This is a genomic window from Hymenobacter edaphi (assembly GCF_003258365.1).
GTDB classification, from domain to species: domain Bacteria; phylum Bacteroidota; class Bacteroidia; order Cytophagales; family Hymenobacteraceae; genus Solirubrum; species Solirubrum edaphi.
The window spans coordinates 343505-456788 of the sequence record NZ_QHKM01000003.1 but is presented as its reverse complement, the minus strand read 5'-3'; the positions used below and the strand labels follow the sequence as shown (position 1 = coordinate 456788).

General features: G+C 65.6%; 101 protein-coding genes (2 of these 101 cut by a window edge). 59 read left to right on the top strand and 42 right to left on the bottom strand.

Translation table 11 applies throughout. The annotated features are described in order from the left end of the window. The 3 genes from DLM85_RS12380 to DLM85_RS12370 all read left to right on the top strand — a co-directional run. Positions 1–256: the final stretch of a xylulokinase gene (locus DLM85_RS12380; protein ID WP_111478413.1), read on the top strand. Its footprint begins 1253 nt before the window's first position; the window shows 256 of its 1509 coding nt (coding positions 1254–1509); its start codon lies off the left edge, out of view; it ends in the stop codon at positions 254–256. Positions 257–453: 197 nt separating this feature from the next. Continuing rightward, entirely contained in the window at positions 454–1782 is a 1329-nt protein-coding gene (gene xylA, locus DLM85_RS12375) for a xylose isomerase (protein WP_111478412.1), read from the top strand. A 104-nt stretch (positions 1783–1886) separates the two neighbouring features. Further along, positions 1887–3584: a sodium/sugar symporter gene (locus DLM85_RS12370; protein WP_111478411.1), complete on the top strand. Its 1698-nt coding sequence runs from the start codon at positions 1887–1889 to the stop codon at positions 3582–3584. A 237-nt stretch (positions 3585–3821) separates the two neighbouring features. Here DLM85_RS12370 and DLM85_RS12365 read toward each other — a convergent pair whose 3' ends face one another. Beyond that, entirely contained in the window at positions 3822–4850 is a 1029-nt protein-coding gene (locus DLM85_RS12365; RefSeq protein WP_111478410.1) for a LacI family DNA-binding transcriptional regulator, read from the bottom strand. Between the two features lie 215 nt (positions 4851–5065). Between DLM85_RS12365 and DLM85_RS12360 the strand changes: the two genes are divergently transcribed. Both DLM85_RS12360 and DLM85_RS26205 read left to right on the top strand, forming a co-directional pair. Beyond that, positions 5066–5608, top strand: coding sequence for a GNAT family N-acetyltransferase (locus tag DLM85_RS12360; protein ID WP_111478409.1), 543 nt, complete (start codon positions 5066–5068; stop codon positions 5606–5608). Between the two features lie 103 nt (positions 5609–5711). After that, positions 5712–6398 carry a sce7726 family protein gene (locus DLM85_RS26205; protein ID WP_111478408.1) on the top strand — a complete coding sequence of 229 codons (687 nt, stop codon included), beginning with the start codon at positions 5712–5714 and terminating at the stop codon, positions 6396–6398. 55 nt (positions 6399–6453) lie between these two features. Here the strand turns inward: DLM85_RS26205 and DLM85_RS12350 are convergent, their stop codons facing one another. Next, entirely contained in the window at positions 6454–7887 is a 1434-nt protein-coding gene (locus DLM85_RS12350) for a T9SS type A sorting domain-containing protein (protein WP_111478407.1), read from the bottom strand. 104 nt (positions 7888–7991) lie between these two features. Next, complete coding sequence (gene dinB, locus DLM85_RS12345) at positions 7992–9074, bottom strand: DNA polymerase IV (protein ID WP_279387748.1); 1083 nt, start codon at positions 9072–9074, stop codon at positions 7992–7994. Between the two features lie 290 nt (positions 9075–9364). Between dinB and DLM85_RS12340 the strand changes: the two genes are divergently transcribed. Next, positions 9365–10048, top strand: coding sequence for a response regulator transcription factor (locus tag DLM85_RS12340; RefSeq protein WP_111478406.1), 684 nt, complete (start codon positions 9365–9367; stop codon positions 10046–10048). Between the two features lie 103 nt (positions 10049–10151). Here the strand turns inward: DLM85_RS12340 and DLM85_RS12335 are convergent, their stop codons facing one another. Continuing rightward, on the bottom strand, positions 10152–10424 hold the full coding sequence (locus tag DLM85_RS12335; protein ID WP_111478405.1) for a hypothetical protein: 273 nt from the start codon (positions 10422–10424) through the stop codon (positions 10152–10154). A 189-nt stretch (positions 10425–10613) separates the two neighbouring features. On the opposite strand from DLM85_RS12335, the gene DLM85_RS25475 reads away from it, so the two are divergent. The 3 genes from DLM85_RS25475 (at position 10614) to DLM85_RS12320 (ending at position 13386) form a co-directional block, all read left to right on the top strand. Next, a complete protein-coding gene (locus tag DLM85_RS25475) occupies positions 10614–11594 on the top strand; it encodes a hypothetical protein (RefSeq protein WP_165822122.1) in 981 nt (326 codons plus the stop codon). A gap of 358 nt (positions 11595–11952) precedes the next feature. Then, a complete protein-coding gene (locus tag DLM85_RS12325) occupies positions 11953–12969 on the top strand; it encodes an NAD(P)/FAD-dependent oxidoreductase (protein WP_111478404.1) in 1017 nt (338 codons plus the stop codon). 90 nt (positions 12970–13059) lie between these two features. Next, complete coding sequence (locus DLM85_RS12320) at positions 13060–13386, top strand: 2Fe-2S iron-sulfur cluster-binding protein (RefSeq protein ID WP_111478403.1); 327 nt, start codon at positions 13060–13062, stop codon at positions 13384–13386. Between the two features lie 187 nt (positions 13387–13573). On the opposite strand, the gene DLM85_RS12315 is transcribed toward DLM85_RS12320, so the two are convergent. Both DLM85_RS12315 and DLM85_RS12310 read right to left on the bottom strand, forming a co-directional pair. After that, positions 13574–14044, bottom strand: a complete 471-nt coding sequence (locus tag DLM85_RS12315; protein ID WP_111478402.1) for a hypothetical protein — start codon at positions 14042–14044, stop codon at positions 13574–13576. Positions 14045–14341: 297 nt separating this feature from the next. After that, on the bottom strand, positions 14342–20734 hold the full coding sequence (locus DLM85_RS12310) for an alpha-2-macroglobulin family protein (RefSeq protein ID WP_133257032.1): 6393 nt from the start codon (positions 20732–20734) through the stop codon (positions 14342–14344). 548 nt (positions 20735–21282) lie between these two features. On the opposite strand from DLM85_RS12310, the gene DLM85_RS12305 reads away from it, so the two are divergent. Next, complete coding sequence (locus tag DLM85_RS12305; protein ID WP_111478400.1) at positions 21283–22020, top strand: porin family protein; 738 nt, start codon at positions 21283–21285, stop codon at positions 22018–22020. Here the strand turns inward: DLM85_RS12305 and DLM85_RS12300 are convergent. Further along, on the bottom strand, positions 22017–22601 hold the full coding sequence (locus DLM85_RS12300) for a DinB family protein (RefSeq protein ID WP_111478399.1): 585 nt from the start codon (positions 22599–22601) through the stop codon (positions 22017–22019). The two genes, DLM85_RS12305 and DLM85_RS12300, sit on opposite strands and share 4 nt — an antisense overlap. Positions 22602–22811: 210 nt before the next feature. Here DLM85_RS12300 and DLM85_RS12295 point away from each other — a divergent pair, with 210 nt between their 5' ends. The 5 genes from DLM85_RS12295 to DLM85_RS12275 all read left to right on the top strand — a co-directional run bounded on the left by DLM85_RS12295 (position 22812) and on the right by DLM85_RS12275 (position 29520). After that, on the top strand, positions 22812–23783 hold the full coding sequence (locus DLM85_RS12295) for a hypothetical protein (RefSeq protein ID WP_111478398.1): 972 nt from the start codon (positions 22812–22814) through the stop codon (positions 23781–23783). Between the two features lie 101 nt (positions 23784–23884). After that, a complete protein-coding gene (locus tag DLM85_RS12290) occupies positions 23885–27508 on the top strand; it encodes a hybrid sensor histidine kinase/response regulator (protein ID WP_111478397.1) in 3624 nt (1207 codons plus the stop codon). A gap of 36 nt (positions 27509–27544) precedes the next feature. Beyond that, positions 27545–28270, top strand: coding sequence for a LytR/AlgR family response regulator transcription factor (locus DLM85_RS12285; protein ID WP_111478396.1), 726 nt, complete (start codon positions 27545–27547; stop codon positions 28268–28270). A gap of 18 nt (positions 28271–28288) precedes the next feature. After that, a complete protein-coding gene (locus DLM85_RS12280; protein ID WP_111478395.1) occupies positions 28289–28933 on the top strand; it encodes a PKD domain-containing protein in 645 nt (214 codons plus the stop codon). Positions 28934–29163: 230 nt separating this feature from the next. Beyond that, a complete protein-coding gene (locus tag DLM85_RS12275; protein ID WP_111478394.1) occupies positions 29164–29520 on the top strand; it encodes a hypothetical protein in 357 nt (118 codons plus the stop codon). Here the strand turns inward: DLM85_RS12275 and DLM85_RS25470 are convergent. Further along, a complete protein-coding gene (locus tag DLM85_RS25470) occupies positions 29517–31010 on the bottom strand; it encodes a hypothetical protein (protein WP_165822121.1) in 1494 nt (497 codons plus the stop codon). The genes DLM85_RS12275 and DLM85_RS25470 overlap by 4 nt on opposite strands. 406 nt (positions 31011–31416) lie before the next feature. Between DLM85_RS25470 and DLM85_RS12265 the strand changes: the two genes are divergently transcribed. The 5 genes from DLM85_RS12265 to DLM85_RS25075 all read left to right on the top strand — a co-directional run bounded on the left by DLM85_RS12265 (position 31417) and on the right by DLM85_RS25075 (position 35924). Then, complete coding sequence (locus DLM85_RS12265; protein ID WP_111478393.1) at positions 31417–31632, top strand: hypothetical protein; 216 nt, start codon at positions 31417–31419, stop codon at positions 31630–31632. Positions 31633–31698: 66 nt separating this feature from the next. Beyond that, the gene (locus tag DLM85_RS12260) at positions 31699–33435 is read left to right on the top strand and encodes an ABC transporter substrate-binding protein (RefSeq protein WP_111478392.1); all 1737 of its coding nucleotides are present in this window, start codon (positions 31699–31701) and stop codon (positions 33433–33435) included. 4 nt (positions 33436–33439) lie between these two features. Further along, positions 33440–34444: an ABC transporter permease gene (locus DLM85_RS12255; protein WP_111478391.1), complete on the top strand. Its 1005-nt coding sequence runs from the start codon at positions 33440–33442 to the stop codon at positions 34442–34444. After that, positions 34441–35457, top strand: a complete 1017-nt coding sequence (locus DLM85_RS12250) for an ABC transporter permease subunit (protein ID WP_111478390.1) — start codon at positions 34441–34443, stop codon at positions 35455–35457. Before DLM85_RS12255 ends, DLM85_RS12250 begins: the two co-directional genes overlap by 4 nt. Positions 35458–35741: 284 nt before the next feature. Further along, positions 35742–35924, top strand: a complete 183-nt coding sequence (locus DLM85_RS25075; RefSeq protein WP_133257031.1) for a hypothetical protein — start codon at positions 35742–35744, stop codon at positions 35922–35924. Positions 35925–36113: 189 nt separating this feature from the next. On the opposite strand, the gene ftsH is transcribed toward DLM85_RS25075, so the two are convergent. Continuing rightward, positions 36114–38240, bottom strand: coding sequence for an ATP-dependent zinc metalloprotease FtsH (gene ftsH / locus DLM85_RS12245; RefSeq protein ID WP_111478389.1), 2127 nt, complete (start codon positions 38238–38240; stop codon positions 36114–36116). Between the two features lie 183 nt (positions 38241–38423). Beyond that, positions 38424–38810 (bottom strand): ribosome silencing factor, encoded by a 387-nt coding sequence (gene rsfS, locus DLM85_RS12240; RefSeq protein ID WP_111478388.1) that lies wholly within the window; start codon positions 38808–38810, stop codon positions 38424–38426. Positions 38811–38903: 93 nt separating this feature from the next. On the opposite strand from rsfS, the gene DLM85_RS12235 reads away from it, so the two are divergent. The 5 genes from DLM85_RS12235 to rlmB all read left to right on the top strand — a co-directional run bounded on the left by DLM85_RS12235 (position 38904) and on the right by rlmB (position 46000). Then, a complete protein-coding gene (locus tag DLM85_RS12235) occupies positions 38904–39626 on the top strand; it encodes a biotin--[acetyl-CoA-carboxylase] ligase (RefSeq protein ID WP_243635942.1) in 723 nt (240 codons plus the stop codon). Between the two features lie 265 nt (positions 39627–39891). After that, entirely contained in the window at positions 39892–40524 is a 633-nt protein-coding gene (locus DLM85_RS12230) for a T9SS type A sorting domain-containing protein (protein ID WP_111478386.1), read from the top strand. A 152-nt stretch (positions 40525–40676) separates the two neighbouring features. Then, positions 40677–43709: a glycosyltransferase family 117 protein gene (locus tag DLM85_RS12225; RefSeq protein ID WP_111478385.1), complete on the top strand. Its 3033-nt coding sequence runs from the start codon at positions 40677–40679 to the stop codon at positions 43707–43709. A 261-nt stretch (positions 43710–43970) separates the two neighbouring features. After that, a complete protein-coding gene (locus tag DLM85_RS12220) occupies positions 43971–45197 on the top strand; it encodes a GWxTD domain-containing protein (RefSeq protein ID WP_111478384.1) in 1227 nt (408 codons plus the stop codon). Beyond that, complete coding sequence (gene rlmB / locus DLM85_RS12215; RefSeq protein ID WP_207891017.1) at positions 45152–46000, top strand: 23S rRNA (guanosine(2251)-2'-O)-methyltransferase RlmB; 849 nt, start codon at positions 45152–45154, stop codon at positions 45998–46000. The genes DLM85_RS12220 and rlmB overlap by 46 nt, the downstream gene beginning before the upstream one ends. Before the next feature lie 180 nt (positions 46001–46180). Here the strand turns inward: rlmB and DLM85_RS12210 are convergent, their stop codons facing one another. Together DLM85_RS12210 and DLM85_RS12205 are read right to left on the bottom strand one after the other, a co-directional pair. Continuing rightward, complete coding sequence (locus DLM85_RS12210; RefSeq protein WP_111478383.1) at positions 46181–47266, bottom strand: mannose-1-phosphate guanylyltransferase; 1086 nt, start codon at positions 47264–47266, stop codon at positions 46181–46183. An 86-nt stretch (positions 47267–47352) separates the two neighbouring features. Then, on the bottom strand, positions 47353–48333 hold the full coding sequence (locus DLM85_RS12205) for a KpsF/GutQ family sugar-phosphate isomerase (RefSeq protein ID WP_111478382.1): 981 nt from the start codon (positions 48331–48333) through the stop codon (positions 47353–47355). Between the two features lie 119 nt (positions 48334–48452). Between DLM85_RS12205 and recQ the strand changes: the two genes are divergently transcribed. Together recQ and DLM85_RS12195 are read left to right on the top strand one after the other, a co-directional pair. Further along, the gene (recQ, locus tag DLM85_RS12200) at positions 48453–50645 is read left to right on the top strand and encodes a DNA helicase RecQ (protein ID WP_243635941.1); all 2193 of its coding nucleotides are present in this window, start codon (positions 48453–48455) and stop codon (positions 50643–50645) included. A 138-nt stretch (positions 50646–50783) separates the two neighbouring features. Beyond that, positions 50784–51359 carry a dihydrofolate reductase family protein gene (locus DLM85_RS12195; RefSeq protein WP_111478380.1) on the top strand — a complete coding sequence of 192 codons (576 nt, stop codon included), beginning with the start codon at positions 50784–50786 and terminating at the stop codon, positions 51357–51359. 73 nt (positions 51360–51432) lie between these two features. Here the strand turns inward: DLM85_RS12195 and DLM85_RS12190 are convergent, their stop codons facing one another. Further along, on the bottom strand, positions 51433–51852 hold the full coding sequence (locus DLM85_RS12190; RefSeq protein ID WP_111478379.1) for a BrxA/BrxB family bacilliredoxin: 420 nt from the start codon (positions 51850–51852) through the stop codon (positions 51433–51435). A gap of 147 nt (positions 51853–51999) precedes the next feature. Further along, entirely contained in the window at positions 52000–52335 is a 336-nt protein-coding gene (locus DLM85_RS12185; RefSeq protein WP_111478378.1) for a DUF3861 domain-containing protein, read from the bottom strand. A 102-nt stretch (positions 52336–52437) separates the two neighbouring features. Between DLM85_RS12185 and DLM85_RS12180 the strand changes: the two genes are divergently transcribed. From DLM85_RS12180 to DLM85_RS12135, 10 genes are all read left to right on the top strand, one after another. Next, entirely contained in the window at positions 52438–52731 is a 294-nt protein-coding gene (locus DLM85_RS12180) for a hypothetical protein (protein WP_111478377.1), read from the top strand. A gap of 261 nt (positions 52732–52992) precedes the next feature. After that, the gene (locus tag DLM85_RS12175) at positions 52993–54048 is read left to right on the top strand and encodes a tetratricopeptide repeat protein (protein WP_111478376.1); all 1056 of its coding nucleotides are present in this window, start codon (positions 52993–52995) and stop codon (positions 54046–54048) included. A gap of 110 nt (positions 54049–54158) precedes the next feature. Next, positions 54159–56213 (top strand): OmpA family protein, encoded by a 2055-nt coding sequence (locus tag DLM85_RS12170; RefSeq protein WP_111478375.1) that lies wholly within the window; start codon positions 54159–54161, stop codon positions 56211–56213. Between the two features lie 327 nt (positions 56214–56540). Beyond that, complete coding sequence (locus DLM85_RS12165) at positions 56541–56942, top strand: GxxExxY protein (protein WP_111478374.1); 402 nt, start codon at positions 56541–56543, stop codon at positions 56940–56942. An 86-nt stretch (positions 56943–57028) separates the two neighbouring features. Further along, positions 57029–57685 (top strand): LutC/YkgG family protein, encoded by a 657-nt coding sequence (locus tag DLM85_RS12160; protein ID WP_111478373.1) that lies wholly within the window; start codon positions 57029–57031, stop codon positions 57683–57685. Then, complete coding sequence (locus DLM85_RS12155) at positions 57666–58451, top strand: UDP-2,3-diacylglucosamine diphosphatase (protein ID WP_111478372.1); 786 nt, start codon at positions 57666–57668, stop codon at positions 58449–58451. Before DLM85_RS12160 ends, DLM85_RS12155 begins: the two co-directional genes overlap by 20 nt. Continuing rightward, positions 58441–59358, top strand: a complete 918-nt coding sequence (locus tag DLM85_RS12150) for a hypothetical protein (protein WP_111478371.1) — start codon at positions 58441–58443, stop codon at positions 59356–59358. Before DLM85_RS12155 ends, DLM85_RS12150 begins: the two co-directional genes overlap by 11 nt. Positions 59359–59599: 241 nt before the next feature. Then, complete coding sequence (locus DLM85_RS12145) at positions 59600–60595, top strand: ComEA family DNA-binding protein (RefSeq protein ID WP_111478370.1); 996 nt, start codon at positions 59600–59602, stop codon at positions 60593–60595. A 107-nt stretch (positions 60596–60702) separates the two neighbouring features. Further along, entirely contained in the window at positions 60703–61587 is an 885-nt protein-coding gene (locus DLM85_RS12140; RefSeq protein WP_111478369.1) for a hypothetical protein, read from the top strand. A gap of 80 nt (positions 61588–61667) precedes the next feature. Further along, on the top strand, positions 61668–62543 hold the full coding sequence (locus DLM85_RS12135; RefSeq protein WP_243635940.1) for an SDR family oxidoreductase: 876 nt from the start codon (positions 61668–61670) through the stop codon (positions 62541–62543). A 163-nt stretch (positions 62544–62706) separates the two neighbouring features. On the opposite strand, the gene DLM85_RS12130 is transcribed toward DLM85_RS12135, so the two are convergent. From DLM85_RS12130 to DLM85_RS12120, 3 genes are all read right to left on the bottom strand, one after another. Next, positions 62707–64446: a hypothetical protein gene (locus tag DLM85_RS12130; RefSeq protein WP_111478368.1), complete on the bottom strand. Its 1740-nt coding sequence runs from the start codon at positions 64444–64446 to the stop codon at positions 62707–62709. Positions 64447–64647: 201 nt separating this feature from the next. Further along, positions 64648–65172: a gliding motility lipoprotein GldH gene (locus tag DLM85_RS12125; RefSeq protein WP_243635939.1), complete on the bottom strand. Its 525-nt coding sequence runs from the start codon at positions 65170–65172 to the stop codon at positions 64648–64650. 13 nt (positions 65173–65185) lie between these two features. Beyond that, on the bottom strand, positions 65186–66739 hold the full coding sequence (locus DLM85_RS12120; RefSeq protein ID WP_111478366.1) for a PSP1 domain-containing protein: 1554 nt from the start codon (positions 66737–66739) through the stop codon (positions 65186–65188). A gap of 481 nt (positions 66740–67220) precedes the next feature. Between DLM85_RS12120 and DLM85_RS12115 the strand changes: the two genes are divergently transcribed. Continuing rightward, entirely contained in the window at positions 67221–68039 is an 819-nt protein-coding gene (locus DLM85_RS12115; RefSeq protein WP_111478365.1) for a M57 family metalloprotease, read from the top strand. Positions 68040–68206: 167 nt separating this feature from the next. Next, positions 68207–69001 carry a M57 family metalloprotease gene (locus tag DLM85_RS12110; RefSeq protein ID WP_111478364.1) on the top strand — a complete coding sequence of 265 codons (795 nt, stop codon included), beginning with the start codon at positions 68207–68209 and terminating at the stop codon, positions 68999–69001. A gap of 138 nt (positions 69002–69139) precedes the next feature. On the opposite strand, the gene DLM85_RS12105 is transcribed toward DLM85_RS12110, so the two are convergent. The 8 genes from DLM85_RS12105 to DLM85_RS12070 form a co-directional block, all read right to left on the bottom strand. Further along, positions 69140–71764: a S8 family serine peptidase gene (locus tag DLM85_RS12105; protein WP_243635948.1), complete on the bottom strand. Its 2625-nt coding sequence runs from the start codon at positions 71762–71764 to the stop codon at positions 69140–69142. Between the two features lie 181 nt (positions 71765–71945). Beyond that, positions 71946–72167, bottom strand: a complete 222-nt coding sequence (locus DLM85_RS12100) for an NHL repeat-containing protein (RefSeq protein WP_111478362.1) — start codon at positions 72165–72167, stop codon at positions 71946–71948. A gap of 271 nt (positions 72168–72438) precedes the next feature. Then, a complete protein-coding gene (locus DLM85_RS12095; protein ID WP_111478361.1) occupies positions 72439–73602 on the bottom strand; it encodes a zinc-dependent alcohol dehydrogenase in 1164 nt (387 codons plus the stop codon). A gap of 172 nt (positions 73603–73774) precedes the next feature. Further along, complete coding sequence (locus DLM85_RS12090) at positions 73775–74215, bottom strand: hypothetical protein (protein ID WP_133257030.1); 441 nt, start codon at positions 74213–74215, stop codon at positions 73775–73777. A 31-nt stretch (positions 74216–74246) separates the two neighbouring features. Next, on the bottom strand, positions 74247–76538 hold the full coding sequence (locus tag DLM85_RS12085; RefSeq protein WP_111478359.1) for a GH92 family glycosyl hydrolase: 2292 nt from the start codon (positions 76536–76538) through the stop codon (positions 74247–74249). A gap of 215 nt (positions 76539–76753) precedes the next feature. After that, on the bottom strand, positions 76754–77653 hold the full coding sequence (locus DLM85_RS12080; RefSeq protein WP_111478358.1) for an SDR family oxidoreductase: 900 nt from the start codon (positions 77651–77653) through the stop codon (positions 76754–76756). 113 nt (positions 77654–77766) lie between these two features. Further along, complete coding sequence (locus DLM85_RS12075; protein WP_111478357.1) at positions 77767–78462, bottom strand: peptidylprolyl isomerase; 696 nt, start codon at positions 78460–78462, stop codon at positions 77767–77769. Positions 78463–78517: 55 nt separating this feature from the next. After that, on the bottom strand, positions 78518–79111 hold the full coding sequence (locus DLM85_RS12070) for a GNAT family N-acetyltransferase (RefSeq protein ID WP_111478356.1): 594 nt from the start codon (positions 79109–79111) through the stop codon (positions 78518–78520). 257 nt (positions 79112–79368) lie between these two features. Between DLM85_RS12070 and DLM85_RS12065 the strand changes: the two genes are divergently transcribed. Further along, the gene (locus DLM85_RS12065; RefSeq protein WP_111478355.1) at positions 79369–80001 is read left to right on the top strand and encodes a DUF2238 domain-containing protein; all 633 of its coding nucleotides are present in this window, start codon (positions 79369–79371) and stop codon (positions 79999–80001) included. On the opposite strand, the gene DLM85_RS12060 is transcribed toward DLM85_RS12065, so the two are convergent. From DLM85_RS12060 to DLM85_RS12035, 6 genes are all read right to left on the bottom strand, one after another. After that, positions 79987–80472, bottom strand: a complete 486-nt coding sequence (locus DLM85_RS12060) for a tetratricopeptide repeat protein (protein WP_111478354.1) — start codon at positions 80470–80472, stop codon at positions 79987–79989. The genes DLM85_RS12065 and DLM85_RS12060 overlap by 15 nt on opposite strands. Before the next feature lie 21 nt (positions 80473–80493). Then, positions 80494–81447, bottom strand: a complete 954-nt coding sequence (gene hemC, locus DLM85_RS12055) for a hydroxymethylbilane synthase (protein ID WP_111478353.1) — start codon at positions 81445–81447, stop codon at positions 80494–80496. Positions 81448–81588: 141 nt separating this feature from the next. Beyond that, positions 81589–82734 carry a DNA polymerase III subunit gene (locus tag DLM85_RS12050; protein ID WP_111478352.1) on the bottom strand — a complete coding sequence of 382 codons (1146 nt, stop codon included), beginning with the start codon at positions 82732–82734 and terminating at the stop codon, positions 81589–81591. Positions 82735–82896: 162 nt separating this feature from the next. Beyond that, complete coding sequence (locus DLM85_RS12045) at positions 82897–83172, bottom strand: hypothetical protein (protein WP_111478351.1); 276 nt, start codon at positions 83170–83172, stop codon at positions 82897–82899. Between the two features lie 3 nt (positions 83173–83175). Continuing rightward, positions 83176–84414, bottom strand: a complete 1239-nt coding sequence (locus DLM85_RS12040; protein ID WP_111478350.1) for a GlmU family protein — start codon at positions 84412–84414, stop codon at positions 83176–83178. Between the two features lie 204 nt (positions 84415–84618). After that, a complete protein-coding gene (locus DLM85_RS12035; RefSeq protein WP_111478349.1) occupies positions 84619–84864 on the bottom strand; it encodes a type B 50S ribosomal protein L31 in 246 nt (81 codons plus the stop codon). A gap of 205 nt (positions 84865–85069) precedes the next feature. Between DLM85_RS12035 and DLM85_RS12030 the strand changes: the two genes are divergently transcribed. From DLM85_RS12030 to DLM85_RS12020, 3 genes are all read left to right on the top strand, one after another. Further along, complete coding sequence (locus DLM85_RS12030; RefSeq protein WP_133257029.1) at positions 85070–85486, top strand: hypothetical protein; 417 nt, start codon at positions 85070–85072, stop codon at positions 85484–85486. A gap of 163 nt (positions 85487–85649) precedes the next feature. Beyond that, a complete protein-coding gene (gene rdgB / locus DLM85_RS12025; protein ID WP_111478347.1) occupies positions 85650–86240 on the top strand; it encodes an RdgB/HAM1 family non-canonical purine NTP pyrophosphatase in 591 nt (196 codons plus the stop codon). Positions 86241–86350: 110 nt separating this feature from the next. After that, the gene (locus tag DLM85_RS12020; protein WP_111478575.1) at positions 86351–86974 is read left to right on the top strand and encodes a uridine kinase family protein; all 624 of its coding nucleotides are present in this window, start codon (positions 86351–86353) and stop codon (positions 86972–86974) included. 70 nt (positions 86975–87044) lie between these two features. Here DLM85_RS12020 and DLM85_RS12015 read toward each other — a convergent pair whose 3' ends face one another. Then, positions 87045–88535, bottom strand: a complete 1491-nt coding sequence (locus tag DLM85_RS12015; protein ID WP_165822120.1) for a BatD family protein — start codon at positions 88533–88535, stop codon at positions 87045–87047. A gap of 470 nt (positions 88536–89005) precedes the next feature. On the opposite strand from DLM85_RS12015, the gene DLM85_RS12010 reads away from it, so the two are divergent. The 5 genes from DLM85_RS12010 to DLM85_RS11990 all read left to right on the top strand — a co-directional run bounded on the left by DLM85_RS12010 (position 89006) and on the right by DLM85_RS11990 (position 92899). Further along, complete coding sequence (locus DLM85_RS12010) at positions 89006–89740, top strand: ferritin-like domain-containing protein (protein ID WP_111478345.1); 735 nt, start codon at positions 89006–89008, stop codon at positions 89738–89740. Positions 89741–89764: 24 nt separating this feature from the next. After that, positions 89765–90706: a ferritin-like domain-containing protein gene (locus DLM85_RS12005; RefSeq protein WP_111478344.1), complete on the top strand. Its 942-nt coding sequence runs from the start codon at positions 89765–89767 to the stop codon at positions 90704–90706. 202 nt (positions 90707–90908) lie between these two features. Next, positions 90909–91622: a ferritin-like domain-containing protein gene (locus tag DLM85_RS12000; protein ID WP_111478343.1), complete on the top strand. Its 714-nt coding sequence runs from the start codon at positions 90909–90911 to the stop codon at positions 91620–91622. Between the two features lie 17 nt (positions 91623–91639). Further along, on the top strand, positions 91640–92485 hold the full coding sequence (locus DLM85_RS11995) for a ferritin-like domain-containing protein (RefSeq protein WP_111478342.1): 846 nt from the start codon (positions 91640–91642) through the stop codon (positions 92483–92485). Between the two features lie 219 nt (positions 92486–92704). After that, a complete protein-coding gene (locus DLM85_RS11990) occupies positions 92705–92899 on the top strand; it encodes a hypothetical protein (protein WP_111478341.1) in 195 nt (64 codons plus the stop codon). Here DLM85_RS11990 and queG read toward each other — a convergent pair. Together queG and ruvB are read right to left on the bottom strand one after the other, a co-directional pair. After that, positions 92886–93887: a tRNA epoxyqueuosine(34) reductase QueG gene (gene queG / locus DLM85_RS11985; protein WP_111478340.1), complete on the bottom strand. Its 1002-nt coding sequence runs from the start codon at positions 93885–93887 to the stop codon at positions 92886–92888. The two genes, DLM85_RS11990 and queG, sit on opposite strands and share 14 nt — an antisense overlap. Positions 93888–94038: 151 nt before the next feature. Then, positions 94039–95088 (bottom strand): Holliday junction branch migration DNA helicase RuvB, encoded by a 1050-nt coding sequence (gene ruvB / locus DLM85_RS11980; protein WP_111478339.1) that lies wholly within the window; start codon positions 95086–95088, stop codon positions 94039–94041. Between the two features lie 213 nt (positions 95089–95301). On the opposite strand from ruvB, the gene DLM85_RS11975 reads away from it, so the two are divergent. Continuing rightward, positions 95302–96405 (top strand): hypothetical protein, encoded by a 1104-nt coding sequence (locus tag DLM85_RS11975; RefSeq protein ID WP_111478338.1) that lies wholly within the window; start codon positions 95302–95304, stop codon positions 96403–96405. A gap of 141 nt (positions 96406–96546) precedes the next feature. Here the strand turns inward: DLM85_RS11975 and DLM85_RS11970 are convergent, their stop codons facing one another. Further along, positions 96547–97296, bottom strand: coding sequence for a hypothetical protein (locus tag DLM85_RS11970; protein WP_133257028.1), 750 nt, complete (start codon positions 97294–97296; stop codon positions 96547–96549). 301 nt (positions 97297–97597) lie between these two features. On the opposite strand from DLM85_RS11970, the gene DLM85_RS11965 reads away from it, so the two are divergent. After that, positions 97598–98260 (top strand): DUF3575 domain-containing protein, encoded by a 663-nt coding sequence (locus tag DLM85_RS11965; protein ID WP_111478336.1) that lies wholly within the window; start codon positions 97598–97600, stop codon positions 98258–98260. Between the two features lie 35 nt (positions 98261–98295). Here DLM85_RS11965 and DLM85_RS11960 read toward each other — a convergent pair whose 3' ends face one another. Further along, positions 98296–98631, bottom strand: a complete 336-nt coding sequence (locus DLM85_RS11960) for an HIRAN domain-containing protein (RefSeq protein WP_111478335.1) — start codon at positions 98629–98631, stop codon at positions 98296–98298. 45 nt (positions 98632–98676) lie between these two features. Next, positions 98677–99282 carry an acyl carrier protein gene (locus DLM85_RS25765; protein WP_207891016.1) on the bottom strand — a complete coding sequence of 202 codons (606 nt, stop codon included), beginning with the start codon at positions 99280–99282 and terminating at the stop codon, positions 98677–98679. Between the two features lie 94 nt (positions 99283–99376). Between DLM85_RS25765 and DLM85_RS11950 the strand changes: the two genes are divergently transcribed. The 4 genes from DLM85_RS11950 (at position 99377) to DLM85_RS11935 (ending at position 102057) form a co-directional block, all read left to right on the top strand. Beyond that, a complete protein-coding gene (locus tag DLM85_RS11950) occupies positions 99377–99838 on the top strand; it encodes a DUF4268 domain-containing protein (RefSeq protein ID WP_111478334.1) in 462 nt (153 codons plus the stop codon). 96 nt (positions 99839–99934) lie between these two features. Continuing rightward, positions 99935–100351, top strand: coding sequence for a hypothetical protein (locus DLM85_RS11945; RefSeq protein ID WP_111478333.1), 417 nt, complete (start codon positions 99935–99937; stop codon positions 100349–100351). A 450-nt stretch (positions 100352–100801) separates the two neighbouring features. Continuing rightward, complete coding sequence (locus tag DLM85_RS11940) at positions 100802–101560, top strand: acyl-CoA desaturase (protein ID WP_111478332.1); 759 nt, start codon at positions 100802–100804, stop codon at positions 101558–101560. 143 nt (positions 101561–101703) lie between these two features. Continuing rightward, positions 101704–102057 carry a hypothetical protein gene (locus tag DLM85_RS11935; protein WP_111478331.1) on the top strand — a complete coding sequence of 118 codons (354 nt, stop codon included), beginning with the start codon at positions 101704–101706 and terminating at the stop codon, positions 102055–102057. Between the two features lie 71 nt (positions 102058–102128). Here the strand turns inward: DLM85_RS11935 and DLM85_RS11930 are convergent, their stop codons facing one another. Further along, on the bottom strand, positions 102129–103361 hold the full coding sequence (locus tag DLM85_RS11930; protein WP_243635938.1) for an acyl-CoA dehydrogenase family protein: 1233 nt from the start codon (positions 103359–103361) through the stop codon (positions 102129–102131). Positions 103362–103505: 144 nt separating this feature from the next. On the opposite strand from DLM85_RS11930, the gene DLM85_RS11925 reads away from it, so the two are divergent. Both DLM85_RS11925 and DLM85_RS11920 read left to right on the top strand, forming a co-directional pair. Continuing rightward, positions 103506–105044, top strand: coding sequence for an NHL repeat-containing protein (locus DLM85_RS11925; protein ID WP_133257027.1), 1539 nt, complete (start codon positions 103506–103508; stop codon positions 105042–105044). A gap of 163 nt (positions 105045–105207) precedes the next feature. Continuing rightward, complete coding sequence (locus DLM85_RS11920; RefSeq protein WP_111478329.1) at positions 105208–106944, top strand: APC family permease; 1737 nt, start codon at positions 105208–105210, stop codon at positions 106942–106944. A 23-nt stretch (positions 106945–106967) separates the two neighbouring features. On the opposite strand, the gene DLM85_RS11915 is transcribed toward DLM85_RS11920, so the two are convergent. Beyond that, positions 106968–107711: a DUF2490 domain-containing protein gene (locus DLM85_RS11915; RefSeq protein WP_165822119.1), complete on the bottom strand. Its 744-nt coding sequence runs from the start codon at positions 107709–107711 to the stop codon at positions 106968–106970. A 331-nt stretch (positions 107712–108042) separates the two neighbouring features. Here DLM85_RS11915 and aroC point away from each other — a divergent pair, with 331 nt between their 5' ends. Together aroC and DLM85_RS11905 are read left to right on the top strand one after the other, a co-directional pair. Then, positions 108043–109122, top strand: coding sequence for a chorismate synthase (gene aroC, locus DLM85_RS11910; RefSeq protein WP_111478327.1), 1080 nt, complete (start codon positions 108043–108045; stop codon positions 109120–109122). Positions 109123–109182: 60 nt separating this feature from the next. Next, on the top strand, positions 109183–109461 hold the full coding sequence (locus DLM85_RS11905) for a hypothetical protein (RefSeq protein WP_111478326.1): 279 nt from the start codon (positions 109183–109185) through the stop codon (positions 109459–109461). A 7-nt stretch (positions 109462–109468) separates the two neighbouring features. On the opposite strand, the gene DLM85_RS11900 is transcribed toward DLM85_RS11905, so the two are convergent. Then, positions 109469–110836, bottom strand: a complete 1368-nt coding sequence (locus DLM85_RS11900) for an HTTM domain-containing protein (RefSeq protein ID WP_111478325.1) — start codon at positions 110834–110836, stop codon at positions 109469–109471. A 49-nt stretch (positions 110837–110885) separates the two neighbouring features. Then, entirely contained in the window at positions 110886–111986 is a 1101-nt protein-coding gene (locus DLM85_RS11895) for an OmpA family protein (RefSeq protein WP_111478324.1), read from the bottom strand. 194 nt (positions 111987–112180) lie between these two features. Here DLM85_RS11895 and DLM85_RS11890 point away from each other — a divergent pair, with 194 nt between their 5' ends. Beyond that, positions 112181–112807: a NifU family protein gene (locus tag DLM85_RS11890; RefSeq protein WP_111478323.1), complete on the top strand. Its 627-nt coding sequence runs from the start codon at positions 112181–112183 to the stop codon at positions 112805–112807. A 324-nt stretch (positions 112808–113131) separates the two neighbouring features. On the opposite strand, the gene DLM85_RS11885 is transcribed toward DLM85_RS11890, so the two are convergent. Next, positions 113132–113284, bottom strand: partial view of a DUF5777 family beta-barrel protein gene (locus DLM85_RS11885; protein WP_243635937.1) — the final stretch only. Its footprint extends 762 nt past the window's final position; the window shows 153 of its 915 coding nt (coding positions 763–915); its start codon lies off the right edge, out of view; the stop codon is at positions 113132–113134.

Sequence of the window (113284 nt, the reverse complement as noted above, 5' to 3'; positions counted from 1 at the left end):
CGCCCAGGCCTTCGTCAACGCCACCGGCCTGGCGGTGGAGCTGTACCCGACCGACGGCGCCGTGGGCGCGGCCCTGGGCGCGGGCATCGGCGCGGGCACCTTCGCCACGCCCGAGGAGGCTTTCCACAACGTGCAGCGCCTGCAGCTCATCGAGCCCAACGACGAGGCCGCGGTGTACGAGCAGACCTATCAACGCTGGAAAGCCGAGCTGCTGGCCCGCCTGCCGCAACCCGAAGCGGCCCTGACTAAAATGTAGAGCGAAGGGCCGGCCGAAGCCCCAGAACGTCACGTCGAGCTTGCCGCTGCATCTCGCGGGTTGACTCCGGGAATAACCCGATGAATGGAATTACGATCCAGCGAAATGTCTCGGTCCTCGCGACATGCACGGCCTAACGGCACCAAAGCCTGCCCTGCGGCCCCCGACCACAAAATCTCAACTCACTTCCTACGCATATGAGCACCGTTCTCGACCAAAAGACCCTTTTCAGCGCCATTCCGACCATCAAGTTCGAAGGCCTGGAGTCCGACAACCCGCTGGCGTTCCGCTGGTACGACGAAAGCCGCGTGGTGGCGGGCAAGCCCATGAAGGAGTGGCTGCGCTTCGCCGGCGCCTACTGGCACTCCTTCAACGGCTCCGGCGCCGACCCCTTCGGCGAGCCGACCCACCTGTTTCCCTGGGACGCGGCGGGCGACGCCATCACGCGCGCCAAGGCCAAGATGGACGCCGCCTTCGAGTTTCTGACCAAGCTGGGCCTGCCCTACTACTGCTTCCACGATGTGGACGTGGTGGACTACACCAACGACGTGGCCGACAACGAGCGGCGCCTGCAGACGATGACGGAATATGCCCGGCAGAAGCAGCAGGAAACCGGCCTGAAGCTGCTCTGGGGCACCGCGAACCTCTTCTCGCACCGCCGCTACATGAACGGCGCGGCCACCAACCCCGACTTCCACGTGCTGGCCCACGGCGCGGCCCAGGTGAAAGCGGCCATCGACGCGACCATCGCGCTGGGCGGCGAGAACTACGTGTTCTGGGGCGGCCGCGAAGGCTACATGACCCTGCTCAACACCAACATGCAGCGCGAGCAGGAGAACTTTGCCCGCTTCCTGCACACGTGCAAGGACTACGCCCGCCGCAACGGCTTCCGGGGCACGTTCTTCATCGAGCCCAAGCCGATGGAGCCCACCAAGCACCAGTACGACTACGACGCGGCCACCGTCATCGGCTTCCTGCGCCAGTACGATTTGCTGGGGGACTTCAAGCTGAACCTGGAAGTCAACCACGCCACGCTGGCCGGCCACACCTTCCAGCACGAGCTGCAGGTGGCCGCCGACGCCGGGATGCTGGGCAGCATCGACGCCAACCGCGGCGACTACCAGAACGGCTGGGACACCGACCAGTTCCCGAACGACATCTACGAGCTGACGGAATCCATGCTGGTCATCCTGGAAGCCGGCGGGCTGCAGGGCGGCGGCATCAACTTCGACGCCAAGATCCGGCGCAACTCCACCGACGTGCAGGACTTGTTCCACGCCCACATCGGCGGCATGGACCTCTTCGCCCGCGCCCTCATCACGGCCGACAACGTGCTGCAGAAGTCGGACTACCGGCAGATCCGCCAGCAGCGCTACGCCTCGTTTGACGAGGGTGCCGGCGCCGCTTTCCGCCGCGGCGAGCTGACGCTGGAGCAGCTGCGCGACTACGCCGCCGAGCACGGCGAGCCGCAGATCATCAGCGGCCGGCAGGAGTACCTGGAGAACCTGATCAACCGCTACATCTAAGCGCAAAAATCCCGCTTGCCGCCGAGAATTCCGCCCCTACAGGATGGTACTCTCGGCGGCAATGCTGATTTTTACCGCCATTGCCTACCTCCACGCTTCTGCCAGTGCATCAACTTTCCTCTCTCGACTACGTCGTCTTTTTCGTCTACTTCCTCATCGTTGCCGGCTACGGCATCTGGGTGTACCGCCGCAAGACCGGCCACGACGGCACCGCCGATGGCGACTCCAAGGACTACTTTCTGGCGGAAGGCTCGCTCACGTGGTGGGCCATCGGCTCCTCGCTGATTGCCTCCAACATCTCGGCCGAGCAGTTCGTGGGCATGTCGGGCTCGGGCTTCGCCATCGGCCTGGCCATTTCCACCTACGAGTGGATGGCGGCCCTGACGCTGGTCATCGTGGCTACGTTCTTCATCCCGGTGTATTTGAAGAACCACATCTTCACGATGCCGCAGTTTCTGAGCCAGCGCTACAACGGCACGGTGGCCATGATCATGGCTATTTTCTGGCTGGCGCTGTACGTGGTGGTGAACCTGACCTCGATTCTCTACCTCGGCGCCATTGCCGTGAGCAGCATCTCGGGCCTGAACCTGCAGCTGTGCATGATTGCCCTGGCCGTTTTCGCGGTTATCATTACCCTGGGCGGCATGAAGGTTATCGGCTTCACCGACGTGATTCAGGTGTTTTTCCTGATTCTGGGCGGCCTGGCTACCACCTACCTGGCCCTGAACATGGTGGCCGAGCACTACGGGCAGTCGGGCGTGCTGGCGGGCTTCTCGCAGATGACCAAGCTGGCCGACGACCACTTCCACATGATCCTGAAGCGCGACGACTCGCACTACCTCGACCTGCCCGGCCTGACGGTGCTGCTCGGCGGTATGTGGATCGTGAACCTGAACTACTGGGGCTGCAACCAGTACATCACCCAGCGCGCCCTCGGCGCCGACCTGCCCACCGCCCGCAACGGCATCCTGTTCGCCGCGTTCCTGAAGCTGCTGATGCCCGTCATCGTGGTGCTGCCGGGTATCGCGGCTTACGTGCTTTACAAGGAAGGCGTGTTCGGCCCGGCCGAGTTCATGCAGGACGGCGAGCTGAACCCCGACCGCGCCTACCCGGTGCTGCTGAACATCCTGCCGGTGGGCCTGAAAGGCCTGTCCTTCGCCGCCCTCACGGCCGCCGTGGTAGCCTCGCTGGCCGGCAAGGCCAACTCCATTGCCACCATTTTCACCCTCGACATCTACAAGAAAGTCATCAACACCGGGGCTTCGGAGAAGAAGCTGGTATCGGTGGGCAAGATTTCGGTGGTGGTGGCCATGGTGCTGGGCGTGCTCATCGCCCCGTTCCTGGGCATCGACAAGAAGGGCGGCTTCCAGTTCATTCAGGAGTACACCGGCTTCGTGTCGCCGGGCATCTTCGCCATGTTCATCCTGGGCTTCTTCTGGAAGAAAACCACTTCCTCGGCGGCCCTGTTCGCCACTATCGGCGGCTTCGCGGCCTCGGTGTTCCTGAAGTTCCTGCCCCGCTTCCTGGACCTCTCCTTCCTGGCGCCCATCGGCTTCGCGGCCCCCAGCACCGACCCCAAGGAAAACGGCATGTACGTGATTCCCTTCCTCGACCGCATGGGCATCGTGTTCGTGTTCTGCGTGGTGGCCATGGTCATCATCAGCCTCATCGAAACCAGCCGCGGCGTGCAGCCCAAGGGCCTGGAGGTCGACGCCTCGATGTTCCGCCCGCACCGCAGCTTCGCCATCGGCTCGGCCGTGGTCATTGCCCTGCTGACGGTGCTCTACACGGTGTACTGGTAGGCCTGCGGCCCGCTTCGGCGCTGTCGATAACGGCGCCGGCTCGTCCTCTAAGCAGGACGGGCCGGCGCCGTTTTTTGTGCGTTCCTGTAGCAGATTCCGGAACGGAGCATCAGCCTGCAGAGACGCGCATAGAACTTTACCTCGAAGCGAAAAGCAAACGCCAGGCTCCTCCGCAGGCTGAGTGATACGAATTGCCTTTGCGGAGGAAGTGGGGGGTAAGGCGTACGGCGGGCGCCGCTACCGCAACGACGAATCCCGTACGATAAGCTGGGGCTTGAGCACGATGCGCTGGCCGGTGAAAAACTCCGTGCGCTTGAGCAGCTGCAAAAACAGCTGCACGGCCGCCTTGCCCATCAGCTCCCCGCGCTGGTCCACCGACGTCAGCTGGGGCCGCACCATCGTCGTGAAGGGCTCGTTGCTGAAGCCGGCCAGGGCCACGTCCTGGGGCACGCGCAGGCCGCGCGTTTCCAGCAGCTGCAGGGCCCCGCCGGCCGGAAAATCGTAGGCCGAAAATACCGCATCGGGGCGCACCGGGCCGTCGAGCAGGGCCTGCATGGCCGCGGCGCCGGCCGCGGTCGAGGAGTCGCGCAGGCGCACCACCAGCCGCTCGTCGTAGCGCAGGCCGTGGGCCTGCAGGGCGTCGCGGTAGGCGCGGTGGCGGTCGGCGGTGGTGTTGATGGTGTCGGGCCCGGCGAAGTGCGCAATGCGCTGAAAGCCCTGCCGGATCAGGTGTTCCACCAGCTGGTAGGCGCCGCGGTAATCGTCCACCACCACGCCGCAGGCGTTGGGCAGCGCCGTGGGCATGCGGTCGAAAAACACCAGCGGAGTGGCTTGGTGGCGCACTTTCTCGAAGTGCTCGAAGTGGCTGGTCGTGTTCGACATCGACACCAGTACCCCGTCGACCTGGGCCTTGAGCAGGGCCTCCACGTGCTTGCGCTCCTGGGCCTCGTCCTCGTTCGACTGGCAGATGAGCACGTTGAAGCCCGCCTGGCTGGCCACCTCCTCGATGCCGTGCACCACGGCCGGGAAAAACGCCCCGTTGATGTGCGGCACAATGACGCCCAGCGTGTTGCTGCGCCCGCGGCGCAGGGCGGCGGCCAGGCTGTTGGGGCGGTAGCCGAGCCGGTCGGCCAGGGTCCAGACCTGCGCCTTGGTGGCCTCGCTCACGTCCGGAGCGTTGTTCAGGGCCCGCGAAATGGTCGAAATCGACAGCCCCAGCTCGGCGGCCAGGTCGGCAATGGAAAGGCGCTTGTTTGCTTTGGCCATGCCAGAAGTGCGGGGTAAGCGGGGGCGGCGGTAAGGAAAGATGGTGCGGGCAGCGGCCCGTTGCCCGCGTGGTGCCGGGCTCAGCCCCGGGTGGCGCCGCGCGGGCCGGGGCCCTGCTGCAAGCTACTCAACTTTGCCCCGCCCGCCTACGCCGGTAAGCCGCATTTCGCGCCGCCAGACGGCTTTTTGCGCCCGATGCGCGGTACTTTTGCCCCATGACTCCCGATATGCCCCTGCGCCCCGCCACCTTGGCCGACCTACCCGCCGTGGCCGCCCTGGCCAACTGGGCTTACCGCGGCGAAGGCGGCCCGGTGGGCTGGACGGCCGAAGGCCACCTGCTCGGCGGCCCCCGCACCGACGAGGCGGCCCTGCAGGCGCTGCTCACCCGGCACGCCCCTGAACACGCCGCCCTGCTCCTGGCCCACACCGCCGCGGGCCGGCTCGTCGGCTGCGTGTTCGTGCACCCGCAGGCCGATGCCCTGTACCTGGGCCTGCTCACCGTAGCGCCCGACCACCAGGGCACGGGCCTCGGCCGGCAGCTGCTGCTGGCCGCCGAAGCCTACGCCCGCCAGCACCGCCGCCCGGTGGTGCGCATGACGGTGCTCGAAGCCCGCCCCGACCTGCTGGCCTGGTACGCCCGCCGCGGCTACCAGCCCACCGGCCGCACCGAGCCGCTGCCCGCCGAAGGCAGCCACGGCCAGGCCCGGCAGCCGCTGACGTTGCTGGTGCTCGAAAAGCGCGTTTCTGACGTTGGATAGAGCATTCTGATAGCTATTAGCGGCCTCTACGAACCACCGCACCGCGCAAATCAGCCCCGAGGATAGTGCATCCACCGGCCGCCGTGGTTATCTTCGGGATTCCATGAACGACCCGGAAATCCGCGCCCTGCTCTACCCGCTGCTCCAGGGCGGCGTCTACGTCGATGAGCTCCCCACCGGCACCACCCGCGCCGACGTGGTGCACATCACCGCGCAGTTTATGCACGGCTACGAGCTGAAAAGCGACGGCGACACGCTGCTGCGGGTGAAAGCCCAGTTGCCCTGCTACGCCCGCGCCTACGACTTCGTGACCTTTGTCGTGACCGAAAAGCACCTGGCCAAGCTGCTCGACGCGGTGCCCGAGTGGGTGGGCGTGCTGGTGGCCTCGGCCCAGGGGCTGCGCGCGCACCGCCCCGCCCGCTACAACGCCACCGTGGAGCGCGGCGCCGTGGCCGGCCTGCTGCGCCTCTCGGAGGTGAAGCAGTACCTGATGGACCACGGCCTGCACCACGTGAGCCTGCTGCGCCGCCGCGACGTCGTCAAGCTGCTCAACGGCACCCAGGTTATCCTGCTCTCCCACCTCTGCCAGTTCGTGCGCGACCGGCTGATGGCCCGCATGCCCCAGCGCCTGGAAAACCGGGAAGTCCGCAAGGCCGAGCGCGCCAAAGCCGCCAAGCGCAAGGCCCGCGGCCGCAAGCCCACGGGCGGGGCCAAGGGCAAGCCGGTGCACGTGCCCGCAGCCAAGGCGGCGGCGCCCGGCAAGGCCCGCAAAACGACGGCCCGCCCCTAAAGCACCGCGCCCCGGCCGTTGGAGCGGCCGGGGCGCGGTGCTGTGGCCACCGGGCTTATTGGCAAATCAGCGACTTGGCCACCACGCCTTCCCCCGTTTGCACGCGCACGGTGTAGAGGCCGGCGGGCAGGCTGCCCAGGCCCAGCTGCGCCTCGATGCGGCCCTGCTGCACCCGCTCCTGCCGGGTATGCACTACCTGCCCCAGGCCGTTCAGCACTTCAATGGTGGCGGGGGCCTGCTGCTCGCGCAGCCCTTTCACCAGCAGCGTGGCGGCCTGGCCCGCGGCGGCGGGGTTGGGATACAGGCTCACGGCGGCTTGCAGCCGGGCCGTGGGTTTGGCCGCCAGCGTAATCATCTGGAAGCTGCTGTAGCGCTCCTTGGTGGAGTTGACGAACACGCCGGTGGAAGTATTAGCTTCCTGCACCACGCGCTGATCAACCACGTTACCAGCGTTGTAGCGCAACAGGTAACGCTGCCCCGAGGAGGGCACCCAGGCGTTGTTGCGCCACTGTTCGCTGTACTGGCCGGTGGCATTGCCGTTCGCGTCGTAGGAGAAGAAAACGCGGGAGCCGTTTACCCAACTGCTGCCTACCAAGTTTTCGCTGAATATTTCCTGGCCCGGACCGGTAGGGGCGTACGTTGTCGTGTTCCGACTGGATAGCTGCCACGCGCCCGCCGTCCAGCTGTCAAATTCCAGATACGTTTGCCGCCCCTGGGCGTCGTACTGCGCGTTGTTTTGGCGGACGTAGTTGACGTACGTGCCGGCAGTCATAAACTGAATGATACTGTTGGTCCACTGCTGCGGGTTGGTCCCGTAGGTGAAGAGCTGCCGACTCTGCAGATCAAAGGTGCTGGTGAGGGTATTCCACCCAGCCGTGGTTATTTCCAGCACGCTGCCGCTGGGAGCGTAGCGGTACGTGTTACGGGTGCCGGAGCGTATTAGCCAAGCATTGTTGGTCCAGGTAGCGCTTGTGCGCTCGGTCTGCCGGCCCTGCACATCCCAGCTGATGAGGATGCGGTTGTTGTTCTGCCAGGCCCCGTTCTGCCACGTCTGAGCCAGCGAATGAATCACGTGGCCCTGCGCATCGTAGGTGTAGGTGTTCAGCGTGGTGGGCGTGTAGCTGCCGCTGCTGTTCCAGATTTCGGCCAGCACGGTGCCCACCAAGCCGCTGGTCGTGTAGGTGTACTGCCTGCGGCTGGTGGGCACCTGCGTCGCCGAATCGGCATCCTGCACCACCAGGGGCTGCGCGGCGGCGTCGTAGGTGGTGGTACGCATCACCGTCGGCGTCCACGTCCGGGAGCTGGTGTTCCAGCTGTAGTTCATGCTGCGCCCCGGCACCGTTACGGCTGTCGTGGTGCGCTGCTGCTGGCCAGTGGCCGTCGTGGAATCGGGCCGGCCGGCCAGTTGCGGCCACGAGCTGGCCGGTATCGACTGGGCCTGAAGCGCGGAGCCGCTCAGCAGCCCCAGAACGAGTAAAGAAAAGCGCATATGCACTGGTGGCTACGAAAACCGATAAAACGGCCGCGTTTGTCCGCGGCCGTAAAACCGGCTTCAAAGATAAGCGGCATTGCCGGCCAAAACCGCTTTGCCCCTCAGAATCCGAACGAAAGCTGCCGGCCCTCCACCGCGCCCGCCGGCTCCAGCGTCGACAACGACGCGCCGAGCAGGCGCACGCCCTTGGGCAGCGGCAGCAGCCCGCGCAGCAGCTCGTGGCTGAGCTGCACGAGCACGGCCGCCGAGGCCAGCGGCGTGAGCACCGTGCGGCTGCGCGTAATAAGCTGAAAGTCGGCGTACTTCACTTTCACCGTCACCGTCCGGGCCAGCACGTCGGCCCGCTGGCAATACTCCCACACTTCGTCCAGGCAGGGCTGCAGGCCGTCGATGAGCTCCTCAATGGTGGTCAGGTCCTGCGGAAAGGTGGTTTCGGAGCCCACCGACTTGCGCACCCGGTCGGGCACCACGGGGCGGTGGTCCTCGGCCCGGGCAATGGCGTAGTAGTAGCCGCCGGCCTTGCCGAAGTGCTGGCGCAGCCACGCCTCCGGCTGGCTGCGCAAATCCCGCCCGGTAAAAATGCCCAGCTCGTTGAGCCTGCGCGCCGTGGCCGGCCCGATGCCGTGAAACGCGCCTACGTCCAGCCCCGCCACGAAGTCCGGGCCCTGCTCGGGCCGGATGACGAACTGCCCGTTGGGCTTGCGGAAGTCGGAGGCCAGCTTGGCCAGAAACTTATTGTAGCTGATGCCCGCCGAAGCCGTCAGCTGCGTCTGCTCCCAGATTTTGGCCCGGATTTCCCGCGCTATCTGCGTGGCCGAGGCAAGGCCCGGCAGGTTCTGGGTCACGTCGAGGTAGGCCTCGTCCAACGACAGCGGCTCGATCAGCGGAGTGTACTCGGCGAAAATGGCCCGGATCTGCCGCGACACGGCTTTGTAGACCTCGAAGCGCGGCTTCACAAAAATCAGCTCGGGGCAGAGGCGCTGGGCCGTGACGGAGGGCATGGCTGAGCGCACCCCGAACTGCCGCGCCTCGTAGCTGGCCGCCGCCACCACCCCGCGCTGCCGCGCCCCGCCCACCGCCACCGGCCGGCCGCGCAGCGCCGGCTGGTCGCGCTGCTCCACCGAGGCGTAGAACGCGTCCATATCCAGGTGAATAATCTTGCGCTGAGGCTCCTGCGGCTCCACTGACGGCTTCGTTTGCTAATCCGGTTGGCAAAGATAAGGCCCGCCGCCTTGCGTTGTCGGCCGCCGCCGCTCTGCGGGCTAGCCGGCTCGGCGGCCGCCGCGGCGCGGGGCTCGGCAACGTGGTGGGCCTCAGGGCCAATCAATCCACGAAAGCTGGCCTGACCTGGATAGCAGGGCTTGGCGGCGGCGCGCATCGGCTCTAAAAATAGTGGTATAACCAGATTTTATTTTGCCGAACGAATCCATATACCGTTTATTAGTATACCCAACCCCTTCCTGCGCCGCGCCCCATGTCTTCCGCTCCCGCCACGTCTCCTCCCCCCGACACCATCCCGGTGTTGCTCGTCGACGACCACCAGCTGGTGCTCGAAGGCGTGCGGGTGCTGCTGCAAAACGAGCCCGATCTGCACATTGCCGCCACGGCCAGCTCCGGCGTGGAGGCGCTGCGGCAGCTGGCGGCCCACCCCGAAGTGCGCGTGGCCGTGGTCGACCTGAACATGCCGCAGATGTCGGGCGTGCAGCTCACGCAGGCCATCCGGGCCTCCCACCCGGCCGTGCGCATCATCGTGCTCAGCATGTTTCACGACCACACCTCGGTGCAGGAAGTGCTGGCCGCGGGCGGGGCGGGCTATCTGCTGAAAAACACCACCGCCCACGAGCTGACGGCCGCCGTGCGCCGGGTGGCCGCCGGGCGCACCTACTTCAACGCGGAGGTGGGCGCCACGCTGCTGGAGCACCTCGACGTGCCCGCCGCCCGCGGCGCGGCCGAGCAGCCCGCCACGCTCACCGCCCGCGAGCAGGAAATCCTGCAGCTTATTGCCGGGGAGTATTCCAACGCGGCCATTGCCGAAAAGCTCTTTATCAGCGAGCGGACCGTGGAGACGCACCGCCGCAACATCTTCACCAAAACCAAGAGCAAGTCCATCATCGGCCTGATTCAGTACGCGCTCAAGCACAAGCTCATCCGGCTGTAGCGCCGGCAGCCGAGAGGCTCCTGCGTCACCGAGCTGCTGCGCTCATTAAAAAAGCCCGCCGAAGTTTCGGCGGGCTTTTCCGTATGGGGTCGGGGCCGGCTGGTCAGGCGGCCCGGCTTAGTCGTTCGCGCTGCACTACGGCTTCAAAGGCCTTGGTTTCGGGCCGGGGCGGGTGGCCCAGGCCGGCCAGTTGTTCGATGGTCAGGTCGCCGTCGATGTAGCGCTGGAGTTCGGTGAGGATGGCGGCACTTGGTTGGGTGCCGCCCAGGGCAGCCACGGCAATACCCCACTCGGCGTGGTTCTGCCGTTTGTGCCGGGCGGCCTGCTCCGCTTCGGGCAGGTCCGCAGGAATGTCGTGAAAATACTTGCTGGACATTGACTGTGAATCAGTTGGCGGACATAGGCTGTATACGCAAAACCCCGCCCCGGATGTTATGGTGACTTTCCCGGCCCCGATAGGACTTCACCGCCGGCCTGCCCGGGCCAGCCCGTTTTTAAGCTCGACCATAACTTTTCGAAAATCCGGCTAGTAAATAATCGACCAACCCAAAACACATTCCCATCCATGGCAAATTACAATCAGCACCGCGACGAGGACCGCTACGATAGCCGCGGCCGCAATCAGCAAAACGGGAACAGCCGCTCGGGCGACGAAGACCGCACCGGCCGCAGCTCCTCGCCGTACGACGCGCAGGACCGGGGCTCCCGCTCGGGCATGTCGGGCTCGTATGATGACTACGCCGACCGCGACTATTCGGCCGGCCGCCGCACGGGCTCGGGCATGTCCGGCATGGGCATGTCGGGCATGAACTCGGGCATGGACCGCGACGAGTACCGCGGCAGCCGCGGCATGCAAAGCAACACGAGCCGCTCCGACTACGGCCGCAGCGGCATGGACAACGACCGGCGCGGCAGCTACTCGACGGATTACGGCTACGGCTCCTCGGGCCGCGGCAGCTCGATGTCGTCGGGCATGGACCGCGACGAGTACCGCGGCGGCTCGTCGTCGTACGACCGGGGGGATTCGGCGCGCGGCATGGGCGGCATGGGCCGCAGCAACGCCGATATGGACTACGACGGCTACGGCAGCACCAACTACTCCTCGTCGCGCCGCGGCATGGGGATGGGCAGCGACTCCGCCGAGCGCGACGACCGGTCGTCCTCCTACGGCCGCGGCAGCTCGTCCTACGGCTCATCGAGCGGCTACGGCCGCAGCAGCTACGACAACACCGACGACTACCAGGGCCGCAGCTCGGGCCGCCGCAGCCGCAACGACGACATGGATATGGATATGAACCGCGGCAGCCGCGGCATGGGCTCGGGCATGTCCGGCATGTCGGGCCGCGACAATTCCTCGTACGGCTCGTCCTACGGCTCCTACGATTCGTCGACCTACGGCCGCCGCGACGACTACGACACCGACATGGACCGCGGCTACGGCAACCGCACCAACTCCGACCGCAGCAGCCAGTACGGCCGCGGCTGGAACGACGAAGACGACCACACCGACCGTGGCCGCGATAATGACCGCCGCGGCCGTTACTAGCAGCAAGGTCCGTTAGTTGAAAAGCCGGCGCGGGAATTCCCGCGCCGGCTTTTTTGTGTTCAATCGGCTGCAGGCATTGTAAACCTGATTACAATGACTAATGTAAACCTGGTTACAAAATCTTTCCAGCTTGTTGCCGGCATGCTTTACAAGCGCAATATATGGAGGCCGGGCGGCTTGCCGCAGCCCGCGCGGGCCTTTCAGCGGGTGGGTTTGCGCGCGTTTGGGCCGGCTGGCGTACCTTTGCCCACCGTTTGCAGGCTGTCGGCAACCTCTGGCCCCCGGCGGTGGTTATCAGCCTGATTCCAACGGCGCCGCCCTCCCGCAGCCGTGCTCCGCTGACCGTTTACCCCCCGTAATGCACCCTACCATTTCCACTGACATCTGCATCATCGGCGCCGGCCCCGTGGGGCTGTTTGCCGTGTTCGAAGCCGGCCTGCTCAAGCTCCGCTGCCACGTCGTCGACGCGCTGCCCCAGGTGGGCGGCCAGCTTTCCGAAATCTACCCGAAGAAGCCCATCTACGATATTCCGGGCTACCCCGAGGTGCTGGCTGGCGACCTGGTGCAGAACCTGATGCGCCAGATCGAGCCCTTCCACCCCACCTTCACGCTGGGCGAGCGGGTGGAGAAGTTCGAGAAGCTGGAGGACGGCACCTTCCACCTGACCACCGTGGACGGCACCGTGATTCACTGCAAAGCCATCTGCATTGCCGGCGGCCTGGGCTCCTTTGAGCCGCGCAAGCCCGCCATCGAAAGCCTGGAGAATTACGAGGGCGGCAAGGGCGTGTACTACATGGTGCGCGACCCGGAAACCTTCCGCGACCAGCGCATCGTCATTGCCGGCGGCGGCGACTCGGCCCTGGACTGGACCATCTTCCTCGCCAACGTGGCCAAGGAAGTGACGCTGGTGCACCGCGGCACCACCTTCCGCGGCGCCGCCGACTCGGCCGAGAAGGTGAAAACCCTGCACGACGCAGGCAAGGTGAACCTGGTGCTCAGCTCGAACGTGACCCACGTGCACGGCCCCGACGCGCTGGAAGCCGTGACCATCACCGCCAACGACAGCACCGCCCGCACCCTGGCCGTGGAATCGTTTATCCCGCTGTTTGGCCTCACGCCCAAGCTGGGGCCCATCGGCGAGTGGGGCCTGGAGCTGGAAGACGACGCGGTGAAGGTGAACACCCTGGACTACTCGACCTCGGTGCCCGGCGTGTACGCCATCGGCGACATCAACACCTACCCGGGCAAGCTCAAGCTCATCCTCTGCGGCTTCCACGAAGCCGCGCTGATGGCTCAGGGCGCCTACAAGCACATCTACCCCGACAAAAAATACGTGCTGAAGTACACCACCGTCAACGGGGTGCCGACGCTGTAATTTGAGTTGTCCGTTGCGGGTTGTCAGTTGTCAGTTTGTGCTGATGCCTGGCCTGAAAAACCGCAACGGACAACCGACAACTCAACAACTATGACCGACGAAGTACGCGTGTACGTGGAGGACGCGCCGGGCCAGCGCACCGAGCTGGTAGCCCCCACCGATATGGGCCTGAGCCTGATGGAAGTGATGAAGGCCTCGGGCTACGACATCCAGGCTACCTGCGGGGGCATGGCGCTGTGCGGCACCTGCCACGTGGAGGTGCTGGCCGGCCCCGAGCTGCCCGAGCCCAGTGACGACGAAATGGCCATGCTGGAGTCCTTGCCCATCATGTCGCAGGGCAGCCGTCTTTCCTGCCAGATTCGCATCACCGAGCGCCTCGACGGGCTGGTGGTGCGCCTGATGCCGCAGAACGCGTAACTCGTTCCTGCGCTGGCGCAGGCCAGTTTCTGCTGGCTGCTGCTCTGTGGCGCAGCTCCTTCGGGGGCTGCGCTTTTTTCATGTCGAAAGCCCGCGAAAGGCACCGGGGCGACCGGCCAGCGGTGCCGGCCATAAAAAAAGCGGCATCCCGGTGCAGGACGCCGCTTTGTAGTGGGTTGCGCGGCGCCTAGCGGCGGCGGCGCGACGAAGACCTCTTCTTCGAGCTGCTGGTTTTCTTTTTGGTCACCGTTTTCTTCCGGCTGCTGCGGTGCGAGGCCGAGGAGCGGTGGCGCCGCGCCGACGAGCGGTGCGTGGTGGTAGCCGGCTTGGCGGCCTCGGCTTTGGCGGCTTCTTCGGCGGCCATTTCCGCCACCGTGGGCGGGCCGATGGCCACGGCGCCGCTCGTGGGGTCGGGGTGCGGCGGGGCGGGCTGCACCGAAGGCATTTTCTTGCGCGGCGGCATCAGGAAAGTGCGCTCGGCGCGCTCCTGGGCGCTCAGCTTTTCTTCGCCGGCCAGCACCGGGCCGACGGGAATGACGGCTTTACCGGCAGTGTCCACGGCTTTACCGGCCTGAACAGTGGATTTGAGGCCCTGCTGGGCCTGGGTATTCAGCGCAACTACGGCCAGCGCGGCCGTGCAAAGAGCGGTTCGTAGCATCTGCAATCCTCCAGGGAATAATCAACCGAACTGCGAAAGTACCAGCCCCGGCCGGGAAATTCAACCCCGGAATCATGCAATACCTGTCCCAACATGGGTTCAGCGGCCCCCGGTCAACTAAATAGCCCTCAGCCGCTTCCTGTTTTTTTGTTTGCGGAGTTTCATCACGGCGCGCCGGCTATTCTTAAACCCCGCTCGACGCCGCCGCTGCCGCTGCGGCGCACGTATGGATCGGATAGCAGCGCGTCCTTCCGAGCCGGGCTCGGAAGGACGCGCTGATTCCTCCCAAATCCTCCCCTACTGCGCCCCGATGCGCAGGCGCTGGCCAGCGGAGTGGCTGGTGAATTCGGGGGCGTACATGCACTGCACCTGGCTGATGCCGGAGCTGTAGTCGCCGGCCAGAGCGGCGCGCAGGCGGTACTCAAACACGTGGCTGCCGCGGGGCAGCTGGTCGAGGAAGAAGTTGGTGGCTGCGTCGCGGGGGCTTTCGTAGTAGCCCAGGCCCTGCTGGTAGCGGTAGCCCGAGGTCTGCCCAATCAGCTCCAGGCCGGCGGCGCGGGTGTCCTTCAAGTGCACGTACTCCAGCTCCCGGTCGGTCTTGAGCGTGAGGCGCACCACCAGCACCTCCCCTACCCGCAGCGGCGCACCAGCCGTGAGGGGCGTGAGGACGGGGCCGCTGGCGCCGGGCGTTTCGCGGAAGAGCTGGCGGGTGAGGGTGAGCGGGGCGTTGGCGGCGGCGGTAATCTTGTCGAACTGCTCGAAGTACTGCCAGTACAGCCCGCCCCAGGCCACGCCGGCGTCGGTTTTCTGCACCGTCACCTGGCCCAGTTCAGGGCGCACCTCGGCGGCGGGGAAGCTGCGCTTCACGTAGCCCGAGCCGGCTTCGGCGCCCTCGGTGGTGTTGATTTTCGTCGAGCCCAGGCTGACATGCAGGGGCTTGGCCGGTTCCAGCCAGTTGCGGGAGCCTTGCAGCAGCAGGGCGTAGCAGGCGTCGGCGGTGGCGCGGGTGCTTTCCCAGTTGTGGGTACGCTTGTGGCTCAGCAGCCACAGCTTCATTTCCTCCACCGCCTGCTCATCACCCACGACTTCGTGGAAGGCTTCGATGAGCAGGCTCTGGGTTTCGACGGGCGCCTGCTGCCAGTAGTAGCCGGCGCGCACGTCCTTCCAGTACAGGCCCAGCTCCTCGGAGCGCACCGCGTTCTGGCGCAGGGCTTCGATGATGAGCGCGGGCACGTTTTTGTCGGACGGCCCGCCGTTGAAGCGGTGCAGCGTCAGGGCGGCCATGCCCTGCAGGTAGCGGCCGCGCTTGGGCCAGTACTGCGTAGCCTGGCCGCGGTAGTAGGCGTGGGCCGCTTGGGCCGCCTTGGCCACCGGCAGCTCTTTCAGCCAGTAGGTGCGGGCGTAGAGGGCGTGCAGGTCGTCGTCGCCGAGGTGGTCGTCGGTGAGCTTCACGCCCTTGGTTTTGCGCAGCCGGTCGTAGTCCTGCTGCAGCTCCCGGTCGAGGTAGGCGGTGGCGCGCTGCAGCAGGTCGCGGGTACGCTCGTCCTGGGTGACATCGAAGGCGCCGAGCTGGCGCAGCTTGCCGAAGCCGGCCACGATAAGCTGGGTGATGTAGCGGTTGTCGGGCATCTGCTTGAACCACGGGAAGGCGCCGCTGGGGCTTTGCATTTCCAGCAGTTTCTGTACGGCGCGCTGGGTTTCGGCCTGCAGGCGGGCGTCGTCGAAGAGGTCGGCGAGGCGGCGCATGCGCTCGGTGTCAGTCTGCCCGTCGCGCACCCAGGGCGTTTCCTGCAGCAGCAGGTTTTTCAACTCCTGGTTCTGCTCCAGCTTGGAGCGGAAAGCGGTTTTATCGCCCGAGGCTGCGGCCTTTTTCCACTCCGCCAACACCGGCCGAATCAGCGGGTTTGCCTGCAGGATGCGGGCGGCCAGCAGGTTGGCGTAGAGGCGCGAGAAGGTCTGCTCGGAACACTCGTAGGGGTACTCCATCAGGTAAGGCAAGGCCTGCACGGCGTACCAGGCGGGGTTGCTGGTCAGCTCCAGCGTCAGGCTCTGGTTGCGGCGGGTGGCCGAGGTCGTGCTGGTGAGCTTTTTCAGCTCGAAGGTGCGGGTGCCGGCCCCGCGCACCGTCAGCGGTAGGGCCTCGGTGACGAGCAGGCGGTTGGGCAGCACCGGCAGCGTATTTTCCTCGCCGTCGGAGAGAGTTGTCAGTTGCGGGTTGTCGGTTGTCAGTTTCTTGGCCTTGCGCTGGGCCTTTTTCTCCTTACCTGACAACTCCTTGCCGTCAACGGGCAACTGAGCAGAAGCCACCACGCGGTAGGTCACGGCTTCCAGCGGCACGGCTTGGTCGGCCGGAATGGTCACGTCCCAGCCCACGGTGGTGCTCTGGCTGGCGGCCACGCTGAAGGTTACCTGCGCGGGGCTTTTGAGCAGCTGGGCGTCGAGGGGCTGGTTGGTGCGCGCGTCGAGGAGCTGCAGTTGGGCGGTGCCGCTGAGGGCCTGGGCGGCGAGGCTGCTGATTTTGGCGGTGAGGCGCAGCTGGTCCCCCTCGCGGAAGAAGCGCGGGGCGTTGGGCGTCACCATCAACTGCTTCTGGGTGACGAGCTGCCGGGCCAGCATACCGGTTTGCAGGTCGGGCGTGTGGGCCAAGGCCAGCAGCTGCCAGCGCGTCACGGCTTCGGGCATCTGGAATTCCAGCACCACTTCGCCCCGGGCGTTGGTGCGCACAGCGGGCTGCCAGAAGGCCGTTTCGCGGAAGTCGGAGCGCACGGGCACGGTGCTGAGGTCGGCGGCGGGTTTGGGCGTGCCGCCGCCGACGCGTTCTTCCTCGTGCAGCGCATTTGTATCAGCCATTTCCGCGTACGAGCTCGATGCCTGCTTGGCCATCATTGGTGCGGGTGCGGCAGCCATTTCCATCTGGACTCCAGCGACACGGCCGCGCAATGCTCTGTTAGCTGTGCCGTAACCCACAACGACTTTCTCATCCGCTACCACACTTGTGGGCAGGCGTCGGATATTTTTCTCTAGCTCCCGCCATTCCCAATACGAGGTTCGCAGCTCCGGATAGGCATAAAAAGTCTGCCCAGCAGCCTTGCCGTCAAACTCCGCAAACAGCGTCTCCCACTGCGCCGCGCCGAAGCGTCCGCTCCAGCCGAACCGCTCCCCGAAGTAGGGCGGCGTCAGCTCGGGCCGCTGGAAGGCATGCGGGCGGAAGTAGTCCAGAGACTGGTCGTAGAGCGTGGCCAGCAGCTCGGCCTCGGCGGGTTTGTCCTGGCTGTTGCGGATGGTCACGCGCCAGGTTTCCTTTTCGCCGGGCTGCAGCTTGTCGCGGAAGGTGCTGATGTCGAGGGCCAGCGGGCGGGGCGGCTCGGCCACCTGAATGGTGGCTTCCTGCTGGTAGAAGCGGCCGTCGTGCACCAGCATCAGGCGCACGTACAGCGGGCCCGTCTGGCCAGCCAGCGTGGGCAGGCTGAGGAGGCGCTGCTCCCGGCGCAGGGTCAGCCACTCGGCGCGCAGCAGCTGGCCGCGGCTTTCCACTTCCAGCCGGGCCGGCGTGGCCTCGTCGAAGCCGGTGCCGAGCAGCACCTGGGCGGCCTGGCCGGGCGCCACCGAATCGTGCACGGCGGTAAGCCAGGCGGGCAGGGGCAGCGGCAGCTGGGCGGCCGTGGGGTTGTAGAGCGTGAAGCCGAGGCGGGCCCGGGCAGTGTCGGCGCCGGTGCGGCTTTCGGCTTCCAGCAGGTAGGCGCCGGGCACCTGGGCAGCCAGGGCCTTGGTCACCTCGGGCAGGGCGCCGGTTTGCTTGGTGTCGAAGGGCCACTCGCCCACCAGGCGCTTGGGCCAGGTGTCGGCGTCGGCTTCGCGCAGCCAGGGCTCGTGCGGAAACAACTTGGCGTGCTCCTCGCGGGGCAGGCCGGGCTGATCGGGGCGCGGGCCGAAGCGCGGGTGCAGCACCCGGGCGGGCGGCGTGAGCTGGTAGAGGCGCACGGTGCCGGCGGCGGGCACGGTTTCGCCGGTGGCGTTCTGGCTGCGCAGCGTGAAGTCTTGCGGCTGTTGCTGATTGACTTCGCGGGGGCCGCTCAGCGTGAGGTTGAGCGGGGCGCCGCCCAAACTCACGCCGCGCTGGGCCGAGCGGGTTTCGCCGTTCGGGTCGGTTACGTCGGCCGTCACGTCGAACACGTAGGTCGGGCGGCCGGGGCGCGGCCAGTAGCCCTCGTCGCCGGGGTTGGGGTCGTCGTTAATGGTTTCGTCGGGCGGCGTAGCGGTGAAGCTAATGCGGAAGCGGCCCTGCGCGTCGGTTTTGGCGGTGCCGCTGGCAATCTGCTGCTCGCCGCCGCGGCCGGGCAGGAAGGGCCGCCCACCGCCGCCCCGCTCCCCACCGAAGCCGAAGTCCAGCGCCAGCCAGCCAAACATCGGCCACACCGTGCGGCGCACTACGCGGTACTGCACCGTGGCCCCATCCACGGCCGGACCGGCGTAGGCCGTGGCCGTGCCGCGCACCGAGAGCGTGTCGCCGAGCTTGGGCGTGCCGAGCACCGGGTCAAGCGTGACGAAGAAGGTCGGGCGCTTGTAGTCTTCCACCGCGAAGCCCTGGTCACCGAGCTGCTCGTCGTTGCCGCCGGCCTGGGTCACTGCCACCAGCCGCATTTCGCCGTTGAGCAGGCCCGTGGGCAAGGTCAGCTCGCCGTGGAAGGAGCCGTAGTCGGAAGTGGTAAAGGGCAATTCCAGCACCTGCTGGCTGTTCACGTCGAGCAGGCGCAGGCGCACCGGCAGGCTTTTCACCACCGCGCTGCGCCCGTTCTGCGGCTGCACCACGATGCCCTTGAAGTACAGGGTCTGACCGGGGCGGTAGATGGCGCGGTCGGTGTAGAGAAAGGCCCGGCGCGGCACGCGCGGCTCCGCTTCCAGGGACGGACGGTAGCCGTTGAGGCCTTCGGCCAGCACCAGTGAGTCGCGGCCCTGGCTGAGCAGCACGGCGCGCATGTAGCGGCGCTGGCCCTGGTCGGCGGGCACGGTGAGGTGGCCGTCGGCGGCGGTGGGCCGGGCCGGGCTGGCGGCGTACTGCCACTTGCCGTTGTCGTAGAGCTGGTACCAGGGCTGCACCTGCACGCCGCCGTTGGGCTGGCCCGTGCGGCGGTTCAGGGTCCAGAGGTCGGTGCCGCCGGCCGGTGCGGCGCGGTGCACCGCCGCCAGCTCGCTCACCGACACGAAGGCGTAGGTGGTCGTCACGCCCGCGCGGGTTTTGGTCGGCTGGGTGTCGGCAGTGCTGATGACGACCAGGTAGTGCCCGGCAGGCAGGGCAGGCCCGGCCAGCTCGGCGCGGTGGCTTTTGTAGTCCGGCGGGCCGGGCAGGGCCAGCGCCCACTCGGCGGCGGGCTTGGCGGCCAGCTGCCGGGCGTAGGCTTTGGGCAGCTCGGTGCCGCGCTGGCCGGTGACTTCGCGCAGCCGGGCCGCGGCCGGAATACGCCAGGCAAAGCCGTGGGCGCGGGTGAGGTTGCGGTACTGCATGCCGAGCAGCATGGCCTGCCCGGGCAGCTGCACTTCCTGGGTTTGCACGCTCAGCTCGGGCCGCTCCAGCTGGTTCAGCAGCTGCTGGGCCCGCCCCGCCCCCACCGATTTGGGGAAGCGCTGAATAGCGGCCCGGGCCAGCTCGGCGGCCTGCGTCAGCTGGTTGCGGCGCCGGGCCAGCTCGGCCCGGTCGGCCTGAAAATCAGCCCAGGCGGGCAGGGCGTCGTAGGCCTGCTGGGCGCGGCGCAGGGCCGCGTCGTAGGCGGCGTGCTTATCCGGGAAGGCGGCGTGCTGATACGCGAAGGCGAGGCGGCGCCGCTCCACGTCGGCGCGGGCGGCCGGGGCGCCGCCCTGGTGAAAGCGCGTGAGCTGCTGCCAAAGGCGCAGGGCGTGCCAGGGGCCGTTGAGCGAGTCGGCGGCCGGGGCGGTGAGCGGCAGGGCCAGGAACTCCGCGTCGGCGCCGAGCAGCTTGGGGTCGGTGAAGCGGAACTGCTGGGCGGGCTTGGTCAGGTACAGCTCGTCGTCGTTGAGCCCCTCGATGGCGCGGTGGGCCAGCAAATCGAAGAGCGTGGGGCGCAGCGCGGCGCCCGCGGCATCGGCGGGGGTGGCGAGGCGGCCCAGCTCGCGCAGCGTGGTCTGCTGCTGGCGAGCGGCGTCGGTTTCCACCGAGGCGCGGTAGTGGCGCACCACCTGAGCGGCGAGGCGGGCGGCGTCCCAGGTGGCTATATCGGCGCCGTCGGGGTCGTTGCTCGGGTCCGAGGCTTGCTCCGGCGCGGGTTTGGCCACGGCGGTGCGGTCGTAGAGGCGGTAGCGGTTTTGGCGCAGGTACTGGTGGTAGTGCTCGGCCAGCAAGGAGTGCAGCAGCGGGCGGGCCGGGAAGGTGGCCGCGGGCAGGTCGGCTTCGAGCAGGGCCATGCCTTTTTCGTTGGCATCTTCTTCGCGCTCCTCCAGGATGTGCAGCCGGTAGGTCAGGGCGCGCACGTAGTCGGCGGTCTGGCGGGCGGCGCGGGCTTTCTGGTAGATGTCGAGCACCAGCTTCTGCGCCGCTTCGGTCTGGTCCTTGGCCAGCAACGCGTCGATTTTCTTCCACTGGGCGTCGTAAGGGCCGCCGGCGGGCGGGGCGGAAGCGTTGGAGGGCAGCACCATCAGCAAAAGCCAGCAGGGTATCAGCAGGAGGGAAAAACGCATGGGCAAAGCAAGGTATTTACAACCAATGGATGCGGCCGACGCACTGTTTCCATACGCGGCCCGCCGGCTTTTATTACGGCCCGATTCAAGCACCGGGCCACAAAATATCCGCCCTGGCCTGCTCGTTCGCGCTTGCGCGTATTGGGCCGCACGGGGGCTGCATAACTCCCTGGATGCCCGAATTTTCAGATTCGTCCGACTTCCCCGGAGCCTCTTGAGTTAAACGTTTCACTCGTTACCTGCCTGATGGATGGTACCGCCGCTTCCTGCCACCACTTCGCTGACGCGGACTTACCTGCGCCGCCACCAAGCGGGCCCGTCCGACAGCAGAATCGGTGCTGCGCCGGCCTAACGCTGGCGTCATATCGCCAGCACTGTCGCCGCGCTACACCCAAGCAGCAACTCATTGAAAATCATTTTTAAGATTATTTCAAAAGCTTACACCTTCCGGCGCATTACGCTCTTTTCAAAAGTCAGACAACAGCCAACAACGGTACTTGCGGGCGGCCGCCACTGCCCGTATTTAGCAGCGTATTCCACTTGTCGCCATGCGTAAGCTCTCCTTGCCCCGTTTCTCCCCCGTTGCCGCCCTGTTGCTGAGCGCCGCGCTGTGCCCGGCAGCGGCCCAGGCCCAGGCCCAATTCACCTTCGGGCCGCGCCTGGGCGCCGGCTTCAGCTCCATGCGCCTCCCCACGGCGCTGCCCGCCGACACCCGCTTAAAGCCGCTGGCGGCCTACCAGCTGGGCGTGATGACGCAGCTTCGCTACCACAGCGTGGCCCTGCAGTCGGGTTTGCTGTATTCCACCCGGGGCTACCAGGCGTCCAGCACCTACTCGTTTACGGCCGGTCAGCGCCCCGTCGAGGCGGCCAGCAGCTCCCGGATACGCTATACCTATCTGGAGGTGCCCCTGCACCTGGCCTACAGCCCGGCCGCGGCCCGGGGCCTACAGGTGTTTGCCGGGGCCTACGGCTCCGTCGGTGTCGGCGGGCGCCAGCACGATGAGTACCAGCAGTTCGACGAGCAGGGCAACTACCTCGGTACCCAAGTCAACGACGCGCCGGTGCGCTACGCGGGCATCCTTTTCCAGACCTCCGGCCCGCGCACTTTCGACTACGGCCTGAACGCGGGCCTGGGCTACGAGCGCGGCCGCTGGCTGGCGCAGGCCCAGTACAGCTGGGGCCTGAGCAACCTCTACGCCGCCACCAAAACCGACGAGCTGCGCCAGTATCACCGCGCCGCTTCCGTCACGCTCACTTACTGGCTGCTGGCGCCCACCAAGCCCTAGCGGCTCACCGTGCGGCTGTCGAGCACGCGCTCGGCCTGCGCGACGTGGCGCTGCAGGTGGGCAATGAGGAAGGCAAACTGATCGGTGAGGCGCAGGCGCAGCAGCGGCACGATGGCGTTCGGAATGCGCACGGCATTGGCGTTGACGGTGCGCGCCACCTGCAGCTGGTGGCTCAGGTCGTCGAGCTGGCGCAGAAACACCTCCACCACGGTACGCGGCAGGCGCGAACCGCTGGGCGCGTACTGCTGGGGCGTTTTGAGCGGCTTTTCGCGGGCCGGCGTCTGCATGGCCACGGTCAGCTTCTTGCCGAAGTAGCCGTTCTTGACGTATTCGGCGGGCTGGGTGCCGCGCTCCTGGGCCCGGCGCAGGCGCTGGTTCATCACCGGCAAATACAGGCCACCGATGATGTTGAGGTGCTCCAGGCACTGGCCCACGCTCCACTTGCCGGGCGCCGGGCCGCGGTTCAGCTGGTCTTCGCTGAGCGGCCGAAACCGCTCCTGCGTCACCCGCCGCACATCGGCTACGGTCTGGGTTAGCTGATCGAGAAACTCAGTGGTACGAAGCGGGGTGGACGCAGCCATCGGCGGGCGGAAACGAATGCAGCGGACAGGTAGGATAACAACTCGGCCCGCCCAAGGTACGGCGGGCGGGCGGCTTTGCCAACGCGAAAACGGTCCGCCGGGTTGGCCGGCTGCGCGGTGGGCGGCCCCGGCCCGGCCGCTACGGGCTCAGCCGCTGGGCACTACCCGCCGGCTACGGCAAATGTCCCGCGCCGGCATATCTTGCCGCTTATGTCGCTGAACTCCCCGCTGCGCCGGCTGCTGCTGGCTTTTCTGCTGCTCGGCCCGGTGGCCGCCCGGGCCCAGGCCGTGCCCAACCCCGGCGAAAACATTGCCTACCTCGTCACCTTCGGGGCGCAGGCCGATAAAAGCTGGGGCGACGACGACTTCACTTCGACGTACTTCTTTCTGGTGCCTAAGGAGCGCCGCCAGCCGGTCTACATCCGCGTGTTCGATCCGGACTGCGGCGGCCGGCACGACGAAGCCAAGTTTGGCTGGAACACCCAGACCGAGTTCAGCCTCTACGGCGGCCCCGGCGCCCACTCCACCGCCGACGCCCGCTCGCCCGAGCCCAAAGCAGGCCTGCGCGCCGGCACGCCGCTCAAGTCGGTGAGCTTCGGGCCGGACGCCAGGCTGGATAACCAGTGGTACACCTTCGGCCCGCTCAACCCGCTGGAGGGCGAGCTGGTGCCCGAGTTTCAGGGCTACGTGTTCAAGGTGGTGGTGCAGGGCAAAAAGGGCGACGACGGCAACCTCTACCGCTTTTTCCTGAGCAGCAGCCCCGCGCAGAACGTGGCCGTGGAGGGCGGCAACGCCTTCACCTACGAGTACGCCATTCGCCTCACGCCCGAACGCAACGCCGTCACGCACCTCTACCCGTTCATCAACGAGCACGTGGTCAGCATCAAGCAAAGCAACTTCGACGCCGACGACGATTTAGGAATCAAGCTGTATTCGGTGGCCAAGAACGGGCACGATGCCACCGTGTCGGGCGACACGCGCTGGGCCAGCAGCACCCACCCCGTCAGCCCGAAAGAGCACGGCCTCTCCATCGACATGCAGCTGACCAGCCGCTCGCGCGCCGCCAACGACCTGGTGTTCTACGTCACCGACCAGTATGACACGGCCCTGCCCTTCTTCGCCATTCCGCTGGGCGGCCCGCCCAAGTACCGCTACGACGTGGACGTGAAAATTCGCCGCTAAACCGGCGGCGTCGGCGAGGCGGTGGTGGCGTTGACCGAGTCAGGCCCCGCGTTCAACGCCAACGGCCGCCGGCCGCCCGTCCCCGGCCGTATCTTGCCCCGATGATTCGTTTCTGCGCGCGGTTTGGGCTGTTGCTTTGCTTGCTTTGGGCCGGGCTGGCGCCGGCGCCGGCCCAGCAGCGGCACTGGCTGAAGCAGTTCGGCCCGGCCGAGGGCTTCGCGCCCAGCTTCGTCTACGCCCTGCACCAAGACCGGCAGGGCTACCTCTGGGTGGCCACCGCCGAGGGCCTCGTGCGCTACGACGGCACCGAGTTCGTCACCTTCACCACCCGGCAGGGCCTGGCCGAGGACTTCGCCACCCGGCTCTACGAGGACTCGACCACGCGCACGCTGTGGGTCAACCACTACCAGGGCGGCGTGTCGCGCTGGGACGGGCAACGGTTCCAGCGGGCCGATAAAACCACGCCTCTGCCCGCTGGGTTCAAGGCTCGTACGGGCCTGCCGGTGGCCGATACGGCCGCTATCAGCTCGTACCGGCACTATTTTCACCTGCCGGAAGTCCCGGACATCAGCTGCCTGCTCCAAGACCGGGAAGGCAACGCCTGGCTGGGCACCGCCGGCCAGGGCCTGTGGCGCCACTCCGACCGGCACCTGTTTCTTCGCCCGAGCCGGCAGCTGCCGCACCAGCCGCTGACGGCTATGTCGCGTCAGGATGCCTGGCTACTAGGCGGTGCTGATGGCGCAGTTTTCTCCCTATTCTCGCCGGCTTCGCTGCCGCCGGCCCGCCCGTTCTCCATGCTGGGTCCGGCGCTGCCTGCTCGCGTCACCGCCCTGGCTTACCCACCGGCTGCTGTAGCCCACGAACGGCCCGCCGCGGCCTGGGCCGGCACGGCGACGCAGGGCGTCTGGCGCGTCGGTGCTGGCCGCCGGCAGCGGCTGCCGCGCCTGCCCGCCAATCTGCGCGTCACGTCCCTGGCCTGGCAGCCCGCCGACAGCAGCCTGTGGGTGGGTACCGAAGCCGATGGCCTGTATCATTGGTTTAGCCAGCCGGCCCGGCCTACGCAGCACTACACCACCGCCACCGGCTTGCTGCACAACGCCATCACGGCCCTGCTCTGCGACCCGCAAGGCCGCGTCTGGATCGGAACGCACGACACCGGCCTGGCCGTGTGGCAAGCCGGGCGGTTCACCTACCACCGCTTTCGCAATGGCATCGACGTAGCCGATTTCGCCTTTTCAACCCGCGGCGACACCGTTTGGGTGGGCACCACCGGCCAGGGTCTGCTCCGCTATGCGGGCGGCCATTTCCGGCAGTTCACCACCGCCGATGGCCTGGGCTCGAACTACTGCTACGCCGTGGTGCCGTTTCGGCGCAGCACCGAAGCACACGATATGTACGCCGGATACGGCCTCTACCAAGATTATCTGCTGCTGGTCCACCAAAATCAGCTAACTGCTTTCGATCCGCACCGGGGCCGGGCGCTGCTGCTGGCGCACCCGGATAATCCGCTGGTGCGCAACTGCCGGCCGCTGGCTGCGACGTCACAGCTAGGCAATCAGCTATGGATAGCCACGCAAACCGGCCTGCTCCAGCTCGACGCGGCCCTGGAAGCTACCTGGCCCACCCATCAGCCGCCGCGCACCGTCGTGGCCGGTACCGAAGTGGACGGCGCGGCCCGCAACCCGGCGCAGCTGGGCGAACTGCCGGCTGGCACCCACCGCCTAGGCTTCCGGTTTCGCGGCATCAGCCTGCTGCCGCGCACCACGGGCCTGCAGTACCAGTACCGTCTGCGTAACTACATAGATGAATGGAGTGCGCCGACGGCCTTATCCGAAGCGCAGTTTCCCCGCCTCGACGCGGGCCGCTACGTGCTGGAAGTGCGCGCCCGCCTCCGCCCACAGGATGCGTGGGGGCCGGTTACCACCGTGGCCTTCGGCATTGCCACCCCGTTCTGGCGCACCGGGTGGTTTGCCGCGCTGGTGCTGCTGGCTACCGCCGCCGCCGTCTGGGCCTTCGTCCGCACCCGCGAAGCCACGCTGCGCCGCCAGAAGCTGCAGCTGGAGCTGACGGTGCGCGAGCGGACCCAGGAGCTGCGCCAGCAGAAGGCCCACATCGAGCAGATCAACGCCGACCTCGTGGTGGCCCGCGACGCGGCCGAGGCCTCGCGGCGGGCCAAGGCGCAGTTTCTGGCCAACATGAGCCACGAAATCCGCACGCCGATGAATGCCGTCATCGGCCTGACGCACCTGCTGCAGCGCACGCCCACCAACCCCGAGCAGACCGAGTACCTGGCCGCCATTCAGGGCTCCTCGCAGAACCTGCTCACCATCATCAACGACATCCTCGACTCCTCCAAAATCGAGGCCGGCAAGATGACGCTGGAAAGCACTCCGTTCGGCCTGCGCGGGCTGCTGCAGCGGGTGGCGCGCATGTTCGAGTTTGCCACTGCCAGCAAAGGCCTGCTGCTGCGCCTGGAGCTGGCACCCGAGGTGCCCGCCGCCGTGCTGGGCGACCCGGTGCGCCTGAATCAGGTGCTGGTCAACCTGATCGGCAACGCCATCAAATTCACTACCCAGGGCACGGTGACGGTGCGCGTAACGGCCCGCCCCGAGGCCGACCGGTGGCGGGTGCGCTTTGCGGTGCAGGACACCGGCATCGGCATCCCGGCCGACAAGCTCGACGCCATTTTCGAGGACTTCTCGCAGGCCAACACCAGCACCACCCGGCAGTTTGGCGGCACCGGCCTGGGCCTGAGCATTGCCCGCAACCTGGTGGAGCTGCACGGCGGCCGCCTCTGGGTGGAAAGCGTGGTCGGCGTGGGCTCTACCTTCTTCTTCGAGCTGCCCTACGCGGAGGCCGACGCGGCCGCGCTGCCCGCCGACGCGCCCGTCGAGCTGACGCCTTTTTCGCCGCCCCTGCGCGTACTGGTGGCCGAAGACAACGAGCTAAACCAGCTGGTGGCCCGCAAAACCCTGGAGGCCTGGAACGTGCAGGTCGTCGTGGCCGCCAACGGCCGCCTGGCCGTGCAAACCGCCGCCGCCACCGCCTTCGACGCCGTGCTGATGGACGTGCAGATGCCCGAAATGGACGGCTACGAGGCCAGCCGCCAGCTGCGCCGGCACTTTCCCGATGCGGCCGCGCTGCCCATCATCGGCCTCACCGCCTCGGCCCTGCCCGAAGACCGCGCCCTGGCCCTGGCCGCCGGCATGAACGAGACCCTGCCCAAGCCTTTCGACCCGGCCGTGCTCTACGCCACGCTGGCCCGATTCACCGGCCGTGCCACCACGCCGCTAGCCGCCGCGACGCCCCCAAAAACGCCCCCGGCCGCGCCGGCCGAGGATATTGCGTCAGTAGCCCCGCCGCCCGCTTCCGATGTCGAAGCGCCGGACTGGTCCCTGCTGGAGGAGCTGGCCTTTGGCAGCGAAGCCTTCATCGCCCAGGTCATCGACACCTTCCTGCGCGACGTGCCGCCGCTTCTTGAGCAACTACGGGCGGCCGTGGCGGCCCACGACGCCGCGGCGGCGGCCAGTCTGGCGCACCGCATCAAGGGTCAGCTGGCCTATTTCGGCCTGCCCCGGCTGCACGAGCAGCTGAATACGCTTGAGCAACAAGCCAAACAGGGCCAGTTGCCCGCCGCCGCGGCGGCCCAGGCCACCGCGGCGGCGGCGCAGTTGCAGCAGCTGTTCCCGCTGCTGCAACTGCGCCGCGCCGCGGCCGCCGGCTAACTGGCTTTTTCCGCCCCGGCGGCTACCTTTGGCTCTATGCCCAACTCCGCCGCTCCCACCACGTTGCGTTGCCTCGTTGTCGACGACGACCCGCTAGCTATTCAGGTGATTCAGAACTGCATTACCCACACCGATTTCCTGGAGTCCGTTGGGGCCTGCAGCAGCGCCATCGAGGCGGCCGCCGCCCTGCGCACCACGCCCGTCGACCTGCTGTTTCTCGACGTGGATATGCCCGAAATGAGCGGCCTCGACCTGCTCGACACCCTCACCGAGCCCCCCATGGTCGTGCTCGTCACCAGCAGCCGCGACTACGCCGTGGCCGCTTTCGAGCACCGTGTGGTCGATTACGTGGTGAAGCCGGTGGCCTACGCCCGCTTCCTCAAGGCCGCGCAGAAAGCCCTCGAAACCGCGCAGGCCGCCCCCGCTCCCGCGGCCGCCGCCCCGGTTTCCACCGACCATACCTTCGTCAAAGTCGACAGCAAGCTGGTGCGCGTGGCCTTCGACGACGTGCACTACGTGGAGGCCCTCGGCGACTACGTGCACATCGTGCTCGGGCAGCAGAAGCTTATCGTGTACAGCACTATGCGGGCCGTGGAGGAGAAGTTTCCCCCGCAGCAGTTCGTGCGCATTCACCGCTCCACCATCGTCAATCTGCGCTACGTGCAGGCCATCGACGACAATGCCGTCGTTATCGACGGCAAGCACCTGCCCATCGGGCAAACCTACCTGCGCGACGTACTGCAGCGCCTCAACAAGTTCTAGGGCGTTATTTTCGCTTCCATGCCCCTACCAGCTTCTGCTTATTCCCGCGTTACCGGCTCCGCCCCGCGTTTTGGGCGGCGGCTTGTGCTCGGGCTGCTGCTGGCGGGCCCGGCGGCGCTGGCCCAGCAGGCCGGCGACACGCTCAGCGTGGCCTGCCCCCGGCCCAGCGTGCCCCCGCCCTGCGTCGACCTCGACGCCCGCCGGTCCGTCGATCCGGCGGCCGGCCCCCTCACCTACCGCTGGCAGATGGGCGACGGGACCACGCTTACCGGCCCGGTCGTGTCGCACTGCTACGCCGAACGGCGCCGCTACCTGATTCAGCTCGACGTGCTGGATGAGCGCACTGGCCGCCTGCGCACCGCCGAGCAGACCTACCCGGTGGACTTCACCCTGGAGCCCCTCGTCGATTTCACCCTTTCCACCGATACCGTACGCGTGGGCCAGGTGGTCACTTTCGATGCCTCCCGGGCTCAGATTCCGCCCTGCACCAACACGGTGGTGCTCTGGGACTTCCGCGACGGCACCATCAGCAACGGCCGCCGTCCGACGCACACCTTCCGCAAGCCCGGCCGCTTCGAGGTACGCATGAGCCTGCGGGCCAACGGCCCCGACCCCTGCCCCGCCAGCCACTGCGTGAGCCGTCCGATTGTGGTGCTGCCTTAGCTTATTTCAACACTGCTGATAAAATGCATTTTTCCAAGCCCGGCCAATATGGTCGGGCTTTTAGGCGTTGTACTTGCTCTATCCACTTGCACTGTTACGAGACTTACTTTCATGGACTTCAAAATCCTGTGCAAAAAAATATTTCAAAAGTTCACAATAATTCCAAGTCATTGCGTTTCTTTGTCCTGCCGATCCAACATGTTCTCAACGTAATGCAACCATACTCCACCATGAAGAAGCTTCTGACCACCACCTGCCTTTCGCTGCTGCTGGTTGGCGCATACGCCCAGGGCACGCCTTCCATCGCGCAGCGCGCCGCCGACTATACCCGCTCGCTGGCCCCCCGCCTCGGCCTGGACGATGCCCGGCAGCTGCAGGTTAAGCGCCTGACGATCAGCCGCATGGAAAAGGAACAGGAAATCGACCGCATGTACGTGGGTGATGAAGCCATGCGCCAGCCCAAGCTGCAGGCCGTTGCCGAAGAATACCGCACGAACCTGAAGTCGCTGCTCACGGCCGTTCAGTACCAGCGCTTCGAGCAGTGGGCCGCTACGGCGCCCGCCAACGCTACCGCCGCCAAGCCCTAACCGGCGCGCCCCAGCCGTTCCCGCTGCTGCTGCTTGTCGGCCATGTGCTGGAGCAGCAGCAGGGTTTGTTGCCAGAGGCTTTCGTAGGGAATGATTTCAATTTCCGCGAAAGCCTCGCCGGGCGGCGGGGTTTCGCTGAGCCGGCTCAGCACGGCCTGCCCCTTCTTCTCGCAGGCTTTCGGGTCGAAATTCTCTTTTACCGTCAGTTGCAGCAGCCGGAACATCAGCCGGCTGCGCAACGTGGCGGCGTCGCGCAAGTGGGCGCTTTCGTACTTGCGCAGGCTTTCCAGGCGCGCCAGCAGCGCCTCAATGTTGCCCTCGCGCAGGTAGTGCAGAAACTGCAGAATCAGGATGGCGACGTTGTAGCCCTGCTTGTCGCGGCTGTGGTCGGGAATGCGCTGCACCAGCTGCGCAAAGTGCAGCGGCCGCAGCCCTGCTTCCTCGGGCCGCACAAAGTATAGGTAGGCCCGAAACAAATCCCAGCGCTGCCGGGCCGGCTGCGAGATTTTGGTCACGAACGGGTTGTTCTGCATCCGCCGCAGCAGGTCGCCGGCCAGCGCGTAGTCGCCGTCGTGCATGGCCAGTAGATAGTAATTTTCCAGAAACACAAACCAGTTGTTGCTGGACCGGTGAAACGCCTGCAGGTAGCCCTCGGCCACGGCCAGCCCTTCCTTCAGGCGCCGGGCCCGCAGGTGGCCGTATACGTTATAGAACTTAGTAAAGCGCCCGTCGAAGCGGCGCGGGTTGAGTTTGCCGCGGGCGAATAGGTCTTCGGCCTCGCGAGTGATGCGAATGATTTCCTCGAAGTTGCCAACCAGCTCCTGCAGAATCAGCTGCAGCTTCAGCAGCGGGTCGTACACATTATAGGTAGGCACCCGCTTATACAGGGCCTCCAGTTTGCCGATGATAACCGGCAACTCCTGCAGCAGCCGCCGCCGCGACGACACCGAGCGGGCCAGGTTCATCTTCGCCTCCCGAAACAGATGCTGAGCCTGCTGCTCTACCAGCAGCGTCTGCTCCAGCTTTTCCAGCTGCTTTACGCTCTTGCGGTACTGCGAATAGTCATTGGTTTCGATGCTGATGGCGCGCAGCATGTCCCAGGCATTGATAGCCTGAGGCGTAAACTCGCCTTCGGCCGCCAGGCGCGCGGCCTTGCGCAGCATCTGCGGCAGCAGCACCCGCTCCCCTTCCCGCAACAGCATCGTGGCCTGGTACAGCATTTCCAGGCATTGCTGCTCGTAGCGCCGAAAAGCCGGGTGCCGCGGGTCGGTGTGGTCCAGAAAAAACAGATGGTTCAGTAGCTTGTGCTGCAGGCGCTGCTTGAGCTTGCGCACGGTGGCCTGGCTTTTGGCCGAGCCGCTATTGTACATGCGCTTGGCTACCTGCAGATTGCTGACGTTGGCGTCGGCCAGCAGAATATCCAGCAGCTCTTCCTCCCGGGTCCGGGAGTCGCTGCGGTTGGTAAACTCAATCAGGGGCACGGTCGTCAACCGCCGATTCGTCACAACCTTAGCCAAATTCACCAGCTCATTCATGGCTTAATTCCGTTTTTTCGCTTAAATCGGCTTTCTGTACTGCCTTTCTCCTCTCAAAGAACAAGTCACAACGTTCCCCCGTTTTTCCTTGAATGTCCCCCTGCTTTGGCGGCAGCTTTGTATTCTGGAAAAATGGGGCCTTTGCAGAGGCGTATTGTCACAGCTGGCAGCTATTTAACGGTAAATTTAACGTACCCAGGCTGCTAAGCGGGACTTCTCCGCTGCATTTCTTCTCCGTCTATTACACCTGATAAAGTAGGAATTATAGTCACAACGGCACGCGCTTCTTCCTTTACCCAGGGCAGGGGCATGACCCAACTTTGTGTCAATCAAAGATTTGACACCTCAAACATCAACGGTCATGCTGGAACTTCTACTCGCCGCCTTCCTCCAATTCAACTCGTTTTTTGTTACCCCGGATCTGGTCCACGAAGGCACGGCCGAATCGACGACCACGACCACCACGACGACCACCACCACTTCGGCCGACACGGGCGGCACGGGCTGGGGCGAAGGCCAGATAACGACCACGGCGTCGCTGGGCACGGGCGGTACGGGCTGGGGCGAAGGTCAGTAATTAGGCTGTATTCGGCGGCACTTGGGTATCTTGGCCGGCCTTACCTCAACGGTAGCGCTCCTGCCCATGCTCCGATCTGCCGCCATTTGGGGCCTGCTCAGCGGTATTTTTGGTCTCGCTGCCTGCTCGCCTTCCTCATCATCCCAGTCGGCCGGTGCCCCCACCGTACGGGTTTGCTGGCCCCGCGACCCGGAGTCGTTGAATCCGGTGACGCTGCCCAACGCCTACGCCGTGCAGGCCAACAACCTGCTTTACCAGAGCCTGCTGACCGTGGACGGCCCCGCCCGGCGCCACGTGCCCTGGCTGGCAGCAACGCTGCCCGCCGTCGAGCGACGCGACTCGCTTACCTACCTGCGCTACCGCCTGCACCCGCGGGCGACGTGGGACAACGGCCAGCCCATCCTGGCGCAGGATGTGGCCTTTACCCTGAAAGTACTCAACTGCCCGGGCCTGCCCAACGAAGGGCTGCGCGGCTTGGTGAGCTTTATCCGGGATGTGCAGCTTGATGCGGCTGACCCGCGCCGGTTTACGCTGGTGTGCCGCGGCTACGCCCCCGAATACCGCGACAACAGCGGCGAATTTCCCATCCTGCCCGAGTACCTCATCGATCCGCAGGGCCGCCTGCGGCCCGTGCCCCTGCAGCTGCTGACGCGGGCGGACAGCTCGGTAGCCCGTCTGGCGCCCATCCGGGCTTTTCAGCAAGAATTCAACCAGCCCGCTCGCTGGCGCGACCCGCGCACACTCCGCGGCAGTGGCCCTTACCAGCTGGCCACCTGGCAGGTCGGCCAACAGCTGGCTTTTACCCGGAAGCCGCACTGGTGGGCCGATAACCTGGCGGCCACCACGCCCGCCCTCGCGGCCGAACCCGGCCGCATCGAGTTTCACGTGATACCCAACCCCGCCACGGCCCTGCTGGCGCTGCGCCGCAACGAGCTGGATGTGTATCCGCACATGCCGGGGCCGGATTTTGCGCGGCTCCAAGCCACCGACAGCACCCGCTTCCGCTTCTACTCGCCCGCATCTTACCGGGTGGTGGTGCTGGAAATGAACGTGCAGCAGCCCCGCCTGCGCGAGACCCGCACCCGGCAGGCCCTGGCGCACCTGATCGACTATGACCAGCTGCTGCGAGCCACCCAATACGGGCAGGGCCAGCGCAGCACCGGGCTGATCAGCCCGCGCGAAAAATGGGCCTACCACGACAGCCTGCCCCTGCGGCCTTACGCCCCGCCCCGGGCGGCGGCGCTGCTCCGGCAGGCCGGCTGGCAGCAAACGGCCGAGGGCTGGCGCCGCCCCCAACAACCCCAGCCCCTGACGCTGCGGTTGTTTTACAGCGCCGGCGACCGGACCTACGAAACCATCGCGCTGCTTTTTCAGCAGAGCGCCCGGCAGATTGGCCTGCCCGTGACCCTGCACCCGACGGAAGCCGGGCAGCTGTCGGAACTGCGCCGCAACGGGGAGTTTGATTTGAGCCTGCGTACGCTCTACGGCAACCCGTTTGCCTACGACCTGCGGCCGCTGCTGCACACGCGCAGCATCGGCAGTGGGGGCGCCAACCGCAGCCGCTTCGGCAACGCGGCCTCGGATCAGCTACTGGAAACCCTTGCCAGCACGGAGGACTCCGTTGCCAAGGTGCGGCTGCTGCACCGCCTGCAGACGCTGCTGTACCAGGAAGTGCCGTTTACCCCGCTGTTCTTCGAGCCGAACCGACTAGCCGTGTCGCGGAGCTTCGAGCACGTGCGGCCCAACGGCCTGGAGCCGGGCTACGACCTGCCCTCGTTTACGCCGGCGCCGGTGCAGCCCTGACGCCATGGCCGGAGCGTTGCTGCTGCGCGTCGCGCGGGCGCTGGGCACGGCCTGGCTGATTGCCTCCGCGCTGTTTCTGCTGAGCCGCAGCCTACCGGGCGCGGCGCCGCAGCTGTTCACGGATGAGCGCGTCGGCACTTTCGGCCAGCAGGCCGCCGCCGAAACGGACTACCAGCAGCGGCTAGGCCTGCAAACGCCGCTGTTTTACTTTCGCCTGCTGCCGTGGCGGTGGCACGGCACGCCCAACCAGTACCACCGCTGGCTGACGCAAGTGAGCCGCGGGGAGCTGGGCAGCTCGTTTCGCGACGGCACAGCCGTGACGGAGCACCTGCGCCGGGCCCTGCAACTCACGCTGCCGCTCACCGGCAGTGCCCTGCTGCTGGGCGCCGGGTTATCGCTGCTGCTGGCCCAGTGGGCCGCGCGGCGCCCCCGCTGGTACCGACGGTTGGTATCGGCCGGGTATTTTCTGGATAGCCTGCCCTTGTTTGTCGTCGGCATGCTGCTACTGCTGCTATTGGCCAACCCTGATTTCTGGCCGCTGTTTCCGGCGTACGGCCTGCCGGCTGATTTTTCGGTTACGGGTGCCCGGCCGTGGCAGGCGGCGCCCTACTTCGTGCTGCCGGTTACGGCCCTGACGATAAGCAGCCTGCCCGCCTTGTTTTTGCCGGTGGCGGCGGCCCTGCGTGAGCAGTGGCAACAGCCTTACGTGGCTACGGCCCGCGCCAAAGGTGCGTCGCGGCAACGCACCAGCTGGCGCCATGTGCTGCCCAATGCCGCGCCCGTGTTCTTCACGCGCCTCGCCGACCTAGTGCCGGGCGTGGTGGCCGGGGCGGTCGTTATCGAGGTGGTCTTCGCGCTGCCGGGCATGGGCCGCCTGCTGGCCGAAGCCGCCGCCGCCCGCGACGTTCCGGTGCTGGTCGGGGGCGTGCTGCTGATAGCGGCCGTGCGCCTGCTGGCCTGGCTACTGGCCGACTTCCTCAATGTGCTGCTTGACCCGCGCCTGCTGTGACTCCGGCCCGTTCGCGTTTTCGCTTTTCCGGCCGCGGGCTGGCCGGGCTCTGGCTGCTGCTGCTGGCCGTGGCCGCCGCCTGGGCGGCGTTTGGGCCAGCCGCCGGCCGGCCCGCGCTTGTGGACGTGGGGCTCCTCAGCCAGCCGCCTTCCCGGCAGCATTGGCTGGGCACCGACCCTTTCGGCCGCGACGTGCTGACCGACCTGATGCTGGGCACACGGCGCTTATTTATCATCAGCCTGCCGGCGGCACTGCTGGCCTCGGCGCTGGGCCTGCTGCTGGGGGCCGCGGCGGGCTACTGGGGCAACACCGGCCTGCGGGTGCGGCGCAGCGCGGCCGCCGTGTTACTCGCTGGCCTTATTGGCCTGCTGGCCTCGGCTCCGGCAGCCGCCGGCTGGTGGCTGCTGGGCGCGGCCCTTGCAACGGCAGCCATTTATTCACGGGCTGCTTTTGCCGCCACCGTGGCCGTGCCTCTCGACTGGCTGGTGCTGAGTGCGGCGGCCTGGCTGGGCGCGGTGCCGCGGCTGGTGCTGGTGCTGGCCCTGACTGCTCTTCACCCCCCGGCCGGCGGCTGGCTGCTCGGCGTATTGGTATTTACCTGTTGGCCTAGTACCGCCCGCCTTACCCGTACTCTGGTCCAGCAGCTGCGCCGCCGTTCCTACGTGGAGGCCGGGCGCGTAGCGGGCTACTCCGCGGCTCGTTTGCTGTGGGCCCACATTATCCCAAACGCCTGGCCCAGCCTGCGCAGCACCCTCCCGCTCAACCTCAGCATCTGCCTTGGACTCCAAACCACGCTGGCATTTCTGGGTGTCGGGCTTACTCCTGATCAGGCCGATTGGGGACTTACACTGGCCAACGCCCGGCTGGAGCCAGCGGCCTGGTGGCTGATAACGAGCAGCTTGCTAGCCCTGACCCTGACCATTACCGCCATTTACCAACTGCTCCCTACGCAAGCCAGTCCCTTGCAAACATCCACCAGCCTTGCCTCTGGCATGCATGTCACAAAGAGCTAACAAATTCGCAGACGCACTAATTACAGCAACGCCTTAATATAGCCCACAAAGCTTGGGTCTTGAATGCGTTGTACGAATAACACATACTGCTCCGACGGACAACCGGGCCACGACTTTCAAGAAAATACGCGTCACACCAGCAAGGCGTTCTTCCTTTACCTGCGCCCGTCTGCACCCTTCCTTTGTAGTGTAAAGATTAGGAAAGGCCGCCAGCTCAAGGCTAACCACTCGTGTTGGCGCCCGCTTTTCCAGATCCGGGTTGTTGCATTCAAACCACCATCACAATGCAAGCCACCAGCCTAACCACCGCATCCAATCTGGAGTCAGGTGTGGATGCCGTCAGCACGACGGACGGCCTTTTGGTCGCCGATGTGTCGAAAGTTGAAGAAGCCCTGCGCCGCGGAGCCGCCGTGCGCATCGGAGATATAATAGTTGGTCTGTTCCCCACCTTGGACGGCCCAGCTTAGATACTATCTATCCGGAGACTGGTCACTTTATTAGACCCTTCTCTAGTAGGTTGTTGCAATAGGTGTGTCGAAAAACCGCAGGCTGTGCCGGCGGTTTTTTTGCGTTTGCCCGTGCTCTGCAGGGCGTAAAAAAGCCCGCTGCCTTTCGCAAGGCAGCGGGCTTTTCCTGGGTGGTTTAGTTACCGCTTGCTAAACGGCCGTACCACTTGGTACGCTGGGCGCGGGTGCGGGAGGCGTCACCGGCGGGGTATCGATGCCGGGCAGCGGCGGCTCCGGGGCGTCGCGGTGCATGGGCGAGGCGCCGCTGGGGTGCCCTTCGCGCCACTCCGACAGCGTTTCGCTGCGGTCGGTGCCTTCCATATGGGCCTGGTAGGCCGTCGGCACCGAGAAAGGCCGCTTGCCCACGAGGCGCTCCAGATCGTCCTGCAGCAGCACTTCCTTGCGCAGCAGTTCCTGCGCCACGGCTTCCAGCTCGGCGCCGCGCTCGGTCAGCAGCTGCTTGGTGCGCTGGTACTGCTCGTCAATCATTTTGCGCACTTCCTCGTCGATGGTCTGGGCGGTGGCTTCGGAGTAGGGCTTGGAGAAGCCGTACTCGTTGCGGCCCTGCGAGTCGTAGAACGACACGTTGCCAATCTTGTCGTTCATGCCGTACACCGACACCATGCCGTAGGCGCGCTTGGTGATGCTTTCGAGGTCAGACAGGGCACCGGTCGAAATCTTGTTGAACACCAGGTCCTCGGCGGCCCGGCCGCCCAGCGTCACGCACATCTGGTCGAGCAGCTGGTCGGTGGTGTAGAGGAACTGCTCGCGCGGCAGGTACTGCGCGTAGCCCAGGGCCGCGTAGCCGCGGGGCACAATGCTCACCTTCACCAGCGGCTCGGCGTGCTCCAGGAACCAGCCGGCCACGGCGTGGCCCGCTTCGTGGTAGGCCACGATTTTCTTTTCCTCGGGGCTGATGATTTTGTTTTTCTTCTCCAAGCCGCCGATGACGCGGTCGATGGCGTCGTGGAAGTCCTGCATGGTCACCATCTTCTTGTCGCGGCGGGCGGCAATGAGGGCGGCTTCGTTGCAGACGTTGGCAATTTCGGCGCCGGCAAAGCCCGGCGTCTGGGCCGACAGGCGTTTGGCGTCCACGTCGGGCGCCAGCGTCAGCGGCTTCAGGTGCACCTGGAAGATGGCGGTGCGGCCATTCAGATCCGGCGGGTCGACGCTGATTTGTCGGTCGAAGCGGCCAGGGCGCAGCAGGGCCGAGTCGAGGGTATCGGGACGGTTGGTGGCGGCCAGGATGATGACGCCGGAGTCGGTACCGAAGCCGTCCATTTCCACCAGCAGCGAGTTCAGGGTGTTTTCCCGCTCGTCGTTGCCGCCGGGCACGTTGCCCCGGCTGCGGCTGCGGCCGATGGCATCGATTTCGTCGATGAAGATGATACAGGGCGCCTTGGCCTTGGCCTGCTTAAACAGGTCCCGCACGCGGGCGGCCCCCACCCCGACAAACATTTCCACGAAGTCGGAGCCCGACAGCGAGAAGAAGGGCACGTCGGCTTCGCCGGCTACGGCCTTAGCCAGCAAGGTCTTGCCCGTACCGGGAGGCCCCACGAGCAGGGCGCCTTTGGGAATCTTGCCGCCGAGGATGGTGAACTTCGAGGGGTTCTTGAGGAACTCCACGATTTCCTGCACCTCTTCCTTGGCCTCTTCCAGACCGGCAACGTCCTTGAAGGTGATTTTCACTTTGTCGCCGCCCTCAAACAGGGCCGCGCGCGACTTGCCGATGTTGAAGATCTGGCCACCGGGCCCGCCCGCGCCGCTCATGCGGCGCATCAGGAACCAGAAGCCCACGAGCAGCAGCAGCATAAAGCCCCAGCTGGCAAATAGATCGGTGACGCCCTGGCGGCTGTCCACTTTCAGACCCACGCGCTGGGGCGGCGGAATGTTGGCCTGCAGCTTATCGAAGTCTTCCTTAAACGTCTTGCCGTCGATGACGCGGAAGTTGAACTGCGGCGTCTGCTCGGTCATCAGCGGGCCGCGGTTGCGCAACTGCGAGCCGTACTTGTTGGTTTGCAGGGCGTCTTTCTTGAGCGTGACTTCCACCAGCCGGTCGTTGATGAGCGTGACGTCGCGCACGTCACCGGCCTGGTACATCTGCTCAAACTCCTGCTGGTTAATCTCGATGGCCGAGTTGCCGCGGTTCAGGTAGTAGAACCCAAACACGAGAATCGTCAGCCCGAGCAGCACCCACAGCTGCACGCCGGGCTTGGGAGCACCGGGCGAGGGCAGCATGGGTTTTTTCTTTTTCGGAGAAGGGGTGTTATCTGGCATGAATAAGATTGGTCTTCAACAAAGAGAGACACTGCAGACCTGAACACGCCGCCAAAGCGGTTTGTTCGACCCCGCTGGCGGCAAGGTCGCTGCCGGCGGGGCCTGGTTGCCAGGGCTGACGCAACGGCCCGGCAATTACTTTACCGGCCGCGCAAAATCAGCAGCAAGCAGGGCAATCGGGGGTTACTTGACCGCCGTTTCTTCCTCGATAAAGGAAATTTCCGCGTCGCCCCACAACTCTTCGAGGGCGTAGAACGAGCGACGGTCGCGCAGGAAGACGTGCACGACTACGTCGACGTAATCGAGCAGGACCCACTCGCGGTTCTGGCGGCCTTCGCTCTGCCACGGGTTCTGCCCGGTGGATTTTTCCACTTCTTCCTCTACCGAGCGGGCAATGGCGTCGAGCTGGGTATCGGAGGAAGCCGAGCAGATGACGAAGTAATCGGCAACGGCGTTTTTGAGGTGTTTAAGATTGAGTACGACGATGTCAGAAGCCTTTTTGTCCTGCATCCCACGTACGACGAGGTCTGCCAAGTTGTCCGAATCCTGCCGAACCGGGGTAATTTTCATGTGAAGAAAGTAGGTTTGTCAATACAAAGTAGCGAAAAACAAGTGGAGCCAATCAGTCCCCAAACGCTCTTCACGGGCCAACAGCTTATCTGGTTGCCGGAATGTGGCTCCACAAACACGGAAGCCCGGGAGCTGATAGGCCAAAACCGCGCCACCGATGGCTGTACCGTCATAACGGACAAGCAGACGGCCGGACGCGGCCAGCGCGGCAATCAGTGGGAAGCCGCCCCGGGCGAAAACCTGACCCTGTCGGTGGTGTGGCGCCCGGCGTTTCTGCCGGCGGCAGCCTCGTTTCACCTGAACCTGGCCGTGGCCCTGGCCGTGCACGACTGGGCCAGTGCCCTGCTCGGCCCCGACCCGGCCCTGCGCCTGAAGTGGCCCAACGACCTGTTTTACCAGGACCAGAAGCTGGGCGGCATCCTGATTGAGAACACGCTGAACGGCGCACAAATTCATTACAGCGTGGCGGGCATCGGAATAAATGTCAACCAGACGCAGTTCGACGCGCCCACGGCCACTTCGCTGAGCCGCCTGACGGGCCGCGCCTACGCCCTGCCGCCGCTGGCCGCCCGCCTGCTCGAAAGCCTGGAGCGCCGCTACCTGCAGCTGCGCGCCGGCCACGTGGCAGCGCTGCAGCAGGCTTACCGGCAGGTGCTCTACCGCTACGACGAGTGGCACACCTTCGAAGTGGCGGGCAAGCGCGCGCCGGGCCGCATCGTGGACGTGACCGAGGCCGGGCAGCTGGTGGTGGAGCAGGCCGGCGGGCAGCGGCGCAGCTTCGGGCTGCAGGAAATTCGCCACGTGCTGAACGACTAGACCCGGGCATTTTCGGCCGGCGGGCAACCATTGGGGCGCCGCCTGCGAGTGAAGAAGCGCACCTTCTTCACCGCTACCGCTATGCCCGCTCCCTAGCTGCTTAAACCCACCGGCCAAACGAGGTTCCAACCGCTGGCCACCGCCCGCCCCGGTTCCGGCACGGGCCTTGCATCAGGGCTGCTGCCTCCGCCGGACTCCCTCGGAAATTTCCTATCTTAGGCCTGGCTGAAACCTCAGCGGGGCCCGCTCTCAACGCCAATTTCCCATGAAGCTTTTTACTCGCCTAGTTGCCGCTACCAGCCTGCTTTTGCTGCAGGCGCCCGCATGGGCGGCCACGTTTACGGTGCAGGTTGATAACAACCAGTACACCCCACAGGTGGTCAACATTGCCCCCGGCGACGTGGTGCGGTTTGAGCTGGTGGCCGGCACGCACCCGACGGTGTCGGAAAGCTCGCCCGCGGCCTTCTCGCCCTTCACCCTCGGCCCCACCCTCCTGACCCGCAGCGTCACCTTCGCCACGGCGGGCACTTACGACTACTACTGCTCGGCCCACGGGGCGCCCGGCCGCATCGGCATGTGGGGCAGCGTGCGCGTCTCGACCCCGACGCCGGCCCAGGAAGCCACCAAGCAGGCGGCGGCGCAGCTCAACATTTTCCCCAACCCGGTGCGGGGCGGCGAGGCCGTGCTGACCATGGGTGAGCTGAAAGGCGGGCAGGCCTACCGCCTGCGTATCACCAACATCATCGGGCGCGAGGTGCAGAGCGTGGTGCTGCGCCCCGAGACCCTGACCAGCGGCCAGCCCATCAATTTTGCGGCCCTGCCGGCCGGGCTTTACATCTGCTCGGTGCTCAGCAACGACAAGGTGCTGGCCACGAAGCGCGTGACGGTGCAGAACTAGTCCGCGGCCCTTCAGCCCCCGCTCATACCAGCATCCGCTCCTTCCGGGGCGGATGTTTTTTTGTGCCTTTCCCCGCCGAAAAACGCCCCGACGGCCGGGGCGTGGCCCTTGCCGCATTTATCCCTACTTTTGGGATTCCTGAAAATCCCTGTATGCAGCGTTACTCGCGACTGAATAACCTGGTGGGCTGGCTGGTATTTGCCGTGGCCACCATTACCTATCTGCTCACGCTGGAACCCACGGCTAGTTTCTGGGACTGCGGCGAGTTCATTGCCTGCTCCTACAAGCTGCTGGTACCGCACCCGCCCGGCGCGCCCACCTTCCTGCTGCTGGGTCGCCTGTTCTCCCTGCTCTCCTTCGGCGACGTGACGAAGGTGTCGGTGCTGGTGAATGCCCTGTCGGGGCTGAGCTCCTCGTTCACGGTGCTGTTCCTGTTCTGGACCATCACCATGCTGGCCAAGAAGCTGGTACTGGGCCGCCCCGGCATGCACGACGACCGGCACGCCGAGCCCAGCAGCGGCCAAACCCTGCTCATCCTGGGCAGTGGCGTGGTCGGCGCGCTGGCCCTAGCCTTCTCCGACTCGTTCTGGTTCAACGCCGTGGAGGCCGAGGTGTACGCCATGTCGTCGCTGTGCACCGCCGCGGTGGTGTGGCTGATGCTGAAGTGGGAAAACCGCGCCGACGAGTACGACTCGGATAAGTGGCTGATTCTGATTGCCTACGTGATGGGTCTGAGTATCGGGGTGCACTTGCTGAACCTGCTCGCCATTCCGGCCCTGGGCCTGATCTACTACTTCCGGCGCACCGCTACGCCGACCTGGACCGGCGGCTTTATCACCCTGGTGGTCAGCAGCGTTATCGTGGGGGTGATTCTGGCGGGCATTATCCCGGGCCTGCCGTCGATTGCCGGCTGGTTTGAGGTGCTGTTCGTCAACTCGTTCGGGCTGCCGTTCAGCTCGGGCCTGATCTTCTTCCTGATTGTCTTCTTCGGGCTGCTCTGGTTTGGCTTCCGCTACTCCAAGCAGCGCAGCAGCCGCCTGCTCAACACGGCCCTGCTCAGCCTGGTGTTCATCCTGATCGGCTACTCCTCGTACCTGATCATTCCGATCCGCTCGTCGTTCTTGCCGACCATCAACGAGAACACGCCCAACGACGTGCTATCGTTCGTGAGCTACCTGAAGCGCGAGCAGTACGGTGACCGGCCCCTCCTCTACGGGCCGCAGTTCAGCGCCCAGCCCTACGACCAGAAGGAAGGCGCCCCGCGCTACGTGCGCGGCAAGGACAAGTACGAAATTGCCGAGCACCGCCTCGAAACGCTGTACCGCGACGAGGACAAAGTGCTGTTGCCGCGCCTTTACTCGCCCGACCCCGGCCACATTCAGCAGTACCAGAAGTGGGGCGTGGACGTGCGCCAGACCCAAGACCCCGAGACGGGCCAGACGGCCTACGCCAAGCCCACCATGGGCGAAAATCTGGGCTTCTTGTTCCGTTACCAGATGGGCCACATGTTCTGGCGCTACTTCATGTGGAACTTCGTGGGCCGCGACTCCGACGTGCAGCAGGCCGGCGTGATGTGGCCCAACGAGGGCAGCAATAGCGGCCTGCCCGAGCGCATTGCCGACAGCAAGGCCCGCAACAACTTCTTCGCCATTCCGCTGCTGCTCGGCATTGTAGGTTTGTTCTTCCACGCCCGCCGCGACGGCAACAACGCCCTGATGGTGGGCTTCCTGTTCCTGTTCACGGGCCTGGCCATCGTCATTTACCTCAACCAGCCGCCCATCGAGCCGCGCGAGCGGGACTACACCTTCGCCGGGGCCACCTACGCCTTTGCCATCTGGATTGGGCTCGGGGTACTGGGCCTTGCGGCGCTGCTGCGCACGGTGCTCAAGTCGGATTCGGCCCGCGGCGGTATTGCCGTGGCTATCGGCCTTGTGGCGCCCGCGCTGATGGCCGCCCAAGGCTGGAACGACCACGACCGGTCGGACCGCTACAACTCGGTGGACTCGGCCAAGAACCTACTGAACTCGCTGCAGCCCAACGCCATTCTGTTTACCAACGGCGACAACGACACCTTCCCGCTCTGGTACGCCCAGGAAGTGGAGGGCGTGCGCACCGACGTGCGGGTGGCCGTGCTCAGCTACCTGAACACCGACTGGTACATCGACCAGATGAAGCGCCGCAGCTACAAGTCGCAGCCGCTGCCGATTTCTATGGAGCACTCGGTGTACCAGCAGGGCACCAACGACTACCTACCCTACGCCGAAAACCCGGCCGTGAAGGAGGTTGACCTGAAGCAGTTCATGCAGCTGGTGGAGCAAAACTCCCCCTTGCTGCAGGTGCAGACGCAGAGCGGCCGTCCGCTGCTCTCGTTCCCGACGCGTAAGTTCTACCTGCCTATCGATACCGTGGCGGTGGAGAAAATGGGCCTGGTGCTGCCCGAGCGCCGCAACCAGGTGGTGTCTCGCATGGAGTGGGACATGGGCCGCGGCGCCATCGAGAAGAAAAACCTGGTAATTCTGGACATGCTGGCCACCAACAACTGGCAGCGCCCGATTTACTTCTCCTCGACGGTGAACACGCAGGACTTCATGAACCTGCAGCCCTACTTCCAGCTGGAAGGCATGGCCTACCGGGTGCTGCCCATCAAGGACCCCGGCTTCAACCCGCAGAGCAACCAGGAGGGCTACGTGGCGAAGGACCTGATGTACGACATCATGATGAAGCGCTTCGCCTACCGCAACCTGGACCGCGCCGACATCTTCTACGACGAGAACAACCTGCGCTTCCCCGCCAACTACCGCGACAAGTTCTACCGCCTGGCCCAGAGCTACGTGGACGCCGGCGACAACGCCAAGGCCAAGGAGGTGATGAACTACTGCTTCAAGGTGATGCCCGACAAGGCCATTCCCTACGACTACTACGTGCCGCAGTTCGTGGTGCCGCTGGTGAAAGTGGGCGAAACGCAGCGCGCCAACGAAATCATGGACACCATGACCAACCGCGCCCAGCAGGCCCTGGCCTACTACAACACCGCCCCCGACGGCGGCCTGTTCGACCTGGAAGTGCAGCTGAACCTGCTCACCCTGCAGAGCGTGTACCGCGCCGCCGAGCAAGTGGGTGACCGGGGCCGCGCCACCAAGGCCCTGAACCTGCTGCAGCAGTACTACCCGCAGCAGGGTGGCTAATACGGCCCGCTGACTGACACGAAACCGCCCCGCCGATACTGCATCGGCGGGGCGGTTTCGTGTTGAGGTCAGATTTCAATTAGCTGACTGATGCTGTATACTATTCTCACTGGTGAAGCCCAAAAGTATACAGGCCTGTATACTTTTGGGCTTCACCAGTGAGAATAGTATACATGATAAATTGCCAGCGGTAGTACATAGGGCGGGCAGCTGATTTGCAGCCGGTATAGCTTTTTCCGCCCCACCGCCGTTATTGGGAACATGATGCGTCCGTTGCTGCTCCTTCTGTGCTACCTCGGAATTGCCGGCTCAGTATCGGCCCAGAAGCAGCCCGTGCCCTGGCGCATCGACTTCGCCGGCCTCTACCACCCCGGCCGCCCCGGCATCGACGCCCGGCGTGAGGGCGCGGACAGCCTGCGCCTGTTCGTGCGCTTTCCGGCTGGCACCGCCCCGCGGGCCGATCAGCACCTGCGCGTGATGACCTGGAGCAGCTACGAGGCGCGGCGCCCGGGCTGGCAGGACGACCTCGGCCCCTTCGGCCAGACCAGCCGCGGCAACGACGTGACGGTGAGCTTCTGCGTGCCGCTGGCCCCGCTGGCCGCCGCCGCGGTGCTGGCCGTGGGCTCCGTCGAAGCCATTGCCGACGCCCCCGAAGTCACGGCCTGGCTGCTGCTCACCGCCGAGCTGCGCCGCCGCCCCTTTGTGCTGACCGACTCGGCCGGCCGGCCGCTGCTGCGCCGCTACCTGCGCACCGGCGAAACCGTGCGCCTCGACCTGGACGCTGGCGCCAGCGCCGTGCTCACGCTGCGCCGTTACCCGCACGACTTCAGCCCCGCCCTGCCCCCGCACACCGACCCGGCCCGGCAGCGCCCCGCCCCGCGTACCCTCACCGCCGCTTCGGTGCAGACGCTGGTGGCCGATCAGCCCATCCGCTTCGCCGAGCCCGGCCTCTACACCCTGCAGCTCGGCGACGCCCCGCCGCTGGGCGTGCTGGTGCAGCCCGACGGCTTTCCGGAAGTCACCACCGCGCCCGAGCTGATTGACCCGCTGCGCTACCTGACCACCTCCCTGGAGCGCGAGCAGCTGGAGCGGTCTGAAGCCCCCAAGCGCGCCGTCGACGAGTTCTGGCTGCGGGCGGCCGGCGGGGAGCAAAGCGTAGCCCGGGTGCTCATTCGCGACTTTTACGGCCGCGTGGCCGAGGCCAACCGCCTCTTCACCGCCCACAAGCCCGGCTGGATGACCGACCGCGGCCTGCTCTACGTGGTGCTCGGCCCGCCCGACCGCGTGGAGCGCTCGGCCACGGCGGAGCGCTGGGAGTACCTGGGCCCCGAGCGCGCCGGCACTTACACGTTCCGGCCCAAACCGAGTACCTTTGCCCCTGACTACTACGAACTGGTGCGTCGGCCTGAGTACGAATGGCTTTGGATGCGCGCCGTGCAACAATGGAGAACTGGCAAGAACGCCCCCGCCCCGCGGGCCGGCCGCTGAATGAGCGCCGCCCCGACTACAAGAAATACCCGCCGCGCCAGGCCCAGGACCGCAGCATCGAGATGGTGTTCGGCTTGCGCCCCATCATGGAAGCGCTGCAGGCCGGCAAGACGCTGGAAAAAATCTACCTGCTGAAGGGTGCCAAAAACACCATCGTCAGCGACATCAGCGCCCTGGCCCGCGCCGCCGGCACGCCCATTTCGCTGGTGCCCAACGAGAAGCTCGACAACCTCACCCGCAAAAACCACCAGGGTGCCGTTGCCTTCCTCTCCCCCATCGACTACGCCCCGCTCGACAACCTGCTGCCGACGCTGTTCGAGCAGGGCAAGACCCCGCTGATTCTGGTGCTGGACCGCATCACCGACGTGCGCAACTTCGGCGCCATTGCCCGCTCCGCGGAGTGCCTCGGCGTCGACGCCATCGTGGTGCCCACCCACGGCGCGGCCCAGATGAACGGCGACGCGCTGAAGACCTCGACCGGCGCCCTCACCCGCGTACCTGTGTGCCGCGAATCCAACCTGCACGCCACCCTGCGCCGCCTCAAGGACTCGGGCCTGCAGATCGTGGCCTGTACCGAGAAGGGCAACGCAAGCCTGGAGCAAGCCAGCATCGACATGACCGGCCCGCTGGTGGTGGTGATGGGCAGCGAGGAAGACGGCATCAGCCCCGAGTTGCTGGAGCTGTCCGACGCCCGCCTCCGCATCCCGATGATTGGCCAGATTGGCTCGTTGAACGTGTCCGTCGCCAGCGGCATCCTGCTCTACGAAGTGCTGCGCCAGCGACTTGTAGCGGGTGACAAGTAAGAGGTGACACGTGACAGGTTTTGGGTGATGAGGAGATAGACGGCCCGTAATAAGTCACCACTCTCTACCGCCAAAACAGAAGGCCGGCCGCTCAATCGAGCGGCCGGCCTTTTTCGTAGAGCGACGAAGTAGGGGCCGGACAGAACATAAACCTGTCACGTGTTACCTCTTACTTGTCACCTAGTTATATCCCGCGCCCTTCTTCGACTTCACGTCGGCCACGAACTCCTTCACGCGCTGCTCCTCGGTGCGCTTGCAGATCAGCAGCACGTTGTCGTACTCGGCCACGATGTAGCCTTCCAGGCCCTGCACCACCACGAGGCGCTCCGAAGGCGTTTTGATGACGCACTCCTTGGTGTCGTAGAGCATGGCGTCGCCGTCGATGACGTTGTTGTGCTCGTCGCGGCGGCCCATGCGGTGCAGCGAGTCCCAGGTGCCCAGGTCGCTCCAGCCGAAGTCAGCGGGCAGCACGTACACGTTGTCGGCCTTCTCCATGATGCCGTAGTCGATGCTGATGTTGCGGCTGCGCGAGTAGGCCTCGTCGATAAAACCGGCTTCCTGCGCGGTGCCCAGCTGCCCGGCGCCCTCATCAAATACCTCGGCAATGTCCGAGAGGTAGTGGTGGAAGGCCCGCACGATGACGTCGGCGCGCCACACGAAGAGGCCAGAATTCCAGAGGAAGTCGCCGCTGTCGACGAACATCTGCGCCAGCTCCAGGTTGGGCTTCTCGGTGAAGGTCTTGACCTTCCGCAGGTTGGTGTCGCCGAGTTTCTGCTCGTCCATGAACTGAATGTAGCCGTAGCCGGTATCGGGGCGCGAAGGCTGAATGCCGAGCGTGATGAGCACGTCGTTCTGCTGCGCGGCGCTGACGGCCTGCCGAATCACGTCCTGAAACACGTCCTCCTTGAGCACGGCGTGGTCGGCCGGCGTCACGATGATGGTAGCCTGCGGGTCGCGCTGGGCAATGCGGTAACTGGCGTAGGCGATGCAGGGCGCGGTGTTGCGGCCGATGGGCTCCCCCAGAATCTGGTCGGGCTGCAGCTCGGGCAGGTGCTGCTGCACCAGCTCGGTGTAGTCGCGGTTGGTCACCACAAACACGTTTTCGGGCGGGCAGATGCCGGCGAAACGGTCGACCGTCAGGCGCAGCATGGATTTGCCCACGCCCAGCACGTCGTGGAACTGCTTGGGGTTGTTGGTGCGGCTAAAGGGCCAGAAACGGCTACCGATGCCGCCGGCCATGACCACGAGGTACGTATTCTGATTCATCAGGAAGGGAGTAACAAAAGCCCGGCGCGGCCGTGCAGTAAGGGGAATGCCGCGCCGCTGGGGGCCCGCAAAGGTAAGGGATTCGCTTAGACCAGCCCCTCGCGCAGCAAATCGTGCAGGTGGATAAAACCCTGAAAACGGCCCGCTTCCGTTACCACCAGCTGGGTGATATTGCGCGCCTGCATGCGGGCCAGCGCCTCCACCGCAAACTCCTCTACCTCGATGGTCACCGGGCTGAGCGTCATAATGGCGCGGGCCCGCACTTCGCCGAGGCGCTCGGGCTCGAAGTTGGTGAGCATGCGGCGCAGGTCGCCGTCGGTGATGATGCCCTGCAGCTGGCCGGCCGCGTCGAGCACGGCGGTGGCGCCGAGGCGCTTGCCGCTGATTTCCAGAATTATTTCGCGCAGCCCGGCGTTATCAAGGACTTGGGGCACCTGGTTTTGCCGGCTCAGGTCGCCCACCTTTAAATAAAGCTTCTTGCCCAGCGTGCCGCCCGGGTGCAGGGTGGCAAAGTCGCGGGACGTGAAGCCGCGCGACTCCAGCAGAGCCACCGCCAAAGCGTCGCCCAGGGCCAGGGCGGCGGTGGTGCTGGTGGTGGGCGCCAGGTTGTGCGGGCAGGCCTCGCGCTCTACCGGGGCGTGCAGCACGTAGTCGGCCTGCTTGGCCAGGTAGGAGTCGCGGTTTGACACCAAAGCGGCCAGGGGCACCTGTCGGCGGCGCAGCAGCGGCACCAGCACCTTGATTTCGGGCGTGTCGCCCGACTTGCTGATGCAGATGACAAAGTCGCTTTCCTGAATCATGCCCAGGTCGCCGTGAATGGCGTCGGCGGCGTGCATAAAGAGGGCCGGCGTGCCGGTGGAGTTGAAGGTGGCCACCATCTTGGCGGCAATGTGCGCGCTCTTGCCGATGCCGGTGACGACCACGCGCCCGCGTAGTCCCAAAATGGCACGCACGCACTCTTGAAAATCTCCGGTTTGGCTTATAGCTTCGGCTACCCCCCGAATGGCCTCTGCTTCTTGCAGAAGCACATTTTTTCCAATGGAATTGACGTCCGTCAACGGTTTCAATCTAAATTTGTCTAGATTGAGCAGTAAACCCCGAGCGTGAATTTCGTCTGGTTTACCCTTTTGCTCAGCGAGGAAGTACGATGTCAGAAGCAGCAAATACAGCAGAACTTGCGGCGCCCGTGAAAAAGGCCGCCAAACCCGTGGCGGCTGATCTGAAGGCCAAGTTAAAGGAAGTTTTTGGCTACGGTCAGTTCCGCGGCACGCAGGAAGCCATCATCCAGAACGTCATCGACGGGCACAACACCTTCGTGATAATGCCCACGGGCGCGGGTAAGTCGCTGTGCTACCAGCTGCCGGCGCTGGTCTTGCCGGGCACGGCCATCGTCATCTCGCCGCTGATTGCCCTGATGAAAAACCAGGTCGACCAGCTCAACGCCTTCGGGGTGAATGCGCAGGTGATGAACTCCACGCTCACCAAGACCGAGGCCAATAAGGTGAAGCGCGACGTCATCAACGGCGACGTGAAGCTGCTCTACGTGGCGCCCGAGTCGCTGACGAAGGAGGAGACGCTGGACTTCCTGCAGAAAGCCACCATCTCGTTCGTGGCCATCGACGAGGCGCACTGCATTTCGGAGTGGGGCCACGACTTCCGGCCGGAATACCGCCGCATCCGCGGCATCATCGACGATATCGGCGCCAACGTGCCGATTATTGCCCTCACGGCTACGGCCACGCCCAAGGTGCAGCTGGACATCCAGAAAAACCTGCAGATGGACGACGCGTCGGTGTTCAAGTCGTCGTTTAACCGCACCAACCTCTACTACGAGGTGCGGCCCAAGCACCAGACCAAAAAGGCCCTGATTCAGTTCGTGAAGGGCATGAAGGGACAGGCGGGCATCGTGTACTGCCTGAGCCGCAAGAAGGTGGAGGAAATTGCCGAGCTGCTGCGCGTCAACGACGTGCGCGCCCTGCCCTACCACGCCGGCCTCGACCCGCAGACGCGCATGAACAACCAGGACGCGTTCCTGAGCGAGGACTGCGACGTGATTGTGGCTACCATTGCCTTCGGCATGGGCATCGACAAGCCGGACGTGCGCTTCGTGATTCACTACGATACGCCGAAAAGCATCGAAGGCTACTACCAGGAAACCGGCCGCGCCGGCCGCGACGGGCTCGACGGCCACTGCCTGATGTTCTACAGCTACGACGACATCGTGAAGCTGGAGAAGTTCAACAAGGATAAGCCCGTAACCGAGCGCGACAACTCCAAGCTGCTGCTGCAGGAAATGGCCAACTACGCCGATTCGGCGGTGTGCCGGCGCAAGCAGCTGCTGCACTACTTCGGCGAGGTGTACGAAAAGGACTGCGGCTTCTGCGACAACTGCCGCCACCCGCGCGAGAAGTTCGAAGCCAAGCAGCACGTGCTGCTGGCCCTGCAGGCGGTGGTGCAGACCGAGCAGCGCTTCGGCATCGAGCACCTGACGGCGGTGCTCACGGGCATGACCAACCCGCACGTGGAAAGCTACGGCCACGACCAGCTGCCGATATACGGGGCGGGCAAGGACCGTGACATTGCCTTTTGGCACTCGGTGCTGCGTCAGTGCATGATTGCGGGCTTCCTGGGCAAGGACATCGAAAACTTCGGCGTGGTGCGTATCTGTCCCAAGGGCGAGGAGTTTTTGCAGGAGCCGTTCAACCTGAAGTTCTCCAAGGACCACAACTACGAGGAGGAAGTGCAGCAAGAAGAGCAGAAAGAGGAAGTGCAGCAGTCGGCCGGCCACGACCAGGCCCTGTTCGACATGCTGAAAGCCTTGCGCAAAAAGCTGGCCCAGCAGAAGAACCTGCCGCCCTACGTGCTGTTTCAGGACCCTTCGCTCAAGGAAATGGCCACCACCTTCCCGGTGAAGATGGAAGACCTGGCGCACGTCTCGGGCGTGGGCCAGGGCAAGGCCGTGAAATTCGGCGGGCCGTTCCTGGAGCTGATCAAGAAGTACGTGCAGGAAAACGACATCGAAACCGCCGCCGACGTGGTGGTGAAATCGGCCGTCAACAAGTCCAAGATCAAGATTTACATCATTCAGCAGATCGACAAGAAGATGGACCTGGAGGAAATTGCCTCCTCCAAGGGCATCGACATGCGGGAGCTGATGGAGGAAATCGAGCACATCTGCTACTCCGGCACCAAGCTCAACCTGGACTACTACATCAACTCGGTGCTCGACGAGGACCGGCAGGACGAAATCTACGACTACTTCATGTCGGCCCACACCGATAACATTGCGGTGGCGCTGAAGGAGCTGGGCACCGACGACTTCACCGAAGAGGATCTGCGCCTGATGCGCATCAAGTTCCTGAGCGAGGTGGCCAATTAGGCCACGGATTCCAGCGGATTTGACGGATTTTGTGGACGCCCGTGGTCGTATTGACCGCGGGCGTTTTGCGTTGGGCGAATCACGTGAAAAGGATTACTTGCTGTTGGCCGCGTGCCGTTACCACTAAACTCGAATGCTATGTCCGCCCCAGCCGCTTCTACTTCAGTCGTGGATATTCCGTCGAATCCGCGGGTTGAAATCGTCCTCTACATTGCCGCCTCGCTCGACGGCTACGTCGCCGATGAAGACGGCGGCGTGGGCTTTCTGCGGCCCTTCGAAGAATCCGGCCAGGACTACGGCTACCGGGAGTTCGTGCACTCGCTCAGCGCCGTGGTCATGGGTGCGAAAACCTACGAGCAGGTGCTCAGCTTCGACCTACCCGAGTGGCCGTACAAGGGCCTGCCGACGTACGTGTGCACCAAGCGGGCCCTGCCAACCGCTGCTGACCCGAACATCCGGCTCTGGACGGCCCCGGTGACCGAGCTGGCGGCGCAGCTGCCCGCGGGCCGCACCTGGCTGGTGGGTGGCGGGCAGCTCATCGACTCGTTTAACGCCGCCGGGCTTATCGATCGGCTGATGCTGGCGGTGATGCCCGTGTTTGTGGGCCGCGGCATCAAGCTGCTCAGCCAGCCACCCGCCCAGAAACTCGTCCTGGAAAACCTGACGCGCTACCCGGATGGGGTGCTGATGCTGGAGTACGCGCTGCAGCGCTGATGCCGCCTCCGGTAAAAGCAAAAAGGCCCTCGGCAAGTGCCGCGGGCCTTTTTCGGTGCATGAAAAACTTTTACTAGTCGCAGTATTCGGCAAAAGCGCCCTGAAGGTTGTCGACAATGCGCATTAAATCGTTGCCCTCGATGTGGTAGCGCTCGATCATGTGCACCAGCTCGCCGTCTTTGAAGAGGGCAATGCTCGGCGAGGAGGGCGGGTAGGGCAGCATGAACTCGCGGGCCTTGGCCACGGCTTCGGTTTCCATGCCGGCAAATACCGTCACCAGCTTGGCGGGCTTCTTGTCGGACGAGGACAGGGCCATTTTCAGGGCCGGGCGGGCCTTGGCGGCGGCGCAGCCGCACACCGAGTTGACGGCCACCAGCACGGTGCCTTCCTGGAGGTTGAGGGCCGATTCCACTTCTTCGGGCGAGTAGAGCTGCTCGAAGCCGGCTTCGGTGAGGTCCTGGCGGATGGGGGCCACCATGTATTCGGGGTACATTGCCATGATTGACAAACGCTTGGGGTAGGAAAATCTATTGGGTAAGCACGGCCGGAGCCGGTGCTGACAAAATTACGCAAACTCCGCTTGGGCGGAACGCGTGTATAACCGCCAAGCCCCCGGCAGAAGTTTAGGAAGGCTCGATTTTTAGCTCTCGGCGGCGTCGGGTGCGGCGGGGCTGCCGGCAGCTGCCCCCGATTTCAGGCGCTGCATAAAGGCGCGAAAAGCCGGCGCCAGCTCCTCAAACAGTGGATGCTGCCGGTTTTTGAGCATTACCTCGCTGAACAGCTTCAGGCCGATGGCAAACTCGGTAGCGTGCCCCGGCTCCGCAAATAAGTTGCGCTGCTGCAGCCGCTGCACGATGCTGAAAATATCGTCGTGATTGTTGAATTCCAGTTCCAGCGGCTCGTGCCGGGGGCCGTCGGAGCTGATGCCGGCTACCTGTTCCAGGCGCAGGCGGTACTGATAAGCGCGTTTGCTCATGATTTACTCGGTTCGTTACCTATTCGCTTGACGCCGCCGGGACGCTTTTGCTTTAACCGCCAGCCGGTTTATTTGTGGCAGCCTTACCCGGTTTTTCCACCGATGACCTACGCCGAATTCACCGCCACCCTCAGCGCTTCGGCCCCACCGCCCGGCCTCTCCCCGCTGCTACGCGCCCTGTGGCTGGAGCACCACGGGCGCTGGGCTGCCGCCCACGATTTGGCTCAGCAAGACGAAACCGACCCGCTCAGCTGCTGGCTGCACGCCTACCTGCACCGCCGCGAGGGCGACGCGGGCAACGCCGGCTACTGGTACCGCCGCGCCGGCCGGGGGCGCTTTGCGGGCTCCGAGGCCGAAGAGTGGCAGGCATTGGTATGGGCAGTGCTGGGGCCGTAGATAAAAGACCGTCATGGTGAGCTGGTCGAGACACCTCAGGTGCTGACGCCAGATGGGAATTCCTTCGCTCAACGAGAAGAAAGCTATCCAACGTCAGCACGCGAGATTGACTCCGCCTTCCTTCGGGTCTTCGCTGCGCTCAGGATGGCGGGCTTTTTACTTACTCCTCCGCTCATCTTTCATCTATAGCCGGCCGCATCTCCGGAAAAATGCAATATATTTCGACAAGTTCCGCCTCCGCACCTTTTGCTTAAGTCGACTATGAAACAATACTTATTCCTTTTTGGATGCACGCTGGCGGGCTTTGTCGCGCAGGCGCAAACTGATACGGTACGGGCTTCTACCCTGCCGCCGGCGCAGCTGGCCGAGAAATATTACAATAGCGGCGTCGCGAAGTTCAACGACAAAAGCTACAACGCCGCCATTCAGGACTTCGACCGGGCGCTGGCCGCCAAGCCCGATTTTGCCAAGGCTTACTACAACCGCGCCGCCACCCGCTACGAACTGAAGCAGTACGCCCCGGCCGTGCAGGACTACAACGAAGCCATCCGCCTCGACCCCTCAACTTTCACGGCCTGGTACGGCCGCGCCCAGGCCCGGCAGGCCCAGAACCTGCCCGCCGAAGCCGAGCAGGACTACAGCAAGGTGACGGAGCTGAAGCCCGACTACGCCGCCGCCTGGTACGACCGGGGCGCCCTGCGCTTCGAGAAGGGCGACTACCAGGCCGCCCTGCAGGACTTCACCCAGGCCACCAAAGTCGACCCGAAGTACGCCTACGCCTGGCACGACCGCGCCAGCGCCGAGCGGCAGCTGGGCCAGCCCGAGGCCGCCGTGCGCGACTATACCGAGGCCCTGCGCCTCAACCCCGACCTGCACGTGGCCCTGCTGAACCGCGCCGCCGCCAAGCGCCGGCAGAAGGACTACAAAGGCGCCCAGGAAGACTACTCCGACTACCTGCGCCGCCGCACCGACGACCCGGTGGGCTACCTCGGCCGCGCCGGGGCCCGTTACGAAGCCGGCGAGTACCAGGCCGCCGTGGATGACCTGACCCAGGCGCTGAAGCTCAAGCCCGACTACGCGCTGGCCCTGAACAACCGCGCCGCCGCCTACCAGCAGCTCAAGAAATACAAGGAGGCCGAAGCCGACGCCACGGCCGCCATCGGCCAGAACCCGCAGTACGCCGAGGCCTACCTGAACCGCGGCCACGCCCGCGAGATGCTGCGCAACGTGCCCGGTGCCTGCGCCGACTGGCGCAAAGCCGCCGAGCTGGGCATCACGGCCGGCACCGCCTACGCCGCCAACTCGGGCTGCGAGTAAGTGGTGAAATAGTGAGATGGTGAACTGGTGAGTTCGGCCACTGCGCCTTCTGCGAAAACCTCTGCGTCCTCTGCGGGCTAACCTGACGCCCGCGCCACCTTCCCGAAAACATGCTTAGATATTTATACGCCGCTTCCTTTTTGCTGCTGACGCTGACGGCGCAGGCGCAGAACGTGGACTTCACCAAGGACGAGTTCAAGGGCGACAAGGAAAGCCTCAAGAACGCCCAGAAGGAGCTCAAGGAGGCCAACAGCTGGTACGAAACCGACCCGCCGCGCTACGAGCAGGCCCTGCCGCACTTTCTGGCCGCCCAGCAGGTCAACCCCAACAACGCCCAGCTCAACTTCCGCATCGGGCACTGCTACCTGAACTCGACCTACAAATCGAAGGCCCTGCCCTACCTGCAGAAGGCCTACCAGCTCGATGCGCAGGTGGACGCGCGCATCCGCTACATGCTGGGCCGCGGGCTGCACCTGAATGCCCGATGGGAAGAGGCCATTGCCGAGTACAAAGCCGCCCAGCCGGCCGCCGGCAGCAAGAATGCCACCGCCCAGCTCAGCGACATTCGCAAGAAGATTCAGGAGTGCGAAGCGGGCCTGGCTTTGATGAAAACGCCTACCCGCGCCTTTATCGACAACGTGGGCCCGGCCATCAATACGCCCTACCCCGAGTACGGCCCGGTCATCACGGCCGACGAGTCGGTGATGCTGTTCACGTCGCGCCGCGACGGGGGCGTGGGCGACGAGAAGGACCCGTTTCTCGGCGGCTACTTCGAGGACATCTGGCAGTCGGTGAAGGGCAAGGACGGGCAGTGGCAGCCGGCCAAGAACCTGGGACCGACGGTGAATACCAAGGGCCACGACGCGGTGGTGGCCCTCTCGCCCGACGGGCAGAAGCTGGTGACCTACGTGGAAGACGGCGCCGGCGACCTGTACGAAGCCAACCTAAAGGGCAGCGCCTGGAGCAAGCCTGGCTCGTTGGGCCGGCGCGTGAACGGTGGGCAGGCGCACGAATCGTCCGCCGCCTACGCCCCCAACGGGCGGATGCTGTACTTCGTCAGCAACGGCTCGGAGGAAAGCAGCCGCGGCGGCCACGACATCTGGCGGCTCGACATCGAGGGCAAGGGCAAGGCCGAAAACCTGGGCTCGGTCATCAACACGCCCTACGACGAGGACGGCATCTTCGTGCACCCCGACGGCAAGACCATCTACTTCTCCTCGCAGGGCCACAACTCCATGGGCGGCTACGACATCTTCCGCTCGGAGTGGAAAAACGGGCAGTGGACCAAGCCCGAAAACCTGGGCTGGCCCATCAACACCCCCGACGACGACGTGTTCTTCGTGCTGTCGGCCTCGGGGCGCCACGGCTACTTCGCCTCGTCCCGCGACGACACGCAGGGCAGCCGCGACATCTACATGATTACCTTCCTGGGCCCCGAGAAGCCGCCGGTTATTTCCTCTGAAGAGCCGCTGCTGGCCTCCCGCGCGGCCCCGGTGCGGCAAACGCTGCTGGCCCCCGCCGTGCCCATTGCCACCGCCCAGGTAACCATCCTGAAAGGCACCGTGACGGATGCCGACTCGAAGCAGCCCATCGAGGCCACCATCGACCTGGTCGACAACACGCTGAACCAGGTCATTGCCTCGTTCCGCTCGAACTCGCAGTCGGGGCGCTACCTGGTGTCGTTGCCTTCCGGCGTGAACTACGGCATCGTGGTGCGCAAGGAGGGCTACCTGTTCCACTCCGAAAACTTCGATTTGCCCCAGGGCGCGGCCTACTCGGAAGTGGTGAAGGACATTCCGCTCAAGAAGCTGGACGTGGGCGCCAAGGTGGTCTTGAACAACATCTTCTTCGACTTCGACAAGGCGACCCTGCGCAAGGAAAGCACCGCCGAGCTGGAGCGCCTGGTGCAGCTGATGACGGTGGAATACCCGGCTTTGCGCATCGAAATGTCGGGCCACACCGATAACGTGGGCAAGGCCGAGTACAACAAGGACCTCTCGCTCCGTCGCGCCAAGGCCGTGGTGGATTACCTCACCGCCCACGGCGTGGCCGCCGCCCGCCTCAGCTCCGCCGGCTACGGCGACACCCAGCCCGTGGCGCCCAACACCACCAAGGAAGGCCGACAGCTGAACCGCCGCACCGAGTTCAAGGTGATTGGTAAATAAGGACCACGGATTCGACGGATTTTTCGGATTACACGGATTTTGGGGACGATTGTCGTTCAACGAAGTGGTGCCACGGCTTGCAGCCGTGGCACCACTGTTTTAAGCCGCCTGCCTGTGGAATTCCCGGCGGACTTCGCCGTACGACGGAGGCCGTTGTGGATTCTCCCAACGGCCTTCGTCGGATGGAAATACTCAGTGGATATTTCCGCGTTGGCCATTTCCGTTCGGGACTGGCCGTGACTATCGTTAATTCTGTAGCCTCTCATGGCTTTGATTGTTACGGTGGAATAACTTGGGGCAGGGCGGCTTTGGCAGCCTGCTTTATCTATGTTGCTGGATACGCGCTATAATGAATTGACCCGGCAGGTAATTGGCTGTGCTATGCAGGTGCACCGACAGCTGGGCAATGGGTTTCCGGAGGTGGTGTACCAGCGCAGTCTGGCCGTTGAGTTCGAGGAAGCGGGCCTTCCATTTCAACGGGAGGTGGTAATGCCCGTTTTCTACAAGAATATCGAGGTCGGTTCGCGCCGCGTTGATTTTCTGGTAGCTGATGTAGTGCTGGTAGAACTCAAGGCCCTGAATGAGTTAACCGCCGTGCATTTCGCCCAAACCATCAATTACCTGGAAGCTTACCAGCTTGAAATAGGTTTATTGCTGAACTTTGGGGAGCCAAGCCTGCGCTACAAACGTTTCCTCAAAAACCAGCCCCGCCCGCTTACCCCTTCCTGAGCCTAAATGCGGCCAGTACCTTGCCCGGAAATGCCACGCAGCAGCCGTCCACAAAATCCGTTCAATCCGAAAAATCCGTCGAATCCGTGGTCGAGTCGTCCCGTGACATCATCCTGAAGCGCATCCGCACGGCCCTGCAGCAGCCCAGCCCGCAGCAGCCGGCCGTGCCCAACTTCACCGCGCCGCTCTTCCCGGCCCCGGCCGACGACCTGACCATCAGCTTCGCCGAAAGCTTCGTGCGGGCCGGCGGCACGTTTTACTACTGCGCCACCGAAGAGCACTTCTACGACCTGCTCTACACCCACAAAAAGGAGCGTGGCATCGAGCACCTGTTCGTGTGGGAACCGGAGCTGAAGAAGCTGCTGCACGCGGCCGGCATCGTGCACATCGGCGACGAAACCGACTTCATTGCCCACGCCGACGCGGGCCTGACCACCTGCGAGGCGCTGGTGGCCCGCACCGGCTCGGTGCTGCTGAGCTCGGCCACGGCCAGCGGGCGGCGCCTGAGCATCTACCCCGATCAGCAGCTGGTTTTCGCCCGCGCCTCCCAGGTGGTGGCCGACATCAGCGACGCCCTGCAGCTGGCCGAGGCCAAGTTCGGTGGGCTGGACAAGCTGCCGTCCATGCTTTCCTTGGCCACCGGCCCCAGCCGCACCGCCGACATCGAGAAAACCCTCGTGCTCGGCGCCCACGGGCCGCGCAGCATCACCTTGTTCCTGCTGGATGACCTCGCCACTGCCTGAGCTGCCCCCCATCGTGCTGGCGCCCGACCGCAAGGTGTACTTTGCCTCCGACTTCCACCTCGGCGCCCCTAACCCCGCCAGCTCGCGGGAACGGGAGCGGCGCATCGTGCGCTGGCTGGACATGGCCGCCCAGGACGCGGCGGCCATCTACCTCGTGGGCGACATTTTCGACTTCTGGTTTGAGTACCGCCACGCCATTCCCCGGGGCTTTATCCGCCTGCAGGGCAAGCTGGCCGAGCTGGTCGACGGCGGACTGCCCGTAACCTTCTTCACCGGCAACCACGACATGTGGATGTTCGGCTACTTCACCCAGGAGCTGGGCATTCCGGTGCTGCGCCACCCGGTCAGCCTCAGCATCGGGGAGCAGCGCTTTCACCTCGGCCACGGCGACGGGCTGGGGCCCAAGGACTACACCTACAAGGTGCTCAAGCGTATTTTCGCCTCGCCGGTGGCCCAGTGGCTGTTTGCGCGCATCCACCCCAACGTGGGCATCGGCATTGCCAACGCCTGGAGCCAGCGCAGCCGCCTGAGCAACACGGCCAAGGACGACATTTACCTCGGCGACGACGAGTGGCTGCTGGTGTACTGCCGGGAGCTGGAAAAGCGTTTCCACCACGACTACTACGTGTTCGGCCACCGTCACCTGCCGCTCGACGTGCCCGTGGGCGCGCACAGCCGCTACGTCAACCTCGGCGAGTGGGTCAATTATTGCACCTACGGCGTCTACGATGGCAACAACCTGTCCCTGGAACGTTTTGAAGGCTAGGCTCCGCTGGCTGAATGCCCGGCTCGGCAAATCGGCCGCCGCACTTGGCCTGACGCTGCTCGGCGCGGCCCCGGCCCTGGCCCAGACAACCACGCCCCAGCCCACGGCTCCGGCCGAAGCCCGCCCCGCCGCCCAGCTGCCGGCCGCCGCCGCCCCGGCCCCCAACCTGACGCTGGTGCGCACCGTGCCGCTGGCCCAGCCCGGCCCGGCTTCGCTGGATCGGCGCGGCAACCTCTACGTAACCGACGCCCGAAACAGCCTGCGGCAGTTCGGGCCCGACGGGCAGCTGCTGGCCACCTACTCGCCGCCGCTGGTGGGCCATACCGGCTCGGTGGAAGCCTGGAACGCGGCCAAAATCCTGGTGTACTACGACGACCGGCAGGAGCTGCTGGTGCTCGACCGGTTTCTGGCGCCCATCGGCGGCACGCGCTTTTCCGAAATCATCGACAACGGGCTGATTCGCCTGGCCACCATCGCGCCCGACGACAACCTCTGGCTGCTCAACGAAAGCAACCTGACGCTGCTGCAGTACAGCTCGGGCCAGCAGCGCGTGACGGTGACCACGCCCCTGGACGTGCTGCTGGGCCGCACCAAGCCCGATTTCCGCTTTCTGCGCGAGTACCAGAACAACCTCTACCTCGTCGACCGCACCAGCGGCGTGTGGGTGTTCGACAACCTCGGCAACTTCCGCAAGCGCCTGCCCATCACCGGCCTGAGCTGGGCCGGCTTCCGCGGCGACGAGCTGTACTACCTCCGGGACGGCCTGCTACACTTCTACCACCTCTACAGCTTTCAGGAGCGCACCGTGCTACTGCCCGTGCCCGATGCCACCCAGGTGCTGGTGGGCGAGCAGTACCTCTACGCCCTCACCCCGACGGGCTTCAGCGTGTACCAACTGCCGCGCTGAAGCAACGCAGTACTCCGCCGCCTCCAACCGCCGGGCGGCGAAGCTACATTCGTTGGGCCACTGTCGTTGACCCACAAGCGGCTGTACGCCTGTCAGAAGCTGGTCGGGGCCTGGGTCCACGCGTGTTACGAGCCAAGCCTCGGTGGCAGAATTACCATATTTTTTATCCAGCCAGCATCCAACACACGCTATTAATCAGTAGATTTTCCACCGATTCTAGTGTTCTGTTGCCTTCTTGATTATGTCCGTGGCTGATTCCCTGCGCCGTTTCGTGCGGCGGCATTTCGGGTTTTCCCGCACCGAAACCAATGGCTTTGCCTTCCTGCTGATTCTGCTGCTGGCGCTGCTGGCCACCCCGGCCCTGCTGCGCCCGGCGCTGCCTCGTTACAACCCCGCCGCCGACCGCCGGCAGCTGGAGCAGGTAGCCGCCGAGCTGACCGCCGCCCGCCCCGCCGAAGCCACCCGCCGCCGCTACCCGGCCCGCCGGCCCGCCTACGTGCGCGTGGCCCGCATTCCGCTCACGCCCTTCGACCCCAACGCGGTGGACGAAACCGGCTGGCAAGCCCGCGGGTTGCCGCGCTTTCTGGCCAAGCGCCTGGTGAAGTACCGCGACGTCATCGGCGGCTTCAAGGCTAAGGAGCAGCTGCGCAAAGCCTACGGCCTCGACGACACCACCTACCAGCGGCTGGCGCCCTACCTGCGGCTGCCCGAGCAGCTGCCGCCCGGCGAAAAGAAACAGTACGCCAGCCGCTACCCCGACCGCAAAGGCCAGCCCTTCGCCGATGTGGGCAGCGCTGCGCCGGGCAAGTTTCCGCGCAAGCCGCGCCACCTGCAGCCCTTCGACCTGAACGCGGCCGACACCACCCAGCTCATGCAGATTCGCGGCATCGGGCGGCGGCTGTCGGCGCGGGTGGTGGAGTACCGCGAGCGGCTGGGCGGCTTCATCACGGTGGACCAGGCGGCCGAAATCTACAGCCTGCGCGACGCGCCCGACCTGGTGGACAGCCTGCGCAAGTACACCTTCGTGCCGGCCGGCTACCAGCCCCAGCCGCTGAACGTGAACGAAGGCGAATTTGAGGAAATCTGCCAGCACCCGTACCTGGGCAAGCGCCTGGCCCGCGTGGTGGTGGCCTACCGCCAGCAGCACGGCCGCTTCCGCCAGCCCACCGACCTGCGCCAGATCCGCGTGCTCGACGACGCGACCTATCAGAAGCTACTGCCCTACCTGCGCTTCTGAGGCCCGGGCCGCGCGGCCGAATTGCAGCCAATCGGCCGCGCTTTGCGTAAGGCAGCGCAGAATGCCCCCGGTTTCGGCGCCCGAAGCCGCGTTTTTCTGCCTTCGCCATGCTGTTTGTACTCCGCGATAAGCTGATTCCCCTGCTGATTTTTGCGCATTCCGTGCTCTGCGGCTGCACCAAGAAGGATGACCGCGGCGACTTCGCCCGCGTGAGCAAGGACTACCAGGTACAGACGGTGGGCCGCCTGCACAAGCAGGAGGTGGTGGAAAGCTCGGGCCTGGCCCTGGCCGACGCCGACGGCAACCTCTGGACCCACGGCGACGGCGGCAACACCACCTGGCTGTACCTCGTCAACCCGCAGGGTGACCTGATCCGGACGCACCCGGTGCGCGGCGCCAGCAACGTGGACTGGGAAGACCTGGCCCAGGACCGGCAGCGCGGGCAGCTGTTCATCGGCGACTTCGGCAACAACGGCAACAAGCGCCGCGACCTGCGCGTGTACCGCCTCTCCGGCCCCGACCTGAAGCAGGTCGATACCATCCGCTTCCACTACCCCGACCAGAAGCTGTTTCCGCCCAAGAAAAAGGCCCGCAACTTCGACTGCGAAGCCTTTTTCTACCACAACGACAGCCTGTACCTCTTTACCAAGAACCGCGGCGAAGGCAACTGGGTGAAGGAATACCACCTGCCCGCCCGGCCCGGTAGCTACGTAGCCCGCCTCGCCGACAGCATCCGCATCAATACCTGGATTACCGCCGCCGACATCAGCCCCGACGGGCGCCGCGTGGCCCTGCTCGGCTACGGCCACGTGTATCTGCTCGACGTGGCGCCCGGCCGGCGCTTGTTCGACGGCCCCAAGAGCTGCCTGCCCCTGCCCAGCAGCGGGCAGGCCGAAGCGCTGACCTTTGTCAACGACCACGACTTCGTGCTCAGCAACGAGAAAGGCAAGCTGTTCCGGGCCAGCTTCCGCCGCGACACCGCCGCCCGCTGACCGCGGCGGGCCGCGCGAACAAAGCGGGCGGCCCGGTGGTAATCACCCCGCAAGCATCCCCCAACCGAACCATCACCCCCATGCCTGAAACAATTCTGGTTACCGGCGCCACCGGCACCGTCGGCTCCGAGCTGGTGCGCGCCCTCAGCAACCGCGGCGTACACGTGCGCGCCGGCGTACATTCCGTCATCAAGGGCGACCGGCTGCGCCAGCTCAACCCCGCCGTGCAGCTCGTGGAGCTGGATTTTCAGCGCCCCGAGACGCTGGACGTGGCCCTCACCGGCGTCGACCGCGCGTTTCTGTTGGTGCCCTTCGTCGAGACGCAAGTCGAGGACAGCAAGCGGTTCATCGACGCGGCCAAGGCAGCCGGCGTGAAACAGGTGGTAAAGCTCTCGGCCATGGGCGCCGACGCCGAACCGGGCATTCAGCTGGGCCGCTGGCACCGCGAGGCCGAGCAGTACCTGGCCCAGAGCGGGCTGGCCTACGCCATTCTGCGCCCCAACAGCTTCCTGCAGAACTTCATTACGTATCAGGGTCCGAGCATCCGCGAGCAGGGCGCCATCTACCAACCGCTGGGCGAGGGCCGCGTGAGCTACATCGACGCTTTCGACATTGCCGAAGCCGCCGCCGCCCTGCTCACCGCCGACGTGGCCCGCTACCACGGCCGCGCCTTCACGCTCACCGGCCCCGAGGCCCTGAGCGGCCACGAGGTGGCGGCGGCCATCGGGGCCGCCACCGGCCGCCCGGTGCGCTACGTCGACGTGCCGGAGGAAGCCGCCCGCCAGGCCATGCCGGGGGCCCCGCAGTGGATGATTGATGCCCTGATGGAGCTGAACGCCCTCGGCCGGGCCGGCTACGCGGCCCCCATCACCGCCGACGGGCAGCAGCTCACCGGCCAGCGGCCGCGCACGGTGCAGGAGTTTGCCCAGGCCAACCGGCACGCCTGGCAGCCGTAAGCCGCGGCGCCGGCCGCGGCTTCAAGGTTGAACCGGTGTGGCGGGCAGTTTTCTGAGACGCAGCCGAACCGGAGCAAACAGCCTTTCAACGCCGACCTTGTATCATTCACAAAAAAGCCCCCCGGCACCTGCCGGGGGGCTTTTTTTATTGGGTTAAGCAACCCTAGTAACGGTCGTCATCGTCGCGGCCGCGGTTGCGGCGCCCGGCCGAGCCGGAGCCGTAGTCCGAGTCGTCTTCCTGGCTGCGGTAGTTGCCGCGGTTCTGCTGGCCGTAGTTCTGGCTACGGTCTTCGTTGCGCATGTCGCCGCGCGAGGCCGAGCCTTGGCGCGAGTTGCGGTTCGAGGAATCGTACTCGTCGTTGTAGGAGCCACCGCGCGAGCCGAAGCCCTGGTCGGAGTTGCCCATGTAGCCGCCGCGGCCTTCGTTGTAGCCGCTGCGCGAGTCGTAGTTGCTGTTCTGCGCGCCGGACGACGAGCCGGAGCGACCCGAGCTGTAGCGGTCATCGTTGTAGCCGCCGCCGTAGCCGCTGCCCATCTGGCCACCGCCCATGTTGCTGCGGCCGTAGTTACCCTGGCTGCGGTTGTTCTGGTTTTCCCAGTCGCGCCGGCCCGAGCCCTGGTTGTCGTAGCCGCCGCGCGAGGACGAGCGGTCCTGGTCTTCGCGCTGGTTGCGGGTGCTGTACTGGCCGTAGTCGTCCTGCTCGCGGCCGCCGCGGCCGTAGCCGCCCTGCATGCTGCGGCCCTGGTCACCCATCGACGAGTGGCCGTAGTCCTGGCTGTAACCCTGGCCCTGGCCATAGCGCGAACCGTTGTCGTTGGAGCTGCGGTAGTCGTCGCGCTCATTGGTTTGCATCCCGCGGCCGCTCATGTTGCTCTGGTTGCCGTAGCTGCCCTGGCCGCCGTAGTTACGGCCGCTGAAGTCGCCGCCCTGCGAACCGGCGCGCTCTTGGTAGCCGCCGCCCATGCTGCTGCCGCCCTGCTGGCCGTAACCGCGCTCCTGGTAGCCATAGGAGTCGCGCTGGCCGTAGTGGCTATCCATGTGCCCCTGACGCTGCTCGCCGTAGTTGTGGCCGCCCTGCTGGCCGCCGCGGCTGCTGTTGCTCATGCCACCCTGCTGGCCGTAGTTGCCCTGGCCGCCGTAGTTGCTTTGCTGGCCGTAGTTGCCGTTGTAGCCACTGCCGCCCTGGCTGCCGCGGTAGTCGTCCTGGCCGCCGTACTGACCGTAGGAGTTACCCTGACGGCCACGGTTGTAGCCGTCGTCGCCGTACTCTCCGCCGCGCGAGCGGGTATCGAAGTCGCGGTCCTGGTTGCCGTAGCCGCCCTGGGTATTGCCGCGTCCCTGCGAGCCAAATTCGCCGCGCCCGGCGCCGCTATACATGTTTTCGTCGCGGTCATGGTCGCGGTGGCTGCCCTCCATGGAGTTGCCGAAGTTGCCGCCGTAGTTGCCTTGCTGGCCGCTGTTCTGGTCCTGGCTTTTGCCGGACGACGAGCCGCTCTTGCCCGAAGACGCCTTCGTAGAGCTGCTGCCCGATTTCTTGGCCGCCGTCGACGTCGAAGCCGATGTGGAGCCGGTGGCCGATTTGGCGCCGCTGCTCTTGCCGCCGGCGCCGCCCGACTTGCTGCCCGATTTGCTGTCCGAGGCCGAGCCGGTGAGTCCGCCCTGGCCCATGCTCGTTTCCGAGTTGGCCAGCGACTGGCTGGAAGTAGTCGAGCCTGACGGGCGGTTGCTGTCACCGCTGGTCAGGCCCGAGGAAGAGGAAGTAGAGGAACCGGGTTGGTTGCTGGTATTACCCTGCATACCGCCGGCATTGGCGTTCATGCCCGTCGAGCCCGTGGTGCCACCCTGGGTCGAACCCGAGGCCGAGTTCTGGGCGCTGTTCGGATTTTTGGTGTTGTCAGCCATTGTGAAAGGTGTTGGTTGGTTAGGGTGAGAAGTAGGAAAGCAGTCAAAACTATACGCCGCCTTTTCCCGCGGAGTTGTCCAAACGGATACATTTCCCGTCCTGCTTTGCCCCTCGCCCGCTCCGGTACCCCCCGCTGTAAAATCACCAAAGCCGCCCCGTTTCCGGAGCGGCTTTGGTATCTTCAATCAGTCAGTTACCGCTTATTTGGCGGCGCCTTCGGCCGGCACTTTCTCCACCCGCACGCCCACCGACATAATGCCCGGCAGCACGTCCTGACGCATGTACTGCTCGAGCACCACGCGGTACTTGCCGGCCTGCGCAAAACGCTGCTGCGGCATGGCCAGAAACTGGTGGTCGAAGATGTCGCCGGTGCCGTTGCCGCGGGGCTCCCCGGTCTTGGGGTCCATCAGAATCATCTGGTGCAGCTTGGGGGCGCCCACCGGCTTGCCGTCGGGGCCGGTCAGCGTGGCTTTCATGTAGAGGTTGTAGTAGCCGTAGCCCATGGCATTGCGCACGTTGAAGTACACGTTATAGAGCTGCCCCGGATCGGTAATCTCGAACTCAAACGCGGGCTTGTCCTGCACCGACCACAGGTAGGGCTGGCCGTTGGCCTTCAGGTCGGCGTTGTCCTCGTACACCCGGTTCGGGTCGCAGGCGGCCAGGGCCGGGGCCAGCACCAGCAGCAGCGTGGCCTGGCGCCAGTTGTTCAGCATTCTGAGCATCATCGAAGGTAAGAAATCAGGAAGCGGAAGGAGCCGAATTACCGGGTGCGCCGGAGCCACCTTCGCCCCCGCCGCTGCGGCGGCCACCACGGCGCGAACGGCCGCTTCGCTCGCCCCGGCCTTCTTCGCCCGGCGCCCGGCCGGCCCCTGTATCCGGGCCGCTATTGTCGCCACCGGCAGCGTTGCGGAAGCGCGGGTCGAAGCGCGGAGCCGGGCGGTCGGTGCGCGGGGCGTCGGTGCTCACGTTGGCGCGGCTGCGGCGGTTGTTGCCGCCGCGGGCGCCGGCCTTGTTGCCGCGGGCCTCACCGCCTTCGGCCGCCGCCGGAGCCGCTTCTACGGGCGGTTTGGGCTTGGGCTCGGGGCGCGGGCGCGGGGCGTCTTTGGGCACGGTGGCCGTGGGCTTGGGCTGCACGCCGGCGGCCGGCGCCAGCGGGCCTTTTTCCTTCTCCTTTTTCTTTTTGCGCTTGGTGCGCTTGCCCGCCTTGATCTTGTCGTCGAGGCGGTCGAGGGAGCCTTCTACGTGCTCCTGCACGCTTACTTCCACCACGGGCTCGGTCACGGGGGCCAGCAGGGTGTCGGGCTTCTCGCCGGCCTTGTTCAGGGCCAGAATTTCCTTGACCCGCTCGGTGGGCAGCATCACCCAGTTGTTGTCGCCGCGCAGGGCAAACCACATGCGCTTCTTGAAGATGTCGGTTTTCTGCAGGAAGGCGTCACCCAGCTGCGTCTGCAGCGGCCGCGACACCTGCGGAATATCCTTGAGCGCGTCGAGGTAAGTTTCCAGTTCGTAGTTCAGGCAGCACTTCAGGCGGCCGCACTGTCCCGAGAGCTTGGCCGGGTTCAGGCTCAGGTTCTGGTAGCGGGCGGCGGTGGTGCTCACGCTCTTGAACTCCGTCAGCCAGGTGGAGCAGCACAGCTCGCGCCCGCAGGCCCCGATGCCGCCGAGGCGGCCGGCCTCGTGGCGCAGCGAAATCTGCCGCATCTCCACCCGCACCCGGAATTCCTCCGCGAGGCGCTTGATCAGGTCGCGGAAGTCGACGCGGTCTTCGGCCGAGTAGAAGAACGTGGCGCGGGTGCGGTCGGCCTGGTACTCCACGTCGGAGAGCTTCATCTTGAGGCGCAGCTCATCCACCACCGAGCGGGCCCGGAACATGGTGTTCAGCTCCAGCTCGCGGGCGGCTTCGTAGCGCTCCACGTCCTGCTCGGAGGCCACGCGCAGGATGCCGCGGATGTCCTTGGAGTCCTGCGGCACCTTCTTCTTTTTCATCTGCAGACGCACCAGCTCGCCCTTGAGCGAGACGTAGCCCAGGTGCCAGCCGTTGCCGCCAGCCTCCACCACCACGGCGTCGCCGGTGGTGAGGTGCAGGCGCTTATCGTTGCGGTAAAACTCTTTGCGGCCGCCCTTGAAGCGGATTTCAACGAGGTCAAATTCTTGGAAGCCAGCAGGCAGGTCAATATCCTGCAGCCAGTCGAAAACATTCAGGCGCGTGCAGCCCCCCGAGGAGCAGCCCCCTTTGGAGCCACAGCCACCGGTAGAGCATCCGCCCCCGCTGGAACATGAAGTGCAAGCCACAATGAAGATCTATTAACAAGCAGGCCGCCGGAGTGGGGCCCGCGAAGAACAATTCGGTTTCAAACAAAGATACGCATTTCGCTTGCCGGCGCGGGAGGTGGCGTGACGGCCTTCCAGGCGTCTCATTTTGGGTGGCCCAATGCAGGCCAACTGACCCATTATCGCACCTTCGGCCGGTGCTTTCCCGATACTGGATTATAGCAAGACCCTGCCTGCGTCGTGTGCAAGCCTAACAATCGTACGTTTCGAGCTCGTAAACCAAGTACCTACATCGGTATTATGCAATAAACGCCACCTGTAAGCGACAAAGCATTTAATGAGAATTATATAGTATCTCTTCTTTATTTACAAGGAACAGGCACGGGCAAACGCGCGCGATACGGCAAACGTTAAATGAAGTTTTGATGAAATTATCTTGATGTTTTCAAAAAAGCCTCCTACCTTTTGCGCATTGTTCAACCAAACCCCAACCAAACCACCAATGAAGTTTACCCCCGTACTTTCGACCCTGGCCGTATGCGCCTTCGCTGCTCTCTCGATGACCAGCTGCAGCAAGAAGGAAAATGTCCAAGCTAAAGACGCCGTATCGGAAGAAGCTCTGGCGAAAATCCACGCAATGGGCTTCACATCGACCGGCGCTGTAAAAGTGGACAATGGCTACCTGGTAGAAGGTGACATCTTCCTGTCGGAGGCCGACCTGCAGAGCGTACCGGACCGGCAGTTCCTGCGCGTAGGCGACAACGAGCAGTACCGCACCAACAACCTGGTGAGCGTAGGCTCGACGACCCGTACCATTACCATTGCCGTATCGAGCACGCTGCCCGCAGCCTACGTGACGGCCACCGATGAGCTCATCCGCCGCTACAACGCCGAAAACCTGCGTCTGCGCTTCAGCCGCGTTAGCTCGGGCGCCAACATCACCCTGACCAAAGCCCCGAGCGGTGCTGGCTACCTGGCTTCGGCTGGCTTCCCCACCTCCGGCGGTAATCCCCACAACCAAGTACTGGTTAACTCCACCTACCTGGGCACGAGCCCCGGCACCAACTACCTGGCCACCATCCTGGCCCACGAAGTTGGTCACTGCATCGGCTTCCGCCACACCGACTACGCCAACCGCGCGTTTAGCTGCGGCGGGGCTTACACCAACGAAGGTGCCAGCACGGTGGGTGCCGTTCACATCCCGGGCACGCCCACGGCCTACAATGGCGACGGCACCTCCTGGATGCTGGCTTGCATCGGCACCGGGGCCAACCGTCCGTTCAACACGAACGACAAAACGGCCCTCAACTACCTCTACTAAGCTCCCCCGCGCTTAGCCTGATTTTCCGACGACAAGACCCGCCTGCTCCCCAGGCGGGTCTTGTGTTTAGGGCCGCAGGCGCGGAGATTCAAGCCATTTCGGCGCTCCGCTTCTCCGGTCACCGTTTGCCCCTTGCGCTTGCCCTCTGTTCCGCAACCCCAACACCCATGAAGAAACCGCTGTTTACCGCCGCTCTTGCCCTCGCCGTGCTCGGCCTGAATTCCTGCGGGAAGAAGGACGACGTGCGCGCCGCCGACCAGCCCAGCGAGCAAGCCCTGACGCAGATCCGGGCCCTGGGCTTCAGCACCCACAACGCGCAGAAAACCGAGGACGGATACTTGGTCGAAGGCGACATTGTGCTGACGGAAGCTGACCTGGGCAGCACGCCCCTGCACCAGCTGCTGCGCGTGGGCAACGCCGAGCAGTACCGCACCAACAACCTGGTCAGCGCCGGCCCGGGCCGCGTTATCAGGGTGAGCATTTCCAGCCGGCTGCCCACCGCCTACGTGGCGGGGCTGGACGAAGCCATTCGCCGTTACAATGCCGAAAACCTGCTCATCACCTTCCAGCGCGTGTCGTCGGGGGCTGATATCGATATCGTGAAGGGCAACGGCAGCTTCCTGGCTTCGGCCGGTTTCCCCACTTCCGCCGGCGCTCCGTACGGCCAGGTGAAGGTGAATTCGCAGGCCATTGGCGCCAGCCCATCGGCCAACTACCTGGGCACCATTCTGGCCCACGAAATCGGCCACTGCATCGGCTTCCGCCACACCGACTTCATGGACCGCTCCTACAGCTGCGGCGGGGCTACGGCCAACGAAGGCGCCAGCACAGTGGGCGCCATCCACATTCCCGGCACGCCCACCACGGCCGAGCCCAATTCGTGGATGCTCGCCTGCATCGGCGCAGGCCAGAGCCGCCCATTCGACTCGCACGACAAAACGGCCCTCAACTACCTCTACTAAGCTCCCCCGCGCCTGGCCTCCCCAACGCGACAACGCCCGGCTCCCTGCGGAGTCGGGCGTTGTCCCGTTGGGGAGGCCAGGCGGCGAAGGCGGGGCTACGGGCCGGGGGCAGGGCCAGCCGCATCGGCTCAGAGAGGCTCAGCGCACCAGCACGCGGCGCGTAAAGCTGGCTCCGCCGCCAGCCGGCCGCAGGCGCAGCACGTAGGTACCGGGGTGCAGCCCGTCGGTCGGGACCTGGCCGAGCGTGCCTTCGTCGGTGGAGGCTTCGCGCAGCAGGCGGCCGAGGTGGTCGAATAGCTGCCAGTGCAGGAGGCGCTGCTCGGCGTCGAGCACGGTGATGGGCTGGCCGGCCGCCACGGGGTTGGGGAACACGGCCACGTCCCCAACGGCGGCGAAATAAGCCTCCTCGATGCCGGTGTAAATACTACGGCCAGCCTGGGTTTCGAGGTGGGCGCGGTAGGCGTAGCGGCCGGGGCCGGGCGGCACATCGGTGAGCCAAAACCGCGGCTGCGGGCCCGGCGTGAGGGTCTGCACCGTTTCGAAGCCGGCGGCGGTCTGGCGTTCCAGGTAGATGCGCCGCAGGCGGTAGGTGGTACCGAGCACCAGCTCGAACTGCACTTCGCTGCTCACCAGCTGCCGCGGCAGAAAGGAGCGCACGTAGCAGCCGGTGCCGCTGCGGGTATAGTCGAGGGTACGGGCGCGAGCGGCCGGGGTGCCATCGGGCAGCAGGGGCACCACGCCGTAGTAGCGGCTGCCAAGAGCCGCGCCGCTGAGCAACAGCGCCGTATCGGCCACCACGCGAAAGGGCTCCAGACGGGTGGCGCCGAGGCGAAGAATCTGGTACTCCGACACGCCGGGCACGGGCGGCCACGTCAGCAGCGCTTCGGCGGCGACGGAGCCCTCGGACGGGCAGTAGTAGCCCACTTCGGGCTGGGGGCGGCGGCTTAGGGCAAACGCACCGCTGGGGTACTCCGTGCTGCCCACTACCAGCCGTACCTGCGCCGCGCCGGCCACGTCGGGCGGCGTCCAGAGGTAGAGGCCCGCGGCCACGTCGACGGCGGCGCCGATGAGCTGCCAGCTGCCGGTGCTGCCGAGGCGGTACTCCAGGCGGCCCGTGGCGGCGGGGCCGCGCCACTGCCAGCGCAGGCGCTGGGGCTGGTCGGCGCGCAGGGCGGTGCCGGTGCTGGCGGGGTTGGTCCAGTCGAGGCCGGCCGTTTCCAGTTCGTAGGCCACGGCGAAGTCCTGGCTGCTGCCCACGGCCAGGCGGTAGCCGCGCACCTGCACCTGGTAGGTACCGGCGGCGGGAACGGCCAGCGTGATTTGCTCGACGTTGTTGAGGTGGTCGGCGCCGCGGCGGGCGGGCAGGCGCAGCGAATCCGGGTGCGCGTAGGCGCTGAGCACCCAGGGGCGCCAGCGCTGCCCGCCGGGCCCCACCAGCTCCACGTCGAGGTCGTTGACCAGGGCCTGGGCGGCATTGGCAGCGGCTTCGGCATCGGCCCACACCAGGGTGAGCTTGAGCTGCCGCACACCCGCGGGCACCGCCAGCGGGAAGCTGCTCGTGGCCCCTGCCCCCACGGCATCGAGCAGCACGCGGCCGGCGAGCATGGTTTGCACGGCGCCCAGGGCGTCGGTCTGGCCGAAGCCCGCCTCGAAGTCGGGGCCGGGACGGCCCACGTCGTCGGCGCTGTTCAGGAGCACGGCCTTGGTGAGGGCCGCCGGGGGCAGCACGCCCGCGTGCTGGTCGCGGTAGGCGTGCTGCGCCAGCAGGGCCGCGCCCGATACCAGCGCGGCCGCGTCGGAGGTGCCGGCTTCGCCCAGGGCCACCAGCTCGGGCTTGAGGCGGCCGTCGTGGGCGGGGCCGCGCGAGCTAAGCGGGGCCACCTGGCCCAGCACGTCGGTGGCGCCCACGCTCAGGGTGTTTTTCGACTGCTTGAACTGGCCCGTCAGGTTGGCCACGCCCGCCACGGCGGCGTAGCGGCTGCCGGCGGGGCTGGTTTGCGTGCCGCGGTTGCCCGAGGAAAACACGTGCAGCAGCGCCGGGTACTGCCGCGTCTGCTGGTCGTAGGCACGGGCTTCGAGGCCGTAGTAGCTTTCGACGGCGGCCACTCCGTACGAGTGGTTTTGCACCGACACGCCCGCGGCGCTGAGCTGCGCCCCGTCGTCGGGCAGCAGGTTGGCGTAGCTCGACGAGGCCAGGCGCACCTGCCCGGCCGCCCCGCGCCCGGTGGGCGCCGAGTTGCCGGCCCCGCCGATAAGCGTGGCCATGATGGTGGCGTGGTCGGAGGGCTGGCCGCCCAGCAGGGCGCTGGGCAGCACGCGCCCGTGAAAGTCGATGTCGGCCGAGTCGAAGGGCTCTTCCTTCACCGAGGCGGTGAGGCCGCGGCCGTCGAGCTGGGGGAAGAGGGCGTGCACGGGCCACACGCGGTTGGCGCCGAGGTCCACCCCGTCAATTTCCTTTTCGGGCTGGGCGCGGCGGTCGGCCACGTCGACGAACTCAACCAGCGGGCAGGCGGCCAGGGCGGCGGCGGAGGACGCCCCGTGCACGGTGAAGAGGCCGGCCGGGCCCGGCGCGGCCGTCAGGCGGGCCGCCGGCAGGTGCTGCCGGGCCCAGCGGCGGAAGGCGGCGGCATCCGGCACCTGCACGCGGTAGGCGGCGGCCAGCGGAGCCAGCTGCAGCGGCGGAGCCAGCTTGGTAGCCGGCGCGGCACGGCCGCCGGGCGTTTGGGCGTGGACCGAGGAAAGCAGCGCCGCGGGCAGCAGCACCGCCAAAGCGGAACGAAAAAGGGCGGTTTTCAGAGTGGTGGCTTGGTTGGGTAAGGCGCGCAATCGGACCGGCGCGTACGCGGCGCGGGCTGATTGCCGGAGCAGCAGAAAGGCTTTCAAGATACGAAAGCCCGTCGACGGATGCACGCGCGCCCGCTCCGGCTTTTTCCCGTTCCTTGGCTTACCGAATTGCCCGCTCGGTGTGGTTCCGCCCACCGGCCACGTACACCGTGCCGGCGGGTCCTCCCGCCAGGCCCAGCGGACTTTTAAAGCGGGCGGCGGCCACCGGACCGTCGGCGCTGCCGGGCGCATTGGCGGCGCCGGCCAGCGGGCTTACCCGCCCGGCGGCGCTGATGCGGCGCACCAGCGCGCCGGCGGCCTCGGCCACGTACAGGGTCGACAACCACGCCCATTGGGTGGCTGAAGCGGGCGGCCGGGCCGGAGCCGTCGGTGCGGCCCTTGCTGGCGGGCCGGCCAGCGTTGCCACCGTGGCGAACCCGCCGGGCGGCGCACCGGCCGGCGGGCGCAGCAGCGCGCACCCGGGCCGCACCAGTAACAGACAGCAAAGGGGATAAGTCGACGGGGAAGGGCCGGAGAAGGTACAGCCCGGGCAACAAAAATACCCCGGCCAGCCCGGCCGGGGTATCTGAAGCTGGCGGCGGGTGCCGGGGCGTCTAGGGCTTGAGCACGACTTTGGTGCAGTTGTCCTTTTTGTTGCGGAAGATGTCGTAGCCGAGGGCTGCTTCGCTCAGGGGCAGGCGGTGCGAAATCACGTCGTCGAGCTTGACCTTGCCCTCCACCACGTACTGCAGCAGCTGGTCGATGTGCTTGTGGGCGGGGGCCTGGCCACCGCGCAGGGTGATGCCCTTGTCGAAGAACTGGCCCAGCGGGAAGTTGTCGAAGTAAGCCCCGTACACGCCCAGCACCGACACGATGCCGCCGCGGCGCACCGCGCTCATGCAGGCCTCGATGACCTTGGGCGAGCCTTTCTCGAAGTTGACGACGGCCTTGGCGCGGTCCAGCAGGTCGCGCTCCGGCTCGAAGCCCACGGCCTCCACGCACACGTCGGCGCCGCGCCCCTGACTCATGCCGCGGATGGCTTCGATAACCTGCTTGCGGTCCTCCCACAGAATGACTTCGCAGTTGGCCGCGGCCTTGGCTTTGTCGAGGCGGTACGGGAGCACGTCGACGATGACCACGCGGGCAGCGCCGCGCAGCCAGGCCGATTTGGCGGCCATGATGCCCACCGGGCCGGCCCCGAAAATGGCCACGAACTCGCCGCCCTTCACCTCGCCCCAATCAATGCCGGAGTAGCCGGTGGGGAAGATGTCGGTCAGGAACAGGGCCTGCTCGTCGGTGAGCGAGTCGGGAATGACGCGGGGGCCGTAGTCGGCGTAGGGCACGCGCACGTACTCGGCCTGGCCGCCGTTGTAGCCGCCGTAGAGGTCGGTGTAGCCGAAGAGGGCGCCGCCTTTTTCGGTGAGCACGCCGCCCTCGGGGCCGTAGTGGTCGGGGTTGGAATGCTCGCAGTGGCCGGGCAGGTCGTGGTTGCAGAAAAAGCAGCAGCCGCAGGCCACCGGGAAGGGCACCACCACCCGGTCGCCCACCTTGAGCTTGCCGCCCACGCCCTTGCCCACTTCTTCCACGATGCCCATGAACTCGTGGCCGAGCACCATGGGCCGGGGCTGGGGAATGCCGCCGTTGTAGATGTGCAAATCGGAGCCGCAGATGGCGGTGCTCGTCACGCGGATAATAGCGTCGCGGGAGTCGACGATTTCGGGGTCGTCGACGGTGTCGACGCGCACATCCTTGATGCCGTGGAAGACGAGAGCTTTCATGTAAGCGGGGTTTGGTTGTGGTAGATAGGTAGCCAGGAATAACGACCCATTTCTGCCGTAGGTTGTCTGGCGGGCGGAGTCGGCGGCAATCAATCGTTCCACTCAGCGCTATCCGTCAGCCAGTTACACCGCCCCCTTCACCCGCCCCAATGGCGTTCAGGTGCTCCGGAAGCTACTCATCCGCAACCCACACCACTTCTGCCTGTTCCGTCGGCTTCCAGGTGGCCAGCAGGTGGCCCAGCTCAACGATGGAAGCCGGACTGGTCCTTATCGAAAACGCTGCCCGGTTTCGGTACTCAGCGGCGGCGTTGTTGTCATAGACCATCTTCACGGCCGCCGCGCCATTGGTTTTGTAGGCAAAAACCTCTATGCGGAAGTACCAAAGGAATCGGGGCCGGTTTTTCCCTTTCTGAAACACCGCCTGGTATTCCTGCTCATCATTAAAATACACCAGCGGGTATTGCTGTAGCTGCCGCCCAAAATCGATTAACTCGTCGTAGCTGCCGCCTACCTCGAACTGCACCGAAACCGAATCGTTGTACAGGTGATACGCATAGCGGACTATTGGTCCCGCTGATTCGGATATGCAGCGAATTCGGATTCCTTGGGACATAAACTACTGACTATTAATACACAATCAATGGCTAGCGCCCCGTTTTTTCGTCCTTGCTGAACGAATACGGCGCGTCCTCGGCGCGGGTGCCGCGCTGCGGGTTAGGCCGGGCCTGCATGTCGAAGTCGAGGGTGGCGCCCTGCAGCAGCTCGGCGTGGCGCAGGAAGTTGCGGCCGTACGCTTGGCCGTTCAGGCGCAGGCCGCCGATGTAGCGGTTGGCGGCGTCCTGGTTGCCGGGGGCGTTGAGCACAATGGTCTTGCCGTTGTCCAGGCGCAGGGTGGCCCGGGGGAAGAGCGGGGCGCCGAGCACGTACTCGTCGGTGGCGGGGCAAACGGGATAGAAACCCAGGGCGGAAAAGACGTACCAGGCCGAGGTCTGGCCGTTGTCCTCGTCGCCGCAGTAGCCATCGGGGGTGGGCTGGTAGAGGCGGTTCAGCGTCTCGCGCACCCAGTACTGCGCCTTCCAGGGCTGGCCGGCGTAGTTGTAGAGGTAGGTCATGTGCTGAATGGGCTGGTTGCCGTGGGCGTAGTTGCCCATGCCGGCAATCTGCATCTCGCGGATTTCGTGGATGACCTCCCCGTAGTACGAGGCATCGAACACCGGCGCGAGGGTAAACACCGTGTCGAGCGTGGCCACGAAGGGCCGGGGCCCGCCCATCAAGGTCATCAGCCCGTGGATGTCGTGAAACACCGACCAGGTGTAGTGCCAGCTGTTGCCCTCGGTGAAGGCGTCGCCCCACTTGAAGGGGTTGAAGGGCGTTTGGAAGGTGCCGTTCTGGTTTTTGCCCCGCATCAGCCCGGTCTGCTTGTCGAACAGGTGGCGGTAGTTCTGGCTGCGCCGGGCGTAGAGGTTGAGTTCCTTTTTCGGCCGGCCCAGCGCCTTGCCGAGCTGGTAGATGGCGAAGTCGTCGTAGGCGTATTCCAGGGTGCGGGCCGCGCTTTCGTTGATTTTGACGTCGTAGGGCACGTAGCCGAGCCGGTTGTAGTGCTCCACGCCGGCGCGGCCCACGGCCTGCAGCGGCCCGGCGTTGTTGGCTCCGTGCAGCAGGGCCTCGTAGAGCGTGCTGATGTCGTAGCCGCGCCCGCCCTTGAGGTAGGCGTCGGCCACGACGGAGGCCGAGTTATTGCCAATCATCACGTTGCGGTAGCCGGGGCTGCCCCACTCCGGCAGCCAGCCACCTTCTTTGTAGGCGTTGGCCAGGCCCGCCTGAATCTGCGCGTTGACGCCCGGGTACAGCAGGTTCAGGAAGGGAAACAGGCAGCGGAACGTGTCCCAGAAGCCGGTATCGGTGTAGAGGTAGCCGGGCAGCACCTGCCCGTTGTAGGGCGAGTAGTGCACGGGCTGCCCGGCGGCATCCAGCTCGTAAAACTTGCGCGGAAACAGCAGGCTGCGGTACAGGCAGGAGTAAAACGTGCGCTGTTGGGCCTCCGAGCCGCCCTCGATCTGAATCTTGCCCAGCTGCGCGGCCCAGGCCGCCCGCGCCTTGCGCTTCACCGTCTCGAAGTCATCGGCCCCCACCTCCTCCAGGTTGCGCAGGGCCTGCTCGGGGCTGATAAACGACGAGGCCACCCGCGCCTGCACCTGCTCGCCCTTGCGGGTTTTGAAGCCCACCACCGCGCCGGTATGGTTGGCTTCGGCGGCCAGCCGGGCGGCGTCGAGCACCTTGTCCTGGAAGATGGCGGTGCTGGTGAAGTCGTGGTCGAACTCGATGACGAAGTAGTTCCGGAAGTTGGCCGGCACGCCCTTGCTGTTGCGCGTCGTGTACCCCGTGATGCGCCGCTGCCGGGGCAACAGCTGCACGCTGGAGCCGCGGTCCAGGGCGTCGAGCACCACGTAGGCGCTGTCGGTGCGCGGGAAAGTGAAGCGGAAGCGGGCCGCCCGCTCGGTGGGGGCTATTTCGGTGGTCACGTCGTGGTCGGCCAGGTACACGCGGTAGTAGTACGGGCGGGCTTCCTCGGACTTGTGCGAAAACCAGCTGGCCCGGGCGTCCTCCTCGAAGCGCCGCTGCCCGGTGATGGGCATGAGCACGAACTGCCCGTAGTCGTTCATCCACGGCGAGGGTTGGTGCGTCTGCTTGAAGCCCCGGATTTTGTCGGCCGCGTACTGGTAGGCCCAGCCGCTGCCCATCTTGCCGGTCTGCGGCATCCAGCAGTTCATGCCCCAGGGCAGCGCAATGGCCGGGTAGGTGTTGCCGTTCGACAGCTCCACCTTGGAGTCGGTGCCCATCAGCGGATTCACCAGGTCGACGGGCTCGGGCAGGGATTGGGCGCGGGCCGTGAGGGCGGCCAGCAGTAGCGCGAGGAGGAGTAGGGGTTTGGGCATAGCGGGTCGAAAGTAAGCCGGCGCGCCTTGATTTGAAGCGGGCTGAGCGGGCGTTTTTAGCCCGCAGCGGGCGCAGAAGGTTGACTACCGCCTTCCTTCGCTTGCGCCGAGGACGCTGCGTCGTTCCGCTGATGCACTATCAGAACAGCGTCTGCTGCGCAATCCTCCGCGCCCGCTGCGGGCCAAAAACCGCAGAACAACCGACGCCCCGCGCCCTACGCCTGCGCGGCCACTATTTCAATGCCCTCTTCGAAGGAATGCGGCCGGAAGCCCAGCTCCCGCTCGGCCTTGTCGATGATAAAGCCGGTGCGGGCCGGCCGCCTGGCCGGCTGGGTGAAGGTGCCGGCGTCGACGCGGGTAATGAGCGCGGCATCGAGGCCGAAGTGCGCGGCTACCTGCAGGGCCATGTCGTAGGGCGTCAGCAGCTCGCGGCCGGAAAGGTGGTAAATGCCCCGGGCGCTCTGCCGGGCCAGCAGCCAGCAGCCTTCGGCCAGGTCCTCGGCCAGCGTGGGCGTGCGCCACTGGTCCGACACCACGTTGATGGGCTTGCCGGCGCGCAGTGAGTCGCGCACCCAGAGCACGATGTTGCTGCGCCCGCCGCCGCGCAGCACCCCGTACACCAGCACCGTGCGGGCAATGGCCCAGCGCAGGCCGGGCGTGGCCTGCACGGCCTGCTCGGCGGCCAGCTTGCTGCGGCCGTAGTGGCTGATGGGGTTGGGCGCGGCGTCTTCGGCCAGCGGCCCGTGCGAGCCGTCGAAGACAAAATCGGTGCTCAGGTGCGTCAGGTGCACCCCGAGGGCGGCGCAGGCGCGGGCCAGGATATCCACGGCCGTCACGTTGTGCAGCCAGCACTCGTCGGGGTGCAGCTCGCAGTCGTCCACCTGCGTCATGGCCGCGGTGTGAATGACGTGCGTGGGCTGCTGCGCGCGCAGCACGGCGGCCACCTGGGCGGCGTCGCTCACGTCGAGCGGCACGTAGGGCACCGCGGGGTAGGCTTCGGCCAGCCGAAACGGGCCGCGGCCGGTGGCAATGAGCGCCACGCCGGGCTGCCGGTGCAGGCGGTCGAGCAGCTTCTGGCCGAGCAGGCCGTTGGCCCCGGTAATGAGCAAGCGCATAGGGCGGTGAAATGGGAAGGGGGTGAACGGGTATGGTGCTGGTTGGGAGGCCGGGACTGCGCAGACGGTGCAGCCAGAACGGCACTCACCCGTTCACCCCCTCCCCATTTCACCTAATACTGAAACCCGTACTCCTGCATGATCTTCTTTTTGCTGAGCTTTTTCACTTCGAACTTCATGCGTACGGGCGTCACGGGGCGGTCGGGGCCGGTAATGGGCACGGCCACAATCTTGTCGACCACGGCCTGGCCCTGCACCACCAGCCCGAACACGGTGTAGTGGTTGTCGAGGTGCGGGGTGCCGGTCACGTTCTGCACGATGTAGAACTGCGAGGAGGAGCTGGCGCGCTGCGGGTTCACGTAGTCGCCCTGGCGGGCGGCGGCCACGGCGCCGCGCTGGTGCTTCAGCTCGGGCACGATTTCGGCCGGAATGGTCGGGTCCGAGGGCTGGCCCAGGCCGTCGTCGTTGGGGTCGTCGTTTTTGGAGTTGGCGTCGCCGCCCTGCACCATGAAGTTCGGAATGACGCGGTGAAAGGTCGTGCCGTTGTAAAAGCCGCTTTTGGCCTTCTGCAGGAAGTTGGCCTTGTGCTGGGGCGTCTGGTCGTAGAGCAGGATTTTGATGTCGCCGAGGGCCACGTCGCCCTGCGTGACGTGAATGGTCACCAGCTCGTCCTTCTTGCCGGGCTTGGTCTTGACTTTGATGGGCTGGATCGGGCCGGTGGAGGGGGCCGTTTGGGCGTGCAGCGCGGTGAGGGGCCCGAGGCAGAGCAGGGCCGCCAGCAGGCCGCTGAAACGAAAAATGCGGTTCATGAACGACGGGGGAAAGGAAGTAAAAACCGCCGGGGCGGCGTTTCCGAAGGCGAAGCTAAGCCGATTCGGTGGAACCCGCCCGCCACTCATCCCGGGTGAGGCCGAAGCAGTAGCTGTCGTGCAGCAGTCCGTCGCCGCCGCGAAAGTTGTGGCGCAGCAGCCCCTCGCGCCGCAGGCCGCAGCGCTCGGCCAGAGCCGCGCTCCGGGCGTTGTCGAGGGCCGCGCAGCAGTACACCCGCTCCAGCCCCAGCGCGCGAAAGGCCCAGTCGATGACGGCCCCGGCGGCTTCGTGCATCAGGCCCTGCCCCTCGGCGGCGCGGCCCAGCAGGTACGACAGCTCGGCCTTGGGCACCTCCCACTCGATGTTGCGCAGGCTCACCAGCCCCAGCGGCGCAGCCTCCCCGGGCCGGAAGATGCCGAACTGAATGCCCTTGCCGATCTGCCAGTCGGCCTCCCGGATTTCGATGAACACCCGGGCGTCGGCTTCGTCCTGCACCGCCTGGGTGGTCTTGGGAAAGTCGCGGGTGAGGCGGGCGCGGTCAGCATCGAGCAGCCGGAACAGGGCCGCAGCATCCCCGGGCTGCCAGGGGCGCAGCAGCAGGCGGGCAGTGCGGAGCGTGGGGGCGGGCGGCAGCGGGCGGGGGCGCATGGGTTTGGGGCTGACAGGTAATAGGTGACAGGTGACAAGCAACAGGCCGGCCGCGTCGTAGCGCGAACGTTAGCTTCGCTGACCTTCGGTTGTAGTTTGCGTATTCCTGGTCGATTGTCGCAGAACGATTCAACGGGTGCCGTTCAACGAGTCGTTCCGGATACGCGACCTACGGTTCGCGCTACCACGCTGGCGGTGCCGACGGCGGCGCGGCCCAAGTTTACGTAAGCGGCTCCAACTCCCCTCTGCCGCACTGTATGCCTGCTTCCTCTACCCCGCTGCAAAACAATTCCTGGCTGCCCAAGCTGCTGCTCGTCGGCTACCTGGCGCTGTTCACCGCCCTGGCCTTTACGCCCTACAGCCGCGCCACCTGGGTGGTCGAAAACCTGCCCATCGTGCTCATCGTGGTGGCCTTGGTGGTGCTGTACCGCCGGGGCGTGCAGTTCTCCAACACCGCCTACGTGCTGATGAGCGTGCTGCTGTACCTGCACACCATCGGCGGCTACTACACCTTCGAGCGGGTGCCCTTCGACTGGTTCAACGACCTGCTGGGCTACAAGCGCAACATGTACGACCGGGTGGCGCACGTCACGGTGGGCTTCTACGCCTACGCCCTCATCGAGTATACCGACGCCCGCGGGCTGATCCGTAGCCGCTTCCTCTCCTACCTGCTGCCGCTGTGCGTCATCGGCACGGTGGCCATGAGCTACGAAATCATCGAGTGGCTGTACGCGGCCACGGCCGGCGGGGAGTCCGGCGCCGCCTTCCTCGGCAGCCAGGGCGACATCTGGGACGCGCAGAAGGACATGCTGGCCGATACCAGCGGCGCCGTTATGGCCTTGCTGCTGTACGCGGTGACGAACAAGCGGCCAGAATTAGCTGTGGACTGATTCCAGCATCCGCAAACCGGCTTTAGCCAGCCCACTACCTGGAAACTCCCGTAGCGCCTGCTCATAATAAGCCTTGGCTTGTTGCCCGTTACCCACCTGACCGTAGCAGAAAGCAATATTATTCAGCGCCATTTCCCGATAGCTCATTTTGCCAGCACTGAGCATGGTCAGATAACGCCACCGGTCAATCCAGGTATGACGCTGGAAGAAATGGTAACTCTGCTCGAAACAGGGAATGGCTTCTGCAAATTTCTCCTGCTTCACCAGCCGGATGCCTTGCTGATGATAGCGTCCTAAGGAGCCGCGCAATACCCAAGCCAACAGCAGGTGCGTAGCGGCACCTAGCGCCCACGCATTAGCGCCCACCACTCCTACTGCTTGCCAAAACCAGATAGCCAATGCCATAACCGCAAGGGCCGGCAGCAACGCGACCCAAGCCACTGGCTTAACCATCGGAACGCCCGTCGTCATATTTTCATCCAATAAGTTGGTTTAGAACGTCGCCGATTCCGAGTCCCGGTGCGCCCGGATTTCCTGCAGAATCTGCTCCCCGCCGCGGCTGAGCACGGCTTCGGCCACGGCTACGCCCAGCTGCTCGGCGGCTTCGGGGTCGTGGGTGAGCTGGGTTTCCTCCACGTACTGCTGCCCGTCGAGGCTGATGAGGCCGCCGTGCAGCTGCAGGGCGCCTTCGTCGGTGAAGGTGGCCAGGGCGAAGCTGGGGATGCTGCAGCCGCCTTCCATGGTGCGCAGGAAGGCGCGCTCGGCCCGCAGGCAGGTGTGGGTGTCGGGGTCGTCGAGCAGGTTGCGCAGGGCCAGCTTGCGGGGCAGGTCGAGGCTTTTGGCGCACTCGATGGCCACCGAGCCCTGCCCGGCAGCGGGGATAAACTGCGTTTCGGGCAGCACGCGCACGATTAAGTTGTCGTACTCCATGCGGTGCACGCCGGCAAAGGCCAGCACCAGCGCGTCGTACTGGCCTTCCTCCAGCTTGCGCAGGCGCGTCTGCAGGTTGCCGCGGGCCTCGGCCGTAATGGCGTGCGGGTAGTGACGCTTGAAGAGGGCCCGGCGCCGGGTGCTGCTGGTGCCGAGCACGATGTCGGGCCGGTCGAGTGAGAAGCCCGGGTCGAAGCTGATGATGACGTCGTTGACCTGCTCGCGCGTCATAAAGGCCAGCAGCTCCAAATCCTCCGGAATGGAGCTTTGCACGTCCTTGGCGCTGTGCACGGCAATGTCGATGTGCCCGGTGCGCAGGCTTTCCTCCAGCTCCTCCGTAAACACGCCCTTGGCCCCGATCTTGTCGAGGGAGCGGTCCAGCACCACGTCGCCCTTGGTGGTAATGATGACGATTTCGGTGGCGAGGCCGGCGGCGTTCAGGGTATCAGCCACGTGATGGGCCTGCCACAAGGCCAGCTTGCTACCGCGGGTTCCGATGCGGATGGGACGGGTCATATGGTGAAATGGAGAGATAGTGAAATGGTGAGTGGCGAGCTGGTGAACCAGTGAGCTGGTAAAATAGTAAGTGCCGTTCTGATTGTGCTACCTGGGCGGGATGCTCCTCTAGGACATCAAACTCACCAGTTCACCACCTCACTAGTTCACCGCTACGCGCAGCAGCTCGGCTATTTGCAGCGAAACGTCCACGAAGGTCATGCGCGGGTTGGCGTTGCGCTCCACGTGAAAGTGCGCCTCGTTGAGCACCTGCGCCAGGCCCTCGGCGTTGTAGCGGTGCACGAAGGGGCTGAACTTACTGATAAACGTCTGCTCGGCGGCCGGCAGGTGGGGCACCAGCTGGCTGTCGAGGCCGAAGAGCAGCACCTTGCGCACCAGGCCCAGGGAATACTGCAGCAGCTCCTTCTGGTTTTCGCGGCCCAGCTTCTGAAACTTGTCGGCCTGGGCCACCATGTCCTCCAGCTTGCCCTGGCTGACGCGGAAGCAGGCCTGCATCCACTCGCGGAAGAAGGTGAAGTAGTCGTTGTCGGGCGCGTCGCGGGCGGCCAGGGCGGCGCCGAGGTTGCCCTCGCTCACCAGCGCCAGCTGCCGGGCCTTGGTCTCGGGCACCTGGTAGTTATCCACGAGGTACTGCGTGAGGTCCGGCTCCTGGAAGCGCGGCACCGGCACCACCTGCACCCGGCTCAGGATGGTGGGCAGCAGCTTGTCGGGCTGCTGGCTCACGAGCAGGAACACGGTGGCGGGCGGCGGCTCCTCCAGCAGCTTGAGCACAGCGTTGGCGGCGGCCGGGTGCATCAGCTCGGGCAGCCAGATGACCACGATTTTAAACGGCGCCTCAAAAGCCTTCAGCGACACCAGCTTGAGCAGCTGCACCGCCTCGTCCTTCGAGATGCTGCCCTGCTTGTTATCGGCCCCGATGTGCTGCATCCAGTCGTTCAGGCCCTGGTACATTCCCCCATCGGCCAGCACGAAGCTGCGCCAGTCGGCGGTAAACTTGTGGCTGAGCGCGTCCTTGCTGACGGCCTTGGTAGTCGTCACGGGCAGGATGAAGTTCAGGTCGGGGTGCACCAGCCGGTCGATTTTGCGGCAGTTCGGGCACTGCCCGCAGGAGTCCTCGGGCTGGCGGTTTTCGCAGTTCAGAAAGGCCGCGTAGGCCAGCGCCAGCGCCAGCGCCCCCGAGCCCTCGGCCCCGCGAAACAGCTGGGCGTGCGCCACGTGCTGCCGCCGCACCGACTGGCGCAGCACCTGCTTGACTTCGGCGAGTCCGGGAATGTCGGCGAAACGCATGGTTTTGGGTAGAGAAGGATTGTAAGCAGGCGAAACAGCGCGTGTAGCGCGAATTTTCAGGTCGCGTGCTTCAGGACGGTCGGCGGGTATTGGAGCGGCGCAACGATTACCGTTCTGGAATACGCGAACTACAACCGAAGGTCAGCGAACTGAAAGTTCGCGCTACAGCAGCACCTGGCTCAGCACCACGCGCACGCCCAGCACCGCCGCCACGATAACCACCGCCCCCACGAAGCGCACCGCCTGCGGCCGGCCCGACTTCAGCCAGCGAAACAGCAGCCACAGTCCCAGCGTCGTTACCGCCAACGACGCGGCGCCCAGCGTTACCGAGCGCAGCGTGTCCATCACCGCCCCGGTGGCCAGAAACATGAGGGCGAAAATGCCCACGGCAAAGTCGGCGCCCTGCAGGCCGGGGGTAGGCTCGTCGGTTTCCTTCACGGTCTACAGCTCAATGGTGGTATTGGTATCGGCGACGGGCCCCGTCCGCTCCCAGGCGCGGTCCTTGGCCGTCAGTTCGTACACGTGCTGCATGATGCCGCGCTCCACTTCGTCGTAGGGCAGGCCGCGGCGGGCCATCACGCGCTCATTCACCTCGGCCACCTTGGGCAGGCGGAAGGTTTCGAAGCCCGCGGGCCCGCCCCAGCTGAACGAGGGAATGAAGTTGCGCGGGAAGCCGGCCCCGAAGATGTTGGCCGCCACGCCCACCACCGTGCCGGTGTTGAACATGGTGTTGATGCCGCATTTGCTATGGTCGCCCATCATCAGCCCGCAGAACTGCTGCCCGGTGTTCACGAAGCGGCCGGCGGCGTGGCTCCAGATTTTCACCGGGGCGTAGTTGTTCTTCAGGTTCGAGGTGTTGGTGTCGGCCCCCAGGTTGCACCACTCCCCTATCACCGAGTTGCCGAGGTAGCCGTCGTGGCCCTTGTTGGAGTAGCCGAGCAGAATCGAGTTGCCCACTTCGCCGCCCACCTTACAGTGCGGGCCCACGGTGTTGTCGCCGCGCATCTTGGCGCCCGAGTTGATGTGCGAGCCTTCGCAGAGCGCCAGCGGCCCCTTGATGATGGCGCCTTCGTGCACTTGGGAGTTTTTGCCGAGGTAAATCGGGCCGTCCTCCGCGTTCAGAATGGCCGCCCGAATCTTGACGCCCTCCTCGATAAAGATGTTTTCCGGCGCGTACACGATGGTGTGCGGATCATTCACCGGCTGCGACTCGCGGCCCTTGGTGAGCAGGGCGAAGTCGCGGCGAATTTCGGCCCCGTTGCGCAGAAACAGGTGCCAGGGCTGCGTGATGACCGTCACCGGCTCGGCCACCTGCTTCACCTGCTGAAAGCCGTCCTGAATCAGCTCGGCTACCTTGCCCGCGTCGGCCAGGTGGGCCGCCACCAGCAGCTCGCCGTCGAACAGGGCCTCGCCGGGCTGCAGGGCCTGCACCTGCCGGGCCAGCAGGTCGTCGGCGCACACGGCCCCGTTGATGACCAGCGCGGGCCCCTCGGCGGGCGCGGCCGGAAACTTAGCCTGCAGGTAGGGCTCGGTGAGGTAATGCGCTTCCTGGCCGAGGCGGTGCTCCCACTTCTCGGCCAGCGTAAGGATGCCGCAGCGCAGCGCCGCCACGGGCCGGGTGAAGGTAAACGGGAGCAGGTTGGGCCGGATGGCGGGGTCGTCGAAGAGCAGAACAGTCATGGGAAGTGGTCAGGTGACGGTTGCCGGTTGTCCGTGGCAACGGCGCAGCTGCGCGGCGCCGGGGGCAAAGGTCGGAGTCTGCTGGTCAGCATAAAACCCCGGGGTAAAAACAAAACTCCCGCTGGCCCAGGGCCGGCGGGAGTTTTGGGGCAGGCGCAGCTGCCACTGACAGCTGCCAACCCGCAACTAATACCTCAAAGAAGCTTACTTCTTCTTGTAGCGGTTCATGAACTTCTCCACGCGGCCGGCCGTGTCGAGCAGTACGTTCTTACCCGTGTAGAAGGGGTGCGACTGGCTGCTAACTTCCACCTTGATGACGGGGTAGGTTTTGCCGTCCTCCATCGTGATGGTCTCGCTCGAGGTCATGGTCGAGCGGGTGATGAATTTGAAGTCGCTCGTGGTGTCCTGAAACACTACCTCGCGGTACTCGGGGTGGATGTCCTTTTTCATGGCGCTGATGCGTGATGTCCTGTTAGGCCCCGCCGGTTTTGCGGAAGGGAGGGCAAAGGTAAGACCTTGAGGCTAAAAAGAAAAGCTGGCCCGTTTTTTTCGGGCGTAATAGAAACTTTACCTAGCTGAATTGGGCAAAAAAGTTATTTTTGGTCCCGGTCCGGCCCGACCTCGCCCCCATCCCACCTTTTGTTACCCGTGCCGCATGACCCGTCGGTTTATTCTATCGTTGCTGTTTACGCTGTTGTTGGCCGCTTCCGCAGCCTGGGCCGTTACCCTGACGGTGTTCCAGGCTACGCTGGAAGGCGCTTCGGTGCGCGTGGAGTGGGAAGTGCTCAACGAAAACGGCCTGACCAGCTTCGAGCTGTACCGCAAGGGCGCCACCGACCCCGGCTTCGACCGCCTCAGCACCGTGGTGCCCACCGGCCAGCGCCGCTACCAATACCTCGACGCCAACCTCTACCGCGGCACGGCCAGCACGGCCAGCACCAACTCCGGCCCCTACACCTACCGCCTGCAGGTAAAGACCACCACCGGCGAGCAGGTATACACCACCCTGCTGAGCCAGACGCCCAGCGCCGTGCAGCGCTCCTGGGGCAGCATCAAGTCGATGTTTCGGTAGGCGGTGAAATAGTGAAATGCTGAGTTGCCGTTCAGCCAGCCTACCGAAACCCAACAGCAGAGCCGGTTCCAGCCGGTTTTTTTGTGCGCTTACCTTTGCCGCCACTCGTTTCCCGCTGATCCGGCACGACACTCTCCACCTCACTGTTTCACCATTTCACCGCATGCGCCTCTGCTTCGCTTCCAACAACGCCCACAAGCTGGATGAAATCCGGCCTCTGCTGCCCGCCCACATCGAGCTGCTGAGCCTGGCCGATATCGGCTGCGCGGAAGAGCTGCCCGAAACCCAGGACACACTGGAAGGCAACGCCCTGCAGAAGGCCCGCTACGTGTGGGACAACTACGGCGTGTCGTGCTTTGCCGACGATACCGGCCTGGAGGTGCCGGCGCTGGGCGGCGCGCCGGGCGTATACTCGGCCCGCTACGCCGGCCCGCAGCGCTCCGCCCCCGACAACGTGCAGAAGCTGCTGCGGGAGCTGGACGGCTCGGCCGAACGCGCCGCCCGCTTCCGCACCGTCATTGCCCTGGTGTCGGGCGCGGCCGATCAGTGGACGTTTGCGGGCGAGGTGCCGGGCCACATCACCACGGCCCCGCGCGGGGAAGGGGGCTTCGGCTACGACCCGGTGTTCGAGCCCGAAAACCAGGGCCGCACCTTCGCCGAAATGACGCTGGACGAAAAAAATGCGCGCAGCCACCGGGCCCGGGCCGTGGCGCAGCTGGCCGCGTTTCTGCGGGAGCAATACTCCGTGGAATAAGCCCCGCCGCAACGAAAGCCGGCTTTATCGGGCGGGCGGCAAGCGTTTTAATCTCCCAAACCCTTACTTTTGCAAGGTTGGCCCTGCTGGTCGGGCCGCAGTCAGCACCCATGCAACAGCCTTTTATCGTTGGTATCACCGGCGGCAGCGCCTCCGGCAAAACGACCTTTTTGCGCCGTCTTCTGGCCTCGTTTCCGGAAGAGGACATCTGCCTGATTTCGCAGGACAACTATTACCACCCCCGCGAGGATCAGCAGGTGGACGCGCAGGGCGTCACCAACTTCGACCTGCCGGGCAGCATCGACTCGGCCGCCTACGCCGCCGACGTGCTGCGCATCAGCCAGGGCCTGGAAGTGCGCCGCTCGGAGTACACCTTCAACAACCCCGACGCCCCGGCCAAGGAGCTGGTGTTCAAGCCCGCCCCCATCGTGGTGGTCGAGGGCATCTTCGTGTTTTACTTCGAGGAAGTGGCCAAGCTGCTCGATCTGAAGGTCTACATCGATGCACGGGAGCACGTGAAAGTGCTGCGCCGCATCGTGCGCGACCGGGACGAGCGGGGCTACGACCTGGAGGACGTGCTCTACCGCTACACCCACCACGTGGCGCCCACCTACGAGAAGTACATCAAGCCCTTCAAGCACGACGCGGACCTGATCATCCCGAACAACCGCCACTTCGACAAGGGCCTGGAAGTGCTGGTAGCCTACCTGAAAAGCCGCGTAACGGCGTCGTAGGCCCGCTGAGCACCATAAAAAAGCCGCTGCCCCCCGGGTCAGCGGCTTTTTTTATGACCGCCTCTCCCGCTCAGCGCCGGGCCGTCCACCAGCCAATGCCCGCCAGCGCCAGCAGCAGCGCCAGCACCAGGTTGGCGTAGCGCTTCACCTGCCGGGGCGTGTCCATGTCCATCAGCGTGGCGTCGGCGCTGGCCAGCTGCTGGGCGTAGAAGGGGTCGGTGCGCACAAAGGCGGTGACTTCCTGCGGCGGCGTCACGGCCGGGCCCGTCACGGCCAGCTCCAGCTCCGGGCGCAGCGTGTCGTAGCGGCCACGGTCGGGGTGGAAGACGGGCACCCGCAGCACGTCGCGCAGGCGCAGGCGCCCGGGCTGCCGGGGCACCAGCCGGTAGCGCAGCACCTTGCGCCCCGTCACGCGGCCGTCGGCGCGGGTAAGCTCCAGGTGCACTTCGGGCCCGTACACTTCTAGGCCCGGCACCGGGCGGGGCTCGGGCGGGGCCAGGGCCGTCAGGTTGCCTTCGCCCTCCACCGTGAGCGTGTAGCTGATGGTGTGCCCGGTGCGGAAGCTGGTGCTGCCCACCCCTTCGCGCAGCTGGTAGCGGCCCACGGCGGCGGGCGCGGCCCCGGCGGGCACCGGCGGCAGGGCGCGCACCTGCACGGTGCGAGGCTGGCTGAAGTAGGTTTTGTAGCCTTCCAGGCGGTTGTCGTCGCCCTCGATGGGGCGCTTGGCCAGCCGGTATTTCTTCATCTGCAGCGCCACCCGCGGAAACGTCAGCGCCCGGGCGCTGAGCGGGTAGTACACGGTTTCGTGCAGCTGGTAGCGCAGGTAGGGCTTGCCACCCACGCGCACCGAATCGGGCCGGATGTCGGTTTCGTCGAAGGCTTCTTCCCAGGCCGTGGGCTGGCGCAGCTGGCGCAAAATGGGGGGTAGCTGCTCGGCAAAGCGGTAGAAATCGAGCAGGCCCTGGTCGGCGGGGGCCAGGTAGAAGTACAGCCCCACGTGCACCGGCTCGCCCACCCAGGCCGAGGCCCGGTCCGGCTCCACGCTCAGGAAGGCGTTGTCGCGCGGCTCCACGTACTCCTGCGGCTTGGGCTTGCCCAGCAGCTGGTCGAGGTTGCCGATGCCCACCAGCGGCTGCTTGCCCGCGGGCGGCGGGCCGGCGGCGGCGGGCGGCGGAGTGCCTGCCGCCGCCTGCGGCAGCACGCGTAGCGTGGCCCCGGCCGAGCGCAGCTGCTGCCCGTTGACGGTGAGGCTGAAGGGCTTCAGCACGAATTCACCCTCGGCAAAAGCCGCGTAGCGCTGCGTCAGCACCAGTTCCACGCTGCTGCGCCCGCCCACGGTGCGGGTGGTGGTGGTCGAGGTTTTGCCGCTTTTCTTGAAGCCCTCGATGTCGGGGAAGGCGGAGTAGCGCTCCAGCGGCGCCCCGCTGAGCCGGAAGGCAATGGTGAAGTACTCGTTGACGGGAAAGCTGCTACGGCCCAGTTCCAGCGTGGCCTGCTGCCCGGCGGGCGGGGCGGCCAGCGGGGTCGTGGGCTGGGCGTAGCTCGCCGTGGATGCAGCCACAACGCACAAGAACCACCCGCTCAGCAAAAGAAAATAACGCCACGCCATGTAGTCAAAACTACGAAGAAAACCGCGCCGCCAGCCGCGGCGGGGCGGTTTCGGCAGCGGCCTTCGGGGCCGGTGGCGGGCCGGCGCTGCGCCGGGGGCCGGCCGGTCCCGGGGCGCCCCGGACGGTCGGCTGCATAAAAAACGGTGCTGCTGCTTTCGGGGCCGGGCCCGCCGGATTGGCGTCTGCGCGCTTCAGCGGGCGTTTTGGCGGCTCAAGCTCAACAGATTTTTTATATAAAATTTCCCCGATATAAACAATTATTTTCCAGAAAAAGAATCCAGCGGCCCGGCCCGGCCGTACGTGCATCAAATTCCTTCTGCTTTCTGGTCCAAAGTTTTCCTCCCGGAGCCCTATTCGGCGCTGGACAGGAAGTGCTACGCCAAAAGTTTTCGTCCAACCATTCACCACATCCTTATTTCGCATGGCCACCCCACACCAATCCCCGGCCCCCGATGAGGTCGGCTTCGGCAGCCAGCTGCTCCAGTCCGTCAACCGTCGTTCTTTTCTGCGCTATTCCGGCATGACGGCCGCAGCAGTCGGGCTTGTACTAGCCGGTTGCGACGACGACGACAACGGCGGCAGCACGCCCACCAGCGTTAATCTGGGCTCCGGCAACGTCGGCGTCCTGAACTACGCCTACGCCCTGGAGCAGCTCGAAGCTGCCTTCTACGCCCAGGTTGTAGCCACGCCCTACACCGGCATCACGGCCGATGAAACGGCGGCGCTGCGGGCCATTGCCCGCCACGAAGCCATTCACCGCGACTTTTTCAAGGCCGCCATTACCGCCGTGGCGCCCACCGGCATCATCGGCAACCTGACGCCCAACTTCACCGGCTTCAACTTCGCTGATAAAGGCTCGGTGCTCAGCCTGGCCCGTACGTTCGAGGACCTGGGCGTGGCCGCCTACAACGGGGCCGGCCGCCTGATCGACACCTCGACGCCCGCCGGCCTGACGTACCTGGTGCTGGCTGGCAAAATCGTGTCGGTGGAAGCCCGCCACGCCGCCCAGATCCGTGAGTTCCTGCAGGCCGGCAGCTTCGCCAACGACGTGGTGAATGCCCTGGGCCTCGACCGCGCCCTGACGCCGACCGAAGTGCTGGCCCAGGCGCAGCCCTTCATCACCGAGACGATCAACGGCAGCAACCTGCCCAGCTAATCCACCATCAACGTTCCATACGACATGAACCTGTTTAAAATCCTTGCCGAACTGGAGCAGGTGGATCCGGAAGTAGCCGACCGCCTGAATTCCCGCCGCAGCGCCCTTTCCGCGCTCGGCAATATTTCCAAGAAAATCACGCTGGCCAGCGCCCCGGCCATTATCGGGGCGGCCTTCAACAAGACGCTGGCGCAGGGCACCGGCAGCCCGCTCGCCGACGTGCTGAACTACGCCCTGCTGCTGGAGCGCCTCGAGGCCGCGTACTACACCCGCGCCCTGCAGGCCTCCACGGCCCCGGCGCTGGCCACCGCATTCAGCGGCAACGCCACCCTGCGCACGGCCATTGAGAAAATCCGCGACAACGAAAACGCGCACGTGGCCCTGCTGACGGCCGCGCTGGGCTCGGCGGCGGCCGCGGCTCCCACCGGCTTCAACTTCGCAGCCGCTTACACCGACCTGCCGACCTTCCTCACGTTTGCCCAGGCGTTCGAAGACCTCGGCGTGCGCGCCTACAAAGGCCAGGCCGGCAACATCTCCCGCACGGCCACTGTGGCCGCCAACACTTCGGTGACGGTGACCAACGCCGGGCAATCTTCCACGGCCAGCATCGGGGGCGCCAACGTGCTGCAGGTGGCGCTGCAGATTCACGCCACCGAAGCCCGCCACGCGGCCTACATCCGCTACCTGCGCCGGCAGGCGGCCTACGCCACCGCCGCCAGCGGCAGCATCGGCAACCAGTTTGGCTGGATTACGGGCAAAGCCGGCAACGGCGCCCCGGCGCCCGTGTACGACGCCGGCAACCCGGCTACCACCTTCCCGGCCGAAGACAACGTGTCGCAGGGCGGCCTGAACCTGACCTCGCAGCTCGCCGCTACCTACACGGCGGCCGAGGTGAGCGAAGCCTTCGACGAGCCGCTGGACAGCGCCACCGTGCGCAGCATTGCCTCGGGCTTCATCATTCCGTAAGCGGCAGCGCCGCTTCCGCACGCAAAGCCAATCCGCTCCGGCGGGTTGGCTTTTTGCGTGTCCGGGCCCGCGCGGCGCCCGTGCAACCCCCGGCCCCGGTTGCGGCTCCTGCTATACGGGCTGAGATTCGACGCGCAACGAGTACCTTTGCGGTTCAGGTCCGCGGCAATTCCCTGCCCGTAAGCTCATTTGATTTTAGCGTATGCCCGAGGCATCATCTTCTACTGCCCCGTCGGGACTCAGCCGGCGGACTTTTCTTACCCACACCGGGGTGGCGGCCGCCTCGCTGCTGCTGCTGACGGCCTGCCCCGATCCGGAAACGCCCCCGGTCGTGACGCCCACCATCAGCCTGACCGGCGGCGACGAAGGCGTGCTGAACTACCTCTTCCTGCTGGAGCGCGTGGCCACGGAGCTGTACGCTAAGGTGCTGGCCACCCCGCCCGCCGAGCTGACCGCCGCCGACCTGGGCGTGCTGCGCGACATTTACCGCCACAACTTCATTCACCGCGAGCTGCTGCAGCTGACCATGAGCGCCAACGGCTTTACGGCCAACGCCGGCATCAGCGCGCAGAGCTTCGACTACGCGTCGTTCACGCTCACCACCCGCCTCGGCGTGCTGAACGCCGCGCAGTCCCTGGCCGATCTGACCGTGGCCGCGTACTGCGGCGCTGCCCGCCTGCTGAGCAGCGGCGTGCTGCTGCGCCTGTTTGTGAAGATGATGGCGGTGAAGGCCCGCCACGCCGCCGCCCTGCGCGACCTGCGTACCCCCGGCAGCTTCGCCGCCACCGATGTGGTGCCCCAAACCGGCGCTGAGGCAGGCCTCAACCAGGTGCTGACGCCCGCCGAGGTGCTGGCCGAACTCAGCAAGTTCACCTCCCCCGTTCAACTTTCGGTTGGGTCTCTGCCCACCAGCTAATACCGCGTGCTTCCCGTATGAACCTGCTTTCTTTTCTTGAGCAACTAGCCACGGCCGACGCGGCTGCGCATCCCACGGCCCGGCGCGGCGCCCTCGGGCAGCTGGCCCACACCGCCGCGGCAGCGCTGCCCGCCGCCGTACTGGGTGCCCTGCTGGCCCAGCCGGCCACCGCCCAGATCCTGGGCACCGGCCTCGACGGCCTGCAGCTGACGTTGCGCGTGGAGTGGCTGCAGGATGAATTTTACGCCCGCGTGCCCGCCAGCCTGGTGCCAGCCGCCATGCAGGCGGATTTCACGCTGATCCGGGCCCAGCAGCGCCAGCACATTGCCCTGCTCGAATCGTACATCCGCACCTCCGGCGGCGTGCTGGCCGCGCGCCCCAGCTACGACTTTACCGGCGGCCGCGGCGGCACGTCCCAGATTTTCCCCGACGTCTTCACCAACCTCGACACCCTGCTGCTGGTGGCCCAGGTGCTCGAAGACCTGAGCGTGCGCACCTACGCCTACGCCTTGCCGCTGGTGGCCAGCAACAACGACCAGATTGACAGCCTCAGCCGCATGTTTGCGGTGGAAGGCCGCCACGCGGCGCACCTGCGCCAGTTGCGCCGCCAGCGGGGCGCCACCGTCAAGCACTGGATCAGCGGCGCCGAAACGGCCCTGCCCACGACTACCGCCAACGTGTACGCCGGCGAAGACCGGGTGCTGCAACAAGTGGCGGGCCTGGCCTCGCGCGACGTGAGCACCCTGCTGCCGACCATCGGCGGCATTACCGCCGCCGAAATCCGCGCGGCGGCCACCGAGGCCTTCGACGAGCCGCTTACCTACGACGCGGCAACGGCCATTATCCAGGTTTTCGCCTACTAAGCCGCTATTCCACGGATTTGCGCCCACCGGCCGCTGCCTTTCCGGCAGCGGCCGTTTTTTTTGTCTGCGCCTTGCATTATACCCCCGACTTGTTGTATCTTTCCCCGTACCGGCTTGAAACAGCTAATGTTTGTTAGCCTTTTTCGTTCCTATGCGTATAGGGATGCCGTCCGTTCTCCCAGCCCCTAGTTTCCCCATCCACTTCACCCCACTACCACGATGCTGGAATACGTAAAAACCATTCTGCTCAAGGTCAGCTTCGACGGAACGCTGTTTGAGAAAGAGCTTCGGAAGGCCCTGCGTACGCTCGTGCCCGACGAGGCCGGCCAGCTCAAGGCTTGGTGTTACCAGCAATTTGCCAAGCTCTACCGCCGGGTGCTCAACCGGGTGTTCCGGCAGGTTAGCTTGACGTAGTTTCCCCCTTTTCCGCTTCGATGGACGCCGGCCCTCCTGAGGCCGGCGTTTCTATTATAAAGCGGATGTTGCGCTGCAGGCCCGCGTAGCCGGTACGCTTCACGGCCGAGTGCCGAAACAGCGTCTGAAACACTTCCTGGGTGATTTCGCGCCAGTCGGTTTCGCGCATTTCCTTGAGCTGCGGGTGCGGGCTGAACTGCGCCTCCGGCGTGGGGCGGCTGAAGCGGTTCCAGGGGCACACGTCCTGGCAGATGTCGCAGCCAAAAATCCAGTTGCCCAGCTGGCCCTGCACCTCGACGGGCAGCTGGTCCTTCAGCTCGATGGTGAAGTAGCTGATGCACTTGCTGCCGTCGACCACGTAGGGCTCGGTAATGGCCTGGGTGGGGCAGGCGTCGAGGCAGCGGGTGCAGCTGCCGCAGTAGTCGCGGATGGGGCCGTCGTAGGCCAGCTCCACGTCCACAATCAGCTCGGCAATGAAGTAGAACGAGCCGGCCCCGGGCGTAATCAGGTTGGCGTTCTTGCCCACCCAGCCCAGGCCGCTCTTTTTGGCCCACGCCTTGTCGAGCACCGGCGCCGAATCGACGAAGGCCCGGCCGCCGACCTCGCCGATGTGGGCCTGCATGTCCCACAGCAGGTGCTTGAGCTTGTCCTTGATGACGTGGTGGTAGTCGCGGCCGTAGGCATACTTGCTGACCTGAAGCGTGTCGGCAGGCTGCTGGTCCTCTTCGGCCGGGTAGTAGTTCAGCAGCAGCGAAATCACCGACTTGGCCCCGTCGACCAGGCGGCGCGGGTCCAGGCGCTTGTCGAAGTGGTTTTCCATCCAGCGCATCTGGCCCTGCATGCCCTTGCTGAGCCATTGCTCCAGCCGCGGCGCTTCCTCCTCCAGAAACTCGGCCCGGGAAATGCCGCAGGCCATGAAGCCCAGCTCCGCCGCGCGGCGCTTGATGAAGCCGGTCCATTCGGCGCGGGTGAGGTCGGCGGCTTGCATCGGGTTTTTGGTGATTGGTGCCTGGCTGTTGGCGGCGGGGCCGCAGCCAGCAGCGGATTCAACTATAAAGAAGAAGCGTGTCTGAACAAGCTCAGACACGCTTCCAGACCACAAAGGTCCAAAAACCAGTAACAAACAACCAACAACCCGCCTACTCCTGCGTGAACAGGTCGCCGGCCACGTTGCCGCGCATGTGCTGGGGCAGCGGGCGGCCCAGGTGGGTGTAGGCCTGCTCGGTGGCTTCGCGGCCGCGCGAGGTGCGCTTGATGTAGCCTTCCTGAATCAGGAACGGCTCGTACACTTCCTCGATGGTTTCGGCTTCCTCGCCGCAGGCGGTGGCAATGGTGGTAATGCCCACCGGGCCGCCCTTGAACTTGTCGATGATGGTCGACAGGATACGCTTGTCCATGTCGTCGAGGCCCTGGGAGTCCACGTCGAGGGCGTTGAGGGCGAACTGGGCAATGTCGCGGGTGATGGTGCCGGTGCCTTTGATCTGGGCGAAGTCGCGGGTGCGGCGCAGCAGGTTGTTGGCAATGCGGGGCGTGCCGCGCGAGCGGCGGGCAATTTCGAAGGCCGCGTCCGCGTGAATCGGCGTACCCAGAATGTCGGCCGAGCGCTCCACGATGTCAGTCAGCAGCTTGGCATCGTAGTACTCCAGGCGCGAGCTGATGCCGAAGCGGGCCCGCAGCGGCGCCGTGAGCATCCCCGAGCGCGTGGTGGCCCCGATGAGCGTAAACGGCGAGAGGGAAATCTGCACGGAGCGGGCGTTGGGGCCCGAGTCGAGCATGATGTCGATGCGGTAGTCCTCCATGGCCGAGTAGAGGTATTCCTCCACCACCGGGTTAAGGCGGTGAATCTCGTCGATGAAGAGCACGTCGTGCGGGTCGAGGTTGGTGAGCAGGCCCGCCAGGTCGGAGGGCTTGTCGAGCACCGGGCCCGAGGTCATCTTGATGCCCGCACCCAGCTCGTTGGCAATGATGTGCGAGAGGGTGGTTTTGCCCAGGCCGGGGGGGCCGTGCAGCAGCACGTGGTCGAGGGCGTCGCCGCGCTGCTTGGCGGCGGCCACGAACACCTGCAGGTTGTCGACGACCTTGGCCTGGCCGGCAAAGTCGGCGAAGCTCAGGGGGCGCAGGGCCTTGTCAATCTCTTTGTCGGTGGCGTTCATATGGTCGGCGCCACCGGTCAGGTATGATTCGCGCATACGGAAAGGCGTAAAGCGGTATGTTCAGTAGGTAAAGTAACACCTCCCGGCGGCAAATCATTTCGTGTGTACAATATTTTTAGCCAATACTTTTCAACTCAAGCTTTATTTACCAAAATTATTAGCAAATAAAGCACCCGCCAGTCCGCGAATAAGACAACGAAATGTTGCTTAACTTATCGACTGTACCGCGTGTTCATCCGCCGCCGTTGTATGTCCGAACAGAGTGACGCCCCTACCGCCGCCGACGCGCTGCCGCCCGGCTTTTACGAGCGAATTGCCCCGTTTCTGCAGTTGTGCGGCATGGGCTGCCTGCAGTTTTTCAGCCGCCCCCACGACCCGCTTCCGCAGGAAATAACCGACCTGACCGGGCTGGACCTGGCCGGCACCCGCATGATTACGGCCATCAACAACAACGACATGCTGGCCCGGCAGCTGCTGGAGGAGCCCGAGCTGTTTTACGTGCACCTGCTGGTGGGCTGCCTGCTGCTCGACGGGCCCTTGGCCGCGCCGGTGCTGCGCTTTCTGGAGCAGGGCATGCACCTGGATGCTGAGCAGACCGATGCCCTGCGGGCGCGCCTGCTGCCGTTTGGGGAAACGTTCGTGGAGCTGGTGGGCCGTTTTGCGGCGCACGACGACGAGGAAGCCCGCGAGGACCTGCACCTGCTGCGCCTGCAGATCGAAGGCGCCTTTGCGCGCCTGGCCCACACGCTGCAAGTCACCGACCTGCCGCCCGCCGCCCCTGAAAACAACGAAAACGACGATTGGGACCAGGAAAATGGCAAATTTGAAGAGGACGAGGACGACGAGCTGATCTTCGAAATCAAGTTTCGGGAGGAGCAGTTGCATATGCTGCGGCTGGCCGTGACGCTGGCGCGGGTGCTGCCCTCGCTTTCGGCGCAGCCCTTTGCGCAGGCGGTGGCCGGGCTGTCGGGCTGCTCGGTGCCGTCCATGGCCGCGCTCAACGGCCGCCTGCGCGAAGCCACCGACGCCGCCCCCACGCAGATGTCGTGGCACGATGTAGCCCTGCTCTACCAAAGCACGCAGGTACTGGCCATGGCCATGGTATCGAACGTGCTGGACGTGCTGCGCTGGGAAGAGCAGCTGAGCGAGGAAGCAGCGGCCGAAACGCCCCCCGCCGAAGCTCCCGACCCCGAGGCGGCCGCGCTGACGCCGCCGGAGCGCTTTGCCCGCCGCCAGGAAATCATCTGCATGATGATAACCGGCTTCGTGGAGTGCGTGCAGGAGCATTTTGCCGACGAGCCCCGCCTCAACGAACTGCGCCGGGAAGTAACGGCCCTGGCTGATCTGCTGTAGGCAGATTAGGGGCAGAATCTGCGGCCGATTGTTGCCCATTGCGCCGGCGTACCGCCCGGTAGGCTCGTTATTCCTGGTTCCCCGGCTCCCGCACCGCACCGCACCGCCACCCGCTGGCGGCCTGGCCCGCTCCGGCGGCAGTTACGCCCTGGGAGAGGCTGGTGCAGATAACGGCGTTGCCGCGCGGCGCCACAGTTGCCGCAGCGACAACACGTGCAGCGTGTAGGCCACGGGCACGATGAACAGGGGCAGCCACACCAGCGGAAACCGGCTGACCACGACGTTGGCCGGCTCGTTCCAGAACTGCCGGAAGGGCGTCGGGGCCGAGAGCAGGGCAATGGTGACGATGTTCAGCAGCAGGGCTAGCCCGAGCACGTTCCATGCCGCTGCCACCTGCCAGGGCCAGCGACGACGCGTGAAGCAGAAATACGCCACCACCGGCGCCGTCAGGCCCGTCAGCACGTCCCAGTTCAGGCCCTCGAAAGTCATTTGCCGGGGCACGGCGCCGGCCAGCATCAGCAGCCACAGCACCAGCTCCACCCCCACACGCATGCTTTGCAGGTACAGCAGCCCGGCCTGGGGCAGCGCATCGAGCAGGCGGCCCACGGCGGCGGAGCGGGCCAGCAGCATCGTCGCCAGCAGCGGGAGGGGCAGCAGCAACAGCAACCGCGGCGGGCGGGTATCGAAACCCAGGGCCCCGGCAGCGGCCAGCGCACCCGTCAGGGCCAGCCAGCAGGCCAGGACGGCCGCCGTGCGGGGCAGCACCCGGGGCCGGGCGGGGCCAAGTGCGCCGGCCAGGGCCCGCCGCAGGCCCAGCAGCACCGCGGCCAGCACCCCGGCCACCACAACCACAAACAGCCCGGCGGCCAGCATATACAAGGAAGAGTTCATGGAAGCACGGCCGTTGGTGAGTGATGGGCCAAAGCTAATTCCGCCCCCCGAAGGTGCAGGCGCTGCTGCCGCGCAGATTCATAAACAACGACAGCGGCCCCTCGATATCGGGGCGGTGGGCCGGGCTACTTCGGCTTTCAGCCAGGCCAGGTCGGGAAACGCGGTGCGAAACATAAACCAAAAGGGCGGCAGGTGCGGAAGATACCCGTTTGCGCGGGGCCGGCCCGGCCACCGGGGCCCGCCTCACGCCCGGCCGCAAAATGGATAACTTCCGCCCGGCTCCCACCCGCTTCTCCGCCCAATGGCTCGTCTGCTTTCTGCGCTCCTGCTGCTACCCGGCCTCGCGCTGGCCCAGGCCGCGCCGCCCTCCATTCTTCAGCCCCGCATCATCCTGAAGCTGACGCCCCTCGCGCTGCTCGACCCGGGCACGCCCACGCTGCTGCTGGGGGCCGAGTACCGGCTGCGCCCGCGCCTGGGCGTGGCCCTCGACTACGGCCACTCGGTGCGGCAGCCCTACCCTATTCGCTACCGCACCGACTGGCGCTGCCACAAGCTGCGCGCGGAGCTGCGCTCCTACTTTGCCGAAACGGCTGGCCGGGCGGGCTTCTGGGCCGTGGAAGCCGCGTATCTGCCGCAGCGCTACACCCTGCGCCACTACGAGCAGGCCGCGTACGTGCACTACTTCGATCCGGCCCGGGTGCGGCGCGACGTGTGGGCGCTGGCTGCCCACGCGGGCTGGCTGTGGGGCCTGGGGCCGCGCTGGCGCCTGGAGCTGGCGGGCGGCCTGGGCGTGCGGCGGCGCAGCGTGCGCTACGCCGTGCGCAACGAAACCGTGGCCTCGCGCGGCAGCGCGTACGAAGGCCTCTTTACCAGCGACGAAACGCCGGGCACCACGGCCTGGCTGCCGCAGCTGGCCGTGCGCTTCAAAGTCGGCTACGCCCTCGGGGCGGCACCCCGGCGCTGACGAGCGGGACCGGCCGGTTGGGCCAACCCACCGGGCTACTCGTGCAGCAACACTTCGATGTTGAGGTACAGCCAGTCGTCTTCCCAGGATTTGTGGGTGAGGCGGGCGGTGATGTGCTTGCCCGCGTCGAGCAGCCGGGCCACGGTTTCGTTGCGGCCTTCAGGCAGGTAGCCCAGCCACACCCCGCCCGCCTCGGGCTGGGTGTGCACCTGCACGGCCCAGTCGTCGAAGGTGCTGTCGGCCTCGCGGCGCAGGGCCAGGGGCTGGTCGATTTTCAGCTGGGGCTCGTGCTCGGTGAGGTTGTCGCGGTGCGAGGTGCCCGCAACGAGGCATTCGAGGATGACGAGCGGAGCGGCGGGGGTCGTGGGCATGGGGCGGAGGCTTAGCGGCTGCAAAATAGCAATGTAGCGGGCTTCTCAGTCCATACCCAGGTCGTAGGTGATGCTGTCCGAGGGGCGAATTTCCCAGATATCAACGCCCGACTTCTCGCCGACGATGCTACAGACGGCGCGCAGCACGTCGTAGGACCGGGTCAGCGCGGGGCCGTGGTAGAAGCGCCGGTAGTTCAGCGCCGCCGTCCAGTCCACCAAATCGTCCACGGTGCCCTGGCGCCAGTCGACCCACCGCTGGGGCTCCCGCCCGAACAGCCGCCCCAGCCAGGACGTGGGCGGCACGGGCCGCCAGGGGTCGGTGAATGCGGGCAAATCCCAGCCGAGCCGGGTGGCCAGCGGCGCCAGCAGGGGCCGCCAGTGCGCGGCCGTGGCGGGCAGCAGCGCGGCCAGCGGCGTGGCGCCGGTGGGCGGGTGCGCCAGGCGCAGCGCGGCCTGCAGCTCCCGGCTCAGCGTGGCGAGGCAGTGCTGCCGCACCGGCGAGGGCGTGGCCGCATCGCAGCCGCCGCGCAGCCGGCAGACGCCATCGGCCAGCTGCTGCACGGTGCTCATCTGCTCGGCTTCGCGGTCGGGGACATCGAGGCCGAAGTAGGCTTCGAGCTCATCGATCAGCTCAACGGTATCGAGGCCCATAGCATAGATAAAAGCAGCGGATGCAGCATATCGTGGACCCAACTTACTTCGTAGGGCGCATTATACCTTCGCGCCCCGCTTAGCCTTTCCCTCGATGTACAGCAAAACCGAAGCCGCGCAGCTGCGGCAGGCGTTCTGGACCGCCTTCGGCCAATACATGCAGCCGGTGCCTTCGGCGGAAGGCCTGCCCACCAACTGGGTGAACTACAAAACCGGCCTCAAGCACGTGTTTTTCCGCCTGCACGCCGACACGCGCCGCGCCACCGTCGGCATCGATATTACCCACCCCGATGCGGGCCTGCGCGAGCTGTTCTTCGAGCAGTTTCGGGAGCTGCGCGCCCTGCTGGAGGAAGCCACCGGCGAAGCCTGGACCTGGGCCGCCGACACCACCGACGAGTACGGCAAGCCCATCAGCCGCATTTACCAGGAGCTGACACCGGTAAACCTGTTCAGCCGCGAGGACTGGCCCCGGCTGATTTCCTTTTTCAAGCCGCGCATCGTGGCCCTGGACGAGTTCTGGAGCACGGCGCAGTACGCCTTCGACGAGCTGCGCTGAGCCCGGCCGCCCGGCCTGAGCATGGCTTGATTTGTGCGCTGTCGGCTCCCGGCGGCGGGGCCGCCGTTGTCCGTTCACCCCATACTTACTTATTCCATGTTCAGACTCATTTGCCTGCTCGGGCTGCTCCTGCTGGTTGGCAGCGCCCGGGCCCAACAATCGGCCACCCGCTACCTCACGCTGGTGCGCGAGGCGCTGCCGGAGCAGCCCTCCGGCCAATACCAATCCTCGCTGACCGTTATCGGCCCCGACGGCTCCATCAAGACGGAGGAATTTCTGGTGGACCGCAACGTGGCTTCCAAGAAAGTCATTGGCGCTTCCATCACCAGGGCGCTGGCGGATTCCAGCGGGTGGGGCTACCGGCGCAGCCGCTACGCGCTCAACAAAGTGTACCAGATCGAAACCAACAAGCTCAACGAGCTGGGCGCGCAGGGCTGGGTGCTGGTCAATACGTCCCAGGAGGGCAGCACCGTGCGCTACCTGTTTCGGCAGGATGCCGCTCCCCGTCCGTAGGCAGCCGGCAGGCTCCAGCAATGCCTTGCAGCCGCTCGTGCCAGGTGTGCCCGCAGTGGCGGTGGCGGATAAGGTAGCGGGCCATGTCCTGGTTTATACCCCAAGAAACAAAAACGGCCGCCCTGCCTGGCTGCCGGCACCAGCGGCTCCGACTGATAAGTAGCCCGCGGGGGCCGTTTGCCGTGCTGACCGATTCCAGGGTCAGCGTAAATCTGCCGGTGCCCGCTGGGAAGAGCGGCTCATGGCCCTGCGTACCTTTGTAAGCCACCGCCATTACGGTAGCGGTGGCACGAAACAGCCGCCCGTGTGGTTGTCAGCTCGTACCGCCTCTGGTGCGTCGGCGCAGCATGTGCCCGGTCCTTTTTGAACAGTCACGAATACCAGCAAGCCGCCGCCAAGGATGCCAGGGCTGCCTTTTCGCCCCTGTTATCATCCTTCGAAAGCTTTTGTATGCTGGTTCTCCTGTTCTTCGCCGCGCACTGGTATTTGTCCCTGTTTGCGCAGACCTTCTTTCAGCACCGCTATGCGGCCCACCGCATGTTCAGCATGCATCCGCTGTGGGAGCGGTTTTTCTTTGTCTTCACCTTCGTCTGCCAGGGCTCCAGCTTTATGTCGCCGCGGGGCTATGCCCTGCTGCACCGGCTGCACCACGCCTACTCCGACACCGCGCAGGACCCCCACTCGCCGCACAATTCCACCAACGCCTTCGGCATGATGTGGAAAACGCGCACCGTCTACCAGGACGTGCTCAACGACCGGCACGCCGGGGCGGAGCGCTTCGCCCAGGGCGACTACCCCGAGTGGCCCGCGCTGGAGCGTTTCAGCAACCAGTGGTACGCCCGCCTGGGCTGGGGGGCGCTCTACATTGGCTTCTACGTCGCGTTTGCCACCGCCTGGTGGCAGTTTCTGCTCCTGCCGATTCACTTCGCCATGGGGGCCGTGCACGGGGCCATCGTGAACTGGAGCGGGCATAAGTACGGCTACCAGAACTTCGACAACCACGACAAGTCGCGTAACTCCCTGTTCTTCGATTTTCTGACCGGCGGCGAGCTATTCCAGAACAACCACCACAAGCTGCCCAACCGGGTAAATTTTGGCGTGAAGAAGTGGGAGCTGGACCCGACCTACCCGGTTATCTGGGTGCTGAACAAAGCGGGGGTTATCCGACTGCGGCCAGCCCGGCTGGCGCCGGCGCAGCAAGCCGCGTAGCGGCCTGAAGATTACCGGTAGAGGTCTGTGCATGGCTTGCAAAGCCTGATCCTCAAAAGCCGTTCTGCTGGCAGAACGGCTTTTGAGGATCAGGCTTTGCAGGGCAAGCGGTACCTTTTGGCACACTCATTCCCTCGTTTGCCATGAAGAAACTGCTACTTCCCGCGCTGCTGCTCGTCACCGCTTTGGGCTCCTGGGCCTTTTATCCGAAAACGGCCGAGCCCCAGGGCTACATGATGGTTATTGGTCGTATTGCTGGCAACGGTTTCAGCGCCAAAAACTCCATTTCCACGATTATGCCCGACGGTCAGATGCAAACCCAGGAGCTGGACGCAAAGACGGGCTCGGTATCGAAGTTGACAGGCTCCTTTGACCAGTTGCATCAGGCTGAACTGAAAAAGCTCAACGAATTGCGGCAGGTCGGCTGGCGTGTCGTCAACTCAACGCAGATGACCGCAGGCGCTGCAATTGAAACGACTTACCTGCTGGACAAATAGTCCCTCCAGCGTCAAGCCAAAACGGGCAGCTGCTCACGCAGCCGCCCGTTTTGGCTTGGCAACCATCAGGCTTACTTAAACGCCTGAATACCCGTAACATCTGCCCCGGTGATGAGCAGGTGAATGTCGTGGGTGCCTTCGTAGGTGATGACCGACTCCAGGTTCATCATGTGGCGCATGATGGGGTATTCGCCGGTGATGCCCATACCGCCGTGAATCTGGCGGGCTTCGCGGGCAATGTGCAGGGCAATTTCCACCGAGTTGCGCTTGGCCATCGAAATCTGGGCCGAAGTGGCTTTGCCGGCGTTTTTGAGCATGCCCAGGCGCCACACCATCAGCTGGGCCTTGGTAATTTCGGTAATCATTTCGGCCAGCTTTTTCTGCTGCAGCTGGAAGGAGGCAATGGGCTTGCCGAACTGCTCCCGCTCCAGCGAGTATTTCAGGGCCGACTCGTAGCAATCGATGGCCACGCCGATGGCGCCCCAGGCAATGCCGTAGCGGGCCGAGTCGAGGCAGCCGAGCGGGCCTTTGAGGCCTTCCACGTTGGGCAGCAGGTTTTCCTTGGGCACCTTCACGTTGTCGAACACCAGCTCGCCGGTGATGCTGGCGCGCAGGCTCCACTTGTTGTGGATTTCGGGGGCGGTGAAGCCTTCCATGCCCTGCTCCACGATAACGCCCTTGATGCGGCCGTTGTCGTCCTTGGCCCACACCACGGCCACCTGGCTCTGGGGCGAGTTGCTGATCCACAGCTTGGCGCCGTTGAGCAGGTAGTAGTCGCCCATGTCCTTGATGGTGGTGGTCATGCCACCGGGGTTCGAGCCGTGGTCGGGCTCGGTGAGGCCGAAGCAGCCCAGCCACTCGCCGGAGGCCAGCTTGGGCAGGTACTTGCGGCGCTGCTCCTCCGAGCCGTACTGGTAGATGGGGTACATCACCAGGGAGCCTTGCACCGAGGCGGTGGAGCGCATGCCGGAGTCGCCGCGCTCGATTTCCTGCATGATCAGGCCGTAGCTGATGTAGTCCAGCCCGCCGCCGCCGTACTCGGTGGGGATGGTGGGGCCGAAGGCGCCTACTTCGCCGAACTTGCGCACGATTTCGGAGGGGAAGTGTGCCTGCTGGGCCCACTTCTCGATGTTGGGGCTGATTTCCTTCTTGACGAAGTCGCGGATGCTCTGGCGGATGAGCTTGTGCTCTTCGGTGAGCAGGTCGTCGATGTCGTAGTAATCGGTGAACCCGGCGGCGTTCAGGGAGCCTTTGTTGCGCTGCACCTGGGCCTTGGGCGAGAGGACGTCGGTTTCAGAAGACATGCGTGGGAGTGAGTTGGGATGGGAAGCTCAAAGATAAACGATTCGGCGCGGAGGTATTGGGCGGCAGGCATATTCGAGCGGGGGGGGCATCTTCTGGTACGAAAATTGGGCGCCGTTGCACTTCATCGTTAACATTCATCCTGCATGCAGCATTTTACCCGGCGTTTGTTTTTTGGTTTGCTACTGGCGGGCCTGCTCCCGCTCAGCCCCGATGTTCGTGCGCAGTCGGGACCGGCCTGGGCCCGGCCCATAGGCGGAGCCCGGGTGGCCACTGGCGGCACCGACTACGTGTATACCGTCGACAACGGGAACGTGGTGGCCTTCACGGCCCAGGGCCGGCAGCGCTGGACGCAGCCCATGACCGGGGGCATTAATGCCATGGCAGCCGATGCGGCCGGCAACCTCTGGGTGACCGGCAACAGTCTGAATGGCCTGTCGACCGGGGGGCTGACGCTGCCATCGGGCGGCTTTGTCGTCAAGTACGGGCCGCAGGGCAACGTGGTGTGGGGCCGCGCTATCGGGGCCATTCAGGGCCTGTATCCCGCAGGCCGGAGCATTGCCCTCGGTAGTGGGGGCGAGGTGTACGTGGCGGCCGTCGGCGGGCAGTTCCCGAATGTTGCCGGCGCCAACACGTTTCTGCAGAAATACAGCGCGGCCGGTACGCCCGAGTGGACGCAGCTGGCGGCGGGCGCCGATGCCACCGCCGTAACGGCAGACGCCAACGGCAACGTGTGGCTGGGGGGCAGCTTTCACACCACGGCCCGCTTCGGGAGCATTCAGCTGGCCCGCGCCTGGCGCAACGGCTTTCTGGCGCGCTACTCCGCGCAGGGGCAGGTGCAATGGGCCAAGATCTTTGCCGCGCCGGGCCCCAATGTACCCTACGTCAGCTCGGATATACCCTCCGTCAGAGGCCTGCGGGCCCACGGCAACGCGGTATACCTGGCCTGTGGCCTCAGCGACACCGTCGATTTTGAGGGGACCCGCGTGGTAGCGCCCAACCGCTCTTCGCACGGCGTGCTGATCCGCTACGATGCCCAGGGCAACCAGCAGTGGCTACGGCAGCTGGTCGGCACCAGCGTCTTTATCAGCGGCCTGGGCGTGGATGCCAGCGGCAACGCGGTGGTAGGCGGCTCGTTTCTGGGCAGCCTGAGCGCCGATCAGCTGAGCACCACCGCTCCTTCGCTCGTCTCCGACCTGTACGTGGCGCGCTACTCGCCGCAGGGCAGTGCCCAGTGGCTGCGCCACGAACGACTCGCGGCGAATCAAGGCATGAACGATGTGACCACCGATGCGGCGGGCAACGTCTACGCCACGGGGTTTTCCACTGGCAGCGGCGGCACCATCGCGCTGGGCGACACCCTTCTTCCAGCGGGCACGGTGTTTCTGGTGCGCTTCGGCAGCTCCGTGCTATCGACCAAGGCGGCGGCCGCGTTCGGGCCGCTCAGCCTCTACCCCCACCCCAGTCGGCCCGGCGCGGCGCCGCAGCTGAACTGGGCCCGGCCCGCCGTGGCGGGCACCAAGCTGGTCGTACTCAACGCCCTGGGCCAGGTACTGCGGACGCAGCCCGTCTCCGTGGGCAGCAGCAGCGCGGTGGTTGCCACCGCCGGGCTGGCGCCGGGCAGTTATCTGCTGCAGCTGCGCGGCGTCGGTGGGGTGCAGGTCTGCCGGTTGGTGCTGGAATAGGCAGCCGAGCCGTACATTTTGACTATCCGCAACCGCTCGTAGGCTTTGTGCTTGCGGGCGGTTACTTTATTTAGCCCGGCAGTGCGGCAGGTGGTTTCCACCGCACCGCCCCAGCCGTATAAGTCGCAACGCTCCTGCCCCCCTCTCCTACCCTCCGTCACCTATGAGCACGCACACCAAACTAAACGAGCTGGAAGCCACCGCCATCTGCGGCAACGACATTTCCTCGTCGTGCCTCTACGTGTCGGCCCTGGCCATTACCTACGCCGGGCAGTACGCCTGGCTGGCGCTGCTGCTGGTGGCGGCGGTGCTGTTCCTGTTCCGCAAAATCTACGGCGAGGTGGTGGGCGCGCTGCCGCTGAACGGCGGGGCCTACAACGTGCTGCTGAACACCACCAGCAAGAGCAATGCCTCGCTGGCGGCGGCCCTCACCATTCTCTCGTACATGGCCACGGCGGTTATTTCGGCCAGCGAGGCCATGCACTACCTGCACGCGCTCTGGGAGGGCCTGCCGGTGCTGCCGGCCACCATCGGGCTGCTGGGCCTGTTTCTGGTGCTCACGCTGCTGGGCATGTCGGAGTCGGCGAAGGTGGCGGTGGTGATTTTCCTGGCGCACCTGGCCACGCTCACCCTGCTGGTGGGCGTGGCCGGCTGGTACCTGAGCACGCACGGCCTGGGCACGCTGGAGCTGAACTTCCAGGCGCCGCTCAAGGGCAGCCTGGCCACGGCCCTGTTCTACGGGTTCAGCGCGGCCATGCTCGGCATTTCGGGCTTCGAAAGCTCGGCCAACTTCGTGGAGGAGCAGGCGCCGGGCGTGTTCCTGAAAACGCTGCGCAACATGTGGGTGGTGGTGAGCTTTTTCAACCCGGTGCTGGCCCTGCTGGCCGTGGGCGTGCTGCCGCTCGTCACGGTGGGCCAGCACACCGAAACGCTCCTCTCCCACCTCGGGCAGGTGGCCGGGGGCCGCTGGCTGGCCGCCCTCATTTCCATCGACGCGGTGGCCGTGCTCAGCGGGGCCGTGCTCACGTCCTTCGTGGGCGTGAGCGGGCTGATGAAGCGCATGGCCCTGGACCGCATCTGGCCGCAGAGCTTCCTGAAGGAAAACGGCCGCGGCAGCAACTACATCATTCTCCTCAGCTTTTTCGTGCTTTGCATCAGCATCCTGCTCATCACGCGCGGGCAGCTGGGGCCGCTGGCGGGTGTCTACACCATTTCCTTTCTCTCGGTCATGGCCTTCTTCGCCATCGGCAACTTCCTGCTGAAGGGCAAGCGGCGGCGCCTGCCCCGGCCCGTCTACGCCACCATTCCAACGGTGGTGCTGGCCTTGCTGGGCGTGGTGGTGGGGCTGTTCGGCAACATCAAGCTGCACCCGGATTTCCTGGTGGTGTTTCTGCAGTACTTCGTGCCCACCATGCTGCTGGTGGTGGTGATGCTGGAGCGCGTGGCCATTCTGAAGCTGATCCTGCACGGCATTCAGCGCCTCTCGGAGCGCTACGGCAGTTGGTCGCGCTTCGGGCGGCTCACGGTGCGGCGCATGCTACGCGAGCTGAACCAGCAGGAGTTCGTGTTTTTCACCAAGGGCGACAACGTGTCCAACCTCAACAAGGTGATGACCTACGTGGTGGAAAACGAATTTACCACCCGTCTCAAAATCGTGACGCTGCTGCGCGAGGGCGAGCAGGTGGCGCCCGAGCTGCTCACCGACGTGCGCGTGCTCGACCGCGCCTACGAGCAGATCGAGGTGGAGTTTGTGACCCGGCAGGGCAAGTTCGGCCCCGAGCTGATTGACGAGTTGTCGCGCGAGTGGGGCATTCCGAAAAACTTCATGTTCATCGGCTCCCCCGGCGACCAGTTTCCCTACCAGATTTCCGAGCTGGGCGGCGTGCGGCTGATCATCTGAGTAGCGCCCACTTTCCGTTCGCGCTACTTCCCGCGCAAGTCCAGGTCGTAGGTCAGGGCCAGGTACAGCGTGTGGTTCCGCTCGAAGGTGCGCCCGTCGCCGTGGGCTTTGACGTGGTACATGTAGCCCAGCTCGGTGCTGGCGGCGCTGGTGAATTGCCGGCCCAGGGCGGCGTAAAGGCGGTTCTGGTTGAATGGAAAATCCACATTCCGCCCGAAGCCGACGAACAGCTCGTCATAAGCCGTGAGGTAGAATTCCTTCGGGTCGAGGCGGCGGCCCTGCAGCGGCAGCTGCGCGCTGAACTGGTACCGGGCGCGGTTCTGGAACGTGGGGCCGGCCTCGCCGTCGGCCCGAATCCAGCGCTGCTCCAGCCGAAAGCGGTGGCCCAGCGCCAGGCGGCCCAGCGTGTCGGCCAGCTGCACTTCCTCGTAGGCGCGGTGTTCCCGGCTGTGGCCTTCCGGAAACTCGCCGTAGGGATAGGTGCGCAGAAAGGTGTAGCCAGCGGCCGTCTGCAGCTTATCCGACCAGTGTTGATTCAGGCCCAGGCGCAGCAGCAGCTGCTGGCGCCGGGGCAGCAGGTCGGCGCGCCGCAGCTGGGCTTCGGTGTGCAGGCCCCAGAAATCGGTGAGCTGATGGTCGCCGGTGTAGTTGTACCAGGTCTGGAAGGCGCGGTCGTAGCGGGGCGGCGGGCTGGTTTGGGCGCGGGCGCGCTGGCTGAGGCCCAAAAGCAAACAGGCGAGAATCAGGCAGCGGTGAAGAGGGAGCATGACGAACGGTAACGCCTGGCAGTACGCAGATACGCCAGGAAAGGCCGACGACCACCTCGCGGTCATTGCGAACGAAGCGAAGCACCCGCCGCAAGGCGCAGCCGATCCTTCCTGCGGTAGCACCGCCGATTCAATCCCTGCCACCGAAAACGCATCAGCACGAAAACAGAACCACCCGAAGCCGCAGAAGCAAGTTTCTGGCGGTGCTTATTCATTGGTTGGCACATTGGCCAGGACCGACTGCTTCGCGTCGCGCGCAATGACGGCCGGTGTAGCCGCATCAATGGCATCCGCGAAGCATCACCGGCATCCGCCGTCTACCTTTGTCCCCATGAGCAATTCCTACGGCACTCTGTTTCGCATTAGCACCTTCGGCGAGTCGCACGGCCCCGGCATCGGCGTGATTATCGACGGCTGCCCGGCCGGGCTGGCCGTGGATGTGGCCGATATTCAGCACGCGCTGGACCGCCGCCGGCCGGGCCAGTCGGAGCTGACCACGCCGCGCAGTGAGGCCGACCAGGTGGAGGTGCTGTCGGGGCTGTTTGAGGGCCGGAGCACGGGCACGCCCATTGCTTTGCTGATTCGCAACCAGGACCAGCGCAGCCACGACTACTCCCACATTCAGCACGCCTACCGCCCCTCCCACGCCGACTACACCTACGACCAGAAGTACGGCCACCGCGACTACCGCGGCGGCGGGCGCAGCTCGGCCCGCGAAACGGCCGCCCGCGTGGCCGCCGGGGCCGTGGCCGCCGCTTTTCTGCGCCAGCACGGCATCACGGTGCAGAGCTACGTGTCGCAGGTGGGGGCCGTGGCCGTGCCGGTGGGCTATGAGCAGCTCAACCTCGCGCTCATCGACTCGAACCCGGTGCGCTGCCCCGACCCCGAAACCGCGGAGCGCATGGCCCAGCTGATCCGCCAGACCCGCGACCGGCACGACACCGTGGGCGGGCTGGTGACGGGCGTGGTGCGCGGCGTGCCCGCCGGCCTGGGCGAGCCGGTGTTCGACAAGCTGCACGCCGAGCTGGGCAAGGCCATGCTGAGCATCAACGCCGTGAAGGGCTTCGAGTACGGCTCGGGCTTCGCCGGCACGCTCTTGTTCGGCTCGGAGCACAACGACGCCTTTTACACCGACGAAGCCGGGCAGGTCCGCACCCGCACCAACCACTCCGGCGGCGTTCAAGGCGGCATCTCGAACGGGCAGGACATCTACTTCCGCGTCGCCTTCAAGCCCGTGGCTACCATCCTGCAGCCCCAGCAGACCATCGACGACCAGGGCCAGGCCGTGGAGCTGGCCGGCCGCGGCCGCCACGACCCCTGCGTGCTCCCGCGCGCCGTGCCCATCGTCGACGCCATGACCGCCCTGGTGCTGGCCGATATGCTGCTGCGGGCCCGCGGGAGCCGGGTGTAGGCTGGAAAAAAAATTGAAGCAGCGTTCAAACTTTTGTGGGCATTCGGCTACCAGAGGGGTATGAAAACCACCATCACTCCTTCCCCGCCCGATACGCCCCGGCAGAAGCTGCTGGCTAGCCTGGAGCAGCTCATTGCCGACAAAACCAAAGCTCTGGCTCGACATCGACGCCAATACAACCACCGTCCATCCCAGAAAATGGCAGAACGCCTGCAGAACCTGGAGCTGCACCTGGATTCATTACAAGCGGAGCATTTGCGGCTTTCCCGGCAGCTCAAACTTGAAACTCTGGAAAAGGAATTTGGGACTCCGGCCACTCTGGGGCGGCGCGCGGCTTAATGTGCTCCTACTCCCCCGGCCCCGGCAGCACCCAGGCGTAGTGCCCCCAGCCGCGCCGCTGGGTGAGCAGGTTCAGCCGCGGGCTGACCAGCGGGCGGTACGGGTGGCCGTTGAGGCTCAGGTGGGAGTCGCAGTATACGGCTACGGGCGCCAGGCCGCGCCGGCGGTAGTCCCGGGCCAGCAGGTGGGCAAACTGCAGCAGCAGGTCGGGGCTGTCGACGAGCTTGCGGGCCTGGTTGGGCGTCAGGTACTGCTCGGGCAGCACCAGCTCCTCGCGGCCATCGGGCAGGCGCACCCGAAAACGGGCCCAGCCCTGCTTGGCGCGCAGCATCAGGTGCCAGCTGAAGCGGTGGCCTTCCTCGGTCCAGTGCGCGTCGGCCGGGTACAGCAAGTGGCGCAGCGGCAGCAACAGCTGCACCGCCCCGAAGGCGGCCAGGCCGGCCAGCACCCGGCGGCGCGTGCGCAGCGGGGGCAGCGCCGCGGGCCCCGAAACGCGGCGCGGCGCGGCGGCCAGCACCCGGCTGCGGAACCAGCGCCCCACGAAGCCCGGCAGCCGGCGCGGAAAATTGGGGGCGAAGAACAGGCTGGTGAGCAGCAGCGCCACCCACGGAAAGGTACCCAGGCCGAACACCACCACGTTCAGCAGGTGAAACAGGGCCGCCCAGGCGAAGCCCCCGGCCCGGGTGCGGCGCCACAGCAGCAGCGGCACCACCAGCGCGTCGAAGGCAATGCCGCCGTAGCTCATCAGCCAGGCCGTGGCCGGCTGCGCCAGCAGCCCGCCCACCAGCGGATACTGCGCCTTGGCCGCCAGCCACACGGTGAGCGGGCGGGCGGCCAGCCAGTCGGGGTTGAGCTTGGCCAGGGCGGCAAATACGTAAACCAGCCCGATCTGAAACAGGACGACGGCCCGCATCCAGGCCGGCACGGTGGCGGCGGGGGCCACGCGGCCGGCGCGCACGTCGGCCGAGGCGGCGCGGTGGGCGGGCAGCAGGGCCAGCACGGCCGCCAGCAGCGCGTAGAGGTAGAAATGGTTGATGTACTCGGTTTCTTCCAGCAGCAGCAGCGCCGCGTAGCCCAGGCTGAGCAGCGCGGCGGCCCAGCGGTAGCGCCAGCCCGCGGCCACGGCAATGCCGGCGGCCACGATCAGCGCGTAAAGGCCGTAGATGACGCCCGGGGGCGGGTGCGGGAGCCACTCCCAGCCGAGGTAGCGCAGGTGAAAGCGCGGGGCGGTGTAGTTGCGCACCCGCCCCCACACAAAGGCGCCGCCGTGCTCCAAGGCCAGTAGAAAGCCCGCGCCCAGGCGCAGGTACACCAGCCAGGCAATGTCGACGGGGCGGAACAGGGCACTACTCAGGCGCGGGGCAAGCGGCTTCATGGCCCTAAGCTACGGGCCGGCGCCCCGCCCGGATGCGCGGCCGCCCCGCCTACTGGCCCAGCACCACAAACTCCACGCGGCGGTTGCGGCGGCGGTTGGCCTCGGTGTCGTTGGCGGCCACCGGGCGGCTGGGGCCGTAGCCGGCCGTTTCGAGCCGCTCGGCCGCCACGCCGTACTTCACCAGGAAGTGCTTGATGGCCTCGGCCCGCTGCTCGCTCAGCAGGCGGTTTTTGTCCTCGGGCCCCTGGTTGTCGGTGTGGCCTTCCAGCCGGACGCGCAGGGCGGGCTGCTCGCGCAGGGCCTTGGCCAGCCGCGCCAGTTCCGGCTTCGAGTCGCCCAGCAGCTCCGGCTTGCCCTGCACGAAAAACACGTTGCGCAACGCCAGGCGCTGCCCGGTGCGCAGCGGCGCGGCCAGTGCTGCGGCCGCGTCGGCCGCTTCGGGGGCGGCGGGCGGCGCGGCGGCCCCGGCGGCCGGGGCGCTGGCCGTGGCGGGGGCAGCCACGTCGGGGGCGGCGGCAGCCGGCGTGGGCGGGGCGGGCTCCAGCACCCAGATGCGCAGATTACGCAGCCGCGACTCGGCGCCCAGATTGGTTTCCAGGCCCACGCCGGTGCCCAGCAGCTTGGGCCGCTCCTGCGCCCACACCCGCGTGCCGTTGACGAAATACGTGACCTGGCTGCCCCGACGCTCCACGCGCAGCGTGTGCCAGCCGGTCTGGCGGCCCACGGCGGCCGAGTAGGCGTTGTCGCCGTTGGTGGAGAAGAACTTGCCCTCGCGCCAGCCGCACACGGCAAACCGATGCTCGCTCATGGTTCCAAACAGGCGCATGTTGTCGCGGCCGCTGGCGCCCCAGGCCAGGCAGCCGGCGTTGGTGGTGCTCAGCTCGGCTTCGATGATGAAGTCGGGGGCCTGCGCCAGCTCGGGCACGGCAATGAGCGCCACGCTGGTGTTGTTGTCGTTGCCGCGGGCCTGGGCCACGTATTCGCCGCGGCGCAGGCGAAAATCGGCGTTGCCCACGCGCCCGGTGGGCCAGTTGCGGTGGTTGTCGCGGAAGTCTTCTTCCAGAATCAGGCGGGGCACCAGGTTTTGGGCCGGGGCGGCCGCCGCGGCCAGCAGACCCAGGTTCAGTAGCAACAACAGGCGCAGCAGCATGGCAAGCGGGGAAATGGCGGAGGCCAAAACTACCGGCCGCGGCCGCCTCGCCGCCATACCCGCCGGCCGGTATTTTGGCCTACCGGCCGGCCGCAATCTGCTACCTTTGCAACCAGCGGGGCGTGGTTGCGGTTATACACCAGTTCCGCTTCCCTGCGGCCTTCCCTTCGTCTCTAAGCAGCACAGTCTCAACCATGAATACTACCGCCCCCGCCGGCTCGGTGTCCATCTACGCCGAAGCCTCCCCGAACCCCGAGTCGATGAAATTCGTGCTCAACACCCAGCTGCTCAGCGACGGGGTGAGCGTGGATTACCCCGACCCCGCTGCCGCCGCCAACTCGCCGCTGGCCCAGGAGCTGTTCAAGTTCGATTACGTGAGCCGGGTGTTCCTGGCCCAGAACTTCGTGACGGTGACCAAAAGCTCGGACCTGACCTGGACGCACCTGATTCCGGAGCTGCGCACCTTCCTGAAGTCCTACGTGGAGTCGGGCGGGCCCATCTTCCTCGTCGATCCGGTGGCGGGCCAGCGCGCCGCCCAGCAGGAAGCCGCCGGGGCCGCCGGCTCGGCCGAAGACCAGGCCACGGCCCAGAAAATCATCGACCTGCTCGACAACTACGTGCGCCCCGCCGTGGAGCAGGACGGGGGCAACATCACCTTCAAGAGCTACAACGACGGCATCGTGACGGTGAATCTGCAGGGTTCCTGCTCGGGCTGCCCCTCGGCCACCGTCACCCTGAAATCGGGCATCGAAAACCTGCTCAAGCGCATGGTGCCCGAAGTAAAGGAAGTGGTGGCTGAAGGCATCACGGCTTCTTTCTAACCCCCGAAGTCCGGCGGATTTCGCCGATGCTTCGGGCGGCCCCCGCTCCGCCGTACCAGACCCAGGAAAGCCCGGCCAGTTGGCCGGGCTTTCCTGCTTCATGGGGAAGCTCCGTTACGCACGGCGCGGCCGCGTCGTGCGTCCGGACGTCCGCCCGCCTCCTCCATTGGCGGCCGGACACCCGAAACGGAGCTTCCCGTCTGGAAAACTGTAGCGCGAACCGTCAGCTGAGCTGGCTGGCCCGCGTAAGGGCGGCACGGCCGACACTCGGATTACAAACCGGGCTGCCCTCCGCGAGCCAGTGGTTCGCGCCACAGGGTGAGGTTACGGTTTGCGGTGGTTCAGCCCGAAGGAGCGGCTGATGTTGAAGCCGAAGAAAATGTCGCCCTCGAAGAAGTTGCCGGTGGTACGCGGAATGAACAGCGGGTCGACCATGCCCTGGGCGTTGGTGAAGTGCAGCTGAAACACGTGCCCGCC

Bases quoted from the DNA above. Each gene is read 5' to 3' on its own strand.
- xylA (WP_111478412.1), top strand. From the start codon at position 454: ATGAGCACCGTTCTCGACCAAAAGACCCTTTTCAGCGCCATTCCGACC.
- DLM85_RS12365 (WP_111478410.1), bottom strand. From the start codon at position 4,850: ATGGCCAAAGCAAACAAGCGCCTTTCCATTGCCGACCTGGCCGCCGAG.
- DLM85_RS12360 (WP_111478409.1), top strand. From the start codon at position 5,066: ATGACTCCCGATATGCCCCTGCGCCCCGCCACCTTGGCCGACCTACCC.
- DLM85_RS26205 (WP_111478408.1), top strand. From the start codon at position 5,712: ATGAACGACCCGGAAATCCGCGCCCTGCTCTACCCGCTGCTCCAGGGC.
- DLM85_RS12350 (WP_111478407.1), bottom strand. From the start codon at position 7,887: ATGCGCTTTTCTTTACTCGTTCTGGGGCTGCTGAGCGGCTCCGCGCTT.
- DLM85_RS12340 (WP_111478406.1), top strand. From the start codon at position 9,365: ATGTCTTCCGCTCCCGCCACGTCTCCTCCCCCCGACACCATCCCGGTG.
- DLM85_RS12335 (WP_111478405.1), bottom strand. From the start codon at position 10,424: ATGTCCAGCAAGTATTTTCACGACATTCCTGCGGACCTGCCCGAAGCG.
- DLM85_RS25475 (WP_165822122.1), top strand. From the start codon at position 10,614: ATGGCAAATTACAATCAGCACCGCGACGAGGACCGCTACGATAGCCGC.
- DLM85_RS12325 (WP_111478404.1), top strand. From the start codon at position 11,953: ATGCACCCTACCATTTCCACTGACATCTGCATCATCGGCGCCGGCCCC.
- DLM85_RS12320 (WP_111478403.1), top strand. From the start codon at position 13,060: ATGACCGACGAAGTACGCGTGTACGTGGAGGACGCGCCGGGCCAGCGC.
- DLM85_RS12315 (WP_111478402.1), bottom strand. From the start codon at position 14,044: ATGCTACGAACCGCTCTTTGCACGGCCGCGCTGGCCGTAGTTGCGCTG.
- DLM85_RS12310 (WP_133257032.1), bottom strand. From the start codon at position 20,734: ATGCGTTTTTCCCTCCTGCTGATACCCTGCTGGCTTTTGCTGATGGTG.
- DLM85_RS12305 (WP_111478400.1), top strand. From the start codon at position 21,283: ATGCGTAAGCTCTCCTTGCCCCGTTTCTCCCCCGTTGCCGCCCTGTTG.
- DLM85_RS12300 (WP_111478399.1), bottom strand. From the start codon at position 22,601: ATGGCTGCGTCCACCCCGCTTCGTACCACTGAGTTTCTCGATCAGCTA.
- DLM85_RS12295 (WP_111478398.1), top strand. From the start codon at position 22,812: ATGTCGCTGAACTCCCCGCTGCGCCGGCTGCTGCTGGCTTTTCTGCTG.
- DLM85_RS12290 (WP_111478397.1), top strand. From the start codon at position 23,885: ATGATTCGTTTCTGCGCGCGGTTTGGGCTGTTGCTTTGCTTGCTTTGG.
- DLM85_RS12285 (WP_111478396.1), top strand. From the start codon at position 27,545: ATGCCCAACTCCGCCGCTCCCACCACGTTGCGTTGCCTCGTTGTCGAC.
- DLM85_RS12280 (WP_111478395.1), top strand. From the start codon at position 28,289: ATGCCCCTACCAGCTTCTGCTTATTCCCGCGTTACCGGCTCCGCCCCG.
- DLM85_RS12275 (WP_111478394.1), top strand. From the start codon at position 29,164: ATGAAGAAGCTTCTGACCACCACCTGCCTTTCGCTGCTGCTGGTTGGC.
- DLM85_RS12265 (WP_111478393.1), top strand. From the start codon at position 31,417: ATGCTGGAACTTCTACTCGCCGCCTTCCTCCAATTCAACTCGTTTTTT.
- DLM85_RS12260 (WP_111478392.1), top strand. From the start codon at position 31,699: ATGCTCCGATCTGCCGCCATTTGGGGCCTGCTCAGCGGTATTTTTGGT.
- DLM85_RS12255 (WP_111478391.1), top strand. From the start codon at position 33,440: ATGGCCGGAGCGTTGCTGCTGCGCGTCGCGCGGGCGCTGGGCACGGCC.
- DLM85_RS25075 (WP_133257031.1), top strand. From the start codon at position 35,742: ATGCAAGCCACCAGCCTAACCACCGCATCCAATCTGGAGTCAGGTGTG.
- ftsH (WP_111478389.1), bottom strand. From the start codon at position 38,240: ATGCCAGATAACACCCCTTCTCCGAAAAAGAAAAAACCCATGCTGCCC.
- rsfS (WP_111478388.1), bottom strand. From the start codon at position 38,810: ATGAAAATTACCCCGGTTCGGCAGGATTCGGACAACTTGGCAGACCTC.
- DLM85_RS12230 (WP_111478386.1), top strand. From the start codon at position 39,892: ATGAAGCTTTTTACTCGCCTAGTTGCCGCTACCAGCCTGCTTTTGCTG.
- DLM85_RS12225 (WP_111478385.1), top strand. From the start codon at position 40,677: ATGCAGCGTTACTCGCGACTGAATAACCTGGTGGGCTGGCTGGTATTT.
- DLM85_RS12220 (WP_111478384.1), top strand. From the start codon at position 43,971: ATGATGCGTCCGTTGCTGCTCCTTCTGTGCTACCTCGGAATTGCCGGC.
- rlmB (WP_207891017.1), top strand. From the start codon at position 45,152: ATGGAGAACTGGCAAGAACGCCCCCGCCCCGCGGGCCGGCCGCTGAAT.
- DLM85_RS12210 (WP_111478383.1), bottom strand. From the start codon at position 47,266: ATGAATCAGAATACGTACCTCGTGGTCATGGCCGGCGGCATCGGTAGC.
- DLM85_RS12195 (WP_111478380.1), top strand. From the start codon at position 50,784: ATGTCCGCCCCAGCCGCTTCTACTTCAGTCGTGGATATTCCGTCGAAT.
- DLM85_RS12190 (WP_111478379.1), bottom strand. From the start codon at position 51,852: ATGTACCCCGAATACATGGTGGCCCCCATCCGCCAGGACCTCACCGAA.
- DLM85_RS12185 (WP_111478378.1), bottom strand. From the start codon at position 52,335: ATGAGCAAACGCGCTTATCAGTACCGCCTGCGCCTGGAACAGGTAGCC.
- DLM85_RS12180 (WP_111478377.1), top strand. From the start codon at position 52,438: ATGACCTACGCCGAATTCACCGCCACCCTCAGCGCTTCGGCCCCACCG.
- DLM85_RS12175 (WP_111478376.1), top strand. From the start codon at position 52,993: ATGAAACAATACTTATTCCTTTTTGGATGCACGCTGGCGGGCTTTGTC.
- DLM85_RS12170 (WP_111478375.1), top strand. From the start codon at position 54,159: ATGCTTAGATATTTATACGCCGCTTCCTTTTTGCTGCTGACGCTGACG.
- DLM85_RS12165 (WP_111478374.1), top strand. From the start codon at position 56,541: ATGTTGCTGGATACGCGCTATAATGAATTGACCCGGCAGGTAATTGGC.
- DLM85_RS12155 (WP_111478372.1), top strand. From the start codon at position 57,666: ATGACCTCGCCACTGCCTGAGCTGCCCCCCATCGTGCTGGCGCCCGAC.
- DLM85_RS12145 (WP_111478370.1), top strand. From the start codon at position 59,600: ATGTCCGTGGCTGATTCCCTGCGCCGTTTCGTGCGGCGGCATTTCGGG.
- DLM85_RS12140 (WP_111478369.1), top strand. From the start codon at position 60,703: ATGCTGTTTGTACTCCGCGATAAGCTGATTCCCCTGCTGATTTTTGCG.
- DLM85_RS12135 (WP_243635940.1), top strand. From the start codon at position 61,668: ATGCCTGAAACAATTCTGGTTACCGGCGCCACCGGCACCGTCGGCTCC.
- DLM85_RS12130 (WP_111478368.1), bottom strand. From the start codon at position 64,446: ATGGCTGACAACACCAAAAATCCGAACAGCGCCCAGAACTCGGCCTCG.
- DLM85_RS12125 (WP_243635939.1), bottom strand. From the start codon at position 65,172: ATGATGCTCAGAATGCTGAACAACTGGCGCCAGGCCACGCTGCTGCTG.
- DLM85_RS12115 (WP_111478365.1), top strand. From the start codon at position 67,221: ATGAAGTTTACCCCCGTACTTTCGACCCTGGCCGTATGCGCCTTCGCT.
- DLM85_RS12110 (WP_111478364.1), top strand. From the start codon at position 68,207: ATGAAGAAACCGCTGTTTACCGCCGCTCTTGCCCTCGCCGTGCTCGGC.
- DLM85_RS12095 (WP_111478361.1), bottom strand. From the start codon at position 73,602: ATGAAAGCTCTCGTCTTCCACGGCATCAAGGATGTGCGCGTCGACACC.
- DLM85_RS12090 (WP_133257030.1), bottom strand. From the start codon at position 74,215: ATGTCCCAAGGAATCCGAATTCGCTGCATATCCGAATCAGCGGGACCA.
- DLM85_RS12085 (WP_111478359.1), bottom strand. From the start codon at position 76,538: ATGCCCAAACCCCTACTCCTCCTCGCGCTACTGCTGGCCGCCCTCACG.
- DLM85_RS12080 (WP_111478358.1), bottom strand. From the start codon at position 77,653: ATGCGCTTGCTCATTACCGGGGCCAACGGCCTGCTCGGCCAGAAGCTG.
- DLM85_RS12075 (WP_111478357.1), bottom strand. From the start codon at position 78,462: ATGAACCGCATTTTTCGTTTCAGCGGCCTGCTGGCGGCCCTGCTCTGC.
- DLM85_RS12070 (WP_111478356.1), bottom strand. From the start codon at position 79,111: ATGCGCCCCCGCCCGCTGCCGCCCGCCCCCACGCTCCGCACTGCCCGC.
- DLM85_RS12065 (WP_111478355.1), top strand. From the start codon at position 79,369: ATGCCTGCTTCCTCTACCCCGCTGCAAAACAATTCCTGGCTGCCCAAG.
- DLM85_RS12060 (WP_111478354.1), bottom strand. From the start codon at position 80,472: ATGACGACGGGCGTTCCGATGGTTAAGCCAGTGGCTTGGGTCGCGTTG.
- hemC (WP_111478353.1), bottom strand. From the start codon at position 81,447: ATGACCCGTCCCATCCGCATCGGAACCCGCGGTAGCAAGCTGGCCTTG.
- DLM85_RS12050 (WP_111478352.1), bottom strand. From the start codon at position 82,734: ATGCGTTTCGCCGACATTCCCGGACTCGCCGAAGTCAAGCAGGTGCTG.
- DLM85_RS12040 (WP_111478350.1), bottom strand. From the start codon at position 84,414: ATGACTGTTCTGCTCTTCGACGACCCCGCCATCCGGCCCAACCTGCTC.
- DLM85_RS12035 (WP_111478349.1), bottom strand. From the start codon at position 84,864: ATGAAAAAGGACATCCACCCCGAGTACCGCGAGGTAGTGTTTCAGGAC.
- DLM85_RS12030 (WP_133257029.1), top strand. From the start codon at position 85,070: ATGACCCGTCGGTTTATTCTATCGTTGCTGTTTACGCTGTTGTTGGCC.
- rdgB (WP_111478347.1), top strand. From the start codon at position 85,650: ATGCGCCTCTGCTTCGCTTCCAACAACGCCCACAAGCTGGATGAAATC.
- DLM85_RS12020 (WP_111478575.1), top strand. From the start codon at position 86,351: ATGCAACAGCCTTTTATCGTTGGTATCACCGGCGGCAGCGCCTCCGGC.
- DLM85_RS12010 (WP_111478345.1), top strand. From the start codon at position 89,006: ATGGCCACCCCACACCAATCCCCGGCCCCCGATGAGGTCGGCTTCGGC.
- DLM85_RS12005 (WP_111478344.1), top strand. From the start codon at position 89,765: ATGAACCTGTTTAAAATCCTTGCCGAACTGGAGCAGGTGGATCCGGAA.
- DLM85_RS12000 (WP_111478343.1), top strand. From the start codon at position 90,909: ATGCCCGAGGCATCATCTTCTACTGCCCCGTCGGGACTCAGCCGGCGG.
- DLM85_RS11995 (WP_111478342.1), top strand. From the start codon at position 91,640: ATGAACCTGCTTTCTTTTCTTGAGCAACTAGCCACGGCCGACGCGGCT.
- DLM85_RS11990 (WP_111478341.1), top strand. From the start codon at position 92,705: ATGCTGGAATACGTAAAAACCATTCTGCTCAAGGTCAGCTTCGACGGA.
- queG (WP_111478340.1), bottom strand. From the start codon at position 93,887: ATGCAAGCCGCCGACCTCACCCGCGCCGAATGGACCGGCTTCATCAAG.
- ruvB (WP_111478339.1), bottom strand. From the start codon at position 95,088: ATGCGCGAATCATACCTGACCGGTGGCGCCGACCATATGAACGCCACC.
- DLM85_RS11975 (WP_111478338.1), top strand. From the start codon at position 95,302: ATGTCCGAACAGAGTGACGCCCCTACCGCCGCCGACGCGCTGCCGCCC.
- DLM85_RS11970 (WP_133257028.1), bottom strand. From the start codon at position 97,296: ATGAACTCTTCCTTGTATATGCTGGCCGCCGGGCTGTTTGTGGTTGTG.
- DLM85_RS11965 (WP_111478336.1), top strand. From the start codon at position 97,598: ATGGCTCGTCTGCTTTCTGCGCTCCTGCTGCTACCCGGCCTCGCGCTG.
- DLM85_RS11960 (WP_111478335.1), bottom strand. From the start codon at position 98,631: ATGCCCACGACCCCCGCCGCTCCGCTCGTCATCCTCGAATGCCTCGTT.
- DLM85_RS25765 (WP_207891016.1), bottom strand. From the start codon at position 99,282: ATGGGCCTCGATACCGTTGAGCTGATCGATGAGCTCGAAGCCTACTTC.
- DLM85_RS11950 (WP_111478334.1), top strand. From the start codon at position 99,377: ATGTACAGCAAAACCGAAGCCGCGCAGCTGCGGCAGGCGTTCTGGACC.
- DLM85_RS11945 (WP_111478333.1), top strand. From the start codon at position 99,935: ATGTTCAGACTCATTTGCCTGCTCGGGCTGCTCCTGCTGGTTGGCAGC.
- DLM85_RS11940 (WP_111478332.1), top strand. From the start codon at position 100,802: ATGCTGGTTCTCCTGTTCTTCGCCGCGCACTGGTATTTGTCCCTGTTT.
- DLM85_RS11935 (WP_111478331.1), top strand. From the start codon at position 101,704: ATGAAGAAACTGCTACTTCCCGCGCTGCTGCTCGTCACCGCTTTGGGC.
- DLM85_RS11930 (WP_243635938.1), bottom strand. From the start codon at position 103,361: ATGTCTTCTGAAACCGACGTCCTCTCGCCCAAGGCCCAGGTGCAGCGC.
- DLM85_RS11925 (WP_133257027.1), top strand. From the start codon at position 103,506: ATGCAGCATTTTACCCGGCGTTTGTTTTTTGGTTTGCTACTGGCGGGC.
- DLM85_RS11920 (WP_111478329.1), top strand. From the start codon at position 105,208: ATGAGCACGCACACCAAACTAAACGAGCTGGAAGCCACCGCCATCTGC.
- DLM85_RS11915 (WP_165822119.1), bottom strand. From the start codon at position 107,711: ATGCTCCCTCTTCACCGCTGCCTGATTCTCGCCTGTTTGCTTTTGGGC.
- aroC (WP_111478327.1), top strand. From the start codon at position 108,043: ATGAGCAATTCCTACGGCACTCTGTTTCGCATTAGCACCTTCGGCGAG.
- DLM85_RS11905 (WP_111478326.1), top strand. From the start codon at position 109,183: ATGAAAACCACCATCACTCCTTCCCCGCCCGATACGCCCCGGCAGAAG.
- DLM85_RS11900 (WP_111478325.1), bottom strand. From the start codon at position 110,836: ATGAAGCCGCTTGCCCCGCGCCTGAGTAGTGCCCTGTTCCGCCCCGTC.
- DLM85_RS11895 (WP_111478324.1), bottom strand. From the start codon at position 111,986: ATGCTGCTGCGCCTGTTGTTGCTACTGAACCTGGGTCTGCTGGCCGCG.
- DLM85_RS11890 (WP_111478323.1), top strand. From the start codon at position 112,181: ATGAATACTACCGCCCCCGCCGGCTCGGTGTCCATCTACGCCGAAGCC.